Here is a 115,343-nt window from a genome sequence, read left to right on the forward strand (position 1 = left end):
TTGCCGGCTACTCGGCAGCCAACGGCGCGTCGAGCGCGGACAACTCCATACCAGACCTGCTCAGCCAAATGGTTCGGGTACTGGGCAACTTGGATAGTAGGCTGGAAGGAGTGGAGGACTGGCAGCGCAATCTGGAAGTGCACAACGATTTGTTTACGGTGAAGCGTGGCTTAGAAGTCATTGACCAAACCCAGAAGAGCGGCGGCATCAGATAGCTTTAAGCCCAGCCGATTGAAGTTGGTTGGTAATCTCATTCTGTACTCGACCCAATGGCCTCGAAAATCACATTTTCCAGGCCATTGGGTCGAGTCATTTCGGACGTTACCTTTAGCAAAGTTTAAAATTCACGTTTATGAAACTAGCGATTGCTTGCCCTGTATGCACACTAGAACGAATGACCAAAAATCCTTCTGCCGGGTATTCTCCTAATCACATTAAAGTCCCTTTGCAAGACGATAATGTCTATGCACTCACTTGCTCGCAGGGCCACGAAAGCTTGATCATTTTGCGGAATCCCAAATGCGAATGGCTATTTGAGTCGGGTATCCTCGCTCTAAAAGATGGTTACTACAGAGAAGCTGTAACCAGTTTTGCAGCTTCACTTGAGAGGTTCTATGAATACTTAATTACCGCTCTAACTATAACAGAAAGGAAAGCTGATCCAGAAGGGTTTCAACGGGTATGGAAATCAATGGTAAATCAATCTGAACGTCAGATAGGAGCTGTTAACTTTCTGTTTTTTAAATGCTTAGGCAAGCCCATGTCCTCATTGGACAAAGCGTTTTTAGATACGCACGGTCTTAGTCTGGGTAAGCGGGAGCCAGTGAACTTTAGGAATGTTGTGGTGCATCAAGGGTTTATTCCTGACCGACAAGCTGCAATACACTATGGTGAAGCTATCTATAAATACATAAGGCAGGTGCTCACTGGTATAAGCTCCATCACTTTGTGGAAGCAAAATCTGTTGGAGGCTACAAACCTTGCATTAGAGAAGTCTCGCGATGCCTTTGGGAAGGTGGCGACATCGGTTCAAACAGAGTCATTCTTTCTTGATACAACGTCCTGTATATTATCAACGGACTCAGGCCCAAGTTTTGGTGGGGTGCTCTTTGCCCCTGAAAGGTCGTTGATAGAATATATGGGAGAATAAGGCCAACAATCCTTGTGGGTATGCCCTTAGGAAGGGCGAAGACAAGGAGAGCCTGTTTGGCGAGTAGCTTTTAAATCCGGATCGGCTAGGCTGGTACTTAACGGCGGGGCCAAAAAGGTGTACCTATCCGGCCCCTTCTGAACCTGGTTCGGAAGGGGCCTACTTATTTCCGAATGGTGGGGCCAAAAAGTAGGGCCACGTAAAAAGGAAGTCGTAACTTTCTGGACCAACCTTTTTGACCTGCTTTATGAATTTTGGCTACGCCCGCGTATCAGCGAAAGATCAGAACCTCGATACTCAGCTTAGGGAGTTGACGGCCGCCGGTGCCGACCGCATTTTCCAGGAGAAGATATCAGGTGCCAGCACCAGCCGCCCCGAATTGGATAAGATGCTGGCCATGCTACGGTCCGGCGACTCGGTAACAGTAAACCGGCTTTCGCGCCTCGGCAGAAATACCGCGCACATCATTCAGCTGATTGCCGACTTCAGCCGCCAAGGCATTCGCTTCGTGGCCTTGGACTTAGGCATCGATACCGACACGCCCGCTGGCCGCATGGTGCTGACTGTGTTTGCCGCGTTGGCGGAATTTGAGCGGGAGAGCAACGGTGAACGGCGGCAAGCAGGCATTGAGCTAGCGAAGGCACAGGGCAAGCACATGGGGCGCAAGCCGGGCGTTGACGAGGAAAAGCTGAAGAAGGTAAAGACCTCGTTAGCCGCTGGCCTCTCCGTGCATCAGATTGTCGAAGTGACTGGGATTAGTGAAAGTACGGTGAAGCGCTACAAACGACAATTAACATCTTCAACAGAAACCTTATAAAACGTAATCTTTTTTTACTAATCCGCTTTTATGAGTGCGTCCTCAGATGAATTTGAACAACAGATATCCGAAATACACCGGATTCTAGCTGATAGTAACAGCGAAATAACGTGGAACGATAGGATGATTGATCCTGATAATGTTAAACAGCAACGACAAATAGATATATCTATCAAAAACGGTAATTATGTCACGCATGTAGAGTGCAGGATACACAAGAGCAAACAGGACGTGAAATGGATAGAAGAGCTGTACGGCAGAAAGATGAGTCTTGGTATACAAAATATCATTGGCGTGTCCTCTTCTGGGTTTACGGAAGGAGCGATTAAAAAAGCAAAGCGGTTTGGTATCGAACTCAGAGATACACTTAACCTTGAGGAAGAAGATTTAAACTCGTGGGGTAAAGCAATCTCTCTCACTAGAGAGTACATCACATTCAAAAGCTTTAACATTGCTTTGTTTCCTTCAGAAGAAGCCGCTCATGCTGTTTCGGATGAGGATATACAAGAGCTTGTACGTGACGGGACCTTTTTTACGGATGCAGTTAACCTCTTAAAAAAAAGCGCAGAAGAGATAAGGCAGTATTTACAATCTTCAGGTAATAAATCTGTCAATCACACATTTTATATAAGTCCTAAAAATCCAGTTTTCATTAAAGGCTTTGAGCTAAATCGGGTTATGTGCCAGGTGGTACAAGCTGAATTAGTTAAAGAAGAGATTTATTTAGATAAGCCCATGTATTTTAGAAATTCTGATATTTCTTCATCGTCCACAATGGCATATATTCAGAAGGTGATAAAATTAGGCGGGTATTATGTCGCTTCTCCCGATGTAAATAGGCTAGTAGTATCGCCGCATAAATGGCAAATGCCACAAAACAGTGTGTTTCTTGATATGAATTTTAAATGGTTCGGCAGGTCGTTGCAACTTGCTTATGACAATTTTACTGAAGATGGAAAGAACGGAGTGATGATTAATTTAAAAGCTGGATATCTAGACAGGCCCTAGCTTTTTTCTGTCCTTCGATTCATCTTAATAAGAGATGAGGTTTGGGTCCTTCAACGATCAAACGATCCCAAACCTCACTTCTTTTATTATGAAGCGCACTTTACTTACTAGCCTTGCCGCCGCTACGCTGCTGTTGTCTGGAGCAGCTGGATCAGATCGATCCGAATCTTCGACTGCTCCTATGCAGGAAGGCCAAACGGCACAGGTTAAGTCTTCGTCGACGAAAGCACCGGAAAAGCAGTCGACACCGACGACTACACAACGGGTCGAATTTCGGCAAGCTCCAAGTTTCGGTTATGCCCCGGTGCGGTATTCAGGTAATAGTGGCCCACGCCGCGTGAAGCATGGCAAAAGCCGGTGGATCTGGATGGGCTAACGACTTATAAAACCTTTCCCATAAAAAAGCCCTGCTATTCTATATAGCAGGGCTTTTTTATTTAGGCTACCACCGCCATGGGTGGTTCATTTAATTCATCGAGCATCCGGATGGCCTCGCGTTTCATGTCGTCGTCAACGTGCACGTACTTCATGGTGGTCTCGATCTTTTCGTGGTCCATCAGCTTCTGCAGCACTTCGACCTTGCCTCCCCGTCGGATGAATTCGGTGGCAAATGTCTCGCGGCCTACGTGGTGGTGCAGGTCCGTTTCGATTTCCAATTCCTGGGCAATGGCCTTCAGCGTGCGGTTGGAGTATTGGTCCGTGTAGGCGAAAAAACCGCTCAATCCTTCTTCCCGCCGTGAGTCCTCCAAGTAGCTCAGCGCCTCCTTGGTCAAGGGCAGCATCATGTCCTGGAGCTTGTCGTCGTAGGTTTTCTGAATCTGAAACGTGAGCTCCTGGCCATTGAGCTTGGCCGCGTGCAGGTTCTTCAAATCGCCTAACCGCAGGCTGGAGCAGCAACTAAACAAAAACCGTTGGAGGATGCGCCGGCGGGCCGTGCCGATCGACAGCTGCGTGTAGTACACCTTCAGCTTCATCAGCTCGGCTGATTTCAGTGGCTTCCAGGTGCCTTGCTCGGCTTTGTTGTCGAAATCCACATAAGGGTCTTCGAAGCGAATGCGCTCCTTTTTGGCCAGGGCCAGGTACGTTTTCACATCCTTGTGCCGCGTCCAGCGCGTGTTGATAGCCTTCACGTGCTTGAGCAGGTAGGCGTGGAAGTCGTCGATGAGTTTGGGGCTGATGCTGTAGAAGGGAATGCTCGCGCGGAATTTCTTGAGGCAGTTGAGCGTGCTGGTGTGGTTCTTCCGCGTGTTGTCGCTGATGCCTTCGCGGTGGCCCTTGCCCTTGCGGTAGCGCTCCGAAATCTTGGCTTCCATGTAGGCCACAAAGTCTTTTTTGCTGGCCTCGGTGTAGTAGTCCAACAAAAACGCGTCGCTGGTGATGGGCTGTTCGGTCAGGCGGAAGTTCACAAACACGTCGTTGGCCTTGCTGCGGGCCTTGCCGATGATCAGGTTGCAGTCCTGGGCTTTCGCCTCCAGCTGCTCGGCGGTGCCGCCTGCCCACGCGATGGCGGTGCTCAGCACGTGCTCATAAGTCGGCTTGCGGTCCTTTTTGGGCTGCGAAGTCAGGCACAGCCCTTTTTCTTCATCAAATAATTCGGGCCACCAGGCAATGCCCAGCCCCAGCGGGTGGGGCTTGCGGCGAATCACGACCAGGAGCAGAACCTGACAGGTGCCGTCCTGGCGGGCGGGGCGGCGAAGCTTGATGTTGGCAGAGTAATTCATCGGAAAATTTCTTTGCTAAGCAGTTGCTAAGCGCCCATATGCCAAAAGCCGAAAAAGCGGCCCCTCCAATTGCTTGGAAAGGCCGCTTTTTCGGCTTAGAGCGCATGTTGCGCTTACTGAGTACCCAGAGCCGGGGTCGAACCGGCACACCTTGCGGTATTGGTGTTTGAGACCAACGCGTCTACCGATTCCGCCATCTGGGCTCATTTCGTTCCCACAACTCAGGAACGGGTGGCAAACTTAGCGAGAGTTTCCCGAATGCGCAAGAGATACCGACGTTTCAAATAGTAAGTCCGGACCTGTTGCAGGGCTTGCGGGCGCACATCCTGGGGCAAACCTTCGTAGCCCGCCAGCACGGGTTCGATGCCGGCATCGAGTGTCTCGGAGAGGTCATCTACCTCATTTTCAACGCGTGCGACGGTTTCTGGGTCGGGCTCAAACTCCAGTTCCATCAGCTGTTCGTTGAGGTCCATTACTTCCATCAAAAAATCATTGGGAAGCTCTTGTTTTCCTTCTTCCAGTAGGCCGTGCGTGCTCAGAATATAGGCCATGCGCTGGTCGGGGTCGGAGAGGGTCCGGAAGGCGTTGGTATTGAGGGTCGCCAGATTCAGGATTTCCTGCTGGTGCTCGGGGGCGGCTGTAGCGTGAAAATCGGGGTGGTACTCGCGGCTGAGTGCGTAATACTGCCGCTTGAGCGTAGCCTCGTCGGGACGAAAAGTCTCGGGTAAATTGTAAAACTCGAAGTAATTGGTAATCATGTAGTTGTAGAATTCAGGTGAAGGCGAGCGCCCGCTAATCGGCATTGCAAGCGACTTGAGCACTCTGGCACGTATACGCAGCGCGTCCGATTAAGCGCCGGTTTCAGCCACGCGGGCTACCGAAAAAGCCTGCGCTGGGGCCGCAAACAACGCTTTGGTCGCGGGCCAGACCTGCCCAAACAACGCCGAACGGCGGTAAGCGTCGAGGTCAGCTACGGAGTCCCAATGGCTGTAAGTGCAGTAGATGTGCGGCGCGTCGGCATCCTGCCACAACTCCAAGTAGCGGCAGCCGGGCATCTGGCGAATTTTATTTTCCGAAGACCGAAATAGCGTCAGGAAATCGCCGGTTTTTTCTGGCGCGAAAGTCATGCGCACAACCCTTATTATCATTACTATAGCGGTTTGAAAAGCAGTAGTTCTTGGCTTCCGGGATTACTGCCAGGATGTCCGAAATTACTTAACATAATATAAAAACAATTATAAATATCTGATAATCACATAGATATGTTACTCGTTTCGATTCAAAGCCTTAAGCCTGGCTTTCAGCTGGAAAGCGTACATCAACCTGCGAGTCGAAATGCAGGCCCAGCAACTCCGACGCATTGCCCTGGTTCACGCCGATGCACAGCATGTTCTGGCTGTTGAAAATGCACACGGCGTCGCCGGGGTCAGCGGCTTGGAAATGGGGCGCTACTTCGCGCACAGTTTCGCGGGCAAAGTGAATGGTGCAGGGGCGGCCGTGGCCCACCGCCTCGACAGAAGCGCGGGTGATATTCGTAATCAAGTTGCCGTAATGATCGACGTGCACCACGTGACCCGTGATCCGGTGATCTTGCAGGCGCAGCTGCCGGTTCATCAACTGATAATATTCGGTAGGAGGCGGCCCCAAATCAGTGAGCGCGCCACCGCCAGCTAGGTACACAGCGGCCGGCGTGAGTACGTCGCGAGTGGGAGAGGACGTAGGCGTAGCAGCCAACCGCACCAATTCCTCGGGCTGGCCGTCGGTGAGCAGGGCCAAAATGCCGTTGTCGGCAGCTACAAAATAATGACCCTCAAACAGCGCGGCGTGCCACGCCCCGCGCGGCCCGCCCAAATCGTTAACGCCCACCAAGTGCACCGTACCCGCCGGAAAATCACGAAAGACCGCATTTAGAACGTGAACGGCGTGCGCGATGTTAAAGGGTTCGATGCCGTGCGTAATGTCCAGCACGGGTTGGGTGGGGGCCAGATGCAGAATCCGCGCTTTTACGGCGGCCACGTAGTGGTCGCGGTAGCCAAAGTCGGACAGAAACGTAAGCAGCCCCATGCCGGAAATCCTGAGTTATTCGTACTATTGTTTACCCTGTGTAAGGGCGGCAAAAGTAGACGAAATCCCTTGAACTAACGGCCCCCTTTCTGGTTTTACCTTATTTCCACCTAGTTAAAAACACCTCAGTTTGGTCGAGAAAGTCATCACGCTTGAAAACGTATCCCTCGTCGATTTCCTGGGACCTGATAACCAGAACATCCGCCAGCTTGCGGCCGCTTTTCCGGGTAGCAAGATAATTTCGCGCGGCAACGAGATCAAGATTCAGGGGCAAACCCACGTTATTACCCGGATCAACGAGATTTTATCATCGCTCATCGAGCATTATCATCAGTACGGACAAATCACGGATCGCACGATAAGCGAATACATAGGCGCCGCCGACGACGAGCAGCAGGAACGCATCATGGCCACGGCGCCCATCGCCGACGTGATTGTGTTTGGGGCCAAAGGCGGCGTTATCAAAGCCAAAACGCCCAATCAGCAGCGCCTCGTCGATGCCGTCATGAAAAATGACCTGACCTTTGCGCTCGGGCCAGCCGGTACGGGCAAAACCTATGTGTCGGTGGCGTTGGCCGTGCGGGCACTTAAGAACAAGGAGGTCAAGAAGATCATCATTTCGCGCCCCGTGGTCGAAGCCGGAGAGAACCTGGGCTTTTTGCCTGGCGACATGAAGGAAAAGGTCGATCCGTACCTGCGCCCGATTTACGATGCCCTGGAAGACATGATTCCGGCTGAAAAGCTGAAATTCTACCAGGAAAACAAGATCATCGAGATTGCCCCGTTGGCCTACATGCGCGGCCGCACGCTGAACAACGCGTTCGTTCTGCTCGACGAGGCCCAGAATACCACGCCCTCGCAGCTCAAGATGTTCCTGACGCGCATGGGACCTTCGGCGAAAGTAATGGTCAACGGCGACCGCTCGCAGATTGACTTGCCCACCAAGCAGAAATCAGGCTTGATCCAAGCCCTTGATATTCTGAAAGATGTGCGCGGCATCGGATTTGTCGAGATGACTGCCGACGACGTGGTGCGTCACCGCTTGGTGAAAGAGATTGTGCAGGCCTACGACCGTTTCGACGTGCAACAGCAACGCGATCAGGCCCAACGGCCCATTCGCGAGTACCGCCCCCGCAACGACCGTCCGGACCAGCACCCGGATGTGCGCCGCGAAGATGACGGCATGCAGGAGCTGCCCGTCAATCATGAGCAACAGATGTAATATATTGATTGTCAAATATTTATGATTATGGGCTGAATTCGGTTCAGCCCAAGACAAAAGAAAAGCCGCTTTCCACAAAGCGGCTTTTCTTTTGTCTTTCCTACGGTATTACTTTCGTAGCGCCGTACGTCTGGAAGAAGCTGAACACTAAAACGAGCAGCACAATCCGCAGTATAATGTTTATAATCAGTTGTTTATGAATGCACAGTCCGTCACCGCGCCCGAAGACCTGGAGTCCGCGCTAACCATTCGCCGCACCGTATTTGTGGAGGAGCAAGGCGTGCCAGCCGAAGCCGAAAATGACGAGCACGACCGCACCGATGCGCACCATTACTTGGTATGGACGGATGATGGCACCCCCGTTGGCGCGGCGCGCTGGCGCCGCACTGCCAACGGCGTGAAACTGGAGCGCTTTGCGGTGCTGGACAAGTATCGCAGCCAGCAAGCCGGTGCCGCGCTGCTGAACGCTGTGCTGCGCGACGTGCAAGTTGCCCACCCTGAGGCTACTGTGTATTTGAATGCTCAGCTTCGGGCCATCCCGTTTTACGAGCGCCACGGCTTCGAGAAAGTAGGCGAGCAGTTTACGGAATGCGACATTGAACATTTTCAAATGGAATGGCGCGGTAAAATCATAAATAATTGATAATCAAATATTTGCAATAATGTATTGGCTGCGCCGAGCTGCCGCCTCCAAGTAGATTTACTTATCAGCGTGCTTTTATTTTTGATTTCTACCTCATGATTCGCTGGGCGCCCTACGCCTTTGTTCGCCTCACGCTTGCGCTGGCGGCGGGCATTCTTACCTATCTGTACGTTGGAGAGGCGCTGCCGCCGATGCTGTGGCCGCTGGTCGGCTTGGTGTTGATTTTCATGGCGTTGCAAACGTGGGCGAACCGCCAACTGGCGCCCGTATTTACGGACGCAGCGGGTTTGCTGGCCGTGCTTGGCGTGTACACTGCCGGTCTTGCCCTGACGCAGTACGCAACGGAATCGCGGGCGGCGACGCATTTTGGCCGCTTGCCGGGCACGGTGGAATTTTACCGCGCCGTGGTAGACGATTATGTGGCGCCGCGCCCGACAACTTACGCCACCACGTTACGAGTGTCAGCAGTGCGAATAGGAGGCCGTTGGCACGCTGCGGAAGGCAGCGTTCGGGTTACGGTGATGCGCCGGTCTGCTGGAGCAGCACCCCGCTACGGTGACGTGTGGCTGGTGCGCGGCGCGCCACAGCCGGCCAGGTCGCCGCTCAATCCGGGCGAGTTCGACTACCGGCGCTACCTTGGCTACCACCAGATTTTTCATCAGCAGTTTATTGGTGCCGACCAATACCGACTCCTCGGTTTTCAGCCGCCGAGCTACGTAAAAGCGCTTAGCCTGCGCACGGCCCGCACGCTGGACGGCGTATTTCGGCATTACGTCAAGAGCCCACGCGAATATGCGTTGGCTTCGGCCTTGGTATTGGGCCTCAAAGACGACGTCGATCAGGAAACCAGACAGGCGTATGCCAACACCGGTACCACCCACATCATGGCCGTGTCGGGGTTGCAGGTGGGCTTGCTGCTTACGGTGCTCATGTGGGTGCTGACGCGGTTTTTCGGGGCTACACGCGGTTTTCGGTATTGGTCGGCGGCCGTGGGGTTGGTGGTAATTTGGGGCTACGCCTTCGTGACGGGTGCGTCGGCGTCGGTGCTGCGCGCGGCCACGATGTTCACCTTCGTAATCATGGGGCGTGCCTTCAATCGGCAGAGCAATATGTACAACACGCTGGCCGTAGCGGCTTTCGTGCTGCTCTGCTACAACCCGTACCTGCTGGCCGATGTAGGTTTTCAGCTGTCGTTTTTGGCTGTGCTAAGCATCGTGTATTTGCAGCCCCGTATTGCCAAATGGGTTGATTTCAAAGATTTAGCAGCTAGTCGGCGGCGCAGCTGGCAATCGCAGGCGGTGCAACGAAGTTGGGAATGGGCCGGTTGGGTAGCCGATTGGGTGTGGCAGGCTGTGGCGTTGTCGCTGGCAGCGCAGGTGGCTACGTTCCCGTTAGGCCTGTATTATTTTCACCAGTTTCCGCTCAGCTTTTTGCTGTCTAATCTGGTGGCGGTGCCCATTTCGTCGTTGGCCGTGGTGGTGGGCGTTGGGTTGCTGGCGATCAAAGGCCTTGTGGCGGCTATTCAGCTTGCAGTGCCCGCTGCCGCTTTTCTCGATTGGCTGCCCCGGACGGTGGCGTGGCTGTTTGAGCGCACCATTTGGCTGTTCAACGAATATATTTTCTGGATTGGCCGCCAATTTCCCAATGCTCTTATAACCGGGATTCACCTTACCCCGGCGCAAACGGGGCTGCTGTTCGCCGTGATTTTAGCTTTACTCGCTTTTCTGGCCTTGCACCGGTTGCCGTGGCTGGGTGTGGCGTGTGCCCTGCTGGCGATGTTTACCGGAAGTCGGGTGTGGGCCGAGCGGCAGTTGGGCAGGGACGCGCAGTTTATCGTATACAGCGTGCCGCATCGGTCGGTATGTGGATTTTGGCAAGGATCTGTCTCACAAATAGTTACTCCAGACTCCTTGCCGCTCTCGGGAGCCGGACGTGCGTATCATATTGAGCCGGGGCTGGTGGAGCACCAGATGCAACAGGTTGCCTATCAAGCCGGTTGGCATGATACGGCCGTGCCCGCCACCCGCGCCACCGACGCGCTGGTGCTGACCGTCTGGCACGGGCTGCGCGTGGCGTTCGTTTCGGGAAGGGTGGAGGGGGCCCGGCAGCCGTGCCCCGTAGATGTGGTGGTGCTTCGGCGCAACGCCCGCGTGCGCCCCGAAGAACTCGCCGCGCTGTTTGGGCATACCGCTACGGTGGTGCTGGACTCCTCCTGCAAGTTCTGGTATGCAACAAAACAAACTGTTGCTTTGCAAGAAGCTGGTTTACAAGTATATGACGTAGCAAAAAGCGGCGCTTTCACAAGAAAGGTCCGCGACTAGAGATTTTACGTATATCTTGATGTAGCCGCAACGCCCAACTCAGCTGTTGCGCTATATAGTTTCTTCGTAGCACCATTTTTGTTACGTTTGAATTTACCGATCTGCTGAAAGGGCGTTGATTGTGAGGTAGATAACGGAATCTGCTGCCCCGCTCGGTTCTTTCAGCATCGCTTAGCCACGACGACCATGGACAACATCAACATGCCTACTGAGGAGCTGGAAGCGCTGCGCTACATTCGCTACGAATGCCGCGACGCGATTGGCTACGTTACGCTCAACCGCCCCGACAAGCGCAATGCGTTGAGTTCCGATATGGTATCGGAACTGAAACAGGCGTTTGCGTTTGCCGAAGAAGATGACCTGTGCAAAGTCATTGTGCTGCGCGCCGAGGGCAAGGTCTTCTGCGCCGGTGCCGATTTGGCCTACATTCAGGAGCTGCAAGGGTTTGGCTACACCGATAACCTAGCCGATTCGACGCACCTGATGCAGCTTTTTCACCAAATCTATACGCTGAACAAAGTGGTGATTGGGCAGGTGCAGGGCCATGCGTTGGCGGGCGGCTGCGGCCTGGCCACCATCTGCGACTTTGCATTTGCCGTCCCGGAAGCCAAATTTGGCTATACGGAGGTAAAAATCGGCTTTTTGCCGGCCATTGTGAGCGTGTTTTTACTGCGTAAAATAGGGGAGGCCCGCACCAAGCAGTTGCTGCTCACCGGCGACATCATCAACGCGCAGCAGGCCGCCGATTTTGGCTTGGTCAATTTCTTGGTGCCGCAGGAAGAGTTGGCCGACCAAGTGTACCAGTTTGCGCGCCGATTGTGCGTCGAGAACTCGGCTCAGAGCATGGAAATTACGAAGGAAATGCTGGCCCGCATCCCCGAAATGCCTTTGGAGGACAGCCTGCGCTATGCCGCCCACATGAACGCCGAAGCCCGCGGCTCCCTTGACTGCCGTCGGGGTATTGCGGCCTTCCTCAACAAGGAAAAAATTACCTGGGAAAATTAATCCGGCGCCTTTTCAAGGCCCAATAAGTGAGTGCGAGCGCTTCGTCAAGCGTTTGTGCTCACTTTCTTTTTCGCCTTCCAATCAAAAACATCTGGCCTATGGCCTTGGTTAGCAACCCATGACAACGCTGGCAGCCGCGGCCGTTACAACGGCTACTTTCTTGGGAATGGAATTCGTGGCTTGGTTCATGCACAAATACGTGCTGCACGGAGCCCTGTGGTTTTTGCACCGCTCGCACCACGTGCGGCATCCGCACCGTTTCGAGCGCAACGATTTCTTTTTCCTGTTTTATGGCTCGCTATCGATGCTGTTTATCATTTACGGGTCGGATGCCAAAGACTGGCGGTTTTGGGTGGGCGTTGGCATCGCGGCCTACGGCACGGTGTATTTTTTCGTGCACGACGTGCTGATTCACGGCCGGCTCCGGTTTTGGCGCAAGTCGCACAATACGTATTTGCGGGCCCTGAACATGGCCCACAAAATGCACCATAAAACCACCGGCCGCGATGGCTCAGAGGAATTTGGAATGCTCTGGGTATCAAAGAGATACTTTTCACTGGCTGCGCGCAAGCCAGCTCCAATCAACAAAATGCGGCGCGCTTCATCGCTGAATTCGTAGCAGGACAGAACTTGTGGGACACTTTTCGATCAGCGATTTAGAAAACCTTTCCGGCATCAAGGCCCATACCATCCGAATGTGGGAGCAGCGCTACGGCATCCTGCGGCCGGTGCGTACCTCTACCAACATCCGCACGTACTGCGAGGAAGACCTGCGGCGCTTGCTGAACGTGGCGACGCTGTGCGGCCGCGGCTACCGCATTTCGCGCGTAGCGCAACTCAGCGAGCAAGAGCTTTCACAGGCCGTTATGTCGTGCTGCGACGATGCCCACGACCATGTGCAGCAGGTCAATGCGATGCTGGCTTCGATGCTGGAAATGAACGAACTGCATCTGTGCAAGCAACTCGTCTGGACCATTCAGCAACTGGGCTTTGAGAAGGCTTTCATGCACGTGGCTTATCCGTTTCTGGCACGCATCGGCATTATGTGGCAGGCGGGCACCGTCAATCCGGCGCATGAGCACTTAGTAACCAATATCTTACGGCAGAAGCTGATGGCCGCTACCGACGCTTTGGTGCCGGTGCAGCCGGCCGAGGCGCTGCGGTGGGTGCTGTTTTTGCCCGAAGGAGAGATGCACGAGCTAGCGCTGCTTTTCATGAATTACGCCTTGCGGGCCCGCGGCCACCACGTGCTATACCTGGGGCAAAACCTTCCGTCAGCGGAGCTGGAAGCCGTGTGCGAAACCTACAAGCCCTACGCCCTCTGCACCGTCATGACGGCTGTGCCCGAGCGCGACCAAGTGCAAGCGTACATCGACCGAGTGGCCCGGCTGTGCCCCGACACGGTGCTGTACCTCTACGGCCCATTGGCTCACCAAGAAAACCTAGTGCTCACGAGCAGCATGGTGCGGCTGCGTTTGATGACCGATTTCTTGGCGGTAGCTGATCAGTTGCGCCCTACTACGGTAGCGCAGTAATATTTTTTTGTCTTTTTTACCTTTTTTGTAGGGCCGTCGGTGCACCAATTGGTGGTACTGACGGCTTTTTTAGTTGGCTTTTTATCGTGCGAAATATGTGTTTCACAGACCAAATTTCTGTGCTTGGCGAATACTCCTCCAGAAGTCGGCGCAGCACAGTAGTGGTACGTACCTTGCCCGGAAGGCGAACGAATGGCGGGAGGGGGTAAGAATTTTTTGGCAGCTATGCCCACCTTTTAAATCTTCTCGTATATTTGTTTAACTTTTTGCCACGAAAAGCTAAACAGTATGACCTCTTTAGAATTTACCGATCAAGTACAAAAGATTTCTTACTCTCTAAAGCCCGTGGCCATGAACCTGACCCGTGATGCCGACGATGCCAAGGATCTTGTACAAGAAACTCTGCTCAAGGCGTTGCTTAACAAGGACAAGTTTAAAGCGGGTACCAATTTGAAGGCGTGGTTGTACACCATCATGCGCAACACCTTCATCAACAACTACAACAAGATCACCAAGCGCAATAGCAATATTGACAGCACGGAGTATTTCCAGTACTTCAACACCGACGAGAACTACATCACCCACAACGGCGCCACCAGCGACTTTGTGGTCACCGACATCAACGAAGCCATTTCCAGCCTCAGCGCCGACTACCGTACGCCCTTTATGATGTACTACATCGGCTACAAGTATCTGGAGATTGCCGAGAAATTGCAGATTCCGATTGGTACGGTCAAAAACCGTATTCACATTGCCCGTAAAGAGCTTAAAGACGCTCTGAAGGTATACGCCCCCGGCGTGTAGGGAATAGGGAGAGAGTACAACCGCCCTGGGCGTATCGCGGGCCGCGGGTGAATCAGCTACTGGCTGAGTCGCTCGCGGCCCGACTTGTTCCTGCTCTTTGCAACCGAGTGTGAGTAGATTGCGTGTATTTTGTAAGTTATTGATAATAAGACAGTTATATGCTAAGCCATTTGGAAGGCTTTTTTCCTCCTTTCTTTGCCCGCCACATCGGGACGACCAAATCAGCGTAATCAGTGCAAGCAGCAAAATCAGCGATTGTTATTGGGGCCGGCTTTGCCGGTTTGTCGGCGGCTACTTCGTTGGCACAAGCAGGGTATCGCGTGACGGTGCTGGAAAAAAACGAAGGCCCCGGCGGCCGGGCCCGCGTGTTTCGGGCCGAGGGCTTCACCTTCGATATGGGCCCAAGCTGGTATTGGATGCCCGATGTGTTCGAGCAGTATTTTGGCCGTTTCGGGCACAAAGTTGCCGATTTCTACGAGCTGGTGCGCCTCGATCCGTCGTATGCGGTCATTTTTGGCGAAAACGATTTCCTGAATATCCCGGCGCAAATGCCCGCCCTGCGCCAGATGTTTGAGGAGCTGGAACCGGGCAGCGCCGCGCAGCTCGACGAGTTTTTACGGCAGGCCGCTTACAAGTACGAAGTCGGCATCAACAAATTTGTGCACATGCCCGGTCGGTCGCTCATGGAGTTTGCCGACCCACGCCTGCTCGTAGATGCCGTGCGCCTCGACGTGCTGCAAAGCATGAGCAAGCACGTGCGGCGCTTTTTTCACAACGAGAAGCTGCTCAAGCTGATGGAGTTTCCGGTGCTGTTTCTGGGCGCCACGCCCCAGAATACGCCCGCCCTGTACTCGCTGATGAATTATGCCGATCTGGCCCTTGGTACATGGTATCCGCAGGGGGGCATGCACAAGATTGTGGAGGCCATGGTGCAAGTGGCTCAGGAGCAAGGTGTTGCAATTGAGTGTGCGCAAGAGGTCCAGGAAATTGTAGTAGAAAAAGGCCGCGCTACGGGTGTGCGTACGGCCAGCGGCTTCCGGGCTGCCGACGTAATAGTAGCCGGCGCCGACTACCATCATGCTGAGCAGCACCTGCTCGCGCCTGAGTACCGCCACTACGACCAGAAGTACTGGGATACGCGCACCATGGCGCCGTCGTCGCTGCTATTTTACTTGGGCGTCAATAAGAAACTGGCGCGTTTGCAGCACCACAATCTGTTTTTCGACGAAGACTTCAACCGCCACGCTCAAGAAATTTATGAGCAGCCGCAATGGCCTACTAAGCCACTTTTTTACGCGTCGGTGCCGAGCAAAACCGATGCGTCGGTAGCGCCCGAAGGCTGCGAAAACCTGTTTCTGCTCATGCCCGTGGCCCCCGACCTCGCCGATCCGGAAGAAACGCGCGAACGCTATTACCACCTGATGATGGACCGTCTCGAGCGTCTCACGGGCCAAAGTATCCGCGACGCCGTAGTGTTTAAGCGCAGCTACGCCCACGCCGATTTCGTCAGCGACTACCATAGCTTTAAGGGCAATGCCTACGGTTTGGCCAACACGCTTCGGCAAACGGCTATTCTAAAGCCCTCGCTTAAAAGCAAGAAGGTCAGTAACTTGTATTTCACAGGTCAGCTGACGGTGCCGGGGCCGGGAGTGCCGCCTTCGCTTATTTCAGGGCAAGTGGTGGCCAAGGAAGTTGTGAAGGAGAACTCATGAAACACGATTCACAAGAATTGCTAACTGCTAACTGACTTTGGACCACGTTGCCCTCTTCGATCAGACCAGTCTGGCGTGTAGTAAGCTGATTACCAAGCGCTACAGCACGTCGTTTACGCTGGGTATCCGCACACTCGATGCGCGCTTTCACCTGCCGGTGTACGCCGTATATGGCTTTGTGCGCTGGGCCGACGAAATCGTAGATACGTTCCACGACCACGACAAAGCCGCCTTGTTTGCCGACTTCAAGCGCCAGACTTACGAAGCGCTCGATATGCGCTTTAGCCTGAGCCCGGTGCTACACGCCTTCCAGCTGATGGTGCACCGCTACGGCATTGATAAAGAGTTTATTGACGCGTTTTTGCGGAGCATGGAAATGGACCTGGAAGACCAGAGCTACAACCAGTCGCTGTACAACGAATACATCTACGGCTCGGCGGAAGTAGTAGGCTTGATGTGTTTGCGCATCTTCTGCGAAGGCGACCAAGCCCAGTTTGAGCGGCTGCGGGAGCCCGCCTGCCGCTTGGGAGCCGCTTTTCAGAAGGTGAATTTTCTGCGCGACATCCGCTCCGACTACGAAGAGCGGGGCCGCGTCTATTTTCCGGGCGTTTGCTACGAAACCTTCAACGACGAGGTGAAGCGTGAAATAGAGGCCGATATCCGGGCCGATTTTGATGCGGCGTATGTGGGCATTATGCAGCTGCCACGCTCGGCGAAGCTGGGCGTGTACTTGGCCTATGTGTATTATCTGAAGCTTTTCCACAAGATCCGGCAGCTACCTGCGGCACGAATTTTGGGCGGCCGGGTGCGCGTTCCCGACAACACCAAGCTGTTATTGCTGCTGGGGTCGTACTTTCGCTTTCGCCTCCGGGCCATCTGATCACGAATTCTATGCCGCGTGAAGCTGCTTGTTGTCTTTCTTTCGCTGCTTTTCACCTTACCCGCTGCCGTGCCCGCTAGCTCGCCCTACCACCTGCCCAACCTGCGTCGTCATTACGAACAAGCCGCTGCCGACAAAAAGGCGGGCGAAAAGTTTTATCAGCTTATGGCCGACTACAACGAGCGCGACGCCGTGGTACTGGCTTACAAAGGGGCAGCCGAAGCCATTCGGGCCCGCGATGCTTCCATGTTCAACAAGCTCACGTATGTGCAGGACGCCAGCCGTACGTTTGAACAAGCCGTCGCGCTGAACCCGACCAACGCCGAAGTGCGGTTTCTGCGCTTTAGCGTCGAGACTAACTTGCCGAGCTTTTTGGGCCTGAGCCAACATGTAGAAGAAGACAAACAAGTGCTGCTCAGTGCGTTGCTGAATCACCCAAAATCGGGGCTGGACGCGGAAGCCTTCCGCACGGTACGTGGTTTCCTGATCGAGCGCAGCCACGTAAGCGGCGCCGAAGCACAGCAACTAGCGCGCATTACGGAGTAAAATAGGTATGAACTATATGCAAAAAGCCCTGCGGTGCGGGGCTTTTTGCATATAGTTCATAATCAAGCATTTGCGCAAAAGGCGGCTTCGGCACTAAATTCTTAGCGCTGCCTGAGTTCACAGAAAGTGCCTGAAAGCTCAAGGCCAAAAATACGCAGCACCTTGGTCCTGATTCTGTTTCAGACAGCTGAACCGTATGGGGGATAGAATTCGTATCTTCAAATGCCACCGGTTCAGTTATAACTTTCTGATTGCTTTCGTGGTTACCGAGCTATGCCGCACCATCTGAGCGTCCGTATCGACCCCAATTCCGGCTTCTGTTTCGGCGTCATCTATGCCATCCAGATGGCTGAAGACATCCTAGCGGAGGAAGCGTACCTCTATTGCCTTGGCGACATCGTGCACAACGACGAAGAAGTGGAGCGCCTGGAAAAGCGTGGCCTGCGCATCATCGATTACGAAACCTTCGCGCAACTGCGCAACGAAAAGGTACTGATTCGGGCCCATGGCGAGCCGCCGAGCACCTACCAGATGGCGCTTCAAAACAACCTAACGCTGATCGACGCCTCGTGCCCAGTGGTGTTGAAGCTGCAAAACCGCATCAAAACCAGCTACGACAAGCGCGAGCAGATCTTTATCTACGGTAAGCACGGCCACGCTGAGGTGCGCGGCCTGCTCGGCCAGACCAGCGGTGACGCCGTCGTGTTTGAGAATATCGATGAGCTGTTGCGCCACGAATTGCCGGCCAACATCACGCTGTATAGCCAGACCACCAAGAGCACCGATAGCTTTTACCGCATCAAAGGTGAGTTGGAGCAGCGCGGCTACGCCGTGAATGCCAACGATACGATTTGTAGGCAGGTCAGCAACCGCGACAAAGACTTGCGCAAGTTTGCGGCGCAGTACGGCCAAATCGTGTTTGTGTCGGGCACCAAAAGCAGCAACGGAAAGGTGCTCTACCAAGTGTGCAAAGACACCAATCCGCGCACGCATTTCATCTCCAAAGTCGAGGAAATTCAGGCCGGGTGGTTCCAGCCCGGCGACTCCGTGGGCATCTGCGGGGCCACCAGTACTCCTATGTGGCTGATGGAAGACGTGCGCGATGCGCTGCTTAGTTTGTAAGTTGTTGATTATAAATAACTTATAAAAAAGTAAAAAATAACCATGATGCAGGTAGTTTCGGAGCCAAATGCACTAGTGCGCCTCAAGCCAACGCCGGTAGGCTATACCGGCGTGCTGATTGCGGGCGCAATTGTGGTGGCTTGGGCGGCCCTGCTGACGTATTTGCTGGCCTATTACCGCCCCAACTGGCTGACGCCGTGGCCTTACCTGCTGCTGCTACTCCAGACGCATTTGTATACGGGCTTGTTCATAACTGCCCACGACGCCATGCACGGCGTTGTAAGCCCGCACAAGCGGCTGAACAACTTTATCGGGACAGTTACGGCCTTACTGTTTGCCTTCAACTGGTTTCCGCGGATGCTGCCCAAGCACCACCAGCACCACCGCCACGTGGCCACCGAAGACGACCCCGATTTCCACGATGGCCGTCATGCGAGTTTTCTGCCGTGGCTTGCCCGCTTCGCCTGGAACTACGTAACGTGGTGGCAAGTGACGCTTATGGCCCTCACCTACAACGTGCTCAAGCTTGCCTGCCCGATGGCCAACGTCATCGCTTTCTGGATGATACCGGCGGTACTGGCTACTGTGCAGTTGTTTTTTTTCGGCACCTACCTGCCGCACCGGGGCGAGCACGCCACCGACAATCCGCATAAGTCGCGCAGTCAGTTTCGGCACCATGCCTGGGCCTTCCTGAGCTGTTATTTCTTCGGCTATCACTATGAGCACCACGACCAGCCTTATTTGCCGTGGTGGCGCTTGTGGCGCGCCAAAGACGCAATAGGATAGGCATGATATAGTACTGAAAATCAAATAATTGCCCTGACACACAAAAGCTGCCTCAGCGCTGAAGCGGCTTTTGCATGTCAGGGCAATTATCAAGACAAAAAGATTGCCTGTTCTCCGTAGTGTTACCGCCACAATATAGAAAGACATGGTGCACCCTCTCGGCTGCCTGACAATTCATGTAGACATCAAAAGGAGAAATATTGCCGTGGCTGGCGACGCACTAGTATAATTTTTAGAATGGATTTTATTCTTCTGATAGGTGGCTGGGCAAACCGAGCAATTCCACTCTAAAGTGTTGATATACCGATAATTGTCCTTATCATTCGCTGCCCAATTAATCGAGTGCGGACAGGCTTAAGTCTCTTGTCATAGCTATTTGAGATAATGAAGTTGCTGTCCCTTTTGCTGTCAAAATCCTACTACCGCCTGCTATTGCTGGGGGGTACTGCGGTCTTGCTGGTGGCTTTCCTGACGGTTGTTTTCTCCTATGTGCAGGAGCAAAACCTGATAGCGGCCCCAGCTCCGGAAACAGCTTATCAGACTTCTACCCAGCCTGCGCCACTCGTCACGGAAGCCGGCATTACGCTGCAACAAGCCAAACGAAATCTGCAGCGCGCCCAGGTCGGCTCCGACCCGCGAAAACTGGCCAAAGCGTATCTCGCCGTGGGCTCAGCCCATTTGTCGTTGCGCCATTATGGGCGGGCCTTGCTGCATTTCCGCCGCGCGCTGCGGTTGCAGCAGCGACTAGGCGATGCGCAAGGCGCCGCAACAGCGCTTAGCTACCTCGGACACGCGCAGTTTGTGCAAGGTGACACTGGCCAGGCCCGTGATACGTACCAAAAAGCTCTAGAAGCCTTTGCCAAATCACGGAATTCTTCGGGCGAAGCACGGGTATTCGGCCTGCTGGGCGAGTTGTATGCCAGCCAGCAAGCGTGGCCCAAGGCACTGGCCGCCTACGAGCGTGCTTTTGCCACTTGGAAGGTATTGGGCGATGACCCCGAGCAAGTGACAGCGCTCAACCACATTGGGTTTGCGTTGGCGCAGCAGCACCACTACAGCCGGGCGCTTTACTACCTGCATCAGGCTTTAGACGGCTCTTCGGCTCTCCATGATAGCGCTCGCACAGGACGGACGTTCAGCACCATGGGCAGCATTTATCAGGCAATGGGTAGCTACGAATTGGCGGCTGGTTTCTACAAGCAGGCCGTTCAGAATATGCCCGTAGCAACTCCGCCCGGTCTGCGCGCCACGACTTTGCAAGCACTGGCTACTGCCCACGATTCGCTTCACGACCAAGCCTCGGCTGCCCACTATCTGTTGGAGGCTATTCCCGCGGCTCGCCTCGACCGCTCGAAGGTCTTGCTTAGCAATCTTTACCAAAACCTGGCTGCTGTGTACGAGCACGCGCATGAGTACCGCAAGTCAGTGCAGGCGCTAAACCAATATAACCACCTGCAGGACAGCACGTTCGCAGAGCAACGTTCGGCTCAGATCGCAGAATTGCAGCTGCGGTATGAAACCGAGAAAAAAGAGCGCGAAATCCAACTCTTAACCAAAAACCGGCAGTTGCAGGAAGCGGCGCTGTATCGCCAGAAAATACTGCTCTACCTGCTGGCCACGGCCGCGGTACTCCTGCTGACGGCGGTAGTGGCCCTGTACCGTAATCGGCAACAGCAGCTGCGCATCAACAGCTTGCTGGCGCGAAAAAACGACTCTATTCAGCGCCAAAAGGAGGAGCTGGATCGCATCAACCGAACCAAAGACACGCTTTTTTCGGTGATTTCGCACGATTTGCGTACGCCCCTGAGCTCCTTATATTCGCTGCTGGCCCTGATCAACATGGGCACAGTGCCTACCGAGCGCATGCAAGCCCACACCGACCGCCTGACGCGCATGCTCGACGGCACGTTGCGGCTGCTCGATAACCTGCTCAACTGGTCGGCCTCACAGATGCAAGGCGAAGGAGCTCGCAGTGAGCGGCTGCGTCTGGATGCGCTCATCGAGGAAACGCAGGCTTTTCTGCTGGGTGACGCCGATCGCAAGAACATCCTGTTAATCAACGAGGTACGAGAACCCAGTGTGGTCCGCGCCGACCTCAACATGACGCGCCTGATTCTGCGTAATTTGCTGAGCAACGCCATCAAATTTACGCCCGAAGGCGGCACCGTAACGGTATCGGCAGTGCGGCGCAGCGCGATGTGGGAAATCGCTGTGACGGATACGGGCGTGGGGATTCCGGTCGCCGATCAGGAAAAAATATTTGGGGCCGACGAGCCGCACTCCACGCTCGGAACCGACAAGGAAAAGGGCACCGGTCTGGGCCTGCGGCTGTGCAAAGACTTTGTGGAGCGCAACGGCGGCGAGCTAACGTTTAGCAGCCGGGTAGGGTGGGGCAGTACGTTCCGGTTTACGCTGCACACCGCTCAGGATTCGGTTTCGCTGCATTCGCTGCAAACCACTGAGCTTGAAGTACAAACAACGGAGAGCGAAGCTAATTCTGCCGCCGGATAAGGCTTCGATTGACCACACGTTCTGTCACGCGTTCGCGGTAGGTTTGGCCCAGGGGCAATACGTGGCCCCCCACGCGGATCTCCAGATTGCTCACCGACTCGATCAGGGCCGAATTGACAAGATAGGAGCGGTGCGTGCGCACAAAAAGCCCGGGCGGCAACTGCTCTTCCAGATTTTTCAGATTGACCAGCGTGAGGTGCGTCCTTCCATCCGCCGTGTTGATTTTGGTGAAATCCTTCAGCGCCTCGATGTAGAGCACGTCGCGGTAATGCAGGCGCACAAACTGCGAATCGGTGCGAATAAAAAACGAGCCCCAGCCCGAAAGCATATCCTGTTGGGCGTCGCTGCTGGAGAGGGTAGCGCGTAGGATGTTGGATACCTTATTGACGGCTCGCAGAAATCGCTCCAGCGAAATCGGTTTAAGCAGAAAATCAATGACATCCAGATTGAAGCCTTCCATGGCGTACTGTGGGTGCGCAGTCATGAGCACGACCAACGGCGGTTGGCGCAACGAGCGCACCAGGTCCAGCCCGCTCAGGTGAGGCATGGTCACGTCCGAAAACAACAATTGGACCTCGTGGTCGAGTAGGTAGCGGTGCGCCTCCAGCGGATCGGAAAAGACCGCTTTCACTTCCAGAACGTCTGTCATTGCCACGTAAGCCTGCAACAAATCCAGCACCAGCGGATCATCGTCGAGTAGCAGACAGGTAATCTTCATGAGCTGTTTTGCGGGGAGCGAAGGTGAAAGAAAGGTTAATTCTTCTCGAATTATAACAAGTTTTTATGGGAAGATAACAATCTCGACCCCAGTTATTTGGGTGTTGGTCTACTTTTGCCAGCACTTGCTCTACTTCAAACGTCCTGCCCTTGCTAGCACACGTATCTTTTTGCAATCTTCCTCCGTACGCTCCGCCCCCGACACCACCGTTTGCTCTGCTTGCTCCTGATGCACACCCAGATTGCTAACTCGTTGGGAATGAACCGCCCGTATTTGCCACCCACCACCCAGATGCCCGTTGTATTGGGCGTCGAATTGACCATTGCCCAACACGAAGGCCTTCGCCGCTCGTTGCGTTCGACCTTCGGCGTCAATACGCGGGCCATCAACCTGCGCATCGATCCAGGCATGGATCTTATCTACCTGTGTGAGACCACGTTGCCGGGCTCGCTGGCCTGCTTGGCGCCGCTGACCCGACCGGGCGTTACGGCCGTAACGCTGCGCCGCGCCCAACTCGACTGGAACCCCGGCGCGGGCAACAACATTGGCCGGGGCACGCCCACCCTGGCTGCCCTCGAAACCGGCAACTGCTTTTTGGCGGCCAACAGCCGCAAAGTCCCGATTGCTTCGTTTAGCAGCCGCAACGTGCACGCTTCGCATATTTCGATGGAAATGCAGGGCGAGCCTAACCTGTTGGAGTACCTGCGGGCCGACTGGTTTACCCTGGAAATATCCGGTACCAACCGCCGCCGCCTGACGCGTCCGCTGGCGCTCAGCGCTTCCCTGGAATTCAACGTGCAGTATGCGCAACAACCCATCAAGGACTAAGTAAGTGATTGATTATGAGATAATTGCAAAAAGGCCCGGAATTCACTGAATTCCGGGCCTTTTTGCAGTTTGTGCAGCTACAATTGTGGCTTAGTGCGCGTCGGTGTGCACGTTGTTGGTTTTCTTGCAGCAGTCGGGCAGGCGGTTGTAGGCGCGGGCATCGGCTGGTTTGTCGTCGGCATCGTAGCCGGTGCGCTGCACGGCGGCGCGCAAGGCGTCGGGGTTGGTTTTGTCGGGGCGATACGTGACGGTCAGGACTTTGCTGGGTACGTCGAGATTGGCTTCCTGCACGCCTTTTTCGTACGCCATCGCCTTTTCAAGGCGCGCTTTGCACATGTCGCACACGGCCGAAGTTTTCATCTGAAACTGCTCCGAAGCGCCTTTGGCTTTTGCCGTTTGGGCAAAGGAAGCCGGTGCCACGACCAGCATCAGAAACGCAACAATGAAAGATTTAAGGGTTTTCATATTAGTCTGACAATGAATGTGTTGTAAATAATCGGGCGTTGCCTCTGCAAGTCGGGCAATGCCTAAACAAAGAGTTTGCCGAAAGAAGATCCCGCGCTTACTCGATTTTAAAGCGCAATCCGCCGTAGGTCAGGCGGCCATAGGTTGGTCCCCAAACCATGGCGGCGTCGAAGTTCGGTCCAAACGGTGCATACGCCCCCGCAATGGGGTTGCGCTGCCGATAATCCGTTAGGTTTTCAACGCCGGCGTACACTTCAAAGCGCTTGAAAGCTCTGGTAATCTGAGCGTTGAATAAGGCGTAACGCGGTGTGTTGGGCAGTGTAGCATCGCCGGTGCCGTGCTGATGACCCAAGCCGCCGGGCGTATGCGCCAGCGGGCGTTGCCCGTACCACTGCATGGTCAGGTCGGCGCGCCACTTGTCGAAGGCAGAAGCATAGCCCAGGTTCGCAAACACCCGATGCGGTGCTGTAAGGGGCTTGGGCAGCAGCTGGCCTTCGTAGGTAGTGCGCACGTCGAGGTACTTGTAAGCGGCTTTGGCTTGCAGGCCTTTCACGGGCTCTACCTGCACCTCGGTTTGGAAGCTGCGCGAAAACGAGCGCCCACCGGGTTCGAGATTCCCAATAACGAGGAGGGAGCTCGACGTGTAAGGGTCGGCTACGATCTGATTCTGAAACTCGGTGTGGTAGTAATCAGCCACCACGGTGGCCTGCCGGCCGGCTACCGTGAAATATTGCGTGAAGCTGCCACCCAGATTCCAAGCCTTTTCGGGCCGCAGATTGGGGTTGATTACGAACTCACGTGAGCTGACCAGCATGCCGCTGTTTTCGGCCAGTGGGTTCGCTGTGCGAAAGCCACTGCCCGCCGCCACGCGCAAAATCGTGTTTGGCCGGACGTCGTATTTCACGTTCAAACGCGGCGTCAGAAACCATCCGTACAGGTTGTGTCGATCGAGCCGCAGGCCAGTCACAACGGTCAGATTACGAGCGTTTTGGTACGTGTACTCGGCGAAGGCGCCGGGCACCCGCTCCAACCGGTTGCGGTGCTCGCGCCGGAAGCGCTCCGCGTCGGTTTCGGTAGAGTAGATAAAGCCCGTGCGGTACAGCTCGCGGTAGTCGTCGTGCAGGTAGTTCAGGCCCACGCGGTAGGTATGCGCCGTAGTGCCCAACACGCTCTGAAACAGCAAGGTAGCCAAGCCCGTGCGTTGCGAGCCGTTGTAGGTGCGCAGGCCGTACTTTGAGTCAAATGCGTAATTTGTGCCCGAAAGCAGCAAACCCAGGCTCTGGTAGGGGCGGCCCGGCCACGTGTACGACGTCTTGGAATACGCCGTGTAGCGATCGGTAGTGAGCGTGGTGCCGTAGTAGCCAGAGGGTGCATCGGGCCGAAAATCAATTTGCCCTCCCTGACGCGTTTCGCGCAACGCGCCCAAGCCCACTTCGCTCACAATGCCTTTGTCAGACTTGTATTTCCACTTGTTGAACGCATTGTACTGCGTGGCGAGCGGCAGGTCCAGAAAGCCATCCTTATTACGATCGACGCGGCGACCCAAGTGGTCGGAGTGAAGCATAAGCACGGTGCTCAGCTTCGACGTCAGCTGGGTCGAGGCGTTCAGGTTAAGATCGAATTTGCCGAGGTCGTTGCCGTAAGCATTCAGCAGCAGCCGGTCGGTTTTCTCGGGCTCTTTCAGCCGCACGTTTACTTGGCCCGAAATGCTTTCGTAGCCGTTCACCACCGAGCCCATGCCTTTGATAATGTCGATGCTCTCGATCCAGGTGCCCGACAAATAGCTCAGGCGATAAGGCGTCGAAAGCCCGCGCAAGGCCGGCAGGTTGTCTACGGTAAGCAGCGAGTAAGCCCCATCCAGGCCCAGCAGCTGAATCTGCTTGGCCCCCGAAACGGCATCGGTCGTGGAAACTTCCACGGAGGCATTTGTTTCGAAGCTTTCGGCCAGGTTACAGCACGCCGACTTGGTCAAATCGCGGCTGGTGATCATCTGCGAGTTGGTGGGCGTAAGCGCAGAATAGGCTACTGCTCTGCCTTCGACCTTTACCTCGCCCAGCTCCGTGGCCCGCTCCAACGCAACGCGCACAAAGGCGCTGCTGCCAGCGGGAATGGCTATGGTATCGGCTTTATATCCTAAATAGTTGATAATGAGTTGGTTGTATTCGTTATGTGCTGGGCGGGCCAAACTAAATACTCCCGTGTTGTCCGTGGAGGCGGCGTCGGTAGAAGTGCCGCGCCAGCGCACGGTAGCGCCTGGCAACGCGGTGGCCGCAGCCGCATCCGTAACTTGCCCGCGGAGCGGCGCAACGGCATCGGATTGAGCCAAAGTCGCTGCCGTGCTGCTCAGCAGTAAACCGAGCGTCAACAACAGGCGGGGCCCTGTGATACTATTCATGTCGTCAAGAAGTTAAGCTTTTTCGTTCGGGAAAGAAATGGCCGGACCACACCGGACCACTCTTCAGGCGGCAAAGCCGCAAACCGAAAAGCCTAGACGACGAGCGTGCAAACAAATGCCAGCAACAAACGGCCGGCGCGGGGCGGGGGCGAACTATCGGCGGCGTACCAGCGCGTGGCTTGCGCTACAACTGCGGCCGGCGGTAGCGCAGGCCAGCAAGTGGCCGGCAGCGGCACCGCCACCCAATCGGGCACCAGCGATTTCACCCAAGCCAACTGCGGTGAGGACGAATCCAGCTTGTGGAAATGGGTGCTGAAATCGCAGCACGCGCCTTTGAGTTGTGCCTTGTGTGGGGCAGGAGTGTGACCCGCGCTTGCCACCGACATAGGCGACGGACAACGGTGGTGAGGCGTACTAAAAACCACCGACGCCGTGCTCCGACCGCTTTCCCGGCAGGTGTGCTGCAGCACCGTCAGGCCCACCGAAGAGGCGAGTACCAGCAGGGCCAGCATAGCACTGAAGAGCCGATGAGACAAGGGGCGTTTCACAAGTACAAAAGTACGCAACAGTTGCCACTACTCCGTGCAAAATGGGGTGTGCACAAGTGCAGAATTCAGCTATCGAAATTTCATTTTAACGGTAAAACTCAAGCCTGACATTTTGGCAAAACCTGTTCCGGAGTTCCTCGCTTTTCACCTCACTTGTATATAACCATGGCAAAAAACCGCTTCTAATAGCCTAAAAACGATGTTTTGCGTAGTGGTAGAAAATGGTAAATCGTGGTTGCCTTTTGAGGGGCATTGCGTACTTTTGCTATTATCCCTTTTCTGATTCCAATCAGCAATTATGAACCTTCTCTCTGGCGAATATGAGTGCAAGCTTGACCCGAAAGGGCGCTTGGTGCTGCCCGCCAAAGTCAAGGCTAATTTGCCCGAATCATCAGGGAGCCAACTCGTACTGGTGCGCGGTTTTGAGCCGTGTCTGGTGCTCTACCCGCGGGCGGCGTGGCGTGTGATTCACGACAAGGTGATGGCGCTCGATGAGTTTAACGAGGAGTACCGTCAGTTTCAGCGGAACTTCTTCCGCGGCATGACGGAAGTCGAACTCGACAACATCGGGCGCTTTATGCTGCCGCGCACAATGCTGCGCTATTCGGGTATCGAGAAGGAAGCCATCATTGTGGGATTGGGCAACCGCTGCGAAATCTGGGATCCGGAGCGCTACGACGAATTCCTGATCAAAGACCAGCAGAGCTTCTCGAAGCTGGCGCAAAAATTCCTGACCAACGAAACGCCGCCGGTCGGCCCACTTGCCGCATGAGCACGTTCCACAACGATACGGCCTACCATCGGCCCGTGATGCTCGCGGAGTGCCTCGATGCGCTCGGTTTGCGCCCCGACGGCTGTTATGTAGATGTAACGTTCGGCGGCGGCGGCCACTCGGCCCGGATGCTGGAGCGCCTCACGACGGGCCATCTTTACAGCTTCGACCAAGATGCCGACGCCGAGCAAGAAGCCGCTAAGCTGGCCCAGCCACAGTTTACGTTTATCAGAGCCAACTTCCGGGACTTGCACCAAGAGCTGGACGAGCGCAACGCCTTGCCCGTCGATGGCCTGCTGGCCGATTTGGGCGTGTCGTCGCACCAGTTCGACACGGCCGAGCGCGGGTTTAGCACCCGCTTCGACGGGCCCTTGGACATGCGCATGGACCCTGAAGGCGAGCGCACGGCTGCCGACGTAGTCGCTGACTATTCGGAAGCGGAGCTGCACCGCATCTTCGGCATGTACGGCGAAGTGACGAATGCCCGCACCCTGGCCCAAACGGTAGTTTCGGCCCGGCGCGCCCAAGCCATCCGGACCATCGGTGATCTGAAAAAAGCGATTGCCAGCTGCACGCCGCGCGGCAAAGAAAATAAGTACCTCGCGCAAGTATTTCAGGCTCTGCGCATTGAGGTAAACGACGAAATGAGCGCTTTGCAGGAAATGCTGCTGCAAACCGCTCAAGTACTGCGCCCCGGCGGTCGGCTCGTGGTCATGTCCTATCACTCGCTGGAAGACCGGTTGGTGAAAAACTTCATGGCCAAGGGCAAATTTTTCGGCGAAGTCGAAAAAGACCTTTTCGGACATCAGCACCGGCCCTTCGACGTGCTCACGCGCAAACCGGTGGAGGCCTCGGCCGAAGAAATTGCCATCAACAGCCGCGCACGGAGCGCTAAGTTGCGGGTAGCTGTGCGCAGCTCCTTTAAATCTGACTTTTGACTCTGGATTATGATTTATAATCTTAAAATATATCTCATTGATAATGAAAACGTTGTAGTAAAGCTGCAACGCTTCATTGGCGTGGCTCCCGAGGAAATTGTCGACCAGCTTCTAATTCAGAACTCTTAATTCCGGATTCGACGAAATGGCCATCAACACCATTAAGCCTCCAACCGCAACGCCCCGGGCCAATGTGCCCCGGGCAGTGGTTGCCCCTGAGCCAGAGCCGGTGCGTCTGCCGGAGCCCGAAATGCCCCGTGCGCCCCGCCCACAAAGGCCGCGCAGCAACTGGAGCGTATTTACGCTGCTCGAGCGGCTCACCAGCATGGACGGCTTGTTTCGCGATGGCCTGCCGGTTCGCTACCTGCCGCACGTGCTGTTCATCATGTTTTTGGTGCTCGTCTACATTGGCAATACGCACTACGCGTACCGCATGAACCGCAACATCCAGAAGCTTAAGCTGGAAACCGAAGACTTGCGCGCCGATTACACCACCCTGAAATCGGACTATATGGAGGCCAGCAAGCAAAGCGAAGTGGCGCGCAAAGTGGCTTCGTATGGCTTGGTAGAAAGCTCGTCGCCGCCCTTTCACATTTCCGTGCCCGCCGGCCGCCTCGACGAAGCCGCTCTGGACCGGGTTCCGCTGCTGACCGCCGACTCGGTTGCTGCTCAGGCCGCTCGTGCCAAAGCCGATTCGGTAGCCGCCTCGGCGGCGCCCGAAACGCTGGAAGAAGGCGAAGCACCCGAAGCGCCGCCCATCGGCGATCCGGCCACATTAGAAACGCCTGCCGCTGCCAAGCCCGCAGCACCACGGCGTAAACCCATGACTCTGAATCCTTCTACTCATTCAGCAAAGCGCGGCCATGAAAGGAAGCGTTAAAAAATCAATCGTTACCCGCGTACGGCTGGCGTTTTTGGGCGTCTGCCTGTTTTCGTGTGCCATCGTTTGGAAGGTGTCACGCATTCAGTTTAAAGAAGGCGAAAAGTGGCGCGCCCTGGAGCAGGAGCGTCGCATCGTGTACCAACCGGTGTTTGCTACCCGCGGCACTATTCTCTCCGACAACGGCAGCATTATGGCCACGTCGCTGCCATTTTACCGCGTTGCCTGGGACCCAACCGTGGTCGAGGAAAAGGTGTTTACCCACGGCGTCGATTCGTTGTCGTTGCTGCTGTCACGCTTTTTCGGCGACCGCTCGCCCCAAGAATACCGTCGCCGATTGGTAAACGCCAAACGCTCTAAGGATCCGGCCGTGCGTTACCTGCGGCTCAACTCGCGGCAGATTAACTTTCAGGAAAAGAAGCAGATAGCTCAATGGCCCATCTTCCGGGCCGGCAAAAACAAGGGCGGCGTCATTTTCGAAAAAGTCGACAAACGTTTCCGCCCCTTTGGCGGCCTGGCACAGCGCACGATTGGCTTTGTAAACGAAGACAAAAACGGCGCGGGTTTGGAATTTACTTACAACCGCGACTTAGCCGGCAAAGACGGCGAGGCGTTGTTTGAGCGCCTGCCCGGTGGCAATAAACCGCTGTACGACGGCTCAGAAGTGAAGCCGCTGCCGGGCTACGACATCAAAACTACACTCGATATTAACCTGCAGGACGTTGCAGAAAACGCTCTGTATAAGTCACTTGTGGCGAACAACGCCCAATACGGCTGCGTGATTTTGATGGAAGTGCAAACCGGCGAAATCAAAGCCATCGCCAATCTGGGCAAAGTGGCCGAAGGTGTGTACCGCGAAGACTACAACTATGCCATTGCCGACCAAGGGCGAACCGAACCGGGCTCCACGTTTAAGCTGGCCTCGATGATGGCCCTGTTCGAAGAAAACCCTGATATCGAGCTCGATGATACCGTAAATACCGGCAACGGTCGCATGTACATCGGCGGGGCGGTCAAGACGGATACGCACGGCTACGGCCGGCTTTCGGTGAAGCAAGTCATTGAAAACTCCTCCAACATCGGGGTGGCCGTGCTCATAGATCGCGAGTTCAATAAGAAGCCCGAACGCTACGCCGAGTATCTGAAGAAGTTCGGGCTTGATAAGCCGCTGGGCTTCCAGATGTCGGGCGAAGCGAGACCCTACGTGAAAGACCCGACCGATCGTTCCTGGAGCCGCACGTCGCTCTCGACTATGTGCATCGGCTACGAGCTGAAACTCGCTCCGTTGCAGACGCTGGCTTTCTATAATTCGATCGCCAACAACGGCGTGAAGGTGCAGCCTATGATTGTGAAGGAAATCAAGCAGGACGACAAAGTGCTGGAGCATTATGAGCCCCGCGTGCTGATTCCGAAAATCTGCTCCGACGAAACCCTGACCAAACTGCGCTCGATGCTCGAAGGCGTAGTGCTGGAAGGTACCGCCCGTGCCATCCGCACCCCGGACTTCACGATCGCCGGCAAAACCGGTACGGCCTGGAAATTCAAGAACGGTCAGTATACCAAAACCTACTCGACCAGCTTTTGCGGCTATTTCCCCGCCGACAAGCCCAAGTACAGTTGTATTGTGGTCGTCGACTCGCCCAAAGGCGGCAATTGGTCGGGTGCCCAAGTATCCGCTCCTATTTTCCGCGAAGTAGCTGACAAGGCCATGGCCCGCGATGCCGCCAGCCAACGGCCGTTGCTGGCCCGTGCACCAGTCAACAAATCGCAAGTGCCCTTTGTGAAAGCAGGTATGCAGGACGAACTGACTTTGGTATGCCAGAAGTTGGGCGTCAGCAACCACTCGAAGGCCGAAGGCGAGGAGTGGGTGCACACCGCCGTCGATTCGGGGACGCAGGCGTTGGCTTGGCAAGTAAATCCGGTGCGCCGAAATCGAGTGCCCGACGTAACCGGCATGACGCTGCGCGATGCGCTGTTTCTGCTTGAAAACCGGGGTTTGCGCGTAAAAGCCATTGGCACCGGTCGCGTACGGCGGCAATCGCTGGCTGCGGGCATGCCCTTGCAGCGTGGGGCCGGCGTAGTGCTGGAACTGCAACCCATCGGGGCGCCGCCTACCATTGCCACTCCCGTACTGGGGCCCGCCCCTCGGCCCGCAACGCTTGTGGGCGCGGGCCTTCTGAATGCTACCCCGGCTGAAACTGACTCCGCCCCGAAGACCAAACCAGCCTCGCCGAAACAGGTCACGCAGCAAACGCCGCGCACGGTGCAAAAGCCCAAAGCCAAGGCATAGTAATTGTTTTGTAAAGAACTGATTATCAGATAGTTTTGAACGAAGATAATTCCATTAAGCATTCTCTTTCCACGCTGCTGTCTGGCGTGACCGTACGCACGCAACGCGGGCCCGCCGACGTTGCCGTGCAAGGTCTGACCCTGGATTCGCGGCAGGCCGGACCGGGTTTGGCGTTTTTTGCCTTGCGTGGTGCGCAACATGATGGTCATCAATTCATTGCAAAAGCAGTAGAGCAAGGCGCAGCCGTAGTGGTGTGCGAAGATCTGCCCGCTGACCTGAGCGCCGAAACCACCTACGTGCAGGTGCCCAGCAGTACTGAAGCCATGGCGCTGATGGCAGCCGAGTTTTACGGCCATCCTTCGCGACAGCTCAAACTGGTGGGCGTGACGGGTACCAACGGCAAAACCACCTGCGCCACCGTGCTGCACAAGCTGTTTCGCGAGTTGGGCTACCACGTTGGCTTGCTTTCGACCGTGCAAAACCAGATCGACGAGCAGGTGATTCCGGCTACGCACACCACGCCCGATGCCATCAATTTGAATGCGCTGCTGGCCCAAATGGTGAAAGCCGGCTGCACGCACACGTTTATGGAGGTAAGCTCGCACGCTGTCGTGCAGCATCGCATAACGGGCTTGCACTTTGCAGGCGGTATTTTTACCAACCTCACCCACGATCACCTCGACTACCACGGCACCTTCGACGAGTACCTGAAGGCTAAAAAAGGCTTTTTCGATAAGCTTGATAAACAGGCATTTGCCTTAACCAACGCCGACGACAAGCGCGGCATGGTGATGCTGCAAAATACCGCCGCCCGCCGCGAAACTTATTCTTTGCGCAGCCTGGCGACGTTTCGGGCCCGGCTGATCGAGAACGCAGTGCACGGCCTGCATCTGGAAGTAGACGGCCGCGACGTGCAATTCCGGCTGATTGGAGTGTTTAATGCGTATAACATCCTGGCCGTGTATGGTGCGGCCGTGTTGCTGGGCGAAGATGCCACGGAGGTGCTTACCGTACTTTCCGGCTTGACTTCGGCGCCCGGCCGTTTTGAACCCATTGTGGCCGAAAAAACGCGCATCACCGGCATCGTGGACTACGCCCACACCCCCGACGCGCTTGAAAACGTCCTTTCGACCATCGCTCAAATTCGCCAGCCCACGCAGCAAGTAATTACGGTGGTGGGCTGCGGCGGCAACCGCGACGCGGCCAAGCGTCCGATAATGGCCAATCTGGCGGCACAAGGCTCTGATCGAGTGGTGCTTACCTCGGATAACCCAAGATTTGAAGATCCCAATGATATTCTTGCCCAGATGCAGGCAGGAGTGAAGCCCCAGGATTTGGGCAAAGTATTTACCGTTCCCGACCGGCGCGAGGCCATCAAGATGGCTTGTGCGCTGGCCCAGCCGGGTGATATCGTGCTGGTAGCCGGCAAAGGCCACGAATCTTACCAGGAGATTCGGGGTGTGCGCTCGGCCTTTGACGACAAAAAAGTGCTGGAGGAAATGTTTGAGCTGCTAGGAAAATAATCATCATGCAATACCTGTCGTGGCGCGTTTCGCGCACCCTGCCTTCCTGGACCGCCCCTGTGCACCAATCGACCGAGCAATCTCGGCCGTCGTCAACGCTCGATAAGTCCGACAAGTGGGCTGGGCGCCTTGTATGGGGACATACTACCTATCGCGATGGCTTGCGCTACCTAATGCGACACGACAGCAGTAGCCAAAATCTGCACAATCACAACGTTTGACCCAAATCAGAAAAGCTGAACCTTTGCAGTTTGGGAATATCCTAACTGCTACTCGCTGAACCCTGCGCCCATGCTTTATTACCTCTTTACGTATCTCTACAAACACTATCACCTGCCGGGCGCGGGCGTATTCCAGTTTATTTCGTTTCGAGCGGCCATGGCCGTGATTACTTCGCTGCTCATCGCGCAGGTTTTTGGCAAAAGCCTCATTCGGATTCTGCAACGCAAGCAAGTGGGCGAAAGCATCCGCGACTTGGGCCTGCAGGGGCAGATGGAAAAAAAGGGCACGCCAACCATGGGCGGGCTTATCATTCTGCTTGCCATTCTGGTGCCCGTCTTGCTCTTCGCGAAGCTTGATAACATCTACATCGTGCTCATGATTATGAGTACCATTTGGCTTGGTTTGATCGGTTTTGTCGACGACTACATCAAGGTGGTCAAGAAGGACAAAGAAGGGTTGGCCGGCCGCTTCAAGGTGTTGGGCCAGGTTGGATTGGGCATTACGGTAGGTTGGGTGTTGTTTTTCAGCAACGACGTGACTGTGCGCCAGTACCTGCTACCCGACGGCCAGCTGTCGGCCGTGGACGCCAGCACTGTGTATCAGGATGTAAAGCTGATGATCACGACCATTCCGTTTGCCAAAAACAATGAGCTCAACTACGGCAACCTGTTCAGCTACGCCGGGCCGTATTTCAATGGCCTCTACAGCTTTCTTTACATCCCCATTGTCATCCTGATTATCACGGCCGTGAGCAACGGCGCCAACATCACCGACGGCCTCGACGGCTTGGCAGCAGGTACCTCTGCTATCATCGGCATTACGCTGGCCATTTTTGCCTTCGTAAGCGGCAACTCGATACTGGCTGATTATCTGGATATTATGTACATCCCTAATTCCGGGGAATTAGTAATTTTCTGTACAGCCTTCGTGGGGGCCTGCGTTGGCTTTCTGTGGTATAACAGTTATCCGGCGCAGGTATTTATGGGCGATACGGGTTCGCTGGCCATCGGCGGCATCATCGCGGTGCTGGCCCTTATTGTGCGCAAAGAGTTGCTGATCCCGGTCTTGTGTGGTGTGTTTCTGATTGAGAATCTGTCGGTTATGGTGCAGGTGGCCTACTTTAAATACACCAAGCGCAAATACGGCGAAGGTCGCCGGTTGCTGCGCATGTCGCCTTTGCACCATCACTACCAGAAAATAGGCTACCACGAATCCAAAATCGTTTCGCGGTTCTGGATTGTGGGCATCATGCTGGCTGTCTTGACTTTAGTAACCTTAAAACTGCGGTAAGACGCCTTACAGGTGTCTGTGCGATATAACCCATGAAAATCGTCATCCTCGGAGCGGCCGAAAGTGGAGTAGGAGCGGCGCTGTTGGCGCAGGCCAAAGGCCACAATGTGTTCGTGTCTGACCGCGGCCCGATTCAGAAGCTTTACAAAGACAAGCTGACAACCGCCGGCATTCGCTTTGAAGAAAATGCGCACACGTTGGAGGAAATCCTGACGGCGGATGAGGTAATTAAGAGCCCAGGGATTCCGGAAAAAACGCCCGTGATTCAGGCGTTGCGTGAAAAGGGCATTCCGATTATCTCCGAAATCGAGTTTGCGGGTCGTTACACACGCGCCAAATGCATCTGCATCACAGGCACCAACGGCAAAACTACCACCACGCTGCTCACTTATCATTTGCTCAAAAAAGCTGGGTTACGCGTGGGTTTGGCTGGCAACGTAGGCTTTAGTCTGGCTGAGCAAGTCATTGAAGATCAGAATGATTACTACGTGGTGGAACTCAGTAGCTTTCAACTCGACGACACCAGCGAGTTTCGGCCCTGGATTGCGGTGCTGCTCAACATCACGCCCGACCACCTAGACCGCTACGACTACTCGCTCGAAAAATACGCTCAAGCCAAGCTGAGCATTACACGCAACATGGACAGCACCGGTTGGTTCATCTACAACGCCGACGACGAGGTGACGCAGCGCGAATTTGCGGCGGCCTTTTGCCAAACCAACCTGTTGCCCTTCAGCCTGCACCACCGGCCAGACTATCAACTGGCGGGTTATTATACGGCTGTCGATTGCGTGTGCACTAACCTAGAGCCTGCTTTCCCAGATGCTGGCCAAGAGGTGAGCGTTGAACGCTCGCCGCTGATCGGGCAGCACAACCGCCAAAATATGCTGGCGGCCGTGCTGGCCGCGCGGGTCGCCGGCGTAACTCCCGAAAAAATTGAGCGAGCGCTGGCTTCGTTCCAAAATGCTGATCACCGCTTGCAACTCGTGGGCGAAGTAAACGGGGCGCGTTTCATCAACGATTCCAAAGCCACCAACGTGGAGGCGGCATGGTACGCTCTCGACGGAATTCCGCAGCCCATCATCTGGATTGCGGGCGGTACCGACAAAGGCAATGACTATGCGGCGCTCGTTCCGCTGGCACAGCAGCGCGTCAAAGCCCTGATTTGCTTGGGCGTTGATAACACGAAGCTGCACGCAGCCTTCGACGCGGTGGTGCCGCACGTCGAGGAAACTCAATCGATGGAAACCGCTGTGCGGCGGGCCGCCGAAATGGCCACCGAAGGCGATGTGGTGCTGCTTTCGCCGGCCTGCGCCAGCTTCGACCTGTTCAAAAACTACGAAGACCGGGGGCGCCAGTTTACGGCTGTTGTGCAGCAGGTTATGGACGAAGCCTCAAACGATTAATCATAACTAATTGATATAAAAGAAGTTATGGAAACGATAAAAAATTGGCTTCGGCAGAACTTGAAAGGCGATCCGGTGCTGTGGGGCATCGTGATCCTGTTTTCGATGATCAGCATGGCGGTCGTGTATTCGGCAACCGGCACGCTGGGCTACAAAAACGAGCTGCACGGCCGTTCGGGCACTACCGAAATGATTTTGCTGAAGCACTCTAGCCTGATTTTCATGGGCTTGGCCCTGATGTGGCTGGCGCATCGCATCGACTACCGCTATTACTCGCGCCTCTCGCTGTACGCGCTGCTGTTGTCGGTGCCGCTGTTGCTGTTTACGTTTTTTGTGGGCGGCACTACGCTCAACGATGCGTCGCGTTGGCTTACGATTCCGGTCATCAACCAGACTTTCCAGCCCTCCGACTTGGCCAAGCTGGCTTTGATCGCGCACTTGGCCTCCATGCTTTCGCGTCGCCAAAACAACGTTGATGATTTTCGAACCACGCTCATGCCGGTTATGATCTGGATTATGATCATCTGCGGGCTGATCGCGCTTACCAATGCTTCCACGGCTGCTTTGCTGTTTGCGACCTGCTTGCTGCTCATGTTCATTGGCCGCGTACCGATGAAGCAAATGCTGGTGATGGTGGTGATTGGAGTAGTGGTAGGCGGCGTGGCCCTAGCCAGCGGCCAACGTTGGAAAACGGTGCAGTCGCGCATTGAGAGTTTCACCGACAAGAGCAAGCCCGTTCCTTTTCAGCTGGAACACAGCTACATCGCCATTGCTACGGGCGGCATTACGGGCAAAGGCCCCGGCAAAAGCACCGAGCGCAACATTCTGCCGCACCCGTATTCCGACTTTATCTACGCCGTAATTATTGAGGAATATGGCCTAGCGGGCGGTGCGTTTGTGCTGTTCCTCTACCTCGCCTTTCTCTATCGAGGGCTCAAAACGGTGATGAACAGCTACGGGGCCTTCGGCGGGCTGCTGTCGGCGGGCGTCAGTTTTAGTTTGGTCTTGCAGGCGATGGTCAACATGGGCGTAGCAGTCGGACTAGGGCCGATTACTGGTTTGCCGCTGCCACTGCTTAGCATGGGTGGTACCTCGCTGATTTTCACTGGAATAAGCATCGGCATCATCTTGAGTGTGAGCCGTGGTGAGCACGAAATCCGTCCCATGACTGGTGAGCCTGACGATACCGCGCGCATCCCGAAGAAATCGGCTTACGCTTAGTCAAAGCCAACTCGTTGTAAGTCAAAGCATTATATAAAAGATTAACATTCAACGCTTTCCAAGTGCCTCACCCAGAATCCCAGCTTTATAACACGGGCTTGCCCTCGGCGCATCCCTACCGCGTGATCATAAGCGGCGGGGGTACGGGAGGACACATATTTCCGGCGGTGGCCATTGCCAACGAGCTGCGTCGTCGGCAGCCGGAAGCGGAGATTCTGTTTGTGGGCGCAAACGGCCGGATGGAAATGACGCGGGTGCCGGAGGCGGGCTACAAAATTGTAGGATTGGATATTAGCGGGTTGCAGCGCCGTCTGACGCCGCAAAATCTGATGTTCCCGCTACGGGTGCTGCGCAGCGTCCGCAAGGCCGGAAAGTTGATCGAACAGTTTCAACCCGATGCTGTAGTCGGCGTAGGTGGCTATGCTTCGGCGCCAGTGCTGCTGGCCGCTACTTCGCGCGCCATTCCTGCGCTCATTCAGGAGCAGAACTCGTACGCCGGCTTGGTTAACAAGCTCCTCGCCCGCCGCGTCGACCGCATTTGCGTGGCCTACGAAGGTATGGAGAAGTTTTTCCCGAAAGAAAAGCTCGTGCTCACCGGCAACCCTGTGCGTACAGAAATTGCCAGCGGCAGCCGCGAGGAAGCTCTGAAATTTTTTGACCTCTCGCCACAAAAAAAGACGTTGCTCGTCATCGGTGGAAGCTTAGGGGCCCGCACGCTCAATCAAGCTACGGCAGCGGCCTTGCCACGTCTACGCGAGGCAGGAATTCAGCTGTTGTGGCAAACCGGTAAATTGTACTATCCCGAAGCGGCAGAGCAAGCAGCTCCTTTCGCAGCGGATAATATCAAGGCCCTAGAATTTGTGCAGCGCATGGATCTTGCTTATGCCGCTGCTGATGTGGTGGTGTCGCGGGCCGGGGCTTTGTCCGTCTCCGAACTGTGCCTGACAGGCAAACCTAGCATTCTGGTGCCGTCGCCCAATGTGGCTGAAGACCACCAAACTAAAAACGCTATGGCATTGGTAAAGCGCGATGCCGCGCTGCTGGTTTCCGATGCCGACGCGCCTGCCAAGCTCTACGACGAAGCCCTACGGCTCCTGGCTGACCCAAACCGTCAGGAGCAGCTCCGCACCAACGTGCGCCAACTCGCTCATGGCGAGGCTACGACGACCATTGTGGATGAACTTCTAGCCCTTATGGATCGCCGATGAACCCCGTAGCAGCTTTTCCAAACGTGTATTTTCTCGGCATCGGCGGCATTGGCATGTCGGCGCTGGCGCGCTGGTTTCAAGCCAATGGGCACCGCGTCAGTGGTTACGACAAAACCGCAACGCCACTGACCGAGGCCCTTTCTGCGGAAGGCATCGCCGTGCATTACGATGATGCAGTAGAAAGTATTCCAAAAGAAGTAATTGATAATCAAGAGAATACCTTAGTGATCCTGACGCCGGCCATTCCGAGGGATCATAAGGAGTGGGCGTGGCTGCGCGAACGCGGCTATGATATTCGCAAGCGCAGCCAGGTGTTGGGCTTGCTTACGCAAGGTCAGCGCACAATCGCGGTGGCTGGTACGCATGGCAAAACTACTACCAGCAGCATGGTAGCACATTTGCTGCACCACGCGGGCGTCAATTGCTCGGCGTTCTTGGGCGGCATTGCGGTAAACCTCAACTCTAATCTATTGCTGGCCAAACCCGGAGACGCAGCTGCGGTAGTAGTAGAAGCCGATGAGTACGACCGCTCGTTTCTGACGCTTCATCCCGATATCGCTATAGTAACCAGCACCGACGCCGACCATCTCGACATCTACGGCGACAAAGACGCGCTGGTAGCGTCTTTCCGGCAGTTTGTGGGCCAGATCAAGCCCGGAGGCACCCTTATCATCAACCACACTGCCGACGCTAGCGTGGCCGACGCCGTTCCCGCAGGCGTACGTGTGGTGCGGTATGGCCTGAACCCGGAGCAAGGCCCCGATTTAAACGCGCCCAACATTACGGCCCGAGGCCACGAGTTTCATTTCGACCTGCACAGCCCCCAAGGCAACGTAGCTGGTTTGGTGCTGGCCGTGCCGGGCTATCACAACGTCGAAAATATGTTGGCGGCCGCCTTTGCAGCGCAACTCGAAGGTGTTCAAACAGATACTCTTAAAACTGCCGTAGCTGCTTACAAAGGCGTGAAACGGCGTTTCGAATTCATCGTAACGGCTGGGGAGGAGAAGGTATATGTTGATGACTATGCCCACCACCCACGCGAAATCGAGGCATTTCTGCGTTCTCTACGGGCATTGTATCCGAGCAAGCGGTTACGCGTTGTGTTTCAACCTCACCTGTTTACCCGCACCCGCGACTTTGCACCGGGCTTTTCCGAGAGCCTGAGCATTGCCGACGAAGTGGTGCTGCTCGACATTTACCCTGCCCGCGAATTACCAATTCCGGGCGTCACCTCCGAATTGATTTTGTCCCAAATAACGGCTCCCAAAAAATCGTTGCAGACGAAAGACCAAGTCGTTGCCGCAGCAGAAACAGACACCGATTTCGATGTGCTGGCTACCGTTGGTGCCGGCGATATTGATCAACTGGTACCCCGATTAAAGAATATTTTAAATATTCGCTGGAATGGAGCTGAAGCGTAAAGCAAATAACTTAATTTTCGCTACCGGATGCCTCGTGCTGCTGTCCGGGTTGGCTGTGTTTGCCGGAGTACGGCAGGCCCACCACCCTGTGGGCCAAGTAATTGTCAGCATCAGCAACGAATTCAACAACTATTTCATCAGCGAACAGGAAGTGACGGCTTTGCTCACGCGCAACGGCAACCAGCGCCTCGAGGGAGCGCGTCCGGACGACCTCGACCTGAAGGCGCTGGAAGCGCGGCTCAAAGCCCACAGTTTTGTGCGCGAGGCACAGGTATACCGCGACTTAGCCGGCAACCTGCACGCCGATGTGCGCCAAAATCGCCCCATTGCCCGCCTCGTACACGCCGATACGCGCCAAGATAGCTACCTCGACGCCGAAGGTCGGAAGCTGCCTTTGTCGCCGTTGTTTACGGCGCGCGTCGTACCCATTTCGCGGCAGGGCGGAGCCCCGTTGCAATCTCAGTTTTTCCAGGATTCTACAGGCCAGCAATACCTCAAGCTGCTGCGTTACATCGACGAGCATCCGTTTTGGCGGGCGCAGGTAGCGGAGGTGTTTATCGGGCCCAACGGCAAGGTTTCCTTTACCCAGCAAGTAGGAGATCAGCGGGTAGAATTTGGTTTTCCTGAGAATATTTCGGAAAAATTTGCGAAACTGATGGTATTTTACCGTCAAATTCCGCCAGTTCTAGGCTGGGACACGTACCACCGCGTCAACGTCGAGTTTAAAGATCAAATCATCTGCGAATGATGGCAATTATCGTATATTGCTATCAGTCAGCTAGTTACATAAAATCACACCGTATCCAACCGCAACCCTCTCGCCCGTACCCATCCCATGCAAAACGATAAGATTGTAGTCGGCCTCGACATCGGCACCACCAAAATTTGCGCTCTAGTGGGGCGCAAAAACGAGTTTGGCAAACTTGAAATCCTCGGCATGGGTAAAGCTGTGTCGGAGGGCGTTGTGCGGGGCATCGTGTCGAACATCGACAAAACCGTGGACGCCATCAAACGCGCCATTCGGCAGGCTGAAGAGCAGTCGGGCATCAACATCGGCGTGGTGAACGTCGGTATTGCCGGGCAGCACATCAAGAGCCTGCAACACAACGGCAGCATCACGCGTGCTTCCGCCGATAACGAAATTACGGTCGACGACGTGAACCGTCTGACCAACGATATGTACCGCTTGGTGACTCCACCGGGCTCGGAAATCATCCATGTAATGCCTCAGGACTACAAGGTCGATTACGAGGAAAATATCATGGATCCGGTGGGCATGTCGGGCGTTCGGCTGGAGGGCAACTTCCACATCATTACGGCACAAAGCACGGCCATCAACAACATCAATAAGTGCGTGACCAAGGCAGGTCTGGAAATCGATAACCTGATTCTGGAGCCGTTATCTTCTTCGATGTCAGTGCTTTCCGACGAGGAGAAAGAAGCTGGCGTAGCGCTGATCGATATCGGCGGCGGCACCACGGACTTGGCCATCTTCAAAGACGGCATCATCCGGCACGCCGCAGTGCTGCCCTTCGGCGGCAACATTGTCACTTCCGACATCAAGCAAGGCTGTGCCGTGATGCAAAATCAGGCCGAACAGCTAAAGGTGAAGTTCGGAAAAGCAATTGCTGAGGAAGCATCTGATTACGAGATCGTTAGCATTCCCGGCTTGCGCGACCGTGCCCCAAAGGAGATTTCGCTCAAAAACCTGGCGCACATCATCGAGGCCCGGATGGAAGAAATCATCGAGTTGGTGTATGCTGAAATTCAGCGTACTGGCCACGGTGATAAACTGGCTGCCGGCATCGTGCTGACGGGCGGCGGCTCGCAGCTCCAGAATTTGGTGCAGCTCACCGAGTACGTAACCGGCATGGATACGCGCATCGGTTACCCCAATGAGCACTTAGGCAAGAGCAAAATTGAGGCAGTAAAATCGCCGATGTATGCCACTACCGTTGGCCTCGTGCTGGCTGGCTATCGCTCGATCGATGAGCGCGTGACGCGTTCGTACGAAGAGGAGCAGCCTGCTTACCGCCCGGTGCAGGAAGCCCCACGGGCTGCCACTCCGACGCCGGCTCCCCAACCACAAGCTCCCGCGCAACCTGCTCAGCCCAAGAAAACGTCTGGGGCCGGCAAGTTCTTCCAAGACATCATCAGCCGCACCAAAGGCCTGTTGATTGACGATTTCGACGATAAGCAGTATTAGTCGTAATGGCTAAATTGTCTGATTGTTAAGATCCTGATAATCAATACATTGTATTTTGAAGGCTTTTAACAAGTTAGGCTTTTAACAATTTGACCATTCATTCTCATGAATTATAAATTCGATATTCCGGCGCAGTCCAATTCCATCATCAAGGTGATTGGGGTTGGTGGGGGTGGCTCAAACGCTGTGAACCACATGTTCAGCCAAGGCATCAAGGACGTGGAATTCGTCATTTGCAACACCGATAAGCAGGCGCTGCACAGCAGTACCGTGCCCAACAAGTTGCAAATCGGCGTCGACCTGACCGAGGGACTTGGAGCCGGGGCTAACCCCGAGCGTGGCAAGCAAGCCGCCATCGAGAGTCGGGAGCAAATCCGAGAGCTGCTCAGCAACGGTACCAAAATGGTATTCATCACGGCCGGCATGGGCGGTGGCACCGGTACGGGCGCCGCTCCAGTAATTGCCAAAGTGGCGAAAGAGCTGGGCATCCTGACGGTGGGTATCGTAACGGCACCCTTCCTGTTTGAAGGCAAAAAGAAGCGCCAGCAGGCCGAGCACGGTATCAAAGAGCTAAGCGAGAACTGCGATACGGTGCTCGTGATTCTTAACGATAAACTGCGCGAGATCTTTGGCAACCTGCCCATTCGGGCAGCCTTTGCCAAGGCCGATAACGTGTTGAGTACTGCCGCCAAGTCTATTGCCGAGATCATCACTGTGACCAGCGAAGTCAACGTGGACTTTGAAGACGTGAAAACGGTCATGAAGGACTCGGGCGCTGCCGTGATGGGTTCGAGCATCACAGAAGGTGAAAACCGGGCGCGTCGTTCGGCAGAGGAGGCTTTGGCTTCGCCGCTGCTGAACAACACCGACATTCATGGCGCTCAGAAAATTCTGCTTTCCATCATGTCAGGCGATCAGGCCGAGTTGGAAATGGACGAGCTCACCGAGATCACGGAATACATCCAGGACAAAGCCGGCCAGGATGCCGAGGTAATCTTCGGCCATGGCATCGACTCGACCCTGGGCCAGAGCATTCGCGTGACGGTAATCGCAACGGGCTTTGCGCGCGAGGCACACAACATCAACACGCAGTTTTCGGTCAACAAATCGGAATCCTCCGTTACACCGGAGCTCCAGATCAACCTGTTTGACAAGGATCGGCAGGAGGCTACTTCCGTGGTGCCAACTTTCGCTCCCCCCGCGCCGGCTCCAGTTCCGGTACCCACGCCGGTAGCGGCGGCGCCTGAGCCGCAGCCCGTAAAGTTCGATCTGGAAACTTCGCCCTACACCTACGAGCCCCCGGTAACGGCCCCGTCATCGCCAGCTCCAGAACCTGTTGTGTTTCAGCAGCCGCAACCAGCGCCCCCGACGCCAAGCCGGCCGTCGCTGGACGTGCGGGCCGATGAGCGCCGCCGCCGGTTGCAGGAGTTGAGCAACGGCCTAACCAACGATGCCATCAAGGATCAGCTGGAAACGCCGGCGTATTTGCGGCGTCAGGTAAAGCTCGAAAACGTAGTGCCCTCAAGCGAGCGCAACATCTCACGGTTCAACCTGTCGGACGACAACGAGCTGCTGGGAGACAATCGCTTCCTGCACGACAACGTGGACTAAGCAAATCAAACCATAAAAGAAAAAGCCGCTGAGCATATCAGCGGCTTTTTCTTTTATGGTTGTATGTATAAGTTGTTGATTATCAATAGATTATAAATGTGTATGAGTGATTAATGAGGAGTAGCTTTTATAGAATCACGGAGCAAAGCGCCTTGGCTGGGTTCTGCGACCTCTCGATCCGGCGCGACCGTGTGACTCGTCGAAGCAGTAGCACAGGCTGTTAGGAAACCTGTTGTTAGTAAAAGCAAAAGAGCAGCCACCCAGCACTTCATGGTGCAAAAGTATCTGATACCAAAGGAGTTATTGCGAATAAGCGAAAGAAAATCTTAGCCGCCTATGCAAGCGCGCCCCGCTATTGCTGACTGCTGGCACCTTGCTTCTGGTCGTCGTTTTGGATGCTTTTCTTCGGGCGGTTTGGCCGGTTGTCCGCTTTGCCAAATTGATAATTGAAGCTCAGCCGCACAGAGCGGTTGTAGTAATAATTGTTGCTGAACGAGCGAAACTGATCGGTAGCAAGCGAGTTGCGAAATACAAGTGCCTGACCAAAAGGGTTTTCCAGATTCAACGTCAGGCTGCCTTTCTTCTCGAATAATTCCTTCTTCATGGCCAAAGCATAATAGCGGAACCCCGACGAGCGCCCTTGCAGCGTGACGGTGCGCGAACTCATAAACCCGTTGAACTGAGCACTATAACCCTTGCCGATCTGCCACGAGGTGGACAGGTTGCCATTGAACATCAGGCCGCGATTGGTGGTGTTGAGCGCCGCGCTACGCACGACTTGGTAGTAGCCATTGACGCTTCCGTTGACGGTTACTTTAGTCAGCACTTTGGTTGAGCCGTATAGGTTCAGGCCGTAGTTAGCGTTGCGGGCTACGTTCTGGAACGTGCTGTAAAGCAACGTGCTACCGGCCGGATCATCGGGGAAAAATGTAGTACTAGGCACCGTCTGCGAAATCTGCTCGATGGCATTGTTCGTCTGGCGCCAATAGGCTGAAGCGTTGATTGACGACGTTTTGAAATAGGTGCTGTAGCCCAGCTCGTACGAGTTTGTTAGTTCCGGATTCAGCTCGGGGTTTCCCGACCGGACGTTGCGCCGATCTTGGGTGTTGACGTATGGGTTCAGAAAATAGATGTTCGGCCGCTGAATGCGGCGCGAGTAGCTAAGCTTCAGCTTTTGGTTTTTGGTTTTTCCGAAATCCCGCGCAGCCATTACGCTCGGTACAAAGTTGGTGTACGACTGGCTCACAGTAGCATCGCTGGTCAGAAAATCGCCGTTGATGTACGTGTTTTCCAGGCGTCCGCCCGCTTTGAAAGTGTACACTTTCTGCCAGGTGAAAGCATACGTCAGGTAGCCCGCATACACGTTTTGCTGGTAGCGAAACTCGTTGGTGCGCGACGGAATCAGCAAATAACCAGTGCCTTTCAGGCTGTCGGCCAGAATCTGATAATCGCTGCCTACGTCGCGCAGAATCATTTTGGTCCCGATTTCCAGCGTGCCGGTGCTGTCCACGGGCTGCACGTAATCGGCTTGCAGCGTGGCTTCGCGGTTGCGGTTGTCGTTGAAGCTTTTCTCGCGATAATCCAGCCGGGTTTGGTCCCGAAACTGGTCGAGGCCGTAGTCGGAGTTGCCTTTGCTGATGCTGTAGAGCGCCAGCAAACTCAACTCTTGGCGCGGCTTCATCGTGCGCGTGTAGCCAAAATTGAGGTCGAGGTTGCGGTTTTGGTTGCGGTTAGCCACATCGCGGTCGTAAACGTCGCAGGGCGTGAGCGGAGATGTATAAGCTGAAAACTGGTCGGAGGTGTTGCGGAACCGGAACAGGTTGCCGCGGCCGCTCAGCGAGAATGCATCCTTGGCGGTCGGGTCGTAGTCGAAGCCCAATTGGCCATACAGGCTGGCGCCGTTTGTGCGGCTGGTGCTGGTTTGCTCTAGCGAAGCCTCTTGGTTATTAGGTAGATACGTGGTGCGGGCCGTTTCACCGCGCCCGCGGTTGTAGAACAGATAGGAACCTGCGTTGGCATTCAGCCCGAATTTCTCACGCCGGGCATTGAGGTTGGTGTTCAGGTTGCTGCTCCGCGTGCCTGCCGAGGCACCCACCGACCCATTGATGCCGGGCAAGCTGTTTTTCTTCAGAATGATGTTGAGAACACCACCCGTTCCTTCGGCATCGTATTTGGCTGAAGGCGAAGTGATTACCTCCACCGATTTAATCTGATCGGCTGGAATCTGGCGTAAGGCATCGGCCACCGACGCGGCCACAATGGTCGAGGGCTTGTTGTTGATGAGCACGCGCAAGTTGGAAGAGCCCCGCATCTGCACGTTGCCATCGAGATCAACGGTCAGGAGCGGGACTTTGCGAAGCACGTCGGCGGCGGTGCCACCGGTGTTGGTGATGTCTTTTTCGGCGTTGTATACGATGCGGTCGACCTTGTTTTCGACCAACTCCCGCTCGCCGGTTACTTTTACTTCCTTCAGCTGCTGCACGCTCGGCGTTAAGCTGATCTGGCCTAGGTTGACGGTCGCGTCGGCATCAGCAACACGCACATTGTCAATTACTTTGGCTTGGAAGCCAACAAAGCTGATGCTGATTTTGTAGTCGCCTGCTGCAATTTTAGTCAGCGAGAAATGGCCTTTTTCATCGCAGACGCCGCCGTCAATCGGCTTGTCTGTGGCCTTGTCGAGCAGTGCTACCGTGGCATATTCCACCGGTTGGTTGGTCTTGGCATTGACGACCGTGCCCGTAAGTCGGCCGTTGCCTTTTGCCGTTGGGAGAGTGGATAAAGTAGGGCGGGAAGCAGACGGTGTAGTTTGCGCAACGGCACGCAGGCTACCTGTGCTGCTCAGTAGCATGAGCAGTAGTAAAGGATGTTTCATTAAAGGGTAGAGGAGAAATTATAGAACGATAACAACAAGCCGAGCCAGCAGATAAACGTAACAAACGGACGAGCTTTTGCCCTAACGGTTGCGCGGCAGGCAAAATTATTAGAAAGGCAGAATATAAATAACGCCCAATTATCTATATTAAAGATAAATAATTGATTATCAAAATGTTAATTACGGTTTGAACGGATCTGAAAACCGTTTGTCCTGGATAAATGTGGAGTCGGTGAGGGCGCGCAGGAATGCTACGACCTGAGCTTTCTCGGTAACGGTAAGGTTGAGCTGCGTGCCAAACGGAACGTTGGTGCCGTCCAGCATATTCGGGTCGATGTTGGGGCTGGCCCGCTCGACGTGTTCGCTGTAGTGGTCCAGCACTTCTGCCAGGGTCTGGAAACGGCCGTCGTGCATGTAGGGCGCCGTCAGGGCGATATTACGCAGGGAAGGCGCTCGGAACTTGCCTTTGTCGAAGCTTTGGCCCGTAACGGCGCCCCGGCCTTGGTCGGCGAAGCTCAGGTCGAGGCCGTTGTTGAAGAAATCACGGGCCGTAAACAATGGGGCGCCGTGGCAGTGAAAGCAGTTGGCGCCGCGCAGGTTTTGGTTCGGATCGGGATGGGTGGTAAACAGCACGAGGCCCTGCACTTCTTCGCGGCTGAGGGCCGTGCGCTCGCCGTTGTTGTAGCGGTCGAAGCGCGAATCAGCCGAAATCAAGGTGCGCTCAAATTGGGCCAGCGCTTTCAGGACGTTCTGCTCGCTGATTTCCTGCGTTCCGAAAGCTTTCTTGAAAAGCGGCGGATACAGAGTCGTTGCTTGCAGCTTGCGCACGCCGTCGGCCAGCGATTGGTGCAGTTCGACAGGGTTTTCGATGGGAATGCGCGCTTGCGTTTCCAGGCTGGTGGCGGCGCCGTCCCAGTTGAGTTGTGGTTCCCACAGCACATTCGTCAGCGACATGGCCCCGCGCGGGTGCGGCGTGCCATCGACGCCCAACGCGTGCGCGCGGCCGTCGGTGAAAGCCTTGCTTTGCTGGTGGCAACTGCCGCACGACATCGTGTTGTCGCGCGACAAGCGGGGCTCGTAAAACAGCATTCGCCCCAACGCCACGCCTTCTTCGGTGAGCGCGTTGTCGGCGGGAATGGCAGCCGGTGGGAATTTGGCCGGCAGTACCAGGCTGTAAGGTGTAGCAGCCGTTCCGGGGTCCGGGGCGGGCTCCTCCGTTCCGTTGGACGTGCAGGCGTTGAGCGCCAGCGCCACGCCCCAAGGAGCCAGCAATCCCCAACGCAACAACCTAGCAGTGACGATCATAGAAAGGAAAGTGGCTCAACCCAGCTTTAAGGTACCAAAACTTCGTGTTTTGCACGAATTGTTGTTGATTTTGCTAAAGTTTAAGTGGTTGATAATCAAACAATTATATAAATACCTTTTGGGCCTTAAAAGTATTCTTTTCTTGCAACGCCCAACGGCTCCAGATAATTACATCGGGGTTCTGCAACTTGCTCGTCCATGAGCCGATATTTTACTGCTTTGCTGGCCGAGTACCGGCCTCTGCTGCTGTTTGCGGTGCGCTGGCTGGCCATTTGTGCGGTGGTAGGCGCGTTGGCGGGTACGGCCTCGGCCGGCTTTTTGGTAGCGCTCGACTGGGTGACGCAGTGGCGCGAGTCGCACCTCTGGATTATTGCTTTGCTGCCGGTGGGCGGCTTGCTAGTGGGGCTGCTCTACCAGTATTGGGGCCGGAGCGTGGAAGGCGGCAACAACCTGCTGCTCGACGAAATTCACTCGCCCAAAGCTGTAGTGCCCCTGCGCATGGCGCCGCTGGTGCTACTCGGAACGCTACTCACGCACTTTTTTGGCGGTTCGGCGGGGCGAGAAGGCACGGCCGTGCAAATGGGTGCCGCCCTGGCCGACCAACTGACCAAGCTCTTCCGCCTGCATGCACGCGATCGTAACCTGCTGCTCATCGCGGGCATTAGCGCAGGTTTTGCATCCGTATTTGGGACGCCGCTGGCGGGTGCGGTGTTTGGCCTGGAAGTATTCCTGATTGGCCGCTTGCGCTACAATGCCATTCTGCCCAGTTTTTTGGCCGCCATTTGTGCCGATTACGTTACGCGGGCCTGGGGCGTGGGCCATACGCACTATCCGTTGTTGCACGCCCCGACTTACAGCATAACTGGACTGCTTAGCGCGGCGGCGGCGGGTATTGCGTTTGGGTTGGCCGGACGGCTGTTTGGCGTGGCTACGCACGCTGTCGGTAGCGTATTCAAGCGCTACATTGCGTGGCCGCCTTTGCGGCCGGCAGTAGGAGGGGTGCTGGTCGCGCTGCTGGTATGGGCACTGGGCACGACGCGCTACATCGGGTTGGGCATACCGACTATCGTACAGTCTTTTGTGGAGCCCGTGCCTGGTTACGCCTTCGCGCTCAAGATCTTGCTGACGGCGCTTACGCTCGGGGCCAGCTTTAAAGGCGGCGAGGTGACGCCGTTGTTTTTCGTGGGAGCTACGCTTGGCAACGCGCTTTCGGGCACCTTGCCGCTGCCCATGCCGTTGTTGGCGGGCATGGGGTTTGTGGCGGTGTTTGCCGGCGCGGCCAACACGCCGCTGGCCTGCACGTTTATGGCCGTCGAGCTGTTTGGCCACGAGTGCGGCCTGTACGTGGGGCTGGCCTGCGTGGTGAGCTATCTATTTTCGGGGCACCGTGGCATTTACTCTGCCCAGATGATTGGGCAGAGTAAGCACGGACTATGGGTGCGCGAGCAAGGCAAACGCCTGCGCGATTTGCACTAGTCTACGATTTGCGCTTAAACAAATACTTGGTCTGGTTGAAACTGTAGCCCACGGCCAGCACCATGCGTCCGGCACTGGCCGGGTGGTCAGTGGTGCCGGTGTACACGGGTAGTTGCACGCTCGCATTCAGCGAAAGGTTTTTGTAATAAACATCGAGGCCGGGGCCGAGCAGGGCATTGTTCATGGCGTGTTCGCCGGTGAGGTGGCCTTCCAGCATTTCGCCCTTCGTTTTCTCGTAGAAAAACTGCGCCGACGGGTACACCTGCCAATTGGTGCCCAACGGCAACCGGTAAAACAGGCTCGCGAAAGTGGTCGTGCTGGGCGCCAAGCTGTTTTCAAATGCATTGCGCGTCGAGCGGCGGTAGCTGGAATTGACGCTCAAGCCCACATTATGGAAGCTGCCGATGTAGTTGGCATACACAAAACCGTCGGTGGTGCCGGTGCCCACCTGGTTGAGCAGCGGATAACGGTGCCCATCGGCGCTCACTTGGCGGAAATTGCCGGTGGGCAGTTTCACGCCTCCGCCCACGATCAGCCGGCTTTGCACGCCCGCCGTTTCGATGGCCCGAATCAGGTGATAGCCGGCAAAAATCGTCACGTCGCCGATGCCGGAAGCGTTGAGCTGCTTGCTGTTGATCTGCGAGGTGTTCATCACGAAAGGCACAAATGCATTCAGTTCCACGCGCTGCGACAGGAAATATTTGCCGCGCAGCTCCAGCACTCGAAACGCCTCATAATCAGTAGGATCGCCGTGGTGTTCGTGTTCGTAGCCGTTGTCACTGTTGAGGTGAGAAGGAAAAAAAGGCCGGACGCCGCCCGGAAAGAACTTCGAACTCTGTCCGTAATCCTGGTAGCCATTGAAAATGCGGTAGCGGTGCATAAGCGAAACGCCGCTTTGGTTGTCGTAGGGCGTAATACCCATGAAGCAGCCGCAAATGTCGCAGGCCTGGGTTGGCAGAAGCAGGCCTAAGCTTAAGCCTAGAATAAGTAAAATCCTTTTCATTACTTTTGTGTAAGTATTTGATTATTAAATACTTGTGGAATTGATTTGTGTGAAGTCATCGATGTTTAAGGGCGCCCTGACAAGCGTTTGTCCTTTAAAAATTCTTGATCGGTGAGGGTGTTGAAAAAGGCTACCAGGTCGCTTTTTTCTTGGCTGGTAAGCGGAATGCCCAGTTGCCCGTCGGGGCGGCGCAGGATTGGGTCGAGGGTGGGGGATTCGGCCACGCCGTGGTCGTAATGTTCTAGCACTTGCGCCAGGGTTTGAAAGCGGCCGTCGTGCATGTAGGGTGCCGTCAGGGCCACATTGCGCAGCGAAGGCACTTTAAAAAGCCCAACATCAGCGCGCACCGCCGTGACGTGCGCCCGCCCCGAGTCCGTCGCAAACTGGCGGTCGAGGCCATTGTTGTGAAACGAATCGTCGGTGAACAGATCGGTACTGTGGCACGCGGCGCATTTCTGTGCTAACACGGCGCGGCCGCGCAACTCGGCCGCGGTGAGATCGCCACCCGGCTCGTGGCGCACATACTGATCGTAGCGCGAGTTTGCAGAAGTCAGGCCGGCCGTAAACTGGGCCAGCGTACGCAAAAATTGGTATGAATCAATGGGTTGCCTTCCGTAAAGCTTGAAAAAGCGCTGCTGATACTCGGAGCTGGCGTTGAGCTTGTGCAACGCGTTTTCGAGCGTTTCGTCCATTTCCAAAGGATTGGTAAGGGGCGCCAGCGGCAACGTTTCGAGGTTTTTGGGCCCGCCATCCCAGAAGAAGTCGCGCTTCCACCGCAGGTTCTGCAAAGCCGGCGCATTGCGGGTGCCCAAGCGGCCGGCTACGCCGTGGCTAACCCGGTGATCGGCGTTGGCAAAGGCCACGAACTGTTGGTGACAACTGCCGCACGAAACCGACCCGTCGCGCGATAACATCGGCTCGTAAAACAACATTCGTCCCAGCTCAAATGCCTCTCGGCTCGGCGGGTTTTGGTCCAGAGCGTAGGCCGGGGCCGGAAAATTAGCGGGCAATACGGAGCCGGGCACCGCTTCTGAGGGCGCTACTTCTGCCTCCGATTGGCAGCTCGCTACGAGCAGCGCCGCCAGCCCCCAGAAGGCCAGCGACGCCGTCAGCGTCCTTTTCATCTTCCTGTAGTTAGATGGTAGGAAAAGCTAGTTGGCGTGGATGTGATCGACCGTAAACATGCCCGCCGCATAGTTGTCGGCTATCCGCACTGCACTGGGGCCGGCGCTGTGGCTGTTGCTACTGGCATCGGCGAAACGAATGCCGGTAAAGAGCTTCAGCAAATCAACGTGGAAATGCATTTCCGGGCTGTGGTCGGTGCGGACCAACACCGTTTTGCCGTTCAGCGACGGCGATACAGTTCGAATAGCATTATAAGGCTTCTTGAAACCGCCCACGTGGAAGATCAAACTTTTAGAAGGCGCTTGGTCGGATGTGCCCTCCATTTTTAGGAAAATGTAGCCCGAATTCCAGTCCCAGAACATGTTGTTGCTAGGGTCGAGAGCGCCCATCTGGGCGCCGGCCACGTTGCGCGCGCTGTCCACGCCGATGGTGAACGTGATGCCCGTGTAATCGCCCACAGGTATTTTGTCGAGCGCAAGGCGCTTTGAATTCGCAATGGATTCCTTCACCAAGTAATAGCTATCCGGCTGCACGTATTCAGTGCCATCGGCTTTCTTAAGCTTGATGTTGGAAATGTAATAATTAAAGGTTGTGACCTTAAACTGATCGCCGGCCGCCGTAGTATAGGGCATGGCACGATTCAGTTCCAGCGCTTGTGTGCCCACGATATGCTCCATTTCCAGGTCCAGAGTGCCTGTTTCGGTAGCGGGGGAGCTGTTGTCTTGGTCGCCGCAACTGCTAAGCAAAACAGTCGCGCACAAAAGGGAAGTAATAGAAAGCCAAAGCTTAGGTAAAAGCATCTTGATAAGATCCAGTTAAGTAATTGAAATGCAAGCAGATACATCAACTGTCAAATCTGTAGTTGACACTTCGTCTTTGTGCCTTGGGTACACGCCAAAGACTTCGCTGAATTTCAACCTTGAGCGGGCGGGTGGAAGATGCTGTTTGCTGGCCTGAAAGCACATCGTGCGGCGGCCAAGGGCGCAAAGCGTATGGCCCGCGTGCGCGGCCAACCGATTGGCGCCCTGAAAGCAAAGCGCACCAGCGGGAGTGCTTCAAACTTAACCTTGGCAAAACCAGCGGCTGGGGCTTTGCTTTCGTTTTCTGCTGCCTTGCGCAACTTCTTGGCTAAGTGGCACTTGCCATTGCAATGAAGCTGCGGTCGGCTTTTGTTCACGCAAAAGAGTTGCGTAATACGCTCCTTGTGCACCTGATAATCCACTACCAACAGCTCCCGGCTAAACGTCTGGAGTAGAATAAGGGCAGTTAGAAAACCAGCGAGCAATCGGTTCACAACGAACGGCTAAAAGCGGAATAGAGCAAAGGTACTAGCTGCGCATCATTTTCTGGCATCAAGTACTTTACACAGCCGTCACCCAGATACGACGTTCGCCAGAAATTGGATTTTTCGATTTAAAAGGCCAGCAACTCTGCAGCCTGCTCGCGTAGTAGTTGCTTGTATAAGTCGTGCTGAAGCTCGCCTTCCTCGGTCAGGTATTGGTCAACCAAGGGCAGGCGCATGCGGGTAGGCAACACTGTCGTGCCGAGGTACATCAGCACGTCGGTAAGATGATTGAGCGCCAGAATGCCGCCCTGGGTGCCCGTCGAAAGCCCCACCAAAGCGGCCTTCTTGCCCCGGATGCCACCGGGGTAAGGCAGGCCGTCGATGAAGGTTTTGAGCACGCCTGGAAAGGAGCAATTGTATTCGGGTACTACAAATACCAGTTTGTCGGCTGAGCTGGCCAGTTGTACTAATCGGTTAAACTCTTCATGCTTGCCTGTATTGGCATATAACGCCGACGTGGCAAAATCGATGGGCAGCTCCAGCAGATCCAGTATCTGATGTTCGGCGCCGAGTTCGGCCAGAAGATGCGCGTATACGTTGGCAACGCGGCGAGCCCGAGAGTTTGGCCGATTGGTACCGGCAATGATGGTAATCATGCTAAGGCGATGAGAAATGAAGAAAGGGCGGGAGTAGTGCTTCTTACCAACAAAAAAGCGAACCGGATTACCAGTTCGCTTTTCAGTAGTGCGTAAACCGCAAACTCTACGAGAGGTTATTCGAGGTCGCTTTGGCGCTGATAAATTCGCGGTTCAGAATAGCGATATTTTCCAGCGAAATCCCCACCGGACACTCGGCAGCACACTGGCCGATGTTGGAGCAGGCACCGAATCCTTCCTTGTCCATCTGAGCTACCATGTTCTCAACGCGAGTTTTGCGCTCGGCATGGCCCTGGGGCAACAAAGCCAGTTGCGAAACCTTTGCCGATACAAACAGCATAGCCGAAGCATTTTTGCACGCCGCTACGCAGGCGCCGCACGCGATGCAAGTAGCGGCTTCGAAAGCACGATCCGCAATGTCTTTCGGAATCGGAATTTCGTTGCCGTCAGGCGCACCGCCAGTGTTCACGCTCACGTAGCCGCCGGCCTGAATAATGCGGTCGAAAGCCGAGCGATCGACGCTTAGGTCGCGGTTTACCGGGAACGCATTGGCGCGCCAAGGCTCAACCGTAATGGTGTCACCGTCGTTGAATTTGCGCATGTGGAGTTGGCAGGTAGTAGTGCCTTTCTCCGGGCCGTGCGCACGGCCATTGATAAACAGATTGCACGAGCCGCAGATTCCTTCGCGGCAGTCGTGGTCGAATGCTACCGGCTCATCTCCTTTGTGGAGGAGATCTTCGTTGAGCACGTCCAACATTTCCAGAAACGACATTTCGGGCGAAATGTCTTTCACTTGATATTCCACAATGCGCCCTTCAGCGTTGCGGTTTTTCTGCCGCCACACCTTCAGGGTAAGGTTCATGGGTTTGGCATTCGGGTTATTTCCAGCCATTTTATTTTGAATGAGGAATCAAGAAGGAAGAATGAAGAAGTAGGCAGAAAGTAGGAGCTAAGGCTGAGAACACAACGTAGTTTCTTCATTCTTAACTCCTCATTCTTCATTGCTTTATTTATAGCTGCGCTGAGTGAGCTTGACGTTTTCGAATTCGAGCTCTTCCTTGTTCAGTCTTTCGGGCTGATTATCACCCGTATACTCCCAAGCCGCTACGTAAGCAAAATTCTCGTCGTCGCGCAGGGCCTCGTTTTCGGGCGTCTGGTACTCCTCGCGGAAGTGGCCACCGCAGCTTTCGTTGCGGTGCAGGGCGTCGTCTACCATCAGCTCACCTAGTTCGAGGAAGTCGGCAACGCGACCGGCATTTTCCAACATCTGATTTAGCTCTTCGTTGGTGCCAGTTAGCTTCACATCCTGCCAGAATTCCTGCCGCAGCTTCTGAATCTCACGCTTGGCATGCTGCAAGCCTTCGGCGTTGCGCGCCATGCCGCAGTATTCCCACATGATGTGGCCCAGCGCCTTATGAAACTCGTTTGGCGTGCGGTTGCCCTTGATGCTCAGCAGCTTTTCCGTGCGCTGCCGTACGAAAGCTTCAGCTTCGGCAAAAGCAGGGTGTTGGGTAGTAACCGGAACGGGTGGCGTCTTGGCTAGGTAATCACCAATGGTATAAGGGATTACGAAATAGCCATCAGCCAATCCTTGCATCAGAGCCGAAGCGCCGAGGCGGTTGGCACCGTGATCAGAGAAGTTGCACTCCCCCGTAGCGTACAGGCCAGGGATGGTCGTTTGCAGGTTGTAGTCAACCCACAGACCACCCATGGTGTAGTGCACCGCCGGATAGATGCGCATGGGAAGCTCATATGGGTTTTCGCCCGTGATCTTCTCGTACATCTCAAACAGGTTGCCGTACTTCTGGCTCACCTTGTCGGCCCCTTCGCGCTTGATAACGTCGCCGAAATCGAGGTATACCGCCAAGCCGGTTGTGCCCACGCCACGACCTTCGTCGCACATGAGTTTGGCATTGCGGGAGGCCACGTCACGGGGTACGAGGTTACCAAAAGCCGGGTATTTGCGCTCCAAGAAGTAGTCGCGCTCTTCCTCCGGAATCTGGCGCGGGTCGCGCTTATCGCCTTTGGCTTTGGGCACCCACACACGGCCGTCGTTGCGCAGCGATTCCGACATCAGCGTCAGCTTCGACTGGTAATCGCCCGACACCGGAATGCAGGTAGGGTGAATCTGGGTGAAGCACGGGTTAGCAAAGAAAGCCCCCTTTTTGTGCGCCCGCCACGAAGCCGTGACGTTGCAATACTTCGCGTTGGTGCTCAGGTAGAATACGTTGCCGTAGCCGCCCGTAGCCAGCACCACGGCGTGCGCCGCATGCGTCTGGATTTCCCCCGTAATGAGGTTACGCGTGATAATGCCGCGGGCTTGCCCGTCAACTACCACTAAATCAAGCATTTCGCTGCGGGTGTACATCTTCACCTTTCCGTAGGCAACCTGCCGGGAGAGGGCCGAGTAAGCACCGAGCAACAACTGCTGACCAGTTTGGCCACGTGCGTAGAACGTCCGGCTTACCTGTGCACCCCCGAAAGAGCGGTTGGCCAGCAGTCCGCCGTATTCGCGGGCAAACGGCACACCCTGCGCCACGCACTGGTCGATGATATTCACCGATACCTGAGCCAAGCGATACACGTTGGCCTCGCGGGCGCGATAGTCACCGCCTTTGATGGTGTCATAGAACAGACGGAAGACCGAGTCGCCGTCGTTCTGGTAGTTTTTAGCTGCGTTGATGCCACCTTGCGCCGCAATCGAGTGCGCTCGCCGTGGCGAATCATGGTATGTGAAGGCCTTCACATTGTAGCCTAGCTCAGCCAGCGAAGCTGCTGCCGAAGCGCCAGCCAAGCCTGTGCCCACCACAATGATGTCGTACTTCCGCTTGTTGGCGGGGTTGACGAGCTTCACGTTGAACTTATGGTTGTCCCACTTTTCGGCTAAGGGTCCTTCAGGGATTTTTGAGTCCAGTGTCATTGGATAAAAAATAGAGGGTTGGGCGGTCAATCAGGTTAAGTGGGCTAGCGCACGTGGGTGATGGCGCTGAGCGACTGCTCCACGGTGTTACCGGTAGCAGGCCGTGGCTGATATTCCGAGCTAAAAAACATGACAACCGGAATCACAGCGAAAAGCAAAGACACAACCACTGCGAAAGTGTAACCCACGCTGCGGATAGCAGGCGAGTACTTGCGGTGATTGAGCCCCAAAGTTTGGAAACCGCTGCGGAAGCCATGCCACAAGTGGTAACCCAAAGCCAGCTGGGCCGCAGCGTAAAGTGCTACGTACCAAGGAATTTTGAATGAGGCCGCGGCCACCGAATACAGGTCGCCTACGGGGTGGTCAAGGTTCGGAACTTTCACTTCGGCCAAGCCTCCCATTGCGTCGAAGCGGGAGCGAACCCAGAAGTTCATCAGATGCACGATCAGGAAGATGAGCAGCAGGGTACCTAGCAGCGCCATGTTGCGCGAAGACCACTGCGAATTCTGCTCCGGATGATTAACTACATATCCCTGAGCACCACGGGCTTTCTTGTTTTTAAGAGCCAAAGCCAACCCTTGGTACGAGTGGAGCGCCAAACCCAGCATCAGGATGATCTCCATAAAGCGAATCACGGGGTTGGTGCCCATAAATTCAGCCCAGAAATTAAACGTTGCACCCCCGTCGTGGCGAAGCATTTGCAGGTTGATGAGCAGGTGCACGAGCAGAAACGAGCAGAGAAATAAGCCCGTTAGTGACATGATGATCTTGCGGCCGATGCTGCTGGAAAACGTTTTACTAATCCAACTCATAAAAGCAACTAAAAGGGGTTTGGGTAGGTCAGATGTATTGGTCAAAGGTACATGCCACCCATGTACGAAACAATCTGGTCTGGACGTTTACTCTACAGTGAATCTATCCATTGCCGTACCCGTTAGAAGTGCAGGATAAGTACCTAACCTAGCGGTCTGGATTTTTGTTAGGTGTCCGAAGGAATTTTACCTACCTTCTTCTTCTCAACTATTGCTTTTCAACTTAGTGATTCTATGAACCTTCCGCTACCTAATTACATCGGGCGGCTGTTACTGGTGCTTTTGGTGAATGCAGTGGTCTTGTTCGGGCTTACCCCAGCTGCTCAGGCCTCGCACATCCGGGCGGGTGACATTCAAGCTAAATCCGATACGACGGCCAATCCCAACCCGCGCCGTGTGTTTTTCAAAATGGTGCTGTATCAGGCGACTAATCTGGTATCCAATGTTGATGAAAAGGATGTCACTATCTTCTTTGGCGACGGGACGTGCACACTCCAAAATGGCGTGCCCCGCTTCAGCAAAACCCAGATCTCGCCCACGGTTTTTCGCAACATTTATTACTTCGAGCATACTTACAACGCCCCGGGGCAATATACTGTCAGCTACATAGGAGAAAACCGGAATGCGCAGATCCTCAACATGACGGATCCGGGCAACCGAACTTTCTATATTTCTACTACGATTACCATTGACCCGGCTCTAGGCGTCAACCGCTCACCAATTCTGACGGCGCCCGCAATTGACAACGCCAGCGCCAACCAAGTCTTCTTGCACAATCCAGGCGCTTTTGATGCCGATGGCGACTCGCTTTCGTACGAGTTAATGCCTAGCCAAGCCGCTAACGCAGTAGTTGTGGCCGTTACCGACTGCACTCCCCGCAACGCGGTAGTACCAGGCTTTGTATACCCAAGCGCTCAGTCGGCTTCGCCAGGGGGCAAGCAGGTTTCTTATTCAGGCACGCCACCAGGTGTGGTAGGCGCCGATGCCATCTTTACCGTGGACTCGCGTACCGGGCAGATTGTTTGGAACTCCCCTGTTAGAGTAGGTGAATTCAACGTGGCCTTGGTCATCAAGGAATGGCGGCGGGGTGTCGGCCGACCGCGATTGGTAGGCACGGTCATCCGCGATATGCAGATCACGGTGGTGCCCACCAACAACCGGCGTCCCGAGATCACCATTCCGCCCGATTTATGTGTAGTGGCCGGCACCCCCATTCCGGCGCAGACCATCACGGCCACCGACCCCGACGGGCAAGCCATACGCTTGACGGCTTTCGGAGGCATTTTCCCGCCGGCTACGTTTGTGCAGAACCAAACTGGTCCGCCGCAGGCTAGTGGTACATTCCGCTGGACGCCCCAGTGCGAAAATGTACGTTCGGAACCCTATCAGGTGCTTTTCCGAGCGGAAGACCAACCTGCGCAATCCAGTCAGTCGCTGATCGACGAGAAAGTAATGCGCATCACGGTCGTGGGACCGCCGCCGCAGAACTTGCAAGCCACCTTGCAGCCCGGCAGCGCCATCGCGGTATTGAATTGGGACCGCTACGTGTGTCAGAATGCCAGCCAGATCCTGATTTACCGTCGGGAAGGACCTTCTAACTGGACCCCGGGGCCTTGCGAAACCGGCATTCCGGCTGACAAAGGCTATACACAAATCGGGGCGGTAAGTGCTTCCACGCAAGCCTTCCGCGACGACCGCAACGGGCAGGGCCTGGAGCGGGGCAAAACGTATTGCTACCGCATCTATGCCGTGTTTCCGCTGCCGGGCGGTGGGGCAAGCATTGCCTCACAAGAAACCTGTGTTACGCTGACGGGCCGCTCAGCGCTGCTCACCAACGTAACCGTAGACAAAACCGACGCCACCACCGGCCAGATCACCGTGAAGTGGACCAAGCCCACCAGTAGCGCCGGCTTTGCACAGCCATACGGTTACCGTTTGTTGCGGGCCACCGGCCAGAGCACGGCGTTTACGCAGGTGTATACCACTGGTAATCTGAACGATACAGTATTCGTCAACGGTCCTATTAATACACTTACTACGGGCTATACATACCGACTAGAGTTCTTCAGTAGTTCGCCCACTAACACAGAGCTGAAAGAGACGGCTGGGCCCGCTTCGAGCATATTTGCACAGGGCACCATCGGGTCCGATGGCCGCGTTGCCTTAAGCTGGACCCATAACGTACCGTGGAACAACACGCTCAGCCCAACAGTGGTGTTCCGCAAGGATGCGGCCGGCAACTTTGTGCAAGTGGCTACGGTAACCGGCACTGCCACCGGCGGCAGCTACACCGATCCGGGGCCGTTCGTAACGGGGCAGCCCGCGTGTTACTACGTGCGCACTACCGGTACCTACGGGACTGGCTTGCCCACCAACCTCATCAACCTGAGCCAGCAGGTGTGCGTGCAGCCCGTGCCGTGTACGCCGGTGCTCTCGCTGAAAGCCACCAACTGCGACAGCCTGAGCGCTAACCTGTTCAATTTGCCGGCCACCACAGGCAACTCGCAGGTTTACACCAACTTCCTGACCTGGACGCTGAACACCAACCTGCCGCCCAATTGCAACCGTGAGATTGCTTTCTACCGCATTTTCTTCAGTCCTACGCAGGGCGGGCCGTATCGGCAGATTGACTCGGTGAAGGTGCTCAGCTATGCTCACCGCAACCTTACCACACTGGCCGGTTGCTACCAAGTGCAGGCAGTCGATGCCAGCGGACAGGCCAGCGCCCGCAGCAACGAGGTGTGCAACGACAACTGTTTGTTGTTCTTGCTGCCCAACATCTTCACGCCCAACGGCGACGGCATCAACGACACGTTCCGCCCGAAAGTCGCCAGCCCCATCCGGCGGACGCATTTCACGGTATTCAACCGTTGGGGCGTCAAGATCTACGAAAGCTCGGCCGATCCGCTCATCAACTGGAACGGTGGCGGTACGGCCAACGAAGGCGGGCGCGGTCCGGCCGTGGCGGAAGGCATGTATTACTACCAGGCCGAAGTGGAGTTTGCCGACCTGAAGAGCACCAAGAAAACTTTCAAGGGTTGGGTGCAGATCAACCGCTAAACATCAAGCTGCTCTTTCGCAACCTTTTGAAAGAGACAGGATTATAAAAGGGCGGCCCAAGTGGGTCGCCTTTATTTTTTTGAACATGGTCAAGGCACTGCTTTTCGTAGTAGGACTGGCGTTTGCGCTCAGTGGCTGCGTCAACACAAGCCCGGATAACTCGGTATCCCGGCGCGAAGCCATTGTCCAGACCCGGCAGGAGGCCGTGAAGGTGGCTACTCTCTACCTCAAACAACAGCCCATAGCCGGCGACTATTTCCTCGATTCGACTCGGGTGAAGGAAGAGCCGGCCGAATGGCTGGTCTTTTTCAAGCGTAACGTACTGACATGGCCCCGTGAAGGACTCATTGTAGTGGACAAACGCACCGGAACGGCCTACCAACGGCCATATAGGTAATGCTTTGATTAGCAAATAGTTATATATTACCCGTTGGAGACTAATACGCAATGCCTTTTGGGCATGACGCCCGATTTGTGCAGTTTGCGCCCCGACTACAGGCGGCCTGCCCTCCAGAAAGCATCCGCCAAATCTGTGTTTTCCACCCATTCTGCATACTTCCATTTCATGAAAGCAGTCATTTTCCCCGGTCAGGGCAGCCAGTTTATGGGCATGGGCCGCGACCTCTACGAGCAGCAGCCAATCGCCCGCCGGCTTATGGATCAGGCCAACGAAATTCTCGGTTTCCGCCTGACCGACATCCTGTTTGAAGGCACCGACGAAGATTTGCGCCAGACTAACGTCACGCAGCCAGCTATTTTTTTGCACTCCGTAGCGCAAGCCGCCGTGATGAACGGCCTGCTGCCCGACATGGTCGCGGGACATTCGTTGGGCGAGTTTTCGGCGCTGGTAGCCGCGCAGGTGCTCAAGTTTGAAGATGCTTTGCAGCTCGTAGCTCAGCGCGCTCAAGCCATGCAAACTGCCTGCGAGGTAGAGCCCGGCACAATGGCCGCCATCCTCGGCCTCGACGATGATGTGGTCGTGCGCATCTGCACCGAAATCAGCCAGGGCGGCGATGTGGTAGTGGCTGCCAACTTCAACTGCCCCGGCCAACTTGTGATTTCGGGTTCGCGGCGGGGCGTGGAAATTGCCTGCGAGCAACTCAAAGCCGCCGGTGCCAAGCGCGCCTTGCCGCTGCCTGTAGGCGGCGCTTTTCACTCACCGCTGATGCAATCGGCGGAAGCGGCTCTGGCTCAGGCTATTGAAACAACCAAGTTTTCGGTCGGAATTTGCCCTGTGTACCAAAACGTAGACGCACTCCCGCACCGCGACCCCGACGAAATCCGCGAGAACCTGGTGCGCCAGCTCACCGCGCCCGTCCGCTGGACGCAGCTCGTGCAGCGCATGGCTCAGGACGGCGCCACTGATTTTGTGGAGTGCGGCCCCGGCAAGGTGCTGCAAGGCTTGGTGAAGAAGATTGTTCCGGCCGCCGCGTTGAGTTCGGCAGCGGTGTAAGCCGGGGATTTCTTTTATAAGAAGCGCCTCTCCGAAAATTTCAGAGGGGCGTTCTTGTTTCCGTAGCCTAGTAGTGCTGCTGGCGTGCGCCAGCAACGCAATTTTGGTTTATTCTTCAGTCAAAATCCCATCAGGTATATAGTAAGTTGCTGCGTACTGCAATTCTTCTTCGTCTTTTTTGAAATCTTCAAACGCTTTGATATACCAAGAAGGATCTGTAGGGTCATTTGTAACTTCTTCGTAAGTCACAGCCCAGTAATATTCACCATTTTTCCAAGGCTCGATCCCATAAATTCCTAAGCCAAGCTGTCGAACTCGTTTTAAAACAATCTCGAAGTCTAGCGCTGAAAAGTATTTAATTGAAGGTACATCAAACCCAGTGTTCAAATTTGTGAGGCCAGTGAAGACAAACTTGTCTAAGTATAATTCCTTTTTCAACCTGCCTTCTAATCTATTCATGCTTTTCTATTCATGCTTTTAGTTAAACCTTGTTTTTAAATTAATTGGGTTATCTGATACTGGCAATGGAGTACAGATTTGCAAATGCAAATTTAATGAGAGCCAAGTCGACCATTATCGACTTTCTTCTCGACCTGCACTACCTCCAACTCATCTGCACATTCCGCCAGCAAATCCGCCACGGTTTTGCTCAGTCCTGGATGCACCACTTCCGCCGCAATTTCGGCTAACGGCACCAACGCGAAGCGGCGTTCCGGCAGGCGCGGGTGGGGCACTTGTAGCTGCGGGGTATCTACTATCTCATTGTTATACAATAAGATATCAATATCGAGGGTGCGGGCACCCCAGCGAATGCGGCGTTCGCGGCCGGCTTGCTGTTCTACTTGCAAGCACGCCGCTAGCAATTGCTTGGGGCGTAAGGTCGTTGCGAGCTGCACGGCTTGGTTGAGAAAAGCAGGCTGATCTTCCAGGCCCCAAGCCGCCGTTTCGTACACTCCCGATACCTCCACCACACGCCCGGCCGACTCGTTTAGCAGCTGAATGGCTGTCCGCAGAGTGGCGGCTCGGTCACCGAGGTTGCCGCCGAGCAGGAGGTAAGCCGTGGAAAAATTAGCTTCTGCCATTATAGCCCGCGAAAGAAGGCAATAGTGCGGTCGGCGACTTCCTGCGCCTGCGCGGGCAGGTGGTTTTCATCCCAGGGGTGTTTGCCGCCGAACATGTGCCCGGCCCCCGGCACGATCACCAACTCAGATTCGGGTTTCCAGCTTTTCAGGGCGTGCGCCATTTCTACCGGCAGTGTTTCGTCCTGGTCGCCGTGGATAATAAATAAGGGCTGGCGGAGCTTTTCGCGCACGTTTCGCGGAATGTCGAGGCGCTGCTTATTAGCCAAATAATCTTCTACCAATTGATAGTACATGGGCATGCGCTGGCCGGTGCGCGAGTTGTCTACGTACTGCACACCGTTTTCCTTCCACTGCCGCATAATGTCCTCCGACCAGCGTTGGTCGATGTCGTTGATGGGTGCCCAAGCGGCTACTGCCCGTACGCGTGCGTCTTCGGCCGCTTTCAGCATCACCAGCCCGCCGCCGCGGCTGTGGCCCGCCAAATACAAGCGCGACAAATCCATTTCTGCTGCCGGAACGGGCGTGCCATTTGGTTCGTGCAGGCGATCCAGTAAGATGCCCAGGTCGTCAAGCTCTAGGCTAAAATTATTCTGACCGAAAGCCTCCATGTCCTCGAGGTCGCCGGTGCCGCCGGGCACCACGCCGTTGTGCGACAGGTCCAGCTTCACGAATACAAAGCCGTGGTTGGCAAAATAGTCGGCGAGCACGTTGAAATGTCCCCAGTCTTTGAAGCCTTTAAAGCCGTGCACAAACACCACTACCGGTTTGGGCTGGCCAGTGGGCACGTAGCGGGCATCGGCGGCGAAGGGGCGGGTGTGGCGGGTACTGCTCAGCAGAAACTCAACAACAACGGGTGACGTATCGACGGACATTTTCTTCAGCAAAAGTGCGGGTGAACAAATCGTAGTGAAAGTACGAGGCTAAAACCGCTACGGATACTGCGAGGTTAGGAAACCGTTGCGCCGCCCCGTATCATTGCACCGCCTTTACCCGTCGATGAAAGTATCCCTGGATCAAATACAGGCCCCTATTGCGGCCGACATGGAGGAATTTGAGCGCAAATTCCGCGCTTCCATGCAAAGCCGGGTGATGCTTCTCGACAAGATCATGGGCTACATCGTGAAGCGCAAAGGCAAGCAGATCCGGCCGATGTTCGTGTTTTTTACGGCCAAAATCTGCGGCGGCGACCCACTGCCCGAAGCTACTTTCCGGGGCGCGGCGCTCATCGAACTGCTGCACACGGCTACGCTGGTGCACGACGATGTGGTAGATGAGTCGAATTACCGCCGGGGCTTCTTTTCCATTAATGCCCTGTGGAAGAACAAGATAGCGGTTCTGGTCGGCGACTACCTGCTGTCGAAAGGCCTGCTATTGTCGCTGGAGCACGACGACTACGATCTGCTCAAAATCGTGTCGAATGCGGTACGGGAATTGAGCGAAGGCGAGTTGCTGCAAATCGAAAAAGCGCGCCGCCTCGACATTACGGAAGACGTGTACTTCGAAATCATCCGCCAGAAAACCGCTTCGCTGATTGCGTCGTGCTGCGCGGTAGGAGCGTCTTCGGCCGGCGCCGACAAAGCCACCATTGAGCGGGCCCGCCTGTTTGGGGAGAAAGTCGGCATTGCCTTCCAAATCAAGGACGACTTGTTTGATTACGGCACCGACGAAATCGGCAAGCCCGTCGGCATCGACATCAAAGAGAAAAAGATGACGTTGCCGCTTATATATGCCTTGCAGCAAGCCGATTGGCTCACGAAGCGCCGCGTTATTTTCAACGTGCAAAATAACGACGGCCGCAAAGACCGCGTGCAAGCCGTAATTGATTTCGTGAAGAAATCCGGTGGCCTAGACTACGCCATTGCTACCATGCAACGCTACCGCGACGAGGCGCTGACGCTGCTGCGTAATTTCCCGGAATCGCCCTCCCGTACGTCGCTGGAGCAATTAATCAACTACACCATCGAGCGGGAAAAGTAGCGGTATCGTAAGATCGGGCTACAGCAGGCAATGCCTTATTTTTTTTATAACTAATTAATAATCAATTGGTTATACAAAGAGCTGTCCTGGATATCCAGGACAGCTCTTTGTATGAGTTGACAGGGGTCGGCTGCTTCTCGGCAGAGTTGCCGCGATCCTTGGTTCAGACTAGACTTCCGGCTCGGCTACCTGGTAGCTTACGCTGCCTTGTGCTACTTCCGAAACGTCGAACATCACGCCGTCGAAGGTGCTTTTCACGGTGATTTCGTGCGTCATGTCGCAGCCGGGGCACTTTACTTCTTCTTTTTCATATTGCCCGTCGTCTTCCATGGAATTGGCCAGCAAGTCGGGTGCGGGCACGCCAATCAGGTCTGTAAATACTTCGGTGTGGCACTTGTTGCACTCGAATTTCAATCCGACGGTGCGGCCCTGAAGTTCATCGACGGGAGCAGGGGTGTTGGGTTTTTGCTGAATCCACATAAGCGGGAAAGAAGTTGGTGTTGGAGAAAGGAGCGAGAGCATCGGCGGCGCTCGTGAGGCGGCACTTGTTGGGAAGTGTACGCAAGGCATCTCAAAAAGGTGAAGCCCAGCCGCAATCGGCTCAGCCAGAGCAAGACCCACTAGCAGCGTTCGAGGCTTGTATTTACCTTTAGGAACAGCCCTCACTATTTCCCTATGCCCGCTAATTCGTCTGTTGCTGGCCGGTTGCCGGTGGTGCCGCGCCTGCGCTCGCTGCGCAACTCTATGGCCTTGGCAGCCAATCCGTTGCCCATGCTCGACTCGTACCTCAACGAGCTTGGTGATTCCTTGATTATGTATTTGGGTGGCGTGCAGAAATCGCTGCTGACCCGCGATCCGGGCCTGATTCAGCACGTTTTGCAAAAAAACCACCGCAACTTTCCGAAGTCGTGGATGTCGTTGGGCTTTGCCCGCTACATGGGGCACGGCCTGCTGACCAGCGAGGGTAACTATTGGCTCCAACAGCGCCGCCTGATTCAGCCCGGTTTTCACCGCCAGCGCGTGGCCGCACTTACTGATCTGATGCTGAGCGTAATCGACGATTGCCTGGACCCGCTGGAAAAACAGGCCGCGCAGCAGGGTGGGGCTGTGGAAGCGCCGGTGCACGAGATGATGACGACCCTGACGTTTCGTATCATTGCGCGCTCAGTATTCAGCAGCAATCTGCCCGAGGCCGAATTGCAACGCATGGCGTGGCTCATTACGGCGATTCAGGCGTTTTACGTGCGCAGCGTTCGGCAGCCGTACTTGTTTCCGTGGCTTACCGTAACCGGCCAGTATCGCCGCCATGATCAGTTTGCCGCCGAACTGCGCCGCCTGATGCTGAAGTACATCCGGGGACGCCAGCGCAGCGGCGAAATGCATGATGACTTGCTGCAAATGCTGCTCGATGCCCGCTACGAAGATTCCGGCCAGCCCATGACGGAAACGCAGGTGCTCGACGAAGCTGCCATTCTGCTCGTGGCAGGACACGAAACCTCGGCCAATGCCCTTTCGTGGGTGTGGTACCTGCTCGCTCAGCATCCGGAAGTAGTTGCGAAGCTGCGCCGCGAAATGGCGGAAGTATTGGGCGATCGACGGCCCACATTTGCCGACTTGCCCCGGCTTGGCTACGCCCTGCAAGTGGTGCAGGAAACCATGCGCCTGTACCCGCCCGCCTGGATCACGGATCGCATTAGCCTCGAAGACGACGAATACAACGGCGTATTCCTGCCCAAAGGCACGCTGATATCCATCTATCTCTACGGCGTGCACCATTCGCCCAAGCTGTGGGACGAGCCGGAAGTCTTTCGCCCCGAGCGTTTTGCGCCCGAGCAAGTACGCCAACACGCACCCTACGCCTACGCGCCGTTCGGCGGCGGGCCGCGCCTGTGCATCGGCAATCAGTTTGCGCTCACCGAGATGCAGTTGGTGCTTCTCGAAACCCTGCGCCGTTTCGACGTGGAGCCAGTGGTGCAGCCGCCCGTGCAACTGGAGCCGCTCATTACGCTACGGCCCCGCCACGATTTTCGGGTGCGGTTTCGGCACCGGACGTGAACCGGCGCGAACTTTCTGCTTGCTAATCTCTGCCATTAGAAAGCAAAAGCCGTCGGTTGTGCATAGCAGTACTATGCACAACCGACGGCTTTTTCGCAATTCATAACCGTCAGGTAATCTGATGGTTATGAGTTATTCTTTTAGTAGCTCGTCGATGGTTTTATTGAACTCAGCGATCTCGGCATCATAATATTTACCCGTGCCGGGGCCGGAGAAACCCGTATGGATCTTCCGTACTTCACCTTTTTTATCTAAGAAAATGGTTGTCGGAAAGGCCAGAACCTGAGCCAGTTGTGGCAACGACTTGCTGGCCGAGTCTTTGTTCGATACGCCGGCAACGGCGATGTCATATCCTACATGCATGCGTTCGCGCATTTTCACGAGGCGTTCCGACGCCTTCTTTTGGTCGGAGCTGCGCTCGTAGCCCAAGCCGATGATTTCGACGCCGCGGCTCTTGTTCTTTTCATACCACGGAGCCAGAAAATTGGTCTCGTCCATGCAGTTGGGGCACCACGAGCCCAGAATCTGCACCACCACCACTTTGCCCTTGTACTTGGGGTCGGAAGGGGAGATGACGCCGCCTTCGTAGATGTTCGGAAACTTGAAATCGAGCTTTTTCTGACCGGGCTTCATGCCCGTGAGCGCGTTAGCGTCGGGGAGTTTGGCGTTGGGATTTATCATAGCAAACCAAGTTTCATGACCGCTTTTGCCGCTGTAGAAATCGCCTTTTATACTGTCTAATGTATCATCTGCCAGCATGGCACCGGTGAACAAAAATCCATGGCTTCCGTCAAAAGTGGAAAGCTTCAGCGTACTACCATCAACCTGGCCCGCCAAGTACCGGTAGTCGCCGGTAGTCGTCAGGAAGGTGCCCGTTACGTCGGTGCCGTTTTGCTTGAAAATGCCCACTGCCGGATACGTTTTGCCATCGTCCTCTTTGAAGGTGACCGCCCAAGTACCGTCGAAGGACTGAGGCTTCGCATTGGAAACCGGAAACAGCTTCTGCTCGCCTTGGGTAGCGGTAAAGGGCACTCGGTACGGGTCTTTTGTGTCGTATTTTACCCAAGTGCCTTTCAGCTTATCGCTGCCATCTGCACGTACAACCAGCGCAGCATCAAAGGCGCCCAACCGAATGGTGGTAGAGTCGCCGGCGGCTTTGATTTCGTCGAGCTTTAATTTTTCCGCGCCGTTGCGCAGGTACACGGCCACGGGTTGGTTATTATTACCGGATTCTACTTCAAACAGAAATGGGATTTCCTGGCCCTGCGTCGAGAGCACGCCGCGCCAGGTACCCGCTTTCAGGTAATTGGCGTTGGTAGCGGCCGACTCGCCGCTGGCGGCTTTTTCGGAGGAAGAGGAGTTGGAGGTGCAGGCCGCCGCGGCCAGCGCAAGACCGGCCCCAGCGAGCACCTTGCGAAAAGAGAAGGCAACAGGCATGATGGAAAAGAAAAAAGAGAAATTCGACTCTAAACCAACGATAAGGGCAACTGGTTTTGTAAGGTAAGGGTACAAAGATAACTTTGGGTCTCGCAACGCAGGCCGCCTATATTTGCGTGCCCGCTCGCAGGAGCCTAACCTCTCACAATCTTTCCTTCTTTATTATGGCGTTTGACTTAGAAATGATTCAGGCCGTGTACGCCGGCATGGGGCCGCGCATTGAAGCTGCCCGTGCTGCCGTTGGCCGCCCGCTCACGCTGGCCGAGAAAATTTTGTACGCTCACCTGTATGGCGGCAATGTAACTCAGGCGTTTGAGCGGGGCGTTTCCTACGTCGATTTCGCTCCCGACCGCGTGGCTATGCAGGACGCAACCGCCCAAATGGCGCTGTTGCAGTTTATGCAAGCCGGCAAAGACAAAACGGCCGTGCCGAGCACTGTGCACTGCGACCACCTCATCCAGGCCCGCGATGGTGCCGAGGAAGACTTGGCCGTGGCCAACGACGAGAACCGCGAAGTTTATGACTTCTTAGCTTCGGTGTCTAACAAATACGGCATTGGCTTCTGGAAGCCGGGTGCGGGTATTATTCACCAAGTAGTGCTGGAAAATTACGCCTTCCCCGGCGGCATGATGATCGGCACGGACTCGCACACCCCGAACGCAGGTGGTCTGGGCATGATCGCCATTGGCGTGGGTGGCGCCGACGCCGTCGACGTAATGGCGGGCATGGCCTGGGAACTGAAATTCCCGAAAGTGATTGGCGTTAAGCTGACCGGCAAGCTCAGCGGCTGGACGGCTCCAAAAGACGTAATTCTGAAAGTGGCTGGTATTCTGACCGTTAAGGGCGGTACCGGCGCTATCGTCGAATACTTTGGCGAAGGTGCTGAAAGTATGTCGTGCACGGGCAAGGCGACCATCTGCAATATGGGTGCGGAAATTGGCGCCACCACTTCGGTATTCAACTACGACCAGAAAATGGCCGAATATCTGCGCGGCACCAACCGCGCCGAGATCGCTGATCTGGCTGAAGGCGTTGCCGCGCACCTGCGCGCCGACGACGAAGTGTATGCTCAGCCCGAGAAATACTACGATCAGCTTATCGAGATCAACCTGTCGGAGCTGGAGCCGCACGTCAACGGACCGTTCACGCCGGACGCCGCTTGGCCTATTTCGCAGTTTGCCGCCGCCGTACGCGAGCACGGCTGGCCTGCCAAACTGGAAGTAGGTCTGATTGGTTCGTGCACCAACTCGTCGTACGAAGACATCACCCGTGCGGCTTCCATCGCTGAGCAAGCCGTGAGCAAGGGCCTGAGCGTAAACGCCGAGTTCACCGTAACGCCCGGCTCGGAGTTGGTGCGCTACACAGTAGCTCGTGACGGCCTGCTCGACACGTTTGCTCAGATGGGCGGCGTAGTATTGGCGAATGCTTGCGGTCCGTGCATCGGGCAGTGGGCACGTCACACCGACGATCCGAAGCGCAAGAACTCGATCATCACGTCGTTCAACCGCAACTTTGCCAAGCGCAACGACGGCAACCCGAACACGCATGCGTTCGTGGCTTCGCCCGAAATCGTGACGGCTTTCGCCATTGCCGGCGACCTGACCTTCAATCCGCTTACCGACACGCTGACCACCAAAGACGGCCAGCAGGTACGCCTCGACGAGCCACACGGCCTCGAAACGCCACCCCAAGGCTACGCTGTAGAAGATGCTGGTTATCAGGCGCCTGCTGCAAGCGGCCTTGGCGTGCAGGTAATCGTTGATCCGGAATCTGATCGGCTGGAGCTGCTGGAGCCGTTTAAGGCCTGGGAAGGCACCGACCTCCGTGGGCTGCGTTTGCTCATCAAGGCCCAAGGCAAGTGCACCACCGACCACATCTCGATGGCTGGTCCTTGGTTGAAGTATCGCGGTCACCTGGACAACATCTCCAACAACATGCTCATCGGGGCGACCAACGCTTTCAACGGCGAAGCCAACTCGGTGAAGGACCAGCTGACGCAGGGCACGCCCTACAACACGGTACCTGCTGTAGCCCGCACGTACAAGTCAATGGGCATCGGAACGGTGGTCGTAGGCGACGAGAACTACGGCGAGGGCTCTTCGCGCGAGCACGCGGCCATGGAACCTCGCCACTTGGGCGTTCGCGCCGTGATCGTGAAGTCGTTTGCCCGTATTCACGAGACCAACCTCAAGAAGCAGGGCATGCTGGCTCTCACGTTTGCCAACAAGGCCGACTACGATCTGATCGAGGAGGACGACACCATCGACATCCTCGGCCTGACCGATTTTCAGCCCGGCAAGCCGTTGCAGGCCCGCCTGCATCACACCGACGGTGATACCGACCTCATCACGCTGAACCACACGTACAACGAAGGTCAGATTGAGTGGTTCAAAGCCGGCTCGGCCCTGAACTTGATCCGTTTGAAAGAAGCTAGCGGAAGCAATCTTTCGCAGAAGTAATTGGTAATCAAGTGTTTATAAAAGGCCGCTTCCTGCTTAGGAAGCGGCCTTTTTTATTTCTCCGCTCGTTTCGTTTGAAATCGTAGCGGCCTCAAATACACTTTGGGGCCGCTGCTGAAAATTTCCTTTCTTCCCGAATGAGTGCTTCTCCCAAACAGGCGATTTCGATTGTAGGCTTTTTCATCACACTGGCCGGGGCAATACTATTTTCCACGAAAGCCATTATCGTAAAAGCCGCTTTTGGCAGCACGCACACCGACGCCGTAACGCTGCTCACGCTACGGATGCTATTTGCCTTGCCATTTTACGTCGTGACGGCCTTTGTAATAAGTCGTCACAAAGACAATGTGCGCATGAAACCCCGAGAATGGGTATTGGCGATTTCGCTGGGATTTTTGGGGTATTATTTGAGCAGTTTATTTGATTTTGTTGGCCTACAATATGTGTCAGCTGGCTTGGAACGCCTGATTTTATTTTTGTACCCGAGCTTCGCAGTATTCATCAACGCGTATTTTTTCGGGCAGCCTATTTCCCGCATCCAAAAAGTGGCGCTGCTGCTTACGTACCTGGGTATTGCCATTGCCTATTTTGGTGAACTGCAACTGGATACAAGCAACCCGCATTTTCTTTTTGGCAGCTTTATGGTCTTCTTATGCGCAATTACTTATTCCATTTACATCGTTGGGAGCGGGAAAATTATTCCTAAAATAGGCGCTGCTAAATTCACCGCCTATGCGATGATGGCAGCGACATTTGGCGTATTTTCTCACTTTGCTTACACCGGTCATTTCCAGACTTTAATTACCGGAAAAGAGTTGTGGCAATTTGGATTATTATTGGCCGTAGTAGCCACAGTTTTGCCCACCTTTATGCTGTCGCAGGGCTTAAAAATGATTGGCTCCAATAATGTGGCAATTATCAGTGGGGTGGGGCCGGTGTCTACTATTTTGCAGGCGCATTTCGTCCTGGGCGAAAAGATATTCGCGGAGCAAATATTCGGAACCGTTTTGGTTGTGATCGGAGTGTTGCTGATCGGCTGGAAGCGCAAGCCCGCCGAACTACAGCCCGGCTGATTGGCTTACGCAAGCAAAAGCCGGCCTCCGAGGAGAAGCCGGCTTTTGCTTGGTTGTGGTGCCGTGCCCTACTTGGACGTGACGCTATTTGAGTTTTGTTTGACCATCTGGGCTTCCGAAATCGGCTGCCAGGTGCCGTCGCCTTTGCGCTCTTCGGTGAGCAGGCGCATGTGCGTGTCGTCTACTTTGGTCCGCGTCACGCGCGAATGGTTGGTGATGCCCATAAACGCTCCGTCGCCTTCCATAATCAGCTGGTTGTTGGCCCAGCCATTGCCCGTTGCCATGTTCCAGCCCGTGCCGGTTTCGCCGGCTTGCATGCTGGCCTGCACCCACCGCCGGCTATGGGGCTCGTAAGCCATCACCGGGACGTATTTGCCATCGGGCTTATTGGCTCTGGTAAGCATCATGGGGTGCTGCGGATCGAAGCGATAGACGGCGGTGTCTGAGAAAGTGCGTTCGGGAGAAATAGCGCTGGCGTATGACTTGCCGGTGGATATCCAGGTGCCTTCCAGCCAGCGGGCCGCTTCAATTTCGGGCAGCGGAGCAGTGGGCAGCATCAGCGCGGTAGGGTCGAGCTTCAGCACTTCGGCGGCCTGCTCGTCGTAGGTTTTGTCAGGATGCGGCGTCTGCAAATAAGCGGCCACGGCATCGGCGCGCTTGCGGTCTTCCGCGAGGCTTTGGGTGTACTGAGCCGGCGTCATGATCTTGCCAACGGTCAGCTCAAAAGTGCCCTGCGCGGCTTTGGGCTCGAAGGGCGCGACTTCCAGGCGGTAGCGCCCGGTTTGTGGTGCTACTAGCGTCACGTATTCGGTGCCCTGCCGGTCGGTTGGCGAATCGAAGGAGGCAATTTTCTTGCCGTCGGGGCCATAAGTATTGATTACGACATCGACGCCTTTTTGCAGCACGGTAGCTTTCAGCGCCTCTCCAGATTTTAGCTGCACCTGGTAGTCGTAGCTGGTGCTACCCTGCATGGGCTGGGTGACGGCTTTTCCCGCCTTCAGCATAACTGCACCCGACTTGTTCTGAGCCAGGCCCGAGAGCGACAAAACCAACAGAAGCGGCAAAACCCGAGTAGATTTTCGAAAATTCATGGCAATAGGAATAAAGGTGGGAAAGAGTTCAGTTGAAGAAGGTACACCTTTATTAATTCCTGATCAATCACATAATCATGTGATATTCAGATGTTTATGCCATAATAACGGAATTGTCACAACCAAGAAGATGCCCAGGCCCAGAAAATAAAAACGGCTGCCTTGCCGAAGCGAAAGCAGCCGAAAACGGCAGAAATAAAATGTGCTTAAAGGGTTAGTTGAGCCACACCTCGGCAACCGTTTCGAAGCGCCGGGCTGCAAATGCGCCATACGGAGCTTCAACGTGAAAACCGAGAATGTGTACCTGGGGTTGGCCGGTGTGAGCACTACGCAACACGCGCACCGGATACACGCGCCCGGCTTCGGGCCACTCGCCTACATAGTCTGCGGGGCGGCTGCTGGCGTCCACGCAACGAGCATAGTGCTGGACGGGAGAAGGTACAGGAAGCTTTACTTTCGACATATGCAAAGATACAAATATTTACTAAAACTAAAAAAATTGGAAGAAATAATTATATGATATATCAGGGAAATTATTGCGCAATGATAAGATTAAAATGAAATTAAGCCAGGAATATACCGCTATAAAAAACTATATTAATTGAACAATCTCAGCAGATGAGAAAAACAATTTGCTAAAAAAATTAGTAAATAGCAGCGTCGGTTGCGTAGTACTATCTATCGGCCTGCGTTCTATGAGTGAAGTTGTCTATTTCGAGTTGGCAGAGGATGCACTGCCGCTGGAGTTACCCCTGATGGCGTGCCCGGTGCCCGCTGGCTTTCCGTCGCCTGCCGACGGCTATTCCGATCAAACCCTGGATCTGCACCGCTACTTGTTTGAGCGGCCCGCTTCCACCTTTCTGGCCCAGGTAACCGGCGATTCGATGCTGGGCGCTGGCATCAATCCCGATGATTTTATTGTCGTCAACCGGGCTATTACTCCGGTCGATGGGCACATTGTGGTGGCGGTGGTGGAGGGTGAGCACACCGTGAAGCGGCTGCGGCAGGAAAACGGGCGCATGTGGCTGGAAGCGGCCAACGAGCGCTACCCAGCCCTGGAGCTGCCCGACGACTATCGGGTTGAGATCTGGGGCGTGGTTACCCATGTCATTCACCCTTTTATGAAAAAGAAAACGCCCGTTGCGGCCTGGGCCAACCAGCCCCGAAAATGGTCGCCGTCTTAGCAAGCCAAAACTATAGCTATGTACGCGCTAGTCGATTGCAACAACTTCTACGTCAGCTGTGAGCGTGTTTTTCAGCCGCGCTTCGTCGGGGTGCCCGGCGTGGTGCTCTCCAACAACGACGGCTGCCTGATCTCGCGCTCGGACGAAGCCAAAGCGCTGGGGCTGAAAATGGGAGATCCTTTTCACAAGGTGCGGCCCTTTCTGGAGCAGCACGGCGTGTGGGTGCGCTCGTCTAACTACGCGCTGTACGGCGATATGTCGCGGCGCGTAGTGGAGGTGCTCAGCTTGTTTACGCCCGAGGTAGAGGTCTATTCCATCGACGAAGCTTTCCTGAACCTGGCCGGCCTGCGCTACGCCGCTCCTGATTTGGTGCAGTATGCCACCGAAATTCAGCGTACGGTAGCCCAGCACGTAGGCATCCCGACCTGCGTGGGCGTAGCGCCGAGCAAAACGTTGGCGAAGCTGGCCAACCGCCTGGCCCGGAAGCTGCCGGAAACGCAGCCGCGGGTGTGGGTGCTCGATACTGCGGCCAAGCAGCAGGACGCGCTCCGGCGCATGCCCATCGGGGATGTGTGGGGCATTGGGCGGCGCTACGCCCTAAAGCTGCGTGACAACGGCATCGGGACGGCGGCTGAGCTGGCGGCCATGCCCGAGCCGTGGGTGCGGCGCCATATGGGCGGAGTGGTAGGCGTGCGGTTGTGGCGCGAACTGCACGGCGACTCTTGCCTGAGCTTCGATCCGCAGGAGTGCGACGACGAGGGCCAGTTGGTGTCCATTGGCGCCTCGAAGCGCAGCCTGACGCATTCGCGCTCTTTTGGCAAGCCGCTCTGCGAGCATCGTCTGCTCCGCGAAGCCGTGGCCACATTTGTTGCCCGCGCGGCCGAAAAGCTACGGCAGCAGGGCAGCGCCGCCCACGTGCTCACGGTACTGCTTGGCACCGATAAATACGCGCCCACTGCCGGCCCCAGTACCCATACCACCGTCGTGACGCTGGCCAGCGCCTCCGACAACACCAGCGAGCTTACCCAAGCGGCTCTACGCGGGCTGCGGGAGCTGGCCCGGCCGGGTGTGGCCTATCACAAAGCTGGCGTCGTGCTCAGTGGCCTCGAACCGGCCACGCAACGGCAAATGGGCTTGTTTACCAAGTCGCCCGAACTGTTAGCGCAGAGCAGCAAACTCATGGCTGCCCTCGACACGCTTAATGCTCGGTATGGGCGCCAAACGGTACGCTACGCCGTCGCCGCCGACCGCGATCCCGTTTGGCAGGGCCGTTCCGCTTTCCGCTCTCCACGCTACACAACGCATTGGCCGGATATCTGGAAAGTGAATTAATGTAAATAATTAATAATCAATTACTTATGATTTAAAATAATTCGCCTGCTCAACACCGTCTGCGGTCCGCGAATTTGCAACACATACACGCCAGCCGGATAACGGCGCAAGTCGAGCGTAGCACTTGATGCTCGGATTTTATCGGTCTGTACAACCTGACCTAAGGAGTTGAGCAGCAACAAGTTGCTGCCCACAAAGCCACTGGGTAGCTCCACGCGTAGCTGCCCGGTGGTAGGGTTGGGAAATACTTGCCACGAAGCCGCGAGGGTGGCGGTGCGAGTAGGCAGCACGGCGTTGTATTTGGCTTGGGCAGCCGTGGCGGCCGCTTGGAGTTGGGCTAAGGTATTGGCGCCCAAAACGGCAAAACCAACGGTTGCAGAGTCGCCGGGCGCTAAGGCGCGCAGCGTAGTGCCTACTACTTGCGACACATCGGTGCCGTTGGTTGGGTCGACGGTGCGCTGGCGTGTGCCGTTGCTGAGCGTCGCAAATTTTTCGGCGGCGCTGAACCCGTCGGCCAGGTACACCGGGCTGCCGGCCGGGGCCCGGTTATCGAGCGAGTAGCAAGTGGCGGGCCCGCCTTGCAGTAGCTTCACGCCCGCATAAAAATTGGGCGAACCTTTGTCGTAGGCGTAGCCCATGGCCCGCACCGAATCCCAGGCCGCCGCATTCCGATTGGGCTCGGGCAGCATATCCCAGTCCATGTACAGGCCCGCATACAGCGGGCGCAACGTGTCGGCGGTCACGTTCCGGAGCTTGTATTCAACAATCACGTAATCGCGGTTGGGGGCCGCGCTCCAGGCGTATGCGTGCTGTCTAATCTTCACGCCCACAGTGCGTTGCTTGGTGAGAGCAGGCAACGAATCCTGAAAAACTCCGAAGGCCTCTTGGTCGGCGCGAGCGCCGGGTTGCTGCACGGTAAGCTGGCCAAGCTGGTAAAAGTCCTCGTCGCTGCTCTTGCGGTCGTTGCGCAGCCGGTCGGAAACCCGCGTGGGCGAGGTAGCAACCAGCAAACCGCCTTCGTAGAGCAGGGCCCCGCTTTTCTGATACGCAACGCTCTCGCCCCAAGTGGCGCCCAGCCCGTCGTAGCCCACGTTGCCGCGGCTGGTGAGGGTCAGCAACAGCTCGTTTGCATCCAGCACCGCATACCCCGGATTGAGCGTAACACTCACATACTGATCGTCTTGGAAGCCGTTGGCAGCCGTAATATGGTACCGCAGCGTGGCCTTCGTGTTCAGTGGCACCGGCCCTGCCACCGTCAGGCGAAACGGCTTGCTGGCGTTGGTCGCGCGGCCCAGCGTAGGCAGGCTGCCCGCACTATACGTACCCTGCGGGACAGTGAGATAGGGTGAAAGAGAAGTTAAGGTAATCGTCAGATTGTCAACAGGTTGCAGAAGATTCTGAATCTCAATGCCTAATCTGAGCGAATCGCCGGGCGGCTGCACAAGGCGGCTGGGAGCAAAGGTGCTAGCCGTGATCTGGACGGCGCGCAGGTCGGTGAGGGCCACGGCGCGGTGCACGTTCAGGCGGCCCTTGCCCAGCTTGTCGCGGTAAGCCGTGTTGGCGGCAATAGCATAGATATCGTCCGCGGACTGTCGCAGCTGAGCCGCTACCTGCTGCGAATTGTACTGCGGAAACCGCGCCCGTACCAGTCCCGCCGCCCCCGCCACCATAGGCGCTGAAAACGAAGAACCGCCAAACAGCAAAGCGTAGTCAGCGTCGTTGTAGCCGTTGGTGCTCAGAATGTTAAGTCCGGGTGCCGACAGCGCTACGTGGTAGCTGTAGGTGGTGTAGTCCGTAATGGCGTCGGTGGCAGTCAGTTGGGCCACGGAAAGCACGTGGTCGTAGCTGGCAGGATAATAATCGAAATCGCCTTTGGTGTTGCCAGCCGCTGCCACCAGCACCGCATCGCGGTTGATAGCAGCGTAATTGATTACGTCCTGCTCAAACCGCGATTTCCCTTCCGCGCCGCCCCACGACATATTGATAACCTGGCACCCGTGATCAGCGGCGTATACAATGGCCTCATAACCAGCAAAATACCCGGTCGAGTTGGTGGGATATATCTTCAAGGGTAAAAACTTGCAGGCGTACCCGACGCCCGCTAAACCCACGCCGTTATCGGCGCGCCCAACCGCGCAGCCCGTGACCTGCACGCCGTGCGCGTTGCCCAACTGCCGGAACGCATCGTTGTCGTTATCAGCCAGATCCCAGCCCCGAAAGTTGTCGACGTACCCGTCGCGGTCGTTGTCAAGGCCGTCGATGGGGTCGGCGTAGTTGCGTTTGTACTGGTCCTTGAGGTCTTCGTGGGTGTAGCGCGTGCCCGTGTCCGTGATGCCGATCACGATGCTGGTGTCGCCTTTGGTCACGTCCCAGGCGCGGTACGCCTGAATGTTTTTCAGGTAATACTGGCCGTCGGCGCGCGTCGAATCGGCCAGCGGGTCGTTGGGCTGCGTGAGCGGGTCGCGGGTGTAAAGCGGTTCGGCGTACTCCACGGCACCGGTTTGCAGCAGGCTGCGGCAGGCTTTTTCGGGCGCCACGTCCGGGCTAAACCGGATCTGATAGACCAGCCGCAGGTCGACGGCGCCCGGCTTTTCGGGGTCGGGCGCAAGCGAGCGCGGAAATTTCTGCTGAAGAGTAGTGGCGCGTAGCTGCTGCAAGGCTTTTTGCAACGCCGGCACGGCTACCGCATCGGGGCTGGCCGCCTCGCGCAGCTCTGGCCGGAGCTTGAACACGAGCGTGCCCAGTTGCAGGGAGGTGCCCGGCGCCACCGGCCGCGTCTGGGCCATGAGCGGCCGGAAATGAAACAAAACAAGTGACACCAGCACCAACCCCAGGCGTAGCAGTGGTTTCATAGGCAAACAAGCAAAGCATTCGAGGGCAATTCTGTAAATTTAGCTTGAATTTGGGTGATTCTTTCCCCCAACTGGTTGTATGAAGCGCGAAGCATTACTGGCGGAAATAAGCCAACGCCGGACGGACGTGAGCAAGAAAGCGCGGCGGTACCGGCGGCTCAACATTGCCCTGCTCGTCGCTTCGCTTTTCTTCGGGTTGCTGGCCACCACACTGGCCGGCGACAGCGCCGCGGAGGGCAAATTGGTTGCGGCGAATGTGGCAGAAGCAACCACCGGCAAAGTACCCAGCACACTACCGCCCGGCTGGCGAAATGTGTGCCGGCTGATTGCCATCTGCACGTTTCTCGGAACGGCCGCCACCGGCATCAGCACCGGATTGAAAATCGCTGAGAATCAGTCGAAAGCCACCCTTTGCGTGGGCCAATTGAACGCGATGCAAATTGAGCTGTTAGACGAAAACCAGGACGAAGCCACGCTGCGCCGGTTGCAGGACGATCTGTTGAAAGTGTACAAAGACTACCCCGAATATTTTCTGTGAAAAGCCTCAGCCGAGCGCGCTTGCGCCGTTGGTTGTGCATCTTTAGGGGTTGTTTTGCGGAAATTCCACCAAGTTTTTACCCTTATCCATACTAATTCCGTCAGTTTCTAAAACCCATCATGACTGAAACCACCCAAAAACACCAGTCCACCCTCGACAACGCGATCAAAGCCCTGCACGGACGCACTTTTTTCGCGCATTTCCCCGAAAATCCCTCTCCCGACATCTACGGCGCCGACGCCGATCGCCTCGGCCGCGAAAAGTTTGAGGCCCACCGCAATCAGCAGTTTACGGAGCTGCTGCAAAGCGAGCCCGAGCAATGGGTAGGGCAGGAAGAATCGCCCTATGAGCAGCAGCCGCTGGGCGTCAAATACCCGTTTTTTTCGCCCGAAACGCTGGTGCAGCGCGCCCAAAAAGCGTTTGATCAGTGGCGCAAGCTCAAGCCGGCCCAGCGCGCCGCCCTCCTGACCGAAGCCCTCGACGGCATGCGTGACCGCTTCTTCGAGATCGCTTACGCCACCATGCACACCACCGGCCAAGCCTACATGATGTCGTTTCAGGCGTCGGGGCCGCACGCCGCCGACCGCGCGCTGGAAGCCATTGCCGCCGGCTACGAAGAGCAGACGCGCTTCCCGGAGGAAACCCGCTGGGAGAAGCCCATGGGCAAGTACAACATCACCCTCAACAAAACCTGGCGCGCCGTGCCCAAAGGCGTAGCCTTGGTGATTGGCTGCTCGACTTTCCCGACCTGGAACACGGTGCCGGGCATGTTTGCTAGCCTGGTAACCGGCAACCCCGTCATCATTAAGCCGCACCCGAAGGCCGTGTTGCCCATCGCCATTGTGGTGGCCGAAGTGCAGAAAGTATTGGCTGCACACAACCTCGACCCTAATATTTGCCAGCTAGGAGTTGACGCTGATAATCGATTGATTACCAAGGATTTGTGTGAAAATCCTGCGGTGAAGCTTATCGACTACACCGGCGGCTCGCAGTTTGGCGACTACGTGGAAAGCCTGAAGGGCAAAACCGTATTCACCGAAAAAACCGGCGTCAACAGCATCATCCTCGACTCCTGCGACGACCTCGACAAAGTAGCCCAGAACCTGGCGTTTTCGGTGAGTTTGTATTCGGGCCAGATGTGCACGGCGCCCCAGAATTTTTTCATTCCCGAAACCGGCGTGAAAGTGGGCGACCAGCAAGTGCCCTACGAAGAAGTGGTGCAGAAAATCGCGGCGGCCGTGACGGGTTTGGCTACCAACCCCAAGGCCGGTCCGCACGTGTTGGGTGCTATCCAGAGCTCGGCTACGCAGGAACGGGTGCAGCAATTGGCCCTCGACGGCGGCCGCAGCATCTTGGCCCATGGCACCGTCGACAACCCCACGTTCAAGAACGCCCGGACGTGCTCGCCCAGCATTCACGAGGTCGATGCCTCGCGCGTGGAGCAGTTCAGTCAGGAATTGTTCGGCCCGATCATGTTGGTTATCAAGACCAAAGACACGCAGGAAAGCATTCGGTTGGCGGCCCAGTTGGCCCGCGAGCACGGCGCCATCAGCTGCGGAGCCTACACCACCGACCAAGAGGTGAAAGAGCAGATCATGGACGAGATGAGCCTGGCCGGCACGCCGGTGAGCTTCAACCTCACCGGCGGCATCTACGTGAATCAGAACGCGGGCTTCTCCGACTTTCACGTCACGGGCGGCAACCCCGCCGGCAACGCCTCCTTCACCAACCCCGAGTTTGTGATCAAGCGCTTTACGTGGGTAGGCTTCCGCGAGCCGGCTGTGTAAGTATTTGATTGGTAGATAGATACAAAAAGCCCCGATTCCGGCCGGAATCGGGACTTTTTGTTTGAATGACTTACTGGAACACGCCTACTCCTACAAGCTCATCATCTCGCGAAACAGCACCGACTGCTTGCGCGAAACTTCTACTTCAGGGCCTTGCTTGAGCTTGATTTTGAGCGTGTTGCTAAACCACGGCTCAATTGTGTCGATCCATTTTAGGTTGATGATCTGCTGGCGGTTGGCGCGGAAAAACACCTTCGGGTCGAGGCGCGTTTCGAGGTGCTGCAAGGTGCGCGGGATGAGCGGCCGGTGCTCCTCGAAGTAAATTTGCGTGTAGCTGCCGTTGATTTCGAAAAGCTTGATATCGGCCAGCCGCACAAACCAGCACCGCTCGCCGTCTTTCACAAACACCTGATCCTGAGCCGAAAGCGGTGGGACGGCCCCTTCGTCGGGCGTGGCGGGCATTGTTGTTTGATTCCGGGCTTTTTCCAATGCCGCCGCCAGCCGGTTTTCCTGTACGGGCTTCAGCAGGTAATCCAGCGCGCTGACTTCGAAGGCGCGCAGGGCGTATTCGTCGTAGGCGGTGGTAAAAATCACCTGCGGCGCCATGTCCAGCGATTCCAGCAGGTCGAAGCCGCTGCCGCCGGGCATCTGGATGTCGAGAAACAGCAGATCGGGGCGCAGGGCCTGAATCTGGGCGCGGGCTTCGGCGGCGTTTTTGGCTTCGCCGACCACCGTGACGTCGGGGAAGGCCTGAAGCAGGTGGCGCAGCTCGGTGCGGGCGAGGCGCGAGTCGTCGATGAGCAGGGCGTTCATGCCGGGTGCGGTTGGGGAATGAGGGGTAGGCGCAGGCAGGCCGTTACGGTATTGGGCGTGACAGAATCGTTGTCGATGGCCAGCACAGCTTTGGGTCCGAAAAGCAGATGCAGCCGCTCGCGGGCATTGCGCAGGCCCACCCCTTCGTGGGTAGAATCAGTTTCGTAAGTGCCTGTATTACTAACGGTTACGTACAGCGCCTCTTGCGCTTCATCGCAACGGGCCGTGAGCGTAATCTGGCCGCCTTCGGGCCGCGGGGCGATGCCGTGCTTGATGCTGTTTTCGACCAGCAGTTGCAGCGTCATGGGCGGAATAAGCACGTCGAGGGCGGCAGGCTCGACGTCGAGCGAGTAGGCGAGGCGCTCTTCCAGCTGCACGGCTTCGAGCTCCAGGTAGTGCTCCACGATTTCCAGCTCGCGGGCCAGGGGCACTTGCTCGGTGCTGTTGAGCTGAATGGAATAGCGCAGCAAATCAGAGAGATGCGTGATCATTTGGCGGGCGCGGCTGGGGTCTTCGGTTACCAGCGCCCGGATGTTGTTGAGGCCGTTGAACATGAAATGCGGGTTGATCTGCGCTTTCAGGGTGCGCATTTCGGCATCGCGCACGGCCACGGCCAGCTTCAGCTTGTCAATCTCCACCTGCTTGTAGCGATCGAGGTAGTGTACGCCAAAATACAGCCCCGACCAGATGAGCATCACGACGAAAATCTGCAATCCGTAGCCGATATACTGATACCACGGGGCCGGGCCGCCCACGGCCGCCGGTGGACGCACTACATACACCACCAGCGTAGCAATAATGAGTTGGCTCACTACTGATACCACCCCCAAAGCACCCAGCAGGCGCGGCAGTAGCTTATCAGCGGGGAGGGTCACCCAAGCGTGGCGGCGCACATATTCGCGCAGTGCATGACTCAAGGCAAGCATCGTTAGGACTACGCACGCTTCCAGCCTCACCGCCAGCCACATGAACCTGCCAAAGATGCTGTACATCGCCACGCCTAGCGCTCCAAAGGCTATCCACCCCCCGAGTTGTAGGCTCCAATAAAGACGGGTACGGCGGCTCAGGGCGGGCATAAAGCAAAGATGCAGAATCGAGAAGTAGATCAGCTACAACGCTACTGAATTGTCGGGCTTCACTCACCGTAGCCCGACCTGTTGCTTGCTGTTTTCGCTGGGCGGTGGTTAGGAGCGTACTTTGCCCGCACGCTTCGCCGTCGCGTTTTGCTTCAAAAAAGCATCCGTTTGGGCAAAAAACCACTGCGTGTCGTCCCACATCAGAAAGTGCTTGCCGGCTTCCGACATTTCGATGCGGTGCTGGGGCAGCTTGGCGTATTGCTGCTCATAAATGGCGCGGGTGCTTTCCATTGTAGAGCCGTAAGCTTTGTAAGCAGCCCAGGCACCCAACACCAAGGTAGGCTGCTGAATACGAGCTACATCCGAGCGCAGGTCGGTGGTGTAGAGGTCGTACATGGCTTGGGCTACGGTGGCGGGGTCGGAGAGCTGACTCCAGCGCGAGGCCTGCGTAATGCGGGCCGTATCGGTCATCATACCCGCCGACATTTGCCGCGATTGGGCCACCGACATGTGGCCTTGGCGCATTTGCTGGCGCATTCCCTCAGCCATGGGCTTGGCCGCGTCGGCAGTCAGGTTAGCATTTTGCACCGCTGCCAGAAACGGCAAGGAATCTACAATAACGAGCGGACCGAGCGCGCTTGGGTCGGTGGCGCTCATCCACAGGGCCAAGAAGCCGCCCAGGCTATGCCCGATCACGACTGGCTTCGTAAGCTTTTCGCTTTTGACATATGTAAGTATCTGATTTCGAGCATCTTGCAAAAATTGATCGGAAACGGGCTGTGGGGCTGGCTGTCCGCCAAACCCTGCCAGCGAGATGACGTGGCATTGGTAGTCTTTCTGGTAGCGGGCCACGGTTTCGTCCCACACGGCGCCAGGGCAAGTGAGGCCCGGAATAAGCAGCATTGGGCGGCCTTTGCCCGTCACTTTTACCGTGAAAGTGGGATGTGCAGCCGGGTTGTCGGTGGCGTGGGCGGCAAGCGAAGCCAGCAGAAAAACGACGAGCAGCAACCCGATGGCTTGCAGGTGGCGGCGGAGGGTAAGCAGCAATTTCATAACGCAGGAGAGGTTGAGAGGTGAAATAATGTCCCAAACCTAGCGTCGGCGGCTGCGCAGCGAAACAACATTTAAAGGAACGGTAGCAAGACCATGCGAACGGTAAAAAAGCCGGCTGAATGGTTCTGCCCAGGCAAAGAAATGCCCCGCCTCGATCGTAAAATCGGGACGGGGCCAAATCGATGCCGCTTTGAAGCTACCTAGAGCTAAATAATATTGCGCAGATCGTCGCGCAGGCCCTCGATGCCGCGCCAGATTTCTTCCCAGGTCGTGCGCTCGTGGTGGGAGCCGTTGGGGTCGGTATCGGGGGCGGGGCCGAGCTGCTCGGCAAGCTTGGCGCGCTTTACTTCCAGCGCCGCAATGTGCTCATGGTACGTATGATGCGAGTTGGCCGTGGTGGCATGCGCCCGGTTCCGCAAGGTCTTGATTTTGGAATCCAGCTCTTCGAGCGCTTGGCGCAGGTTGGCATCCGACAGGTGCTGCGGCGGACGCATGTGTTCGGGTTTGGGCGTGTAAGTCATGGTCGTAACAACTGGCAGAAGGCGTGGGCAGCTAAGCCAGCCAAGCTTCCGGGTGAGATACTTCAATGTACTGTCTTTTTCGGCGAAAGGATGCTGAAAAAGGCCAACAATTACTGAACAATAAGCCCGCCGCTACTCAGGAAGCATCGAACACTCTTGGCACGCCCAACTCACGGGCCAGCGGCGCGGCGCCCGAATTCCAGAGCCGCGCGAGTAATTGGTTGATGTCGGCGCTCAGCTCCAAGTGGTAATCGGGGTGCAGCTTGCCGGTTTGGCGCAGCATTTCGTGGGTACGGCGAGCCAAATGTTGCAACAGCGGCTGCGTGGGGCCGTGCAACCGCGCCACTACTTGCGGCTGGTGCTCAAACACGCGGTTGAGCAGGCGCACGGTCAGGTCTACTTCCCCGAATGCATCGTCCGTGATTTTGGCGTGGTACGCAATGCGCGCTTGCAACTGCCTCACAATCAGCAACAAGTCGTTCGGGCTTTGGTGGAAGCCCCGCACTGGGTCGTCGATCTGGCGGCGCAGGTATTCGCGGCGGTCCTCCAGCGCCTCCGGGCCTTCCAGCAGCCGATACGTGAGCTGTTCGCACAGCACCGAATCCTGGCTGACGAGGCGGGAAAGCAGCTGGTCTTTTTCCTTCTGCGGCAGATTGAGGAGGGCTTTGCGCAGGTCAGATGGGAGAGCGGGCATAAACAACTTGCGCCTGGCACAAGCCAAGCAGTTAGTGCTTTATAAGTATTTGATAATGTGATTGTTATGAAGTAAACTCCTAGGGCTCCGCAATAGCTATTGCGCTTCGGAAGTATCTGCAAAAGCCCTAGCACATCATCTGCTTACCAAAACGTTTTTTGAGTGACAGAAGCTCCCGCAGCCTGCGTTTAGGCTACTTTTTCCAGCGTTTCTTCTTCCGGCACCGAAAGTCCCTGGAGGGCCAACTGGTGCTTAGCTTCGTCAAACTCGTTCTCGCTTTTGGCGATGACGAGCGTGGCCACGCCGTTGCCGATCACGTTGGTGATGGCCCGCGCCTCCGACATAAATCGGTCCACGCCGAGCAAAAGCGCCACGCCTTCCACCGGAATGACTTTGGTAGCCGCCAGCGTAGAAGCCAGCACAATAAAGCCCGAACCCGTCACGCCCGCCGCGCCTTTCGAAGTCAGCATCAAAATGCCAATTATGGTAAGCTGTTGAGTGATTGGGAGTTGTATGCCGAAAGCCTGCGCCAGGAAAATGGTCGCAATGGATAGGTAGATGGAAGTGCCGTCGAGGTTAAACGAGTAACCCGTCGGGATCACCAGCCCCGCCACCGACCGCGAGCAGCCGTAGCGCTCCATCTTGTCGATCATGCGCGGCAAAGCCGATTCCGACGACGAAGTGCCCAGCACCAGCAAAATTTCCTCGCGGATAAAGCCCAGATAGCGCCACAGGCTGAGCCCATAAAACCGCATGACTGCGTTCAGAACCACGAAAATGAACAGGAACATGGTCAGGTACACCACCAGCATCAGCTTGCCCAGTGGCAGCAGCGTGGCAATGCCGTACTTGCCAATGGTGAAGGCCATGCCGCCAAACGCCCCCAGCGGCGCCAGCTTCATCACCAGCGCCAACACCCCAAACGTCGCGTGCGACAGGCGCGAGAACGTCTGCATCAGCGGCTCGCTGTACTGCCGCGGAATGCGCCCCACGGCCACGCCAAACAACACCGCAAACAGCAAGACTTGCAGCACGTCGCCTTCGGCAAACGCCCCAACCACGCTGTGCGGCACGATGTGAGTAAAAAATTCCACCCAGTTCATTTCGCTGGCCTGCGCTGTGTATTTGGAGGCTTCGGCGGCCTGCGTGGCCGTTTGGGTAGCTACCGACGCCCGCGCGTCGATGCCCACGCCGGGTTGGGCCAAGTTAGCAGCCGTAATGCCGATTACGAGGGCCAGCGTCGTCACGATTTCGAAGTACAGCAGCGCCTTGCCGCCTACGCGCCCCACCTTTTTCATGTCGCCCATGCTGCCGATGCCCAGCACCACGGTCAGGAAAATGATGGGCGCAATGAGCATCTTGATCAGGTTGATGAACGTGTCGCCGATGGGCTTGAGCGCCGCCCCAAACGTGGGGAACAAGCTGCCGACCACAATGCCCAGCGTGATCGCCGTAAGAACCTGAAACGTGAGGTTAGAAGAGAGTTTTTTCATGCAGAAGACCGAGCAAAAGGAGCAACAAAGTACGCCGCCCCAGCCGGAAGTACGCCGTGCGCTTGATAATGGCTAAAGCTAAAGATTAAGCGCGAAGCGCGCCTGATGAACACACAGCGCTGATGTGGCTTCTAAGCACTTTTAAAGGCGGCGATGCCAAAAAGGCGGTCATGCAGAGTGTGAGCGAAGCATCTCTGCCGCTTCGTTGAGTTACTAACCAGTAGAGATGCTTCGCTCACGCTCTGCATGACGCACAAGTGAGAGAAATGCTGATTTAAGGCCGCGATGCCAGGCCAATGTCAGATTTGACCATTTTCCAAACGGATACCGCAGCAATAAGTAGAAGCAGATAGATTGATATTCGCCAGGCTGAATCGTACAAAGGCTGCCAAGTAGCTAGCTCCCAAAACGAATTAGTCCAGTTGTCGAAACGATCCCAAATTGAAAGTGGCTTTGGGGTGAAGTGATAGTCAGATCTACCACAGGAAATTATTGGCAGCGAATCCTTGCTACGCTTGACGGAATCACTATAGGGAGAACGCCGGTCGGTAAAGGCATAAAAGGCTGTGGGGGCCCGTCGAATATCAAGCCAATACTTCTGCATGCTATTGATATTCATTATGTCAAATAAACGAACTAAGCTACCATACCGGGCTTTATCAGTAAAGTACACACGCAATCCTCTTGCATGTGCTGTATCTTGTTGATAGCCTGAGGTTAAGCTGTAAGCTGCCAGAAGCGCAAGAGAATCGTGGGTGTGATTTCCGTTCACTACCATATCATCCCACTTACGGAACTTGTTTAAGTTCTCTTGTGGTAAATAAATAGTTGGGTCCCAAAAATTTCGGGGCTGGAGTGGCGGCATCGTGATCACCATGACGGAATGACGACGTAAGTGAGAATGTTTGGCTATCTGCATGCAACCCAGCAACAGCACAAACCCAAGCGCCAGCAGCCCCGGCGGAAATAGCAGCTTGCGACGGTGGCGGCGGAGAGTATGCATAGAAAGCGAACGGCTGAAGGGCGTTATCTATTATCCATTCAATATAGGGCTTGTGGTGCAGCGGGAAAGCGCTGTATCTCCACAACTTCTCTTGCCGATTTGCAGTTAGGCACAACGACCTCTTTGCTTGTTCATGCCCTACCGCTACTGCCTGCCGCTTCTACTGCTGCTGCAACTTCCGCTGCACGCCCAAAACCGTACGCCAGCTTCCCCCGACACGGCCCACGTCATTACGCTGCCCGAAGCTACGGTAGTCGGGTACGGGCAAAATCTGCCGCTGCGGCGCACGGCGGCGGCCGTGGGCGTGATTGATGCGCAGGTAATCAACCGATTCAGCCAAACCTCGCTGACGCAGGCCGTAAACACGCTGCCCGGCGTGCGGCTCGAAGAGCGAGCCACGGCGAGCTATCGTATCAGTGTGAGAGGCAGCACGTTGCGTTCGCCGTTTGGAGTGCGCAACGTCAAGACGTACTACAACGACATCCCCTTCACCGAAGCCAGCGGCAGCACCCCCTTCAACCTACTCGACCCGGCCACAATCGGGCGTATCGAAGTAATCAAAGGTCCGGCCGGCAGTGTGTACGGCGCGGGCACGGGCGGGGTGGTGCTACTCAGCAACCGGCGGCCACTGGCCGGCGAAGCGCGGGCGCAGGTGGGCACTACCGTGGGTAGCTACGGGTTGCGGCGCTATACCGTGGTGGCCGAAAGTGGGTCGGCTCAAGGTTTTGTGCGGGCACAGTACGCGCACCAATCCGTGGATGGCTACCGGCAGCAAAGCGCCCTGCGGCGCGATGTGCTGGCCCTCGACGGGGAGTTTTCGCCTTCCGGCAAGCAAACGGTAGCCGCGCACTTGCTCTACACCGACCTCGATTATCAGCTGCCCGGTGGCCTCACGCGGACGCAGTTTGAGCAAAATCCTCGGCAAGCGCGCCCCGGCACGGCCACGGCGCCGGGTACGGTGGCGCAACGCGCTGCTTACCGCTCGCGCGCAGCCTTGCTGGGGTTGAGCCATGAGTACCGCTTCACCGATCGATTTACGAACAAAACTACGCTCTATACTTTGGGTAGTTTTATTAAAACGCCGTATTTGATTGATTATGAGCGTAATACCTTGGTAGGCTGGGGCGGGCGCACAGCATTTAGCTACCGCAGTACGCTTCTCAATCGAACCATTCGGCTCACGGCAGGCGGCGAGTTTCAGAGCGGCTTTGAGAACTCCCGCAACTACCAAAACCGCGGTGGCGTGCCCGGCGCGCTGCGCTACGACGACGAAATCCGGACGGGCACGGGCTTTGGCTTTGCGCAGGCCGACTACGAGTTGCCGGCCGGGTTTTTGGTCACGGTGGGCGCGAGCTACAACCGCTTGCGCTATCGCATCGAGCGGGCCTCGGATGCCGCGGCCCAGCCTGAGAATTACCGCTTCGAGCGCGATTTCCGACCGCAGGTGTCGCCGCGAGTGGCACTACTGAAAGAACTGACCGCTCAAATATCGGCCTACGCCAGCGTGAGTACCGGCTTTTCGCCGCCTACCGACGAAGAAATCCGGCCTTCCGACGGCAGCCTCAACCGCACCTTGCAGGCCGAGCGCGGCACAAGCTACGAAGTGGGCACACGCGGCAACTTGTTGCAGAATCGCCTCACGTTCGACGTGGCACTGTTTGATTTTCGCCTGAAGCAAACCATCGTGACGCGCACTACCGACTTGGGTACCAGCGTGTTCTTCAATTCCGGCTCCACGCGGCAGCGCGGCCTCGAGGCGGCCGCCAGCGGCTGGCTGTGGCGCACCACCGATTCGCTCCGGACCACGGGCCTGCGCCTGTGGGGCAGCTACGCCTACAACCATTTCCGCTTTGGCCACTACCTCTCCAACGACCAAGATTACAGCGGCAATCGCCTCACCGGCACGCCTCCGCACACGCTCTCCGCAGGCCTCGACTACAGTCAGCAACTGGGTTTTTATGCCAGCCCCACGCTCAACCACCAAGCCCGCCTTCCGCTCAACGACGCCAACACGGCTTATGCGGCCGGCTACTGGACGTTCGCGGCGCGTATCGGCTGGCGGCGTACTTTCATAAATCATTTAGGGACAGATGTTTATGCAGGCGTCGAAAATGCCACTAACCGGCACTACAGCCTCGGCAACGACCTGAACGCCTTTGGCGGACGCTATTTTCAGCCGGCGCCGGGCCGTAACTACTATGGCGGGGTGCTGTTGGGGTGGCGTTGGTAGATAATAAAAAAGCCGTCGGCAAGGCCAGCGGCTTTTTGGGGTAAGCAGGTTGAAATGTTATTTCTGGACTACAATGCGCAGACTTTCAGTGGATTGCCTGGTTTTCAGGCGAGCCACGTAAATGCCACTCGCCATATTCTCGCCGATCTCGAAGCGATAGGCCTGATTAGCTTCGGCCCGCCCCGCGCTGATGCGGCTCACCAACCGGCCCTTCAGATCGAATATTTCCAGCGAATACTGCTGCGCGTCGGGTAGCGCAAACTCCAGAATGGCCTTGTCGGAAAGTGGGTTAGGGTAGACTTGTAAGCTATTGATAATCTGATAATTATCATGGGAAACGCGTTGGTTGGCTTGGGTAGCCGTTGTTGCTAGCGAGGCGCATTGCAGCGTCACTTGGGCGGCATCGCTGGCGCTACAACCATTGCCTGGAGCATCAAATCGGCCACCGCCATCAAAAAATGGCTCCGTGACGGTGAGGGTGTAGGTACCGGCCGCGTCCACGGTTGGTTTGGCCATATTGGCTCCCGACACAATATGCCCGCCATTGGAAGCCACCCACGCGAACGTCAGACTTTCCACCGCAACAAAAGGCGACTGCGAAACGCCCGAACCGTCCAGCGTGACCTGCCGGTTGGGGGTAGTGCAAGTGATGATTTTGTCGGGGCCGGCACTCACGATGGGCGGCCGTTTGTCTTCCGTTACCGTGAATTGCTGGCGGCTGCTACACCCCTCGGGAGAAGTTTTGGTGATGGTATACGTATCGGGCTTATTGACCCGGAAAAAGCCCGTCTGGTCGTTAGCCACCACGATTTGACCGCCCGAAGTAGTTACCGTGTAAGTGGAGCCGGCCGCTTGCAGCACAAACTCATCGAAGAGTGTAGCCTCGCTTCGACCACAGTTGAGCACGGTTGGTCCGCGCACCAATAGCGGCGGGAAGTTGCCTTCCTTGGTCACCTTTACCTCGTCCGAAGCACTACACCCGTTGCCGGGCGCTGGGCGCTCCACACTGGGTGCCGGTTCGGTTGCGGTGAGCGTGTAGGTACCGGCCGCATCTACAATCGGAGTAGCCGTATTGGCCCCCGATACGATATGCCCGCCGTTAGAAGCTACCCAGACGTAGCTGAAAAGCAGATCGACACCCGATTGCGAAGCGGCCGAGCCTTCCAGCGTTACTAGTCCGTTGGGGGTGGCGCAGGTAATGGCCTTGTCCGGGCCGGCGCTCACGATGGGTGGCCGTTTATCTTCCCGGACCTGAATCTGACTGGTTGCGCTGCACCCGTTCAAGTCCGAGGTGAAGGTTACGCTGTATGTGCCCGGCCTATCGATGACCGCGCTGATGGCATCGGCTCCCGACACGATGTGGCCATTGGAGGTGCTCCAGGCGTACGTGCCCGTTCCGGGCTGGGCAATGGCTATCAGTTTTGTTTGATTATCAGGGCTTTGGCAATTGATAACCGGATTGCCCTGAATGGTAAGCAGAGGCGGAGGCAGCAGCGAGCCCAGCGAAACGTTGAACAGGCTAAAATCTTCGAGGCGACTGGTGTAGTTATTCGCCGCGCGCGTCTTGACCAGCATGGTCGAAGCATTGTTGCCGCAAGCGCTGGGCGGCAGCACGTGCAAGTCCGTTAGGTTAATGGCGCCTTCTACAAACTGAAAAATCTTGGTGGTGCTGGATGGCGCCCCGTTGCGGGCAAACGCTCGGTTGGGTGCTACTGCTTCTACTTCCTCGGCGTTGAGGGTTACGTAAGCGGCGTCATCAGGCAGCGGGAGCGGCGCCGACCACGCGTAGCCAGCCCCTTGGGCCTCCCAGCGCCGCAGGGCCAGGGATGGGAAAAGACCGAAACTGTAGTTGACGACCAGCAGCAAATCACCCACGGTCCGACCGCCCTGCGCGCCGTTGCCGATCAGCTGGCCGGTGGCAGTTTCCTTGCGAATGCCCCGCTGATTGTATTCAAAATCGAAGTAAGTGCCGCCAATGGCCAGCCGGGCCTCCGCCCCAAACACAAACCATAACTTGCCGCCAATCAGCGCGATATGGCCGTAAATGTTGGTTAGGTCGCCGTTTGGCGAAGCGCCGCGGCCGTCCGTTTCGAAGCGGAAAGGGGATGCTGCGGCACTGATATCGTCGTCGTTGTTGTTTTTGTTGCCCTTAAAAACGTCTTGCTCCGGCTGGGTACTGGCCGGCCCATCATTACCATCAACAATCCAGAAACTTCCGGTAGTTGGGTTTACGCCCGGCACCACTAGCCCGGCGGTACTGCCGGGTTTTAGCACATTTTGCCAGTCGGGCGCGCCGTTGTTTTCGAAGTTGCCATCTACCTCAAACTTACCGCCTACTGTCCCGGGCGTACCAAAAACTCTGCCTTGTCCTACAGCCCGGTTTGCAACCAGGAGCAAGGGCAGCAACATCAGCAGCACAGCTAGTCGGCTGCCAGACCAAGGCCTACGCCCGTTAGAGACAAATGCCTTAAAGACAAACAAATACAAGATTCGCATTGCTTTGTCGGTTTTAAAAGTACAAGCACGCAAATGGAATTGCTGTCACTAGCACACAGATCAGACTGGGCTGCGCCTGCAGGTAAAGCGCAGCCGAGGCGCTCGGAGCACCTTCGCTCAGAGAAGCACCCTTGGCACGGCAGGGCCAGTTGTTGTAGGGTGTGATCAGTTTTATGTAAGTAATTGATTATTAGATTTTTGTATAATATTGGGGAAGTGGGTTATTGAGGCCGTCACCAGTAGTGGGGTATAGCCTAATTGCAAAAATCAAGCAGTTGACAAACGGTGCGGTATTGAACCGGGAAGTACAAAAAAGCAGTTCGGTGACTTGCTATATGCAGGTTATATAATATAGCGATTTTAGTTTTCTTAGAACAGTATTTTTTATAAAATATATTACATTATAACTTGTTTTAATTATATTATATCCATTTACTGCTTTTTCATTGGCGACAAGAAGATCCTACAACTGCACATGAAAAAGGCTGACAACCATCGGTTGCCAGCCTTTTTCATATGTACCAAGCCGCTGTTATTTATTCATAATCAGCCGCATGGTTTGGGTGGATTTATCAGTAGTCAGGCGTACTACATACATGCCCATCGCCAATTCTTTGCTCGTAACCTGGAAGCGGTACGTGCGGCCGGCTTCTGCCTGGCCTGCGGCTACCCGATTTACCAATCTGCCCTTCGCATCGAACACCTGCAAGCTGTAGTGCTGTGCATCGGTGAGGCTGAATTCGATGGTAGCTTCATCTTCAGCTGGGTTCGGGAAGATGTTTAGGAGCTGGGCACGGCTGGCTACATCTTGCTTGCCGCCATCCAGCTGCGATGAGGTAGTCAGCGAAGAGGTCAGCGTAGTCGGAGCCGACTGGAATCGGATCAGGATGCGGCAGGCATCGAAACCCTTGTTGATCGCATCCAGGGCATCGGTCAGGTCGCTGAGGGTTTTAGCGGAGGAATTGCCATCACCCAACGCCGCATTAGCCATTACATACAGCTGCTGCACCGTTTTTCCTTTTGCCATCGACGGGAAAGTGAACGTCTGTTCTGATCCGGAAACCGGCGCATCGGCTGTGCCCGTGCAACTGGCTGCTTTTGCCGTGATCATGTACAGATCGGAAATGACAAGGCCAGCCAGGTTGGTGTTGGTCGACTTGCGCAGGTTCAACCCAAGCGAAATCGTCTGGCCCAGCAGCGTATTGTCGAACCTGCCGTTGTTCAGCGGCACAGTACCAGGCGTGCACTTGGTGGGCAAGTTGCTAAACGTATTGTTAGCAGCAGGCAATGGTTTCGACGTTCCACCGGCGGGCAACCGCGAGTTCAGGCAGGCTGCATCGGCGTACGTGATGTTCAAGGAGCGTCCGGCAACACCAATGTATAGATCGGTGGTTAACAGGCTCTGAATCAGTTGCAATGCCGTTTTGCCACTTGCGCATTCTTTTCCGTTCGTGCTGCCATAGAAGCCCTGCGTGAGGGTGCAGAATTCAGCGCAGGCGTTGATGGTCACATCGAGCTTGGCCCGGGGACCTTCACAGCCGTTCGTGGTTTGGCTGACGTAGTAGCTCTTCGTGCCTACTGTGGCAGTACTAGGGATTGGCGCAGTACTGGAGCCTGTGCCGCCAGTTGCGGCGGTGTACCACAATAGCCCCGTACCGGTAGCGGTTAACGCTGTAGCTGTGGCTTTCTGGCAGTAAGAGACAGGTGAAACGCTCGGCGCGCCCGGCAAAGGCTTGACGGTAATAGAGGTTTTGCCGCTGTTGGCGCAGGTGGTGCTGGTGGCCGCCACCGAGAGCGTGAGCTCGAAGGTGCCCACGCCGGCCGTGGCGGGCGAGAAGGTGAAGCCATCGACTAAGTTGCCGCTCACACCCGTGCCGCTCCAGGTGCCGATCTTAGCCAGGGCGACGGAACCGGCGTTGGCGCACACTGGGCTATAAGTTCCCGGCGTAACAGTAGCCAGAGGCTTGACAAGCACGTCAATCTTGGCACGGGGTCCCTCGCAGCTGCTGCTGTTAGTCTGGCTAACGTAGTAGCTGGATGTGCCGGCCGCTGTGGTGTTGGGCGTGGGCGCCGTGCTGGAGCCCGTGCCGCCGGTAGCGTCTGTATACCAGAGTAGGTTACTGCCGGTCGCCGTCAGCTGGGCGGCAGTCTCGTTCAGGCAGTAGGCAACGTTACTCACGCCGGGCAAACCGGGCAGCGGGTTGACGGTGATGGACGTTTTGCCGCTGTTGGCGCAGGCTACATCAGTAGCTGCCACCGAGAAAGTAAGCTCAAAGGTACCGGCTGTAGTCGGCGAGAATTTGTACACCCCGTTGACTAGGCTCACGCCCGTGCCAGACCAGGTGCCACCCGAGGCCAAGGTAACGGGACCGGCATTGACGCACAACGGGCCATAGCTGCCTGGATCGACGGTGGCCAGAGGCTTGACAAGCACGTCAATCTTAGCGCGGGCGCCTTCGCACTCGTTCGTAGTCTGGCTAACGTAGTAGCTGGATGTGCCGGCCGCTGTGGTGTTGGGCGTGGGCGCCGTGCTGGAGCCCGTGCCGCCGGTAGCGTCTGTATACCAGAGTAGGTTACTGCCGGTCGCCGTCAGCTGGGCAGCAGTCTCATTCAAGCAGTAAGACACGTTGCTCACGCCGGGCAAACCGGGGAGGTCCTTGACGGTAATGGAGGTTTTGCCGCTGTTGGCGCAGGTGGTGCTGGTGGCCGCTACCGAGAGCGTGAGCTCGAAGGTGCCCACACCAGCCGTAGCCGGCGAGAATTTGTACACCCCGTTGTCCAGGATCACGCCCGTGCCGCTCCAGGTGCCGCCCGAGGCCAAGGTAACGGGGCCGGCATTGACGCACAATGGGCCGTAAGTCCCTGGGGTTACGGTAGCCAGCGGGTTGACTGTCACCGACGTGCTGCCGCTGTTAGCACAGGTGGTGGCTGTGGCTGGCACAGAGTAGGTGAGGGTGTGCGGGCCTACGCCGGCCGTAGCAGGCGAGAAGGTGAAGCCATCAACTAAGTTGCCACTCACCCCGTCGCCACTCCAAGTACCACCGGTCGGTGAGCCACCTAATGTTGCAACTGCGCCGTTGATGCAGTACGGCCCGTAGGTGCCTGGCGTGACGGTAGCCAAAGGCTTGACGAGCACATCTATTTGAGCGCGGGCGCTTTCGCAGCCATTGGTGGTCTGACTGACGAAATAGCTGAATGTGCCGGCCGCTGTGGTGTTGGGCGTGGGCGCCGTGGCAGAACCCGTGCCGCCGGTGGCGTCCGTGTACCAGAGTAGTTCTGATCCAGTCGCTGTCAGGGCGCTGGCTACGTCGCCCACGCAGTAGGCAACATTATTCACGCCGGGCAAACCCGGAATGGGGTTAACAGTTACTATGACCGAGCAGGCTTGATTGCCAAATCCTATCTTACTGATTGTTACCGACAAAGTGTAAGTTCCGGCTCCGGTAGCCCTTGCAGCTACACTCGAAGTTGTTCCGGAAGAGGTTGTAACAGTGTTAGTTACATCGGAGCCCCCAACAACGATAACGCCGTTGCCGGTAATAGTCCAGGTGTAAGTAGCCCCCGAAACGTCGGAAGTGGCAGTATGCGTAGTGGTAGTGCCTACGCACACAGGACCTGCCGCTGGCAAAGCGCAGGTCGGGAAAATGATTTCGTTGACGTTTTTAAACGGAACAGTCTGATTGCCGACAGAAATAACATCGGCAGTAGGGGCTGTAACACTTGCCGATGCAATGGCGCCCTGCAGGTTTCCGGTGGGGTGGCTACCTGGGTCGCAGGCGATGCGAACATCTACGCGCACAACCACACTTTCACCCGCCTCCAAACCAGTTACGGTAACCGTACCCTTTAGCGTGCTGCCACTCTGAAACAGTGGGCCGGTGAGTTGTTCGCCGGAAAGAGCAGCCGTGCTGTTGTTATTGCCGGTTATCCCCGAATCGGTTCCGCCGCTACCTTCGCCGCCTACGTTGCCGTAGTTAATCTGTACGTTCGCGTCGACGATATCTGCCAGTGCAACACCGGATTGGCCGGTAGCATCAGCTAAGAATGAATAATTCAGGGCAATAGTTTGTGAGCCTACAGCAGTTGCCTTAACCGTGACTTTTGTGAAATACGTCACGATATCGCCGCAGGAGAAATCGCCGCCTTCCAACGATTCTACTACATCCTCGGTTTTTCCAATCGTGCGATTATCATACGCGCCGCCACCGGTAGCATGATTGTAAGTGCCCGGCCCGGCCGCTACAAAATCCAAGCTGAAGTCACCACCCGATCGCGAATTTTTAGCCGAAGCCAGTGCCACCTTGCCCGATAGCTTAGCAGCTCTCAGGTCCGACGCCAGTGCATTCGCTGATACAAAAAGCCCGAGCAACAGCGCAAATAAAGCAAGCAGCCTCAGGCTTATTACACTTCTGCCAGCCTCAGCTTTCACTTTCGAGGGAGGACAACATGATCCAGAGCCGACAACCGCGCCAGAATCATAGGTAGGTGTGTGATCAAAGGAGAGCTTTCCCATGACAGGTAGTGATGGAGGTGTGAAAGAGGAAATAAATGGAGCGTCAGATGTGCTGCCCGAGCAGCTTCCCGAAATACAACCTGCTGATGTGCTGATCCCGTACCAAAAGGCGACGTGCTCCACTAGCGTTTGCTGTGTCGCCAGTGTTATCATCTCGGCTCTAAATGCCACTAAGCGCATTTCCAGCAGAGTTTGGAAGTGCTTGAATGGCCTCTGCGGCCGGTTTTATGTAGAAATGGGAATGCGGACGACCTGCACAGCTATGGCAATGCAGATTCTCAACAACTAGTGAGCAACAAACTGAAGGGTGGCGACACGGCATGCCTTGCCCGCAAGGATGCTAGCCTAAGTGTTTGAAAGCGCATTGCAGCCGCTGCAGACGGCATAGTGCTTCCGCGACCAGAATTATCCTGGCCTTCTAAGATGTGGGTAATAAGAAAAGAGGTCAGCGCGCGCTGGCAGGGAGTGGCAAGCTCTTATACTTAAGCTTTGCCCTGTTGTCTGCCCTGTGGGCTGGCTACAAGCGCAATGCAACGTCGCGCCGGGGGATGAAACGTAATAGTTTCAGTCATAGGGCTTTGGCTAAGGTGTGATCAAATATAGCATATTCGAATTACCAATTGCAAAGGTTTGTTATTTATTTAATTAAAATAAATATAAATATTATACAATAACATGGCGTCTGTACTTTTTTCTGCTGAGACAGAGTGAGGCCAACAAGCGAGAATTAGTTAGTATAAACCAGCCTTGTGCCAACAGGCTATTAAATGAAGCACGTATGCGAATACATTGCATAAAGCAAGTGCATTCGCATACGTGCGTATAAACTGCTGATATACATTATTTTATAGTTTATTGTAAGGTAGGCAATACCAGCACCGGGATGCGACTGCGGCGCACAGCGTCGGCGGTTACGCTTTTGTGAAATAGCTTCCCCCAAAAACTGTGCGGACGAGCCAGCAACACCAACAAATCGGCGTGGGTATCAGCGGCGGCCTGTTGGATTCCTTCGGCGGGGCGCAGACTCCGGACGCCATGCGTCCGTACAAGTTGGTCAGCTTCGGTGAGGCCGCTGGCCTGCAACTGCTGCAGGGCAGTGGCGCAGGAATCGTTGTCTTCGGGCTCGACGACGTGGGTGAGCGTAAAGCGGACTGGGCTGGTTTCCAGAAATTTACGAAAAGCCTCCACAGTGCCCGGTGCCATGTGCAACGGCATGTCGTCGGCAGCCAGCAGGATGTGCTGCGGCGGAACAGCCGTGTGTTTGGCCACAACGGGCACCACCAAAAGAGGACAAGAAGCCGCTCGCAGCAACTCCAGCGACGTGCTGCTGACCAGCGCATCCGGCACCGATTCGGTATCGGGCTTCCCCAACACCACCAGCCACGACCCGTGCCGTCGCACGGCATCGGTTACGGCCGCGGGCACCCGGTCGCCAGCGGCTTCTACTATGGTCGGTACGGACTGGCGTTGCGCCCGCTCGGCCAGCGCAGCAGCAATCTCACCTTCGCTCAGGTGCTGCAACCGATCTGTGAAAGCCTCGGCATCCAGCATGGAATGGCGCCGTCCGTGCAGCAGCACCAGCTGCCCCTGCGTGGCCGTGGCCAACGCGGCGGCATAGGCCAGCGCATGGTCGGCGGCGGCCGAAAAATCAGTCAGAACGAGCAGGGAAGGAGCCATCGCAGTAAACCAAAGTAAAGCAGGCCTGCCCGCTTATACGCGTCGGGCGTAGGGGTTGAGGTAATGCCGCCGGGAAACCGCCAAGATAGGCTTTATACATAAAAAGTCCACTCAAGTGCTTGGTTGAGTGGACTTTAGTAATGAATTAGGGCGGCTACCGGTTGTTGTCGTCGATGGGGTTGTTGAAGCCGGGCGTCAGTAGCTCATCCGTTTGGCTCTCTTCCGGGTCGGGCCCCGAAGTAGGGCCGTCGGGCTGGCCGTACGTAGCCGCATCCAGCATAGCCGCAGAGTCGATGTGCTCGGCATGTACCGGGGGGGTGGGTGTTTCAGCGTTTTTGGCGGAGGCTTTGGGGGCGTTTTTGGCTGGTTTTTTCATAACAATTCAATTTTGACAATCTTCAAAAGCAGGGCCGAATGGCAAGCGCGGGCGTCGTTTCCGGAGGTTCCAGCGATAGCCTACCCTTGGGTTTACTGCTTAGAGCAGCAGTGGAGCGTAATCGAAAGCATATAGGTTGTTGACACAAGCTCTGATCGCTCAGGTAAAAGCTTCTACGCAATTTCGGCGGTTGTGGCTATCAGTTGAACAGAGGTGGCCTTTCCGGCAAAAACTGCGTATGCGACTGGAAGACGGCTGTCTGCCAATGCGCTTGCGGATGCAACGTCTGCCTTACCTCGCTTCTAAAACTGCCCAATTACATGGATATTTCGATTAAGCACAACGCTAAGGATCAGGCATTTTACGCCAGTTATGAGGGGCAGGAAGCTGAGCTAGCCTATGCGCGCCCCACCGATAGCGTAATTGATTTTACGCATACCTTCGTCGATGAGGAGTTGCGGGGCCGGGGCGTCGGCGAGGCGATGGCGAAAGAAGCGTTACAATACGCACGCCAGCATCACCTGCGGGTGCGCACCAGCTGCGAGTTTATGGCCGATTACGTCGGCAAGAATCGCGCTGAATATCAGGATATTCTGGACCATGAGACGCGGCCAAGCTAGCAGCTTGCTAGGGTTCAGGTTATGATTGGATTTTAGCCAGAAACTGAGTTTGGCTTCTTCGACTGTAAGGAGTACAGAAGTCTCAATAATGCAAGATATTTTATCAGTATAGATATAATTGAAAGTTATTAATTATAAATATTCTCATTTTAATTCCATGTTAATTTACATGCACCTGTTATCTGCGTATTTTGAATATGGATTACTACGGCTATACATCGCTCTATAACACTTATGGCTTCTTCACAAGTCTTTAATGTCCTGACTGACTTCTCGGCCACGTCCGCGAATGCACTGCACTATGCGATGGTGTTGGCCAAGCACGTGAAGGCGCGCATTAACCTGATTCACGTAATCCCCAGCGCTGCGGAGCGAGGTGTTGGCAGCGTCTGGACTATGCCAACGCCCGCTCCGACGCCTGCCCAAGCCACCGACATGCTCCAGATCCTGGCCCGCCAGGTTGAGCAGCAGGTGCCCTGTACTTACGAAGTGTTGTACGGGGCGGCGGCTCCTTCTTTGCCACAGCTGCTCGAGCACACCGGCAACAGCGTAACGGTGGTCGGCAACGCGTTTCCGCAGAAGCCGACTGCCGCTACTACCTCTTCCAGTGTGGCGCTGCACCTGATTCGGATGGTGCAACAACCGCTGCTGGTGGTGCCCCTGACCTACAGCTACCGCGGTTTGCCGCGGCGGGTGGTGCTCGGCACTGACCGGCTTCCCGTGCGGCTGCCGCATTCGGCGCGGCTGGTGCCGGAGCTGCTCGCCCAGTTGGTGTCGAATAGCGAGCCAATGCTGCTCTCCGAAGCTCCCGGCGACGTCGATCAACTGTTATCGCGGTTGATTCCGGCCGTCGTTGGCATCCATGTCTACACCAGCGAACACTCGCCCTTGATGGCCGAAGTAGCCGACGAAATCCAGAACATGGGCTTGCTTGAAGGCGTGGCCCACACGGTGTCTACCTCGCGCTATCCGTGCATTGAGCAAGGCATCCGGTACGCGGCGGCCCGCGAAGGCGCCGATATGCTGTCGTTTGTAGCCCGCCAAAAAACGTATTCGGACGCGCTGTTTTACACAAGCGTAGCCGCCCGCCTCATTGCCAGCAGCCGCATTCCGGTGCTTACCTGCCCGGAGGCGTAGAACCCGACCTGCCTCGTACTTGCTGCTGACAAAAAAAAAGCCCGCCGATACCGGCGGGCTTTTTTTATAATTACTTGCTTAACAAAGGATTACATATCCTTCGATTTGGTTTTGTTCGGCTTGTCTTTCGACTTCTTGGTCTTGGTCGACATCTGGTCGGTGCTGCTGCCGCTCATCGTGCCGTGGTCCATTGTGCCCATCGAACCCGAAGAATTCATGGTACCCGTACCGGTGCCGGTATCGGTGGTGGTGGCAGGCGTGGTCGTGGTGGGCGTGGTGGCAGCTGGCATCGTTGTGGTGCCCGTGCCGGCGCCGGAGTTCATCATGGTGCCGGAGCCCGAAGCGCTATCGGTCTTGACGGGCGCGGCAGTGCCCGACGAGTTCATGTTACCATTGTTCATGGTGCCGCTGCTCATCGAGCCGGCGGGGGTTGTGGTGCTGTTGCCGCTGGTCGAGCCGTTGTTTTCCATCATCGACCCCGAGCCCATCGAACCGCTCGTCGAGGAACCCATCGAGCCGCTCGTAGCCTTGGTTTTCGACTTCACTTTGGCGCCTTCGTCGTTTTTGCCTTTCAGCTTGAGGTTGCCGTTGTCGTCATTTTTCACCTTGGTGGTCATGCCAGCTTCGGTGGTTTTGGTTTTGGTGCCGTCGGCGCTGGTTTTGGTGGTCTGGGCCTGCGCCGCCGTACAAAGGGCAAGCGAAAGGGCCAAAGCAGAAACAGTGTACTTAATCATGGTCTGAGAGATTTAGTGGAAAAATGGGTAGGAGAGAGGCTACCAAGGATTTATACGGCTGAAGCGTAGCGAAGGCCACGAATGCCATAGTTTTGGTAGGGCACGGGCCTTATCTGTTGGCCGTCACCAGACAATCTGCAAACGCCGTGGCTATAGCCTATCGATCAAAGGCAAATTATAAGTGTGTGTATATCAATGGATTGCCTAAATCTTTGCCACGCGCTGCGTTAAGCAAAAGTTGCTTCCGTACGCGCGGACCAAGTAGGTGCCGGCTGGTAAGCTGCTCAAATCCAGCTTAGGTGAGTTAGCGCTCATGACTCGGGCGGTTTGCAACACGCGGCCGGTCAGGCTGAGCACCTGCACGGTGCAGCGCTCGGCAGGGATGTTGCGCAAGTCCAGCGTAAGGAAGTCAGCCGCCGGATTAGGGTAAAGCTTCAGCGTAGGAAGTGCCTGAAGCCCGGCATCGGCTCCTACGCTAACAATGGGCGAATACGTAGCCGTACCATCGAAATCCATCTGCCGGAGCCGGTAATAGCCGGTGCCCGAAAGCGGTTGCGCGTCGGTGATCGTGTAGTTGGAGCGGTTCTGCGTGGTGCCGTGGCCGGCTACTTCCCGCCACGCCTCAAACAACTCGCCGTCGTGGCTGCGCTCGACTACAAACCGGGCGTTATTGGTTTCGGAAGCCGTGGCCCAGCTCAGCACTACTTGCTCGTTGCGGGGCCGGGCCGTAAAGCTGATCAGCTCGACGGGCAGCGGCCCGGCGCTGCTAATGGTCACATCGTCAATGAGTAAGCTGGTTTTGGCATTGGCCGTAAGCGTAATCCGTACTTTGGCCTGCTGAACGGTAGTGGCAAAATAGATGCCGACCGAGTTGGGCTTCTGGCTGTTGTTAACCAAATAAGTCCTTGGTAAATCTACATCCGGAAATGGCCTTGCAATCGACGTGATGATGGGCACATAATCAAACGTCTGGCCGTTGCCGCCGTTTGGGATTTGGGCGCCCGTAATAATAATAGTGGGTGTGAAGGTGGCGCCGCCGTCGGTGCTAACGTCCACGGCTACAGAGCCGTTCTGGTCAAGGCCGCCCTTATTGCCCGCTTCCAGAACCGCCAGCCGGAAAGTGAGCTTGTTGGTCTGGCCGCTGGTAAAATCGGTGAAGCCCACGTTGTCGAAAGTAAGCGTATTGCTTACCGTGCCGTTGCCCGTGCCGTTGGTCACCCCGAAGGAGTAGTTGCCACTCACGTGCAGCGCGTCGGTGAAGCCGCCATTGCCGCTACCACTTACCGTATATCCCCAGCCTGTGCTGGAAGGCCCCTCAAAATTCTGCGTTCGGCTGTTAGATTGAGCCCAGGCTGTGGAGTATTCGCCAAAACAGCCCACCGACAAGGCCAATGCGGCAAGCCATTTTCTATTGGCTACAGGAGATAAAGTGGGCAGATAACCGAGAAAGGCGCGCATAAATGTATAGACTGGATGCGAATTGTTGGATTACATTGCTGGTAGTATTTTAATAATTTATAGAAATATTTTGCAGAAACAAACATGTTCATTGCACCCAAACGCAAAAGCCCCCGGCCAACAGGCCGGGGGCTTTTGCGTTTGCAAAGTAGGTTGCTGGGCTAGAAGGTACTTAGAGCGTGTCCAATTTTCTCGAAACTCAGCATGACCAGTACCCGATGCGTTCTGCTTGTTCTACTTAGAGCTTCACAACGCGCTGTGCCAGCGTGAAGCTGCTACCGCGTACGCGCAATAGATAAGTTCCAGATGGTAAGCTACTTAAGCTGAGTTCGGGTGTGCTGCCCCCGGCTACTTGGGCGGTTTGCAACACGCGGCCGGTCAGGCTGAGTACCTGCACGGCGCACCGCTCAGCGGGAACGTTGCGCAGATCTAATGTCAGGTGGTCGGTGGCAGGGTTTGGATACAAGCGGAGCGCCGTCGGCTTACCCGCGGCATTTACGCTCACCACAGACGAGTAAGTAGCTGCCCCATCGCGGTCAACTTGCCGGAGACGGTAGTAGCTCAGGCCAGCCAGCGGATGCTGGTCGGTAGCGGCATAAACGGAGGTGTTTTGAGAATTGCCACGGCCAGCCACTTCCAGCACCGCTTCGAAATTAGCGGCGTTGGCGCTGCGCTCAACCACAAATTTTGCGTTGTTCTTTTCCGAGGCAGTGCTCCAGTTTAAGGCAACTTCATTGCCTTTGGCTTTGGCCGTAAAGCCAACGAGCTCAACGGGCAGGGTTCCCTTGCAGAAGGATACGCCAGAACCTACAGCAGGGCCAGTTTGTAAATTAAATCCTCCACCGGTACCGGGCTCGGCATCACAAAAATCTAGTCGGCCACCGGAAGCTCCCACTCCGAAATTGCCTGAATTACTAGAAGCTCCCTTAACTACAAAACGGCCTGTGTTAGCATTATCACTAGCTACAACCCCTGTAATGGTACCTGAGTTAGTGAATCCACTGTTGGCAATGATCAGGTACAGGTTTGCTAAAGTCCCGCTGTTGGTAAAGCTACCAGCGGATTTGATGATGTAGTTGTTGGTGATTGTTCCACTGCTGGAGAAAGTCCCGGAACTAGTAATGGTGCTGGAATTTGTTAATGTAGTTTGACTGCCGAAGGAAACGTTATTAAAAGAAGCGGTAGCACCAACATTGTTGGTAAATGAACTGCCAGTAGGGAAAGTAACGGAAGAGCTTGCGGGTAGAACGAAAGAGGTACTGTTGTCAATGATTACCGGGCCATTTAAAACAAGGCTGCCGTTAAAATCGCCTGAGCTAATACAGATTCTAGGAGTGGCACCTGTTCCTGTACTGTTAACTGTCAGCTGGCCAGTGTACGTAACTCCACTGCTGATGCAAAATACGTCGCCTTTACCTATTGCAAAATTCCTCCTGGCTCCCTGTGTGCCATTGTTATCGCCAGTGATTAACTGAGTGCAGTTACTACATTGTGCCCATGCTTGTGGTGAGTTTCCCAAAAAGCCTAGCCAGAGCATCAGCCCTAAAATCCATTTTCCGCTTGCGAACGAGCGCAAGGGTATTAGAGAAACATGTAAATGTTGCATTAGTGTGTAAAAGTGTTGTTGCATTAAAGAGAGATCGATTTGACCGTAAACCTAGTAATATTTTAATACCAGATTGCAACTTTTTTGCAAACCTAGACGTAGTGGCCCCGCTAAAACACAAAAAAAAGCCCTTGGCTCACCTGAGCCAAGGGCTTTTATAAATAGGATGTTTGTAAGCCAACTAGGGCATCAACACTGTGTCAATCACGTGGGTTACGCCGTTGCTGGAGATTACGTTTGGTATGGTAACCGTCGACATGCCGCCTTTGGCATCTTTCAGCATTACCGAGTTGCCTTTTTTCATTACGGTCAGTTTTTCGCCGTTTACCGTGGTCAAAACTTGGCCATTTTTGAGTTCGGCAGCAGTCAGGCGGCCGGGTACTACGTGGTAAGTCAAGATGGACGTGAGGGTTTGCTTGTTCTCAGGCTTCACCAACGTGGCCACCGTGCCGGCTGGCAGTTTGTCGAAGGCGGCATTGGTAGGTGCGAATACGGTGAAAGGACCGGCGCCTTTCAGGGTTTCCACCAAACCGGCAGCTTTCACAGCGGCTACTAGCGTCGTGTGGTCGTTGGAGCCAACGGCGTTGTCGACGATGTCTTTGTCGGGGGTCATCAGGGCGCCGCCTACCATGACGCCTTTGGCCTTGCCCATGCTGGCATTGCTCATGCCCATGCCGTTATCAGTGCCTTTGGCTTTCATCTTGCTTTGGGCCTGTGAGGCAGAAGTAATACCGACGGAAAGGGCCAAGGCCAGCGTGAGGGTAGAAAGGATGTGCTTTTTCATTGTGTGGGGACGTGTGGTATGGAATGAATTTGGAAGCACCTACGCCAAAGCTCAGCCGTCTGGATTTTGCTGGGAGGAAAATATTTCATCTGCTGAATAGAACACCTAATCCGTTGACAAGCAAAAGGCCCCGAATACCGTTGCGGTATCCGGAGCCTTTTGCTTGTGTAGTCAAGTATAGTGCACCTCCTCAGCCCAATTGCCACCGCCAACGCGATGAGGAAGTTTTTCTCGCCTATTACATAAGTAATTTATAATCAAATACTTACCTATAGGGCTTATTAAAGCGTTTCGACGGCGCCGTTTTTATACACCAAGAACTGTGCGCTGTCTACAACGGCAGCCCCCGACTTGTTCTTGGCCTTGTATGTGTGCATAAACAGCGTGCCGAGGCGTGCCGTATCCCGCACCATCGTAAGCGCTTTTTCGTCGCGCTGGGCCTGTAATTTGGCTTCTGTAGCTTTCTTGTAAGCCTTTTCCGTTTCAAAAAACGAGCTGGCTTTGTTGCTCGCGCCCGCTTTTTTGTACTGTTCCAGAGCGCGGGCTTCGGCGGCTTCCAAGTACGGCAAGTGGTCGTGCAGGAGCGTGGCCTCGTGGGCGGCCGAGTCTTGGCGCGTAAACGAGGTGCTTCGCCCGAACCGTACTACTTCGTAGCTCTCCGGATCGGGCAGATTGGTTTTTACATAGCGGCCCACCGCGTCGTGCGCCGCATCGTCCGGGCCGGGCTTAGAACAAGCGACACCCAAAAGCAGCGCGCCGATGGCAAAGCAAGAGGAGAAGTTTTTCATATTGCATAGATACAAAAAACGCTTCGCAGTTTGTGAATGTGAAATACCGTAAAGCTTTATATTTATGGTGATTATAAAATGATTTATACAGTATTGGTCTTGCTATCGTTTTATTTGATGTTCAATAAACATGAATTAACGAGTTATATTATTTATAGGTAAAATTATATAAAGTGTATAAGGTGGCGCTACAGTTTGGTATAAGCTTAGGCCAAGCAAACGGTAGAATCCCGCCGTTCTCATCCTGTCATTCGTAACAATTTAGCCTCATTCCACAGGCAACCTCCTTTCGCAAGCAAGCGTCTATAAAGCACATGCAGAACACTAAGCCCCGCCTCTTAGAGCCGGGGCTTTTTCACATTTAAGCACTGGTTAGTACAGGGGCAACGTATTGTATATGAATAGGTTATGCGTAGTTGCCTTGTCAACTCTTAGGAACTTGAAACGTAACGGCCAAGTAATACAAGCCGCCCACGCTTGGGCCGCCAAGGTAGGTTAAGTAGTAGCGATTGAGAAGGTTGGTGGCGCCCAGCTTAAACCGCAGGTTAGCCGCCGACGCCGTGTACGTGAGCTGCGCGTCGAGGGAGCTGTAGGCCGGCACGTCGCCGTTGACGAGGAAAGTTTGGGAATAGTAGCGCGCCTGCCAACGGTAATTCAGCCCAAAGCCGAAGCTGCGGAAAGCTTTTTCGTTGGCCAAGCTCAGGTTGTAGGCCCAGCGCGGCGTGTTGAACCCATCTTCCAGGCCGTCGCCCGATTCGGTGCGGTCGAGGCGGGCGTAGGTGGCGTTGGCCCCGGCCAAATAGCCGCTGGGCAGCTCATAGCGCACGCCCAGCGAGCCGCCGTAGTTGTACACCTTGGTCTGGGAATTGGTCCAGAGCCGGTAGCGGTTCTGCGTGCTTTTGCTGCTCAGGTAAATCGCGGCCGAATCGGGGTTGAGGGTTTTGGGCACGTAGGCCTCGACTTGGGCAATGAAGTCGCGGTAGGTGTTGTAGTAAAAATCGACGTCCAGGAGCAGCCGGCCGCCGGGCAGCAGTGCCGCCTTGTAGCCAAGCTCCAGCGACCGGATGTACTCGGGCCGCAGGTAGGTGTACGGGTTTTTTACCAGCAGCTTCTTGTTGGTTTCGATGGCCTGCGCCCGCACCGCTTGTTGCTGCGCCGGGGTAGCGTTTGGGGGCGTATTGGCGTTCTGGTAAGCCGAAACGGCAGCCGTGAACGCATCGATGCTGGTGCGCAAATAGCTGTTTTCAAACACGCCATCTGACATTACCCGCAGCCCGCCAATGCGCTTGACCTGCCCGCTGTTGACGTTTGAAAATCCTTCAAACAAGCTCGGAAAGCGGTAGCCGCTCTGGTAGCTTACGCGGAAGTTATGTCGTTGCGTAGGCGAATACACGCCGGTCAGCCTGGGATTGAAGCGTAGGCTGAAATAGTCGTTTTTGTCGGCGCGCAGGGTGGCCGTAAGGCGCAGCTTCTGCCCAAACATGCGCGCGCCGGTTTGCAGGAAACCGCCGGTTTTGCTGTAGGTGAGGTTGCTGTACGGGTCGCGGTTTTTCTCCGGATTGATAAAGTAATTTCCGTCGGGCACCACGATGTACGTGCGGTGGTCGGCGCCAGCCATCAAATCAAGGAAAGCAGGCCAAGAGGAAAGGCTGTTGCGGCGCAGCGCTTCGGCAATGTTCACTTGGCCTTCGGCGTGCGCCAAATCCGCTTTCACCCGCAGGGCCGCCCCAACGTCCCAGTTGTTGATGTCTTGTAGCTCGTGCAGCTTTCGGTCGAATGCGGGCGTGCCCGGCTGCAAGCGCCCTGCATCGGCGGCCGCGCGGGCCGTGGCGTGAGCCTGAGCTGCCGTCTGGCCATTGCCGACGGCTTGGTTCCAGGCGGCAGTATAATCGCGGTTCCAGAGGGCGTCGGGCTTAAAACCGCGGTCCAGGTTTTCGGCCATCGAACGCAGGTTATAGCTTTGGCCGGTGTTTTCGCGGGTCAGGTACGCTCGCAGTTGTACCACCGGACTGCTAAGCGACAACCCGTGCTGCTGTAAGCGGTAATCCTGCAACCGAAAGCGGTTGGAGCGCTGGTATACGTTGTCGAGCACGGCCAAGCGGTAGGTATAGGCTAGCTCGGTGCGGGCGTTCAGCTTGTAGTGCAGCGCGGCATCGGTCTTTACATTTTGTAGCTGATAATCAACAACATCCTGCTCTTGGTAGCCGGTGCGGGCCACTGAGTAGCTTTTGCCGCCCAACACCAGCGTGCTGCGATCCGACGATTCGTTGCCGTAGCTGCTGACCGGGTCGCGGGCGGGGTTGTCGGTGCCGAACAGGTTGGTGGTCGCGTTGCCGCGCGGGTTGATGTCCGCTTGGTCGCTGGCAATCCAATCGAAGCCGCGGGTGTACGTGCCGTTGACTTTAACCGCCAGCTTGGGCGTGAGCACTTTGGCAAAGCGCACGCTGGTTTCGGAATACGGATGTGCCGACGTATGCGCGTCGCTGAGGTGGTTGACGCCGGTTTTCTGCTGCACGCTCAGGCCCTCGGACACAAACGGATTGCGCGTCGTGAAATTGGCCAGCCCGTTGATGGCATTGAGGCCATAAAGCGCCGCGGCCGTGCCCGGCACGATTTCTACCGTGTTGATATCCAAATCGCTGGGCCCCAATGCATTGCCAATGGGGCCGCCGATGTGGGGCGCCTGGTTATCCATGCCGTCCACGAGTTGGGCAAAGCGCACGTTGGTGGTATTGGCGAAGCCCCGGGCGTTGATGACTTTGAACCCCAAGCTGGGCGTAATCACCTGCACGCCCTTCACGTTTTCGATGGCGTCGAAAAACGACGGCGCAGGCGTCAGGCGCAGCGCCCGCGCGTTGAGCTTTTCCACCGTCACCGGCGATTGCAAGATGCTTTCTTCCACTCGGGAAGCCGCGACCACCACCTCGCGCAGCTCGATGCTGGTTGCGCGCGTTGTGTCGGCAGGGGAGGGGACAGTCTGTGCTTGTGCAATTTTCAGCAAAGGCTGACCTGCAATGAGGACGGCTGTTAGAAAGCGTAAGTTTTGGGGCACAGAATAGGTTGTAAAGTTGGTTGTATAAATACTTGACAATCAAATGTTTGTATATGGAGAACGAAGTTGATGTAGCTTAACAATTTACGTTATATTCCTACGAATATAACGCTAAGAACGTTATGCCAATGGCATGGGCGCTACCTTTACCGTTGCCACTTCACACTCATCGTGGTCCTTGCTCCGCGCTCCGCTCGTATGCCTCTCCCTGACCCTGCTACCCGTACGATTGTTTACCGCCCCGACCTGGGCATCCTGATCGTGCGCTGGAATCAAGATGCCGAACTGGCCGTGCTGCAAGCCGATTACCACGCCATGCTGGCCGCCGCTGAGCAGCACAATTGCGCCCGCTGGCTCCTGGACGTGCGTCGCCGCGAGGGCACCGACCCCGAACTGAGCGCTTGGGCCAGTACCGTTTTTTATCCGCTGGCTGCCACCCGCCTGGCTCCGCAACACCTGCAACTGGCCGTCCTGACTTCGTCCTACATCTACGAGCGCTTCAACCAAGACCCCACCCAGCGCCCTTACGTGGATTATATGCTGGCCACCGAGCGGCCCTTTGTCACGCAGGTTTTCGCCGACGAAGGCCAAGCTGCCCGCTGGTTGATGGCTTCGTGAAACATGGCTCGCTTGTACTTTGAAAACGCGCTGGGACGCATCCTAGAACACGCCGACGGCTACGCGTGGCTGCATTACCACGCCGGTGCCCGAAATCTGGCCGATGTGCAGGCATTTCTTGTGCATACCGGCCGGCTGTTGCAACGGCGCGGCTGGCACAAAATGCTCAGCGACCAGCGCTTGCTCAAGCCTTTCACCGAAGCCGACCAAGCCCTGATCCTCGACTACTGGCGGGCACGTCGCGTTGAGGCGGGCCCGGTTACCGGGGCCGTGCTGCTTTCGCAGGATGTCTTTACGCGCCTGTCGTTCAGCCAGATCCGGCACCAAGCGAATGGCGTCTTGGCCTACCGGCTCTTCGAAAAAGAAGCAGAAGCCACTGCCTGGCTGAGCCAGCAACCCTAAGAATACCGCCGTAGGCATGGCACGCCAACGATAGTCTCCGGCGAGGTGTTAGTTTAGGTTAAGGCCTTCTTGGGTGAAACGTTGGTAAATGCCGGCCAGAATTTCGCTTTTCAACACCTGTTCCTGCCGGATGTTGTTGATCCAAAACAGCACTTTCAGGTCGTACACCTGCCCGTTGACGCCGCTGAGCAGGATTTCGGGGGCGATCTTGTGCAGCGTGTTGGGATTGTGCAGAATTTCTTCGCCAATGATGGTTTTGGCCCGTTCCAGATCGGTGCCGGGGGCCAGCTTCAAACCCAGCTCTACGCGGATGTGGTTGTTGGTCAGGGTCCAATTGATGACGTGGCCCGACAGCAAATCGCCGTTGGGGACGATGATTTCGGAGCCCGACGGCGAAATGAGCTTGCTGGCCCGGATGCCGATGTCCTTCACGCGCCCGGTTTTGCCAGTTACCTCAATGAAATCGCCCACCTGAAAAGGCCGCTCAAAAATCAGGATAACGCCCGAAACCAGGTTGTTGATGATGTTTTGCAGGCCCAAACCTACGCCCACACCCAACGCCCCGACCACAATGGTAATCTTGTCCAACGGCAGTCCCGAGGCCATCGTGGCCAATAGAAAACCTACGGCCAGCAACACCAGCCGAATGGCCACCAGCCACGAGCCTTTGCGGTCGGGGTCAGCGGTAAACTCGTCGTCGGTTTCGCCGAAAAAGTGGCCCACGTAGCGCTGTAGCAGCACCGAAATGTACAGAATGGCGAAGAACAGCCCGATGTTGCCCACGCTGAAGGCAATGCTGCCCAAATAATGCGGCGTGGTAAGTAATTGATCTAGAAAGCGATATAATGGCCTGAAAATGTTGAGGTTAGCTGTGAAGGTCATCAGCCACAGCCCGCACACCAGCACCGACAGCACTTGGCGCAGGCCCTGTTCGATTTTGCGGAAGTTGAAGCGCGCCGCCGCACCCCCGGCCAGGCGACTGCGCTGCATCTGTAGGTGAAAGGCTTCGGTAAGCAAGCGCACAAACACCGACAACGCAATGATTTGCGTCAGGCCAAGTATGCCGGTGCTGCTGAACACTTTGGCCAGGCTCAGGCGGCCGGTCAGGTTGCAGAGCGCCGCCAGGGCATTCAGCACGATGAACAGAACGACAACGGGCGGCACAAACGCGGCCTGCGGCAACAACCCCTGCTGCAAACGCCGCCGAAACCCGAGGCCCAGCGCCACCGCTGCCACATTGAGCAGCAGCATGGCCCAGCGCAAACCTGCGCCGGGGTTGTTGGTCGCGTACGCAAACGTGAGCCCCAGAAATAGCCCCACAATGCCCAGCCAGTACCCAAATTGCCCCCGGGGCCAGCAGCGCCCCAGCAGCACGCTCAGCGCCACCAGCAGCAGCAACTCCAACAGATCGGTGTAGGCTGCGGGCGGGTTTAGGTCGAAGAAGGGCGCAATGCTGAACACCACCACCAGCGTGCCGGCGATGGGCACCGGGCGCAGGTAGCGAAACGGTTGCTCGTCGGGTGCCGGAGCCGCCGCCGCTTGGTTGACGTGCCGGAAGTTGCGAAACACCCACAGAAAAAAGCCCGCGCCGAGCACGGCCATCCAGACCCCGAAGTACCAGTTCTGCCCAAAATAATACATCAGCAAGCGGCGCTGGCTGGCATACGACTCGCGCACGAGTTGGCCCGTGGCGGCCTGCTGAGCAGCGTCGGCGGCGGAAGCGCGCCACAGCGGCTCGTTGCCGGGCTCCCAGGTGCGCCGGCTAAAGCGCCGCGATTGCTCCCGGGCCTCGTCCTGCAACTCCAAAGATTGAATGTAGCCGTCCGATACGCGGGTTTGTAACTGCGTCACCGTCTTTTGGTTACGAGCCAAAAGCAGCCGAGCCCGCTGTTGCTTGCGCTGCAAGCGGGCGGTGGTGCGGCCCAGCGCCGTAGCCGTATCGGGCTGCGCCGGCAAGCCGTGCTGGGTCAGCGAATCGAGCTGCCGCTGCATGCGCGTGAGCCGGGTGCCTTTCGTGGCCAGTTCGGTACGCCAGGTGCCAAGCTGCGTCTGCATATCGGTGAGCAGCACCTCGAACATGCGCACCTGCTTGAGGTTGATGACGCTGCTGTATTGGGTCAGGTTTTGCCGGATGGTTTTCAGGTTGGCCTCCACCGGAGGCAACTCTTCGGCCAGTTCGTCGGTATCGGCGCCCCGACGCACGGCCCCGCTGATGCGGCCAAGCACTAAGTAGGCTTGCTCGACACGTTGGGCGGCATCCTGCGCGCCCGCAGCCGGCGCTACCTCGACAGCTCTAGTTTTCGTTGAATCCTGGGCCGTAGCCGTATTGGGCCGAACCAGAACGCTAAGTGCACACAATATTACCCAACACAGGGCGCCCAATGCCGGCTTGTGCACCGGGCTTTTCCCCTGAAAATAGTTAAAAACGGCTATTCTTATACTCGAGGGATAACCTGCTTTACGGCGCAAAAGAGCCATAATCAGATTGGGAACAGCACACCACACTATTCCTTTTGTGCTAATCTTCATGCAGCAAAATTAGTACATGCTGCGGAGCTAGAATGGTTATTTAGGTAAGTATTTGGTGGTGAGATAGTTATAAAAAATCCCGTTAGCCCATCTCGAAAGCTATTGAGGCAGAAAAACACGAAACGTCGTGCCTTGCCCAACCGTGCTTTCGACCTGTATGCGTCCGCCGGCTTGGTGCACTAGGCGTTGCACCAAGTACAGCCCCATGCCCGAGCCCGCCACATCGTGATGAAAGCGGCGGAACATTTGAAACAGTTCCTGGCCGTGGCGCTGCAAATCGATGCCCCGGCCGTTGTCCTGCACGCGAAGCAGGATTTCGCCGTTGGCCCATTCTGTGCTGATCCGAATGTGAGGCTGACGGCCGGGCACGGTGTATTTCAAGGCGTTGCTGAGCAGGTTGTAGAGCAGGCTGTGCAGGGCAGGGCGGGCCATACGCAGCCTAGGCGCCGCAGCAAAATCCAGCGTAAACTCGGCTGGCTCGTGCTCGGTCGAAGAACGTAGGCTGCGAATGATTTCTTCCGTAAATGACTGTAAATCCTCTGCTTCCACGGGCAGATATTCGATCTGCCGCTGCTGCTGAACCACTTCGGTCAGCCCCGCAATGGTGCCCAGAATCTGCTGCAACGCCTGCTCAAACATTCCCATCATGTTGGCGGCCGTGGGGTCGTGGAAGGTAGCCGTGCGCTTGAGTTCTTCAAACAAGCCCGCCATGTTGTTGATGGGCTGCTTCAGATCGTGGGAGGCCGTGTACACGAAGTTGTCGAGGTCGGCGTTGAGGCGGAGAAGCTGCTCGTTTTTGGCTACTAACTGTTCATTGACCAACGCCAGCTGCTCGCGTTGGGCTTCGGCTTCGGCTTTGGCCCGTAGCAATTCCTGCTCGTATTTGCGGCGCTCGGTGATGTCGAACAGCGTTACGCGCACGACCAGCGGCAGGCCGTCAGAATCGCGCAGCAGCGAGGCATTCAACAGCACCGGTAGGCTAGAGCCATCTTTGCGGCGCAGAGAGTAGCTAAGCTCCCGGACCTGGCCTTGCAGCAGCAGCAGCGGCGCCGCGTAGGACTCGTAATGCAAGCGTCCGCCTACGGTCAGGAGCTGTTGCAAGCTCTGGCGGGCTACCAGTTCGTGGCGCGTGTAGCCCAGCCAGGTAAGCAAAGTTTGGTTGAGCTTGACCAAAGTGCCATCGGGCAGGCAGGAGCAGTAGCCGCAGGGGGCATGGTCGTAAAGATCATCCAGGCTCTCCTGGGTTAAGCGCAGGTCCAGCGGGGGCAATGGCTCATCGTTGGCTTCGCTCATAGCTAAGCAATACGTACAGAACCCAGAAACTGATCGATGGCGGCAATAGTAGCCTGCGGTGCGCTCAGGTGCGGACAGTGACCAGAAGTTTCTATTACAACTAACTTGCTGTTAGACAAGTGGTTGTGAATGTATTGCCCGACCGGAAGCGGAGCCAGGGCGTCGTTGGAGCATTGCAGAATGAGCGTAGGCGTATGCAGCAGCGGCAGGTCGGCCCGGTTGTCGGACAAGAATGTAACGCGGGCAAAATGCCGGGCGATAGCCGGATCGGTGCGGCAAAAGCTGTTATTGAGTTCCGCGGCCAGCTCGGGCCGCTCGGGGTGGCCCATGATGACGGGCGTGATGGCCCCAGCCCAGCCTAAGTAGTTGCTTTCCATGGCTTCCAGCAGCTCCGCAATGTCAGCCGGCTCGAAGCCACCGATGTAGCCCGTGTCGTTGAGAAAGCGTGGCGAAGGCGCTACCATCACCAGCGCCGCCACGCGCGCCGGGTCTTGCAGGGCCGCCAACATCCCGATTGTGGCGCTTATGGAATGGCCCACCAGTACGGCTGGGGGCAGGTCGAGGGCCCGCATTACTTCCAGCACGTCTTCGGCGTGGGCCGCCAGCGTGCCGTAACGAGCCGGGTCGTACGCCGTCAGATCCGATTGGCCGGCCCCCACCAAATCGAGCAGCACCACCCGGTAACGTGCTTCGAAGGCCGGAGCCACCAGCCGCCACATGCGCTGGTCGCAGCCAAAGCCGTGGACAAAAACCAAGGCCTGCTCCCCAGTTCCCGATACGATAACGTTATGCCGCTCAAGTACTTCCATATCCCTATAGCTATATGTGTCACACAGGATAAGGCCCTATAACCGATATTGCTGGTGCGTTTTTCTGGCGTGAAGGTAGCGGTTGTGGGTGGGTGCGGAAAGCAAAAGCAACAGCGGCTATTGCGGGCTGCTGTCAGCCTGCGGATCCAGAGGCGCACGGCGCAGACGGTTTTCCCGCTCAAACACTTTCATCAATACCAGAAAGTAGGAGAGCAGCAGCGGCCCAAGCACCAGCCCGAGGATGCCGAATATATTTACCCCCAGCACCACGCCCGCCAGCGTGATCAGCGGGTGAATATCGCCGATGCGGCGGGCCAGCACGATGCGCAGCAGGTTGTCGATGTTCATGATAACGATCAGGCCCACCAGCAAAATGCCTACGCCCTGGCCGGTGTCGCCCTGTGTAAACTTGAACAGCGCCGCCGGGCCCCACACCAACGGCGTGCCCAGCACCGGCAGAAAAGCCAGAAAAAAGGCTACCATTCCCCAAAATAGCGCATCCGGCACCTGAAATATCCACAGCGTCAGGCCCGTAAGCACGGCTTGCACCAGCGAGATCAGGGCCTGCCCCAGCACGTTGGCATTCACGTTGTTTTTCAAAGATTCGCCTAGCTCGCCCAAGGTCTCTTCCCGGAAAGGCAGGTACCGGCGCAGGCCCTGCAACAGCTGCCGCTCCTGCGTGTACATGAAGTAGAGCGTGAAGAGCATCAGCCCGATAATGACTACAAATTGCAACAGGCCGCTGGCCAGTACGGGCAGCCGCTGGCTGAGCCACGCCACGCTTTGCTGAAGCAACGACCTGACCGTCTGTTCGTTGGTGAACGTGTAACCGGTTTTGCGCTCAAAGGCGTGCAGCACGTCCATGATCTGATTGGTGTTCTGGCCGTAATGGCGAATGCGGTCGACGAGCAGCAGCGTGAGCGCCGTAAAAGGCAGAATAATAAC

At 56.0% G+C, this 115,343-nt stretch carries 93 protein-coding genes, 1 tRNA gene and 1 pseudogene (2 of these 95 only partly in view); 48 read left to right on the forward strand and 47 right to left on the reverse strand.

Annotated elements, in window-relative coordinates; genetic code table 11:
* The 4 genes from H9I52_RS02730 to H9I52_RS02745 form a co-directional block, all read left to right on the forward strand.
* Nucleotides 1–215, forward strand: partial view of a hypothetical protein gene (locus H9I52_RS02730; RefSeq protein ID WP_187452553.1) — the 3' end only. Its footprint begins 3,151 nt before the window's first position; only the last 215 of its 3,366 coding nucleotides appear in the window; the start codon falls outside the window, past its left edge; it ends in the stop codon at nucleotides 213–215.
* Nucleotides 216–352: 137 nt separating this feature from the next.
* On the forward strand, nucleotides 353–1,150 hold the full coding sequence (locus H9I52_RS02735; protein WP_222940392.1) for a hypothetical protein: 798 nt from the start codon (nucleotides 353–355) through the stop codon (nucleotides 1,148–1,150).
* A gap of 247 nt (nucleotides 1,151–1,397) precedes the next feature.
* The gene (locus tag H9I52_RS02740) at nucleotides 1,398–1,967 is read left to right on the forward strand and encodes a recombinase family protein (protein ID WP_187452555.1); all 570 of its coding nucleotides are present in this window, start codon (nucleotides 1,398–1,400) and stop codon (nucleotides 1,965–1,967) included.
* 30 nt (nucleotides 1,968–1,997) lie between these two features.
* Nucleotides 1,998–2,975, forward strand: coding sequence for a restriction endonuclease (locus tag H9I52_RS02745; RefSeq protein ID WP_187452556.1), 978 nt, complete (start codon nucleotides 1,998–2,000; stop codon nucleotides 2,973–2,975).
* A 437-nt stretch (nucleotides 2,976–3,412) separates the two neighbouring features.
* Here the strand turns inward: H9I52_RS02745 and H9I52_RS02750 are convergent, their stop codons facing one another.
* From H9I52_RS02750 to H9I52_RS02770, 5 genes are all read right to left on the reverse strand, one after another.
* Nucleotides 3,413–4,696 carry a tyrosine-type recombinase/integrase gene (locus H9I52_RS02750; protein ID WP_187452557.1) on the reverse strand — a complete coding sequence of 428 codons (1,284 nt, stop codon included), beginning with the start codon at nucleotides 4,694–4,696 and terminating at the stop codon, nucleotides 3,413–3,415.
* Between the two features lie 121 nt (nucleotides 4,697–4,817).
* Nucleotides 4,818–4,899 (reverse strand) — tRNA-Leu (locus H9I52_RS02755).
* A gap of 18 nt (nucleotides 4,900–4,917) precedes the next feature.
* Nucleotides 4,918–5,454 (reverse strand): Fe-S protein assembly co-chaperone HscB, encoded by a 537-nt coding sequence (gene hscB / locus H9I52_RS02760; protein WP_187452558.1) that lies wholly within the window; start codon nucleotides 5,452–5,454, stop codon nucleotides 4,918–4,920.
* A gap of 90 nt (nucleotides 5,455–5,544) precedes the next feature.
* On the reverse strand, nucleotides 5,545–5,844 hold the full coding sequence (locus tag H9I52_RS02765; protein WP_187452559.1) for a putative quinol monooxygenase: 300 nt from the start codon (nucleotides 5,842–5,844) through the stop codon (nucleotides 5,545–5,547).
* Nucleotides 5,845–5,983: 139 nt separating this feature from the next.
* On the reverse strand, nucleotides 5,984–6,760 hold the full coding sequence (locus tag H9I52_RS02770) for an S-adenosyl-l-methionine hydroxide adenosyltransferase family protein (RefSeq protein WP_187452560.1): 777 nt from the start codon (nucleotides 6,758–6,760) through the stop codon (nucleotides 5,984–5,986).
* Nucleotides 6,761–6,890: 130 nt separating this feature from the next.
* Between H9I52_RS02770 and H9I52_RS02775 the strand changes: the two genes are divergently transcribed.
* The 13 genes from H9I52_RS02775 to H9I52_RS02835 all read left to right on the forward strand — a co-directional run bounded on the left by H9I52_RS02775 (nucleotide 6,891) and on the right by H9I52_RS02835 (nucleotide 21,847).
* Entirely contained in the window at nucleotides 6,891–7,982 is a 1,092-nt protein-coding gene (locus tag H9I52_RS02775; protein WP_139514185.1) for a PhoH family protein, read from the forward strand.
* A gap of 196 nt (nucleotides 7,983–8,178) precedes the next feature.
* A complete protein-coding gene (locus tag H9I52_RS02780) occupies nucleotides 8,179–8,625 on the forward strand; it encodes a GNAT family N-acetyltransferase (RefSeq protein WP_187452561.1) in 447 nt (148 codons plus the stop codon).
* Between the two features lie 95 nt (nucleotides 8,626–8,720).
* Entirely contained in the window at nucleotides 8,721–10,946 is a 2,226-nt protein-coding gene (locus H9I52_RS02785) for a ComEC/Rec2 family competence protein (RefSeq protein WP_187452562.1), read from the forward strand.
* 186 nt (nucleotides 10,947–11,132) lie between these two features.
* Nucleotides 11,133–11,951 carry an enoyl-CoA hydratase/isomerase family protein gene (locus H9I52_RS02790; RefSeq protein WP_230471267.1) on the forward strand — a complete coding sequence of 273 codons (819 nt, stop codon included), beginning with the start codon at nucleotides 11,133–11,135 and terminating at the stop codon, nucleotides 11,949–11,951.
* A gap of 118 nt (nucleotides 11,952–12,069) precedes the next feature.
* Nucleotides 12,070–12,570, forward strand: a complete 501-nt coding sequence (locus tag H9I52_RS02795) for a sterol desaturase family protein (protein WP_187452563.1) — start codon at nucleotides 12,070–12,072, stop codon at nucleotides 12,568–12,570.
* A 13-nt stretch (nucleotides 12,571–12,583) separates the two neighbouring features.
* On the forward strand, nucleotides 12,584–13,486 hold the full coding sequence (locus H9I52_RS02800) for a MerR family transcriptional regulator (RefSeq protein WP_187452564.1): 903 nt from the start codon (nucleotides 12,584–12,586) through the stop codon (nucleotides 13,484–13,486).
* Nucleotides 13,487–13,774: 288 nt separating this feature from the next.
* Nucleotides 13,775–14,290, forward strand: coding sequence for a sigma-70 family RNA polymerase sigma factor (locus H9I52_RS02805; RefSeq protein WP_139514180.1), 516 nt, complete (start codon nucleotides 13,775–13,777; stop codon nucleotides 14,288–14,290).
* A gap of 233 nt (nucleotides 14,291–14,523) precedes the next feature.
* Entirely contained in the window at nucleotides 14,524–16,002 is a 1,479-nt protein-coding gene (locus H9I52_RS02810; protein ID WP_316247993.1) for a phytoene desaturase family protein, read from the forward strand.
* Between the two features lie 37 nt (nucleotides 16,003–16,039).
* Nucleotides 16,040–16,882 carry a phytoene/squalene synthase family protein gene (locus H9I52_RS02815; protein WP_187452565.1) on the forward strand — a complete coding sequence of 281 codons (843 nt, stop codon included), beginning with the start codon at nucleotides 16,040–16,042 and terminating at the stop codon, nucleotides 16,880–16,882.
* Between the two features lie 18 nt (nucleotides 16,883–16,900).
* The gene (locus H9I52_RS02820) at nucleotides 16,901–17,428 is read left to right on the forward strand and encodes a hypothetical protein (protein ID WP_187452566.1); all 528 of its coding nucleotides are present in this window, start codon (nucleotides 16,901–16,903) and stop codon (nucleotides 17,426–17,428) included.
* A gap of 273 nt (nucleotides 17,429–17,701) precedes the next feature.
* Entirely contained in the window at nucleotides 17,702–18,550 is an 849-nt protein-coding gene (locus H9I52_RS02825; protein WP_187452567.1) for a 4-hydroxy-3-methylbut-2-enyl diphosphate reductase, read from the forward strand.
* 42 nt (nucleotides 18,551–18,592) lie between these two features.
* Nucleotides 18,593–19,336, forward strand: a complete 744-nt coding sequence (locus H9I52_RS02830; RefSeq protein ID WP_262385927.1) for a fatty acid desaturase — start codon at nucleotides 18,593–18,595, stop codon at nucleotides 19,334–19,336.
* A gap of 384 nt (nucleotides 19,337–19,720) precedes the next feature.
* Nucleotides 19,721–21,847: a tetratricopeptide repeat protein gene (locus H9I52_RS02835; protein WP_187452568.1), complete on the forward strand. Its 2,127-nt coding sequence runs from the start codon at nucleotides 19,721–19,723 to the stop codon at nucleotides 21,845–21,847.
* Here H9I52_RS02835 and H9I52_RS02840 read toward each other — a convergent pair.
* On the reverse strand, nucleotides 21,828–22,565 hold the full coding sequence (locus tag H9I52_RS02840) for a LytR/AlgR family response regulator transcription factor (RefSeq protein WP_139514175.1): 738 nt from the start codon (nucleotides 22,563–22,565) through the stop codon (nucleotides 21,828–21,830). The two genes, H9I52_RS02835 and H9I52_RS02840, sit on opposite strands and share 20 nt — an antisense overlap.
* A gap of 228 nt (nucleotides 22,566–22,793) precedes the next feature.
* Between H9I52_RS02840 and H9I52_RS02845 the strand changes: the two genes are divergently transcribed.
* Nucleotides 22,794–23,393 (forward strand): hypothetical protein, encoded by a 600-nt coding sequence (locus H9I52_RS02845; protein WP_187452569.1) that lies wholly within the window; start codon nucleotides 22,794–22,796, stop codon nucleotides 23,391–23,393.
* Between the two features lie 90 nt (nucleotides 23,394–23,483).
* On the opposite strand, the gene H9I52_RS02850 is transcribed toward H9I52_RS02845, so the two are convergent.
* The 3 genes from H9I52_RS02850 to H9I52_RS02860 all read right to left on the reverse strand — a co-directional run bounded on the left by H9I52_RS02850 (nucleotide 23,484) and on the right by H9I52_RS02860 (nucleotide 26,801).
* On the reverse strand, nucleotides 23,484–23,858 hold the full coding sequence (locus H9I52_RS02850) for a heavy-metal-associated domain-containing protein (RefSeq protein WP_187452570.1): 375 nt from the start codon (nucleotides 23,856–23,858) through the stop codon (nucleotides 23,484–23,486).
* Nucleotides 23,859–23,955: 97 nt separating this feature from the next.
* Entirely contained in the window at nucleotides 23,956–26,253 is a 2,298-nt protein-coding gene (locus H9I52_RS02855) for a TonB-dependent receptor domain-containing protein (protein ID WP_187452571.1), read from the reverse strand.
* A 92-nt stretch (nucleotides 26,254–26,345) separates the two neighbouring features.
* Nucleotides 26,346–26,801, reverse strand: a complete 456-nt coding sequence (locus tag H9I52_RS02860; protein ID WP_187452572.1) for an HYC_CC_PP family protein — start codon at nucleotides 26,799–26,801, stop codon at nucleotides 26,346–26,348.
* Between the two features lie 298 nt (nucleotides 26,802–27,099).
* Between H9I52_RS02860 and mraZ the strand changes: the two are divergent.
* The 13 genes and pseudogenes from mraZ to ftsZ form a co-directional block, all read left to right on the forward strand.
* Nucleotides 27,100–27,550 (forward strand): annotated as a pseudogene (mraZ, locus tag H9I52_RS02865) (division/cell wall cluster transcriptional repressor MraZ); the annotation flags it as partial.
* A 19-nt stretch (nucleotides 27,551–27,569) separates the two neighbouring features.
* Nucleotides 27,570–28,511 carry a 16S rRNA (cytosine(1402)-N(4))-methyltransferase RsmH gene (gene rsmH / locus H9I52_RS02870; protein WP_187452574.1) on the forward strand — a complete coding sequence of 314 codons (942 nt, stop codon included), beginning with the start codon at nucleotides 27,570–27,572 and terminating at the stop codon, nucleotides 28,509–28,511.
* Nucleotides 28,512–28,656: 145 nt separating this feature from the next.
* Nucleotides 28,657–29,391 (forward strand): FtsL-like putative cell division protein, encoded by a 735-nt coding sequence (locus tag H9I52_RS02875; protein WP_187452575.1) that lies wholly within the window; start codon nucleotides 28,657–28,659, stop codon nucleotides 29,389–29,391.
* A complete protein-coding gene (locus tag H9I52_RS02880; protein WP_187452576.1) occupies nucleotides 29,375–31,681 on the forward strand; it encodes a penicillin-binding transpeptidase domain-containing protein in 2,307 nt (768 codons plus the stop codon). Before H9I52_RS02875 ends, H9I52_RS02880 begins: the two co-directional genes overlap by 17 nt.
* A 35-nt stretch (nucleotides 31,682–31,716) precedes the next feature.
* Complete coding sequence (locus H9I52_RS02885; protein WP_410403010.1) at nucleotides 31,717–33,204, forward strand: UDP-N-acetylmuramoyl-L-alanyl-D-glutamate--2,6-diaminopimelate ligase; 1,488 nt, start codon at nucleotides 31,717–31,719, stop codon at nucleotides 33,202–33,204.
* Between the two features lie 291 nt (nucleotides 33,205–33,495).
* Nucleotides 33,496–34,716, forward strand: a complete 1,221-nt coding sequence (gene mraY, locus H9I52_RS02890; RefSeq protein WP_139514166.1) for a phospho-N-acetylmuramoyl-pentapeptide-transferase — start codon at nucleotides 33,496–33,498, stop codon at nucleotides 34,714–34,716.
* Nucleotides 34,717–34,748: 32 nt separating this feature from the next.
* Nucleotides 34,749–36,122: a UDP-N-acetylmuramoyl-L-alanine--D-glutamate ligase gene (gene murD / locus H9I52_RS02895; RefSeq protein ID WP_187452577.1), complete on the forward strand. Its 1,374-nt coding sequence runs from the start codon at nucleotides 34,749–34,751 to the stop codon at nucleotides 36,120–36,122.
* 27 nt (nucleotides 36,123–36,149) lie between these two features.
* A complete protein-coding gene (locus H9I52_RS02900) occupies nucleotides 36,150–37,343 on the forward strand; it encodes an FtsW/RodA/SpoVE family cell cycle protein (RefSeq protein ID WP_139514164.1) in 1,194 nt (397 codons plus the stop codon).
* 62 nt (nucleotides 37,344–37,405) lie between these two features.
* A complete protein-coding gene (murG, locus tag H9I52_RS02905) occupies nucleotides 37,406–38,551 on the forward strand; it encodes an undecaprenyldiphospho-muramoylpentapeptide beta-N-acetylglucosaminyltransferase (protein ID WP_316247994.1) in 1,146 nt (381 codons plus the stop codon).
* Nucleotides 38,548–39,972 carry a UDP-N-acetylmuramate--L-alanine ligase gene (gene murC, locus H9I52_RS02910; protein WP_187452578.1) on the forward strand — a complete coding sequence of 475 codons (1,425 nt, stop codon included), beginning with the start codon at nucleotides 38,548–38,550 and terminating at the stop codon, nucleotides 39,970–39,972. The genes murG and murC overlap by 4 nt, the downstream gene beginning before the upstream one ends.
* Before the next feature lie 34 nt (nucleotides 39,973–40,006).
* A complete protein-coding gene (locus H9I52_RS02915; RefSeq protein ID WP_230471263.1) occupies nucleotides 40,007–40,720 on the forward strand; it encodes a cell division protein FtsQ/DivIB in 714 nt (237 codons plus the stop codon).
* Between the two features lie 87 nt (nucleotides 40,721–40,807).
* Nucleotides 40,808–42,178 carry a cell division protein FtsA gene (gene ftsA / locus H9I52_RS02920; RefSeq protein WP_139514161.1) on the forward strand — a complete coding sequence of 457 codons (1,371 nt, stop codon included), beginning with the start codon at nucleotides 40,808–40,810 and terminating at the stop codon, nucleotides 42,176–42,178.
* 105 nt (nucleotides 42,179–42,283) lie between these two features.
* Complete coding sequence (gene ftsZ / locus H9I52_RS02925; RefSeq protein ID WP_187452579.1) at nucleotides 42,284–43,789, forward strand: cell division protein FtsZ; 1,506 nt, start codon at nucleotides 42,284–42,286, stop codon at nucleotides 43,787–43,789.
* A 352-nt stretch (nucleotides 43,790–44,141) separates the two neighbouring features.
* Here the strand turns inward: ftsZ and H9I52_RS02930 are convergent, their stop codons facing one another.
* A complete protein-coding gene (locus H9I52_RS02930; RefSeq protein ID WP_187452580.1) occupies nucleotides 44,142–46,661 on the reverse strand; it encodes a TonB-dependent receptor domain-containing protein in 2,520 nt (839 codons plus the stop codon).
* A 180-nt stretch (nucleotides 46,662–46,841) separates the two neighbouring features.
* Nucleotides 46,842–47,966, reverse strand: coding sequence for a cytochrome-c peroxidase (locus H9I52_RS02935; RefSeq protein ID WP_187452581.1), 1,125 nt, complete (start codon nucleotides 47,964–47,966; stop codon nucleotides 46,842–46,844).
* Nucleotides 47,967–48,164: 198 nt separating this feature from the next.
* On the opposite strand from H9I52_RS02935, the gene H9I52_RS02940 reads away from it, so the two are divergent.
* Nucleotides 48,165–49,442, forward strand: a complete 1,278-nt coding sequence (locus H9I52_RS02940) for a voltage-gated chloride channel family protein (protein ID WP_187452582.1) — start codon at nucleotides 48,165–48,167, stop codon at nucleotides 49,440–49,442.
* Between the two features lies 1 nt (nucleotide 49,443).
* Here the strand turns inward: H9I52_RS02940 and H9I52_RS02945 are convergent, their stop codons facing one another.
* From H9I52_RS02945 to H9I52_RS02975, 7 genes are all read right to left on the reverse strand, one after another.
* Nucleotides 49,444–50,364, reverse strand: a complete 921-nt coding sequence (locus H9I52_RS02945) for a hypothetical protein (RefSeq protein ID WP_187452583.1) — start codon at nucleotides 50,362–50,364, stop codon at nucleotides 49,444–49,446.
* A 146-nt stretch (nucleotides 50,365–50,510) separates the two neighbouring features.
* A complete protein-coding gene (locus tag H9I52_RS02950) occupies nucleotides 50,511–51,569 on the reverse strand; it encodes a cytochrome-c peroxidase (protein ID WP_187452584.1) in 1,059 nt (352 codons plus the stop codon).
* A gap of 27 nt (nucleotides 51,570–51,596) precedes the next feature.
* Nucleotides 51,597–52,331 (reverse strand): MbnP family protein, encoded by a 735-nt coding sequence (locus tag H9I52_RS02955; RefSeq protein WP_187452585.1) that lies wholly within the window; start codon nucleotides 52,329–52,331, stop codon nucleotides 51,597–51,599.
* A gap of 652 nt (nucleotides 52,332–52,983) precedes the next feature.
* On the reverse strand, nucleotides 52,984–53,511 hold the full coding sequence (locus tag H9I52_RS02960; protein ID WP_187452586.1) for an NADPH-dependent FMN reductase: 528 nt from the start codon (nucleotides 53,509–53,511) through the stop codon (nucleotides 52,984–52,986).
* A gap of 106 nt (nucleotides 53,512–53,617) precedes the next feature.
* A complete protein-coding gene (locus H9I52_RS02965) occupies nucleotides 53,618–54,373 on the reverse strand; it encodes a succinate dehydrogenase/fumarate reductase iron-sulfur subunit (protein WP_187452587.1) in 756 nt (251 codons plus the stop codon).
* 144 nt (nucleotides 54,374–54,517) lie between these two features.
* Complete coding sequence (locus H9I52_RS02970; RefSeq protein ID WP_187452588.1) at nucleotides 54,518–56,431, reverse strand: fumarate reductase/succinate dehydrogenase flavoprotein subunit; 1,914 nt, start codon at nucleotides 56,429–56,431, stop codon at nucleotides 54,518–54,520.
* Nucleotides 56,432–56,475: 44 nt separating this feature from the next.
* Nucleotides 56,476–57,243: a succinate dehydrogenase cytochrome b subunit gene (locus tag H9I52_RS02975; protein ID WP_139514151.1), complete on the reverse strand. Its 768-nt coding sequence runs from the start codon at nucleotides 57,241–57,243 to the stop codon at nucleotides 56,476–56,478.
* Nucleotides 57,244–57,477: 234 nt separating this feature from the next.
* Here H9I52_RS02975 and H9I52_RS02980 point away from each other — a divergent pair, with 234 nt between their 5' ends.
* The 3 genes from H9I52_RS02980 to fabD all read left to right on the forward strand — a co-directional run bounded on the left by H9I52_RS02980 (nucleotide 57,478) and on the right by fabD (nucleotide 61,756).
* Nucleotides 57,478–60,303, forward strand: a complete 2,826-nt coding sequence (locus H9I52_RS02980; protein ID WP_187452589.1) for a gliding motility-associated C-terminal domain-containing protein — start codon at nucleotides 57,478–57,480, stop codon at nucleotides 60,301–60,303.
* Between the two features lie 85 nt (nucleotides 60,304–60,388).
* Entirely contained in the window at nucleotides 60,389–60,700 is a 312-nt protein-coding gene (locus H9I52_RS02985; RefSeq protein ID WP_187452590.1) for a hypothetical protein, read from the forward strand.
* A 168-nt stretch (nucleotides 60,701–60,868) separates the two neighbouring features.
* Entirely contained in the window at nucleotides 60,869–61,756 is an 888-nt protein-coding gene (gene fabD / locus H9I52_RS02990; protein ID WP_187452591.1) for an ACP S-malonyltransferase, read from the forward strand.
* Nucleotides 61,757–61,864: 108 nt separating this feature from the next.
* On the opposite strand, the gene H9I52_RS02995 is transcribed toward fabD, so the two are convergent.
* The 3 genes from H9I52_RS02995 to H9I52_RS03005 form a co-directional block, all read right to left on the reverse strand.
* A complete protein-coding gene (locus H9I52_RS02995) occupies nucleotides 61,865–62,215 on the reverse strand; it encodes a hypothetical protein (protein ID WP_139514147.1) in 351 nt (116 codons plus the stop codon).
* A gap of 92 nt (nucleotides 62,216–62,307) precedes the next feature.
* On the reverse strand, nucleotides 62,308–62,838 hold the full coding sequence (gene folK, locus H9I52_RS03000; RefSeq protein WP_187452592.1) for a 2-amino-4-hydroxy-6-hydroxymethyldihydropteridine diphosphokinase: 531 nt from the start codon (nucleotides 62,836–62,838) through the stop codon (nucleotides 62,308–62,310).
* Nucleotides 62,838–63,710, reverse strand: a complete 873-nt coding sequence (locus tag H9I52_RS03005) for an alpha/beta hydrolase family protein (protein ID WP_187452593.1) — start codon at nucleotides 63,708–63,710, stop codon at nucleotides 62,838–62,840. The genes folK and H9I52_RS03005 overlap by 1 nt, the downstream gene beginning before the upstream one ends.
* A 124-nt stretch (nucleotides 63,711–63,834) precedes the next feature.
* Between H9I52_RS03005 and H9I52_RS03010 the strand changes: the two genes are divergently transcribed.
* Nucleotides 63,835–64,815 (forward strand): polyprenyl synthetase family protein, encoded by a 981-nt coding sequence (locus H9I52_RS03010; protein ID WP_139514144.1) that lies wholly within the window; start codon nucleotides 63,835–63,837, stop codon nucleotides 64,813–64,815.
* Nucleotides 64,816–64,983: 168 nt separating this feature from the next.
* On the opposite strand, the gene H9I52_RS03015 is transcribed toward H9I52_RS03010, so the two are convergent.
* Nucleotides 64,984–65,295, reverse strand: a complete 312-nt coding sequence (locus tag H9I52_RS03015; RefSeq protein WP_187452594.1) for a hypothetical protein — start codon at nucleotides 65,293–65,295, stop codon at nucleotides 64,984–64,986.
* A 195-nt stretch (nucleotides 65,296–65,490) separates the two neighbouring features.
* Here H9I52_RS03015 and H9I52_RS03020 point away from each other — a divergent pair, with 195 nt between their 5' ends.
* On the forward strand, nucleotides 65,491–66,870 hold the full coding sequence (locus tag H9I52_RS03020; RefSeq protein ID WP_187452595.1) for a cytochrome P450: 1,380 nt from the start codon (nucleotides 65,491–65,493) through the stop codon (nucleotides 66,868–66,870).
* Nucleotides 66,871–67,002: 132 nt separating this feature from the next.
* On the opposite strand, the gene H9I52_RS03025 is transcribed toward H9I52_RS03020, so the two are convergent.
* On the reverse strand, nucleotides 67,003–68,307 hold the full coding sequence (locus tag H9I52_RS03025; RefSeq protein WP_187452596.1) for a peroxiredoxin family protein: 1,305 nt from the start codon (nucleotides 68,305–68,307) through the stop codon (nucleotides 67,003–67,005).
* 164 nt (nucleotides 68,308–68,471) lie between these two features.
* On the opposite strand from H9I52_RS03025, the gene H9I52_RS03030 reads away from it, so the two are divergent.
* Both H9I52_RS03030 and H9I52_RS03035 read left to right on the forward strand, forming a co-directional pair.
* Nucleotides 68,472–70,766, forward strand: coding sequence for an aconitate hydratase (locus tag H9I52_RS03030; RefSeq protein ID WP_187452597.1), 2,295 nt, complete (start codon nucleotides 68,472–68,474; stop codon nucleotides 70,764–70,766).
* A gap of 137 nt (nucleotides 70,767–70,903) precedes the next feature.
* The gene (locus H9I52_RS03035) at nucleotides 70,904–71,839 is read left to right on the forward strand and encodes a DMT family transporter (RefSeq protein WP_187452598.1); all 936 of its coding nucleotides are present in this window, start codon (nucleotides 70,904–70,906) and stop codon (nucleotides 71,837–71,839) included.
* Nucleotides 71,840–71,907: 68 nt separating this feature from the next.
* On the opposite strand, the gene H9I52_RS03040 is transcribed toward H9I52_RS03035, so the two are convergent.
* Nucleotides 71,908–72,930, reverse strand: coding sequence for a PPC domain-containing protein (locus tag H9I52_RS03040; protein ID WP_187452599.1), 1,023 nt, complete (start codon nucleotides 72,928–72,930; stop codon nucleotides 71,908–71,910).
* Nucleotides 72,931–73,144: 214 nt separating this feature from the next.
* On the reverse strand, nucleotides 73,145–73,393 hold the full coding sequence (locus tag H9I52_RS03045) for a hypothetical protein (RefSeq protein WP_139514137.1): 249 nt from the start codon (nucleotides 73,391–73,393) through the stop codon (nucleotides 73,145–73,147).
* A gap of 232 nt (nucleotides 73,394–73,625) precedes the next feature.
* On the opposite strand from H9I52_RS03045, the gene H9I52_RS03050 reads away from it, so the two are divergent.
* Together H9I52_RS03050 and H9I52_RS03055 are read left to right on the forward strand one after the other, a co-directional pair.
* The gene (locus tag H9I52_RS03050; protein WP_187452600.1) at nucleotides 73,626–74,114 is read left to right on the forward strand and encodes a LexA family protein; all 489 of its coding nucleotides are present in this window, start codon (nucleotides 73,626–73,628) and stop codon (nucleotides 74,112–74,114) included.
* Between the two features lie 18 nt (nucleotides 74,115–74,132).
* Nucleotides 74,133–75,446: a Y-family DNA polymerase gene (locus H9I52_RS03055; protein ID WP_187452601.1), complete on the forward strand. Its 1,314-nt coding sequence runs from the start codon at nucleotides 74,133–74,135 to the stop codon at nucleotides 75,444–75,446.
* Between the two features lie 20 nt (nucleotides 75,447–75,466).
* Here the strand turns inward: H9I52_RS03055 and H9I52_RS03060 are convergent, their stop codons facing one another.
* Nucleotides 75,467–78,298 carry a S8 family peptidase gene (locus H9I52_RS03060; protein ID WP_187452602.1) on the reverse strand — a complete coding sequence of 944 codons (2,832 nt, stop codon included), beginning with the start codon at nucleotides 78,296–78,298 and terminating at the stop codon, nucleotides 75,467–75,469.
* A gap of 79 nt (nucleotides 78,299–78,377) precedes the next feature.
* Here H9I52_RS03060 and H9I52_RS03065 point away from each other — a divergent pair, with 79 nt between their 5' ends.
* Both H9I52_RS03065 and paaN read left to right on the forward strand, forming a co-directional pair.
* Complete coding sequence (locus H9I52_RS03065) at nucleotides 78,378–78,836, forward strand: hypothetical protein (RefSeq protein WP_187452603.1); 459 nt, start codon at nucleotides 78,378–78,380, stop codon at nucleotides 78,834–78,836.
* Between the two features lie 119 nt (nucleotides 78,837–78,955).
* The gene (gene paaN / locus H9I52_RS03070) at nucleotides 78,956–80,623 is read left to right on the forward strand and encodes a phenylacetic acid degradation protein PaaN (RefSeq protein ID WP_187452604.1); all 1,668 of its coding nucleotides are present in this window, start codon (nucleotides 78,956–78,958) and stop codon (nucleotides 80,621–80,623) included.
* 90 nt (nucleotides 80,624–80,713) lie between these two features.
* Here the strand turns inward: paaN and H9I52_RS03075 are convergent, their stop codons facing one another.
* The 7 genes from H9I52_RS03075 to H9I52_RS03105 all read right to left on the reverse strand — a co-directional run bounded on the left by H9I52_RS03075 (nucleotide 80,714) and on the right by H9I52_RS03105 (nucleotide 87,276).
* Nucleotides 80,714–81,436: a LytR/AlgR family response regulator transcription factor gene (locus H9I52_RS03075; RefSeq protein ID WP_187452605.1), complete on the reverse strand. Its 723-nt coding sequence runs from the start codon at nucleotides 81,434–81,436 to the stop codon at nucleotides 80,714–80,716.
* Nucleotides 81,433–82,512, reverse strand: coding sequence for a sensor histidine kinase (locus H9I52_RS03080; RefSeq protein WP_187452606.1), 1,080 nt, complete (start codon nucleotides 82,510–82,512; stop codon nucleotides 81,433–81,435). Before H9I52_RS03080 ends, H9I52_RS03075 begins: the two co-directional genes overlap by 4 nt.
* 108 nt (nucleotides 82,513–82,620) lie before the next feature.
* Nucleotides 82,621–83,565 carry an alpha/beta fold hydrolase gene (locus H9I52_RS03085; RefSeq protein WP_187452607.1) on the reverse strand — a complete coding sequence of 315 codons (945 nt, stop codon included), beginning with the start codon at nucleotides 83,563–83,565 and terminating at the stop codon, nucleotides 82,621–82,623.
* A 206-nt stretch (nucleotides 83,566–83,771) separates the two neighbouring features.
* Nucleotides 83,772–84,086: a hypothetical protein gene (locus H9I52_RS03090; RefSeq protein WP_187452608.1), complete on the reverse strand. Its 315-nt coding sequence runs from the start codon at nucleotides 84,084–84,086 to the stop codon at nucleotides 83,772–83,774.
* Nucleotides 84,087–84,222: 136 nt separating this feature from the next.
* Nucleotides 84,223–84,780 (reverse strand): hypothetical protein, encoded by a 558-nt coding sequence (locus tag H9I52_RS03095; RefSeq protein WP_187452609.1) that lies wholly within the window; start codon nucleotides 84,778–84,780, stop codon nucleotides 84,223–84,225.
* A gap of 188 nt (nucleotides 84,781–84,968) precedes the next feature.
* Complete coding sequence (locus tag H9I52_RS03100) at nucleotides 84,969–86,273, reverse strand: dicarboxylate/amino acid:cation symporter (RefSeq protein WP_187452610.1); 1,305 nt, start codon at nucleotides 86,271–86,273, stop codon at nucleotides 84,969–84,971.
* Between the two features lie 274 nt (nucleotides 86,274–86,547).
* Complete coding sequence (locus H9I52_RS03105) at nucleotides 86,548–87,276, reverse strand: hypothetical protein (protein WP_187452611.1); 729 nt, start codon at nucleotides 87,274–87,276, stop codon at nucleotides 86,548–86,550.
* A gap of 133 nt (nucleotides 87,277–87,409) precedes the next feature.
* Here H9I52_RS03105 and H9I52_RS03110 point away from each other — a divergent pair, with 133 nt between their 5' ends.
* On the forward strand, nucleotides 87,410–89,506 hold the full coding sequence (locus H9I52_RS03110) for a TonB-dependent receptor family protein (RefSeq protein ID WP_187452612.1): 2,097 nt from the start codon (nucleotides 87,410–87,412) through the stop codon (nucleotides 89,504–89,506).
* Between the two features lie 57 nt (nucleotides 89,507–89,563).
* Here the strand turns inward: H9I52_RS03110 and H9I52_RS03115 are convergent, their stop codons facing one another.
* The 4 genes from H9I52_RS03115 to H9I52_RS03130 form a co-directional block, all read right to left on the reverse strand.
* Entirely contained in the window at nucleotides 89,564–91,915 is a 2,352-nt protein-coding gene (locus H9I52_RS03115) for a T9SS type A sorting domain-containing protein (protein WP_187452613.1), read from the reverse strand.
* 619 nt (nucleotides 91,916–92,534) lie between these two features.
* Complete coding sequence (locus tag H9I52_RS03120) at nucleotides 92,535–96,302, reverse strand: T9SS type A sorting domain-containing protein (RefSeq protein ID WP_187452614.1); 3,768 nt, start codon at nucleotides 96,300–96,302, stop codon at nucleotides 92,535–92,537.
* Between the two features lie 1,065 nt (nucleotides 96,303–97,367).
* A complete protein-coding gene (locus H9I52_RS03125; RefSeq protein ID WP_187452615.1) occupies nucleotides 97,368–98,192 on the reverse strand; it encodes a universal stress protein in 825 nt (274 codons plus the stop codon).
* Nucleotides 98,193–98,346: 154 nt separating this feature from the next.
* Nucleotides 98,347–98,568: a hypothetical protein gene (locus H9I52_RS03130; RefSeq protein ID WP_139514121.1), complete on the reverse strand. Its 222-nt coding sequence runs from the start codon at nucleotides 98,566–98,568 to the stop codon at nucleotides 98,347–98,349.
* A gap of 320 nt (nucleotides 98,569–98,888) precedes the next feature.
* Between H9I52_RS03130 and H9I52_RS03135 the strand changes: the two genes are divergently transcribed.
* Nucleotides 98,889–99,188 (forward strand): GNAT family N-acetyltransferase, encoded by a 300-nt coding sequence (locus H9I52_RS03135; protein ID WP_187452616.1) that lies wholly within the window; start codon nucleotides 98,889–98,891, stop codon nucleotides 99,186–99,188.
* Between the two features lie 234 nt (nucleotides 99,189–99,422).
* Nucleotides 99,423–100,325, forward strand: a complete 903-nt coding sequence (locus H9I52_RS03140) for a universal stress protein (protein WP_187452617.1) — start codon at nucleotides 99,423–99,425, stop codon at nucleotides 100,323–100,325.
* Nucleotides 100,326–100,414: 89 nt separating this feature from the next.
* Here H9I52_RS03140 and H9I52_RS03145 read toward each other — a convergent pair whose 3' ends face one another.
* From H9I52_RS03145 to H9I52_RS03170, 6 genes are all read right to left on the reverse strand, one after another.
* Nucleotides 100,415–101,059 (reverse strand): hypothetical protein, encoded by a 645-nt coding sequence (locus tag H9I52_RS03145; RefSeq protein ID WP_187452618.1) that lies wholly within the window; start codon nucleotides 101,057–101,059, stop codon nucleotides 100,415–100,417.
* Between the two features lie 204 nt (nucleotides 101,060–101,263).
* Nucleotides 101,264–102,517: a T9SS type A sorting domain-containing protein gene (locus H9I52_RS03150; RefSeq protein WP_187452619.1), complete on the reverse strand. Its 1,254-nt coding sequence runs from the start codon at nucleotides 102,515–102,517 to the stop codon at nucleotides 101,264–101,266.
* Nucleotides 102,518–102,755: 238 nt separating this feature from the next.
* Nucleotides 102,756–104,093: a T9SS type A sorting domain-containing protein gene (locus H9I52_RS03155; protein ID WP_187452620.1), complete on the reverse strand. Its 1,338-nt coding sequence runs from the start codon at nucleotides 104,091–104,093 to the stop codon at nucleotides 102,756–102,758.
* A gap of 211 nt (nucleotides 104,094–104,304) precedes the next feature.
* Entirely contained in the window at nucleotides 104,305–104,823 is a 519-nt protein-coding gene (locus H9I52_RS03160) for a fasciclin domain-containing protein (protein WP_410403015.1), read from the reverse strand.
* Nucleotides 104,824–105,188: 365 nt separating this feature from the next.
* Nucleotides 105,189–105,695 carry a hypothetical protein gene (locus H9I52_RS03165; RefSeq protein ID WP_187452622.1) on the reverse strand — a complete coding sequence of 169 codons (507 nt, stop codon included), beginning with the start codon at nucleotides 105,693–105,695 and terminating at the stop codon, nucleotides 105,189–105,191.
* A 424-nt stretch (nucleotides 105,696–106,119) separates the two neighbouring features.
* Complete coding sequence (locus H9I52_RS03170; RefSeq protein ID WP_316247995.1) at nucleotides 106,120–108,747, reverse strand: TonB-dependent receptor; 2,628 nt, start codon at nucleotides 108,745–108,747, stop codon at nucleotides 106,120–106,122.
* Nucleotides 108,748–108,945: 198 nt separating this feature from the next.
* Between H9I52_RS03170 and H9I52_RS03175 the strand changes: the two genes are divergently transcribed.
* Together H9I52_RS03175 and H9I52_RS03180 are read left to right on the forward strand one after the other, a co-directional pair.
* Nucleotides 108,946–109,365, forward strand: a complete 420-nt coding sequence (locus tag H9I52_RS03175) for a hypothetical protein (RefSeq protein ID WP_187452623.1) — start codon at nucleotides 108,946–108,948, stop codon at nucleotides 109,363–109,365.
* A 3-nt stretch (nucleotides 109,366–109,368) separates the two neighbouring features.
* Nucleotides 109,369–109,767, forward strand: a complete 399-nt coding sequence (locus tag H9I52_RS03180; protein ID WP_187452624.1) for a hypothetical protein — start codon at nucleotides 109,369–109,371, stop codon at nucleotides 109,765–109,767.
* Between the two features lie 48 nt (nucleotides 109,768–109,815).
* Here H9I52_RS03180 and H9I52_RS23200 read toward each other — a convergent pair whose 3' ends face one another.
* The 4 genes from H9I52_RS23200 to H9I52_RS03200 all read right to left on the reverse strand — a co-directional run.
* Entirely contained in the window at nucleotides 109,816–112,164 is a 2,349-nt protein-coding gene (locus H9I52_RS23200) for a mechanosensitive ion channel family protein (protein ID WP_187452625.1), read from the reverse strand.
* Nucleotides 112,165–112,395: 231 nt separating this feature from the next.
* Nucleotides 112,396–113,589: a sensor histidine kinase gene (locus H9I52_RS03190; protein ID WP_187452626.1), complete on the reverse strand. Its 1,194-nt coding sequence runs from the start codon at nucleotides 113,587–113,589 to the stop codon at nucleotides 112,396–112,398.
* A 2-nt stretch (nucleotides 113,590–113,591) separates the two neighbouring features.
* Nucleotides 113,592–114,398: an alpha/beta fold hydrolase gene (locus H9I52_RS03195; RefSeq protein WP_187452627.1), complete on the reverse strand. Its 807-nt coding sequence runs from the start codon at nucleotides 114,396–114,398 to the stop codon at nucleotides 113,592–113,594.
* A gap of 117 nt (nucleotides 114,399–114,515) precedes the next feature.
* Nucleotides 114,516–115,343: the 3' portion of an AI-2E family transporter gene (locus H9I52_RS03200; RefSeq protein ID WP_187452628.1), read on the reverse strand. The gene runs 225 nt beyond the window's last position; the window shows 828 of its 1,053 coding nt (coding positions 226–1,053); the start codon falls outside the window, past its right edge; its stop codon occupies nucleotides 114,516–114,518.

This window comes from Hymenobacter sp. BT491, from assembly GCF_014349165.1.
GTDB lineage: Bacteria > Bacteroidota > Bacteroidia > Cytophagales > Hymenobacteraceae > Hymenobacter > Hymenobacter jejuensis.

Coding starts and splice junctions, on each gene's coding strand:
- H9I52_RS02855 (WP_187452571.1), bottom strand. CDS start 26,253: ATGAATAGTATCACAGGGCCCCGCCTGTTGTTGACGCTCGGTTTACTG.
- H9I52_RS02845 (WP_187452569.1), top strand. CDS start 22,794: ATGCACACCCAGATTGCTAACTCGTTGGGAATGAACCGCCCGTATTTG.
- H9I52_RS03025 (WP_187452596.1), bottom strand. CDS start 68,307: ATGCCTGTTGCCTTCTCTTTTCGCAAGGTGCTCGCTGGGGCCGGTCTT.
- H9I52_RS03105 (WP_187452611.1), bottom strand. CDS start 87,276: ATGCATACTCTCCGCCGCCACCGTCGCAAGCTGCTATTTCCGCCGGGG.
- H9I52_RS03030 (WP_187452597.1), top strand. CDS start 68,472: ATGGCGTTTGACTTAGAAATGATTCAGGCCGTGTACGCCGGCATGGGG.
- H9I52_RS03135 (WP_187452616.1), top strand. CDS start 98,889: ATGGATATTTCGATTAAGCACAACGCTAAGGATCAGGCATTTTACGCC.
- H9I52_RS03095 (WP_187452609.1), bottom strand. CDS start 84,780: ATGCCCGCTCTCCCATCTGACCTGCGCAAAGCCCTCCTCAATCTGCCG.
- H9I52_RS02805 (WP_139514180.1), top strand. CDS start 13,775: ATGACCTCTTTAGAATTTACCGATCAAGTACAAAAGATTTCTTACTCT.
- H9I52_RS02785 (WP_187452562.1), top strand. CDS start 8,721: ATGATTCGCTGGGCGCCCTACGCCTTTGTTCGCCTCACGCTTGCGCTG.
- H9I52_RS03045 (WP_139514137.1), bottom strand. CDS start 73,393: ATGTCGAAAGTAAAGCTTCCTGTACCTTCTCCCGTCCAGCACTATGCT.
- H9I52_RS02950 (WP_187452584.1), bottom strand. CDS start 51,569: ATGAAAAGGACGCTGACGGCGTCGCTGGCCTTCTGGGGGCTGGCGGCG.
- H9I52_RS03140 (WP_187452617.1), top strand. CDS start 99,423: ATGGCTTCTTCACAAGTCTTTAATGTCCTGACTGACTTCTCGGCCACG.
- H9I52_RS03190 (WP_187452626.1), bottom strand. CDS start 113,589: ATGAGCGAAGCCAACGATGAGCCATTGCCCCCGCTGGACCTGCGCTTA.
- H9I52_RS02750 (WP_187452557.1), bottom strand. CDS start 4,696: ATGAATTACTCTGCCAACATCAAGCTTCGCCGCCCCGCCCGCCAGGAC.
- murC (WP_187452578.1), top strand. CDS start 38,548: ATGAACCCCGTAGCAGCTTTTCCAAACGTGTATTTTCTCGGCATCGGC.
- H9I52_RS02975 (WP_139514151.1), bottom strand. CDS start 57,243: ATGAGTTGGATTAGTAAAACGTTTTCCAGCAGCATCGGCCGCAAGATC.
- H9I52_RS03060 (WP_187452602.1), bottom strand. CDS start 78,298: ATGAAACCACTGCTACGCCTGGGGTTGGTGCTGGTGTCACTTGTTTTG.
- H9I52_RS02840 (WP_139514175.1), bottom strand. CDS start 22,565: ATGAAGATTACCTGTCTGCTACTCGACGATGATCCGCTGGTGCTGGAT.
- H9I52_RS02835 (WP_187452568.1), top strand. CDS start 19,721: ATGAAGTTGCTGTCCCTTTTGCTGTCAAAATCCTACTACCGCCTGCTA.
- H9I52_RS02825 (WP_187452567.1), top strand. CDS start 17,702: ATGCCGCACCATCTGAGCGTCCGTATCGACCCCAATTCCGGCTTCTGT.
- H9I52_RS03010 (WP_139514144.1), top strand. CDS start 63,835: ATGAAAGTATCCCTGGATCAAATACAGGCCCCTATTGCGGCCGACATG.
- ftsA (WP_139514161.1), top strand. CDS start 40,808: ATGCAAAACGATAAGATTGTAGTCGGCCTCGACATCGGCACCACCAAA.
- H9I52_RS02970 (WP_187452588.1), bottom strand. CDS start 56,431: ATGACACTGGACTCAAAAATCCCTGAAGGACCCTTAGCCGAAAAGTGG.
- H9I52_RS03100 (WP_187452610.1), bottom strand. CDS start 86,273: ATGAAAAAACTCTCTTCTAACCTCACGTTTCAGGTTCTTACGGCGATC.
- H9I52_RS02880 (WP_187452576.1), top strand. CDS start 29,375: ATGAAAGGAAGCGTTAAAAAATCAATCGTTACCCGCGTACGGCTGGCG.
- H9I52_RS02995 (WP_139514147.1), bottom strand. CDS start 62,215: ATGAATAGATTAGAAGGCAGGTTGAAAAAGGAATTATACTTAGACAAG.
- rsmH (WP_187452574.1), top strand. CDS start 27,570: ATGAGCACGTTCCACAACGATACGGCCTACCATCGGCCCGTGATGCTC.
- H9I52_RS03085 (WP_187452607.1), bottom strand. CDS start 83,565: ATGAAATTGCTGCTTACCCTCCGCCGCCACCTGCAAGCCATCGGGTTG.
- H9I52_RS03175 (WP_187452623.1), top strand. CDS start 108,946: ATGCCTCTCCCTGACCCTGCTACCCGTACGATTGTTTACCGCCCCGAC.
- H9I52_RS02745 (WP_187452556.1), top strand. CDS start 1,998: ATGAGTGCGTCCTCAGATGAATTTGAACAACAGATATCCGAAATACAC.
- H9I52_RS02875 (WP_187452575.1), top strand. CDS start 28,657: ATGGCCATCAACACCATTAAGCCTCCAACCGCAACGCCCCGGGCCAAT.
- H9I52_RS02965 (WP_187452587.1), bottom strand. CDS start 54,373: ATGAACCTTACCCTGAAGGTGTGGCGGCAGAAAAACCGCAACGCTGAA.
- H9I52_RS03165 (WP_187452622.1), bottom strand. CDS start 105,695: ATGAAAAACTTCTCCTCTTGCTTTGCCATCGGCGCGCTGCTTTTGGGT.
- H9I52_RS02960 (WP_187452586.1), bottom strand. CDS start 53,511: ATGATTACCATCATTGCCGGTACCAATCGGCCAAACTCTCGGGCTCGC.
- folK (WP_187452592.1), bottom strand. CDS start 62,838: ATGGCAGAAGCTAATTTTTCCACGGCTTACCTCCTGCTCGGCGGCAAC.
- H9I52_RS02935 (WP_187452581.1), bottom strand. CDS start 47,966: ATGATCGTCACTGCTAGGTTGTTGCGTTGGGGATTGCTGGCTCCTTGG.
- H9I52_RS02830 (WP_262385927.1), top strand. CDS start 18,593: ATGATGCAGGTAGTTTCGGAGCCAAATGCACTAGTGCGCCTCAAGCCA.
- H9I52_RS02940 (WP_187452582.1), top strand. CDS start 48,165: ATGAGCCGATATTTTACTGCTTTGCTGGCCGAGTACCGGCCTCTGCTG.
- hscB (WP_187452558.1), bottom strand. CDS start 5,454: ATGATTACCAATTACTTCGAGTTTTACAATTTACCCGAGACTTTTCGT.
- H9I52_RS03195 (WP_187452627.1), bottom strand. CDS start 114,398: ATGGAAGTACTTGAGCGGCATAACGTTATCGTATCGGGAACTGGGGAG.
- H9I52_RS03110 (WP_187452612.1), top strand. CDS start 87,410: ATGCCCTACCGCTACTGCCTGCCGCTTCTACTGCTGCTGCAACTTCCG.
- H9I52_RS02790 (WP_230471267.1), top strand. CDS start 11,133: ATGGACAACATCAACATGCCTACTGAGGAGCTGGAAGCGCTGCGCTAC.
- H9I52_RS03035 (WP_187452598.1), top strand. CDS start 70,904: ATGAGTGCTTCTCCCAAACAGGCGATTTCGATTGTAGGCTTTTTCATC.
- H9I52_RS03160 (WP_410403015.1), bottom strand. CDS start 104,823: ATGAAAGCCAAAGGCACTGATAACGGCATGGGCATGAGCAATGCCAGC.
- H9I52_RS02930 (WP_187452580.1), bottom strand. CDS start 46,661: ATGAAACATCCTTTACTACTGCTCATGCTACTGAGCAGCACAGGTAGC.
- H9I52_RS02945 (WP_187452583.1), bottom strand. CDS start 50,364: ATGGGTATTACGCCCTACGACAACCAAAGCGGCGTTTCGCTTATGCAC.
- H9I52_RS03055 (WP_187452601.1), top strand. CDS start 74,133: ATGTACGCGCTAGTCGATTGCAACAACTTCTACGTCAGCTGTGAGCGT.
- ftsZ (WP_187452579.1), top strand. CDS start 42,284: ATGAATTATAAATTCGATATTCCGGCGCAGTCCAATTCCATCATCAAG.
- H9I52_RS02795 (WP_187452563.1), top strand. CDS start 12,070: ATGACAACGCTGGCAGCCGCGGCCGTTACAACGGCTACTTTCTTGGGA.
- H9I52_RS02770 (WP_187452560.1), bottom strand. CDS start 6,760: ATGGGGCTGCTTACGTTTCTGTCCGACTTTGGCTACCGCGACCACTAC.
- H9I52_RS03115 (WP_187452613.1), bottom strand. CDS start 91,915: ATGTTGCTGCCCTTGCTCCTGGTTGCAAACCGGGCTGTAGGACAAGGC.
- paaN (WP_187452604.1), top strand. CDS start 78,956: ATGACTGAAACCACCCAAAAACACCAGTCCACCCTCGACAACGCGATC.
- H9I52_RS03020 (WP_187452595.1), top strand. CDS start 65,491: ATGCCCGCTAATTCGTCTGTTGCTGGCCGGTTGCCGGTGGTGCCGCGC.
- H9I52_RS02780 (WP_187452561.1), top strand. CDS start 8,179: ATGAATGCACAGTCCGTCACCGCGCCCGAAGACCTGGAGTCCGCGCTA.
- H9I52_RS02765 (WP_187452559.1), bottom strand. CDS start 5,844: ATGATAATAAGGGTTGTGCGCATGACTTTCGCGCCAGAAAAAACCGGC.
- H9I52_RS03050 (WP_187452600.1), top strand. CDS start 73,626: ATGAGTGAAGTTGTCTATTTCGAGTTGGCAGAGGATGCACTGCCGCTG.
- H9I52_RS02740 (WP_187452555.1), top strand. CDS start 1,398: ATGAATTTTGGCTACGCCCGCGTATCAGCGAAAGATCAGAACCTCGAT.
- H9I52_RS03040 (WP_187452599.1), bottom strand. CDS start 72,930: ATGAATTTTCGAAAATCTACTCGGGTTTTGCCGCTTCTGTTGGTTTTG.
- H9I52_RS02735 (WP_222940392.1), top strand. CDS start 353: ATGAAACTAGCGATTGCTTGCCCTGTATGCACACTAGAACGAATGACC.
- H9I52_RS02980 (WP_187452589.1), top strand. CDS start 57,478: ATGAACCTTCCGCTACCTAATTACATCGGGCGGCTGTTACTGGTGCTT.
- fabD (WP_187452591.1), top strand. CDS start 60,869: ATGAAAGCAGTCATTTTCCCCGGTCAGGGCAGCCAGTTTATGGGCATG.
- H9I52_RS03080 (WP_187452606.1), bottom strand. CDS start 82,512: ATGCCCGCCCTGAGCCGCCGTACCCGTCTTTATTGGAGCCTACAACTC.
- H9I52_RS03130 (WP_139514121.1), bottom strand. CDS start 98,568: ATGAAAAAACCAGCCAAAAACGCCCCCAAAGCCTCCGCCAAAAACGCT.
- H9I52_RS03015 (WP_187452594.1), bottom strand. CDS start 65,295: ATGTGGATTCAGCAAAAACCCAACACCCCTGCTCCCGTCGATGAACTT.
- H9I52_RS03075 (WP_187452605.1), bottom strand. CDS start 81,436: ATGAACGCCCTGCTCATCGACGACTCGCGCCTCGCCCGCACCGAGCTG.
- H9I52_RS03005 (WP_187452593.1), bottom strand. CDS start 63,710: ATGTCCGTCGATACGTCACCCGTTGTTGTTGAGTTTCTGCTGAGCAGT.
- H9I52_RS03125 (WP_187452615.1), bottom strand. CDS start 98,192: ATGGCTCCTTCCCTGCTCGTTCTGACTGATTTTTCGGCCGCCGCCGAC.
- H9I52_RS02850 (WP_187452570.1), bottom strand. CDS start 23,858: ATGAAAACCCTTAAATCTTTCATTGTTGCGTTTCTGATGCTGGTCGTG.
- H9I52_RS03150 (WP_187452619.1), bottom strand. CDS start 102,517: ATGCGCGCCTTTCTCGGTTATCTGCCCACTTTATCTCCTGTAGCCAAT.
- H9I52_RS02985 (WP_187452590.1), top strand. CDS start 60,389: ATGGTCAAGGCACTGCTTTTCGTAGTAGGACTGGCGTTTGCGCTCAGT.
- murD (WP_187452577.1), top strand. CDS start 34,749: ATGAAAATCGTCATCCTCGGAGCGGCCGAAAGTGGAGTAGGAGCGGCG.
- H9I52_RS02900 (WP_139514164.1), top strand. CDS start 36,150: ATGGAAACGATAAAAAATTGGCTTCGGCAGAACTTGAAAGGCGATCCG.
- H9I52_RS03145 (WP_187452618.1), bottom strand. CDS start 101,059: ATGATTAAGTACACTGTTTCTGCTTTGGCCCTTTCGCTTGCCCTTTGT.
- H9I52_RS03180 (WP_187452624.1), top strand. CDS start 109,369: ATGGCTCGCTTGTACTTTGAAAACGCGCTGGGACGCATCCTAGAACAC.
- mraY (WP_139514166.1), top strand. CDS start 33,496: ATGCTTTATTACCTCTTTACGTATCTCTACAAACACTATCACCTGCCG.
- H9I52_RS03090 (WP_187452608.1), bottom strand. CDS start 84,086: ATGACTTACACGCCCAAACCCGAACACATGCGTCCGCCGCAGCACCTG.
- H9I52_RS03065 (WP_187452603.1), top strand. CDS start 78,378: ATGAAGCGCGAAGCATTACTGGCGGAAATAAGCCAACGCCGGACGGAC.